The organism is Actinomadura roseirufa (genome assembly GCF_900659635.1).
GTDB lineage: Bacteria > Actinomycetota > Actinomycetes > Streptosporangiales > Streptosporangiaceae > Spirillospora > Spirillospora roseirufa.
Genome location: NZ_CAACVB010000004.1, coordinates 1 through 101,205, shown reverse-complemented (window position 1 = coordinate 101,205; position 101,205 = coordinate 1). Strand labels below are relative to the sequence as shown.

Sequence of the window (101,205 nt, the reverse complement as noted above, 5' to 3'; positions counted from 1 at the left end):
GGGCCGCCTCGACCCGGGCCTTCCACCTCTCATTGCCCAGCAGCCAGTCGAACGAGTTGGTCTGCAGAGCAAGGAGGTCCGGGACTTCGAGCGGCTCCTTGATGCGCGCGAAGGAGACGCGGTTCGGACCGGTTGCGGTATTCGAGGCGTTGCGCGAGGCTGCCAAGAGTGGTCCTTCCGAGGGCTCGCGGCGTAACTGACGACACGCACGCCAGACGATCCACGTCCGAGACCCGCGCTTTGGGGTCCCGAAGGGGCCCCGGCGGGGGAGCTCTCACACGTGGATAGTCAGAGGGCAGCGCAAAGGGGCAGTGTAGCCGACCACCACACCGCTCGCAACTCTACCGCCGCAGTATGCATCACAGTTGCCATGGAGCATCGCCCCTCAGGGGCGCGGAGTCAAGAGCGGACTTGGACTTTTCGGGCTCTGACCTGCAGTGAGGAAGGCCATAGTTTAGGATCCCGTCACCTACCCGATGGTATGCCCCGCGAAGGGGCCCGGCGACCGCCCCACGGGACGGCCCCGCGGACGCCCGAACCCCCTGCGGACCAGTGGTTTCAGGAGATCACCACGAGCTCCGAGGCGAGCCATCTCCCGTGCCTCGGAACCATGGTGATCCTGATGCGCAGCGGCTCGGGCAGGCGCCTGTCCTTGTCGGCGCTCGTCGCCGAGGACCGGTTCGCGTACACCAGCGCCACGACCTTCTCCGGCGTGGCGCTCACCGCCCCCGCCTTCATCACCGTCGTGGTCGACACGGCCTGCTGGCGCGGGGCGAGCGCCTTCAGCTGCTCGGCGAGCTTGTCGAACTGCTCGCGGAGCGTGCCGGTCGTCAGCGCCGAGGCGGCCCTGAGGTCGGCGTCCAGGCTCCGGTAGTCGTAGGACGACAGGGCCTGGACCGCGCGGGACGCGGCGAACACGCCGTCCCTGGAGGCGGTCTCGGTCGCGTTCTGCTCACGGACCTTCAGCGCCAGCACCGTCGTACCGGCCCCGAGAGCGATCACCAGGGCGACCAGGATCCCGATGACCACCGGGCCCCGGCGCGCCCGGCTCCGCCGCCCCGCCCCGTCCGCGCCGTTCTCGGCTTCCCGCGTGTCCCCGGCGTCCGCGTCGGCCGAGACCTGAGCGGACTCGGTCGCCGCCTTGGCCGGTCGCGCCGGTCCGTCTGGTCCCCCGCTCTCGTCTCCGGTGCCGTCTTCGACGGTTTCGCTGGTTTCGCCGCCGGGCTCGGCGGGTTCGGGCTCGGCCGCTTCGGCTTGCTCGCCGGGCTCGTCGCCCTCAGCGGGGAGCGAATCGCCTTTGGCGGCCCCTGATTCGGCTTCTGTGGCGCCATTGGCGCTGGACGCGACTTGAGACGCCTCCTTGAGGAGTGAGGTCCTCTGGGGCGATTTCACGGCCTCAGGACCGGTGGGCCGCTCATCGGAGTCGTCGTCCTCGCCGGGGCCGTCCTCCGCCTCGGCTGCCGCCGCCTCCGCCGCGATCTGAGCCAGCCGCGCGGCCTCACGAGCCCTCGCCGCGGCCTCCTCGGCGAGGCGCGCGGCCTCGGCGGCCTCCTCCGCCTTGGCGGCCTGGCGGGCGGCCCGGCGCGCCTTGGCGGAGCTCGTGGTCGAGCCCGTGTCCGAGTCCGCGGGGGTAGCCGCTTCGGACCGGCCCTCCCCCGGCCTGGTGTCATCGCGCCTGATGTCGTCCAGCTTGGTGTCGTCCGGCTCGGCTGTCACGGGACCATCTCCAAAGTGGACACCAGCCAGCGGTCATGGACGCGCGACAGGCCCATCAAGTACCTGTAGGCCCGGGGAGCACCGTCCTTCACCTTGGCGTTCGTGACAGTTCCGTTGAGGGACACCATCACCTCGGCGGAGTCGTCGTCCATGGAGACCACGGCGGCGTCCACCTCGCTGACGGTGGACTTGGCGCCGGTCTTGGCCAGCTGGTTGAGCAAGGTCTTCGCCTGGGCGCCCAGGGTGTTCTTCAGCTCGCCGGTGGTGCCCGCCACGATGCGGTCGATGTCGCGCTGGGCGGTGGCGTTGTCGAGCGTCATCAGGTTGACGCCCATCTGCCGCGCCGCCTGGACGGCCTTGGCCTGTTCGTCGGCATGGGCCTTCTTCTGCATGGTGACGACGCCGAGCCAGCCCGTGGCTACCAGGAGGCCCGCCACGAGGACGCTCAGTCCGATGGTGACCGCGTTGCCCCAGGGGACGCGCCTCATGGGGTCGGCCTCACTGGCTCAGTGGTCCGAGCAGAAGCCACTTCCACGAAGAATCTTCTCCCAACTGACGGCTGCCGGCGCTGCGGGGCATGACGTATCGCTTGCCGTCGGGCCCGTAGACCGCACCGGTCGATGGATCGTATCCAGCGAATTCGACTGAACTATCGGGGTATGAGAGATAGAGCTGTCCATCCGACAGCCGCCCCGTCGGGGCCGCCACGGCGGCGCCCTTACCTTGCTTGCCGCTTTTACCCTGCTTACCGCCCTGTTGCGCACCGGCTCCCCCGGCGCCCGAACCGGACCCCCGCGTGCCGTACGCGCCGCCGGCCGGGAAGCCCGCGCCGTCCGTCGCCCCCGGGGGCACCCGCGGGGCGGGCACGAGGGCGTCGCGGGGGAAGTTGCGGGCGCCGCGCACCGCGCTGGGCGAGTCGTGCGCGTCCTTGCACCCCACGTTCAGGCTGGGCTTCTTGGGGGAGGTGTCCTGGGGCCAGCGATGCTTGACCCCTTCGTAGCCCTTGGTGCACGGGGGCGGCGAGTCGATGTTGAGCGCGAGACCGAGGTGCTGGGTCCCGTCCCCGGGGGTGACGGTGAACGCACCGGCGACCGTGACCGGGTACAGGATGAACAGCGAGCGCAGCCCCGCCTGCCGGGTCGCGACGATCTGCCCCGTGGTGGTCAGGTTCGCCAGCAGGACGGGCAGCGTGGGCGCGAGCTGGTCCAGGGCCTTGTGCGCCTCGTCCGCCGTGCCCGGGACGGCGTCGATGGTCCGCCGCAGCGCCGGGTCGTCCTTGCGCAGCGAGGTCGTCAGCTCGTTCAGGTTCCGGGCGAACCCCTTGATGTTCGCGCCCTGGGAGCGCTGCGTGTCCAGGACGGTGACGCTGTTGTCCAGCAGCCGCTTGGTGTCCGGGTACGCCCGGTCGGCCGTCTTCAGCAGCCGGTCGGTGTCGTCCAGGATCGACTGGAGGTCGGACGCCGACCCCGAGAACGCCTTGTCCAGCTCGTCCACGATCGTGCCGAGGTCCTTGGTGTTCACCGATCCGACGAGGGAGTCGACATTGCGCAGCAACTCGGCGGTGGACACCGGGAGCCTGGTGAGCCGCCGGGGGATCGTGTACGGCTCGCCCTCGTCCAGATAGGGCCCGTTCTTCTTACCGGGCTGCAGGTCGATGTACTGCTCCCCGACCGCCGACCGGTTGGCGACGATCGCGGCCGTCCCGTCCCGCGGGATCCGCTTACCGCGTTCGAGCAGCAGCTTGACCCGGATGCCGTCCTTGGTCAGCTCGATCGGCCCGACCCGCCCGACGGGCACGCCGCGGTAGGTGACCTCGGCGTTGGTGAACACCCCACCGGAGTCGGTCAGGTCCACGTACGCGGTGTACTGCTTGCCGAGGATCCCCCGGCCGAGCCCGATGTAGTTCACGGACACGACCGTCACGCCGATGACCGTGATGAGCGCGAAGGCGATCAGCTGGAGCTTGACGCCGCGCTTGAGGATCACGAGAGGCCCCCCATCGTCGGGGTCCGGAGATCACCGGACCGCGGCGCGAGCGCGCCGGGACGGCCCGGCTTACCGGTGCCACGCCCGCCCGGACTCGGTTTGCCGGACGGTTGCCGGCCTGTGCCGGGGGTACCCGCGGACGGGGCGGGCGTGGCCGCGCCGCCCGGCAGGCCCGGCAGTCCCGGCAGGCCGGGCGGCCCGCCGCCGGGGGCCGCCCGCGGCAGCACGCCGAGCGGGGGCTGCGGCAGCGTGACGTTCGGGACCTGCAGCATGGACCGCATCTGCTCGCCGCCGCCGAGCAGCCCTTCGAGGTCGGTGCCGCCGAGCAGGTTCCGCGCGATCGACTGGAAGTCCAGGTCGATCGTCAGCCGGACGTTGCCGTAGTCGCCCTCGATGACGTTGCCGAACGTCGCGGGGAAAGGGAAGGTGATCAGCGACTCCAGCGAGCGCGGCAGGTCCGAGCCCGCCTTGTTGAGGTTGACCAGGATCGTGTCGAGGTCCCGGAGGTTGGCCACGAGGTCGGCGTGCGAGCGCCGGACGACGCCGGTCGTGGTGCGGCTCAGCCGGTCCAGCGCGACCAGCATCCGGGTGAGGTCGGCGCGGTTGCGGTCGAGCACGGCGATCGCCGGGCCGGTCCGGTCGATGGTGTCGGTGATCGTCTTTCGTTCGGCGGCGAGCGTGCCGGTCAGCCGGTCGATGCCGTCCAGCGCCCGGGTGATCGCCGTGCGGTTGCGGTCCAGCGTGCCGGCGAAGACGTCGGCCTGGTGCAGCACCGACCTGATCGTGGCCTCCCGGCCGCCCATCGCCGCCCGCAGCTCGTGACTGATCGTCGCGGCCTGTTCGAGGCCGCCGCCGTTCAGCAGCAGCGACATCGCCGACAGCACCTCCTCGATCTCGGTGCTGCGGCCCGTGCGGGCCAGCGGGATGAGATCGCCCGAGCCGAGCTCGCCGGACGGGGGCTCGTGGGAGGGCGGCGCCAGCGCGACGTACTTCTCGCCGAGCAGGCTGGTCTGCCCGATCGAGGCGGTCGCGTTGTCGGGCAGTCTGACGTCCCGGCGCACCTTGACGGTGACGAGGGCGTGCCAGCCGCCCGTCCCGCCGGCGAGGTCGATCTTCTCGACCTTGCCCACCGAGACGTCGTTGACCTTCACCACCGACTGCGGGACGAGGTCCAGCACGTTCGCGAACTCGATCCTGACGGTGTTCGGGCGCGAGCCGAGGTCGGGCCCGCCGGGCAGCGGGAGGGTGTCCACACCGCCGAACGAGCAGCCCGACAGGGCCGCCGCGCCGGCGAGCGCCGCCGCGGCGAGCGGCCGTGCCCGCCACCGTTCCCGCCCCCGTGCGCGCCATGGCGCTCTGGGACGGACCCCCGCCCGGCGCTCCGCCGTCCCGGTCATCGGCCACCTCCGGGCGCGAGCGACGTGATGTCCTGGGGCTTGTGCCGGTTCGCGCCCTTCGTCCGCGTGCCGCCGTCCGGACCACCGGGGCCGTAGGCGTCCGGCGGGATCGGCACCGGGTCGTAGTGCGTGGTCAGCGCGGTGATCCAGGACAGGTCCAGGCTGAGGCCGGTCAGCACCTTGCCGATGCCGTTGATCGGCCTGACGAAGTCGAGGCACTGCTTGGCGGGGGTCCCGACGGAGTAGGCCAGCGAGCAGAGCCAGTCGGCCAGGTCGTGGAACTGGCGCAGGTCGGCCCGGTTGTGGATGGTGCCGCTGATCGGGTCGTAGGCGCGCGCCAGGTTGTTGATCGCGAGGGGCCCGGCGGTGAGGATCTCGGCGAGCGAGTCCTTCTCCTTGACCAGCACGCCGGTGATCTGGGCGAGCTGCCGGACCCCCGCCGCCAGCTCGGTGCGGTTGTCCCGGACGAACCGCTGCACGTTGCGCAGGGTCGGGGCGAGCGTGTTCAGCGCCGCGCTCAGCTCCTCCTTCTCCCCCGCGAGCTGCCCGGACACCCCGTTGAGGTGCCCGCTGAACGACCTGATCTGCCGGTCGCTGGCCTTCATGGAGTCGGTGATGACTCGCAGGTTCCGGATGGTCTCGGCGACGTCGCCCCGGTCGGCGCTGAGCGTGCTCAGCATCGTGGACGTGTCGCTGATCGTCTGCCGGATGTCGGCGCCCTGCCCGTCCAGGTTGGCGGCGCCGACCGCGAGCAGCCGCGACAGCGAGCCGGTGCCGTCCTTGCCCGGCGCGTTCGCGCCGCCGGGGCCGAGCGCCTTGCTCAGGTCGTTCAGGCTGCCCCCGATCTCGTCCACCTCCACGGGCACCGCGGTGCGGCCGACGGTCAGCGTCGCGCCGTCGGCCAGCACGGGGCCGCCCCGGTAGACGGGCGTGAGCTGGACATAGCGGTCGGCGACGAGGGTCTGGTTGACGATGACGGCCTGCGCCCCGGCCGGGACCTTGTACTCGGCGTCGTACTTCATCTCGACCCGCACGGCGTCCCCGGCCGGGGCGACCTTGGTGACCCGGCCGACCTTGATGCCGAGGACGCGCACGTCGGCGCCCTTGTACAGGCCGACGGTCCGGGTGAAGTAGGCCGTCAGGTGGCGCTGGCGCGGCTCCTGGAGCAGCAGCGTGACCGCGCCGGCCAGCAACGCGACGGCGAGGGCCGCGCCGCCGAGACGGAGGACGGTTGCGAAGTTACGCACGGGTGACCTGCCTCCTGCTCACGGGAGGAACGGCAACGGATTGTCGCGCTTGGGACCGGTCCGGCCCCCCTGCCGGCCGCCGTCCGGGACGCCGGGGGCCGGGAGGCCGCCGCCCTTCGGGAGCTGGACGGACGCGGGGATCGGGAGGAGGTTCTGGATGTAGGAGTCGAACCAGCGGCCCGTCCCGGTCACGTCGGCGAACTGGCGGGCGAAGGGCGCGAATAGCTGGAGCACGCGATCGAGGTTGTCCTGGTTCTTCAGCAGGATCCGGTCGACCTTCTCGAGGTTGTCCAGCATCGGCCGCAGCTGCGCCTCGTTCTCCCTGATGAGGCCGTTCACCTGCTGGGAGAGCGTCACCGTGTTGATCAGGAGCTGATGGATGACGGCGCGCCGGGCCTGCACGGCGCGGAGCACGTCGTCCCCGTCCCGGATCAGCTTGGCGAAGTCCTGGTCGCGGTCGGCGAGCAGCCGCGAGACGTCCTTCGCCTTGCCCGCCAGCTCGTGCAGCCGGTCGTCGCGGGAGGCGATGGTGCCGGAGAGCCGGCGCAGTCCGCGCAGCGAGGCGCGGACCTCCTCCGGGGAGTTCTCGAAAGTCTGCGACAGTACGTCGAAGGACCGCGCGAGCTGCTTGACGTCGATCTGGGAGACCCGCCGGCTCAGCTCGCTGATCGCCGGGACGACCTCGAACGGAGTGTGCGTGCGCTCCACCGGGATGCCGCGGCCGAGCCGGCCCGTCCCGCGCGGCGTGAGGGACAGGAAGTGCGCGCCGAGCACCGTCTTGATCTTGATGTCGGCCTCGGTGCGGTCGCCGAGCCGCACCCCGTCGTCCACCCGGAAGGTGACCTTGACGTGGTCGCCGTCCAGGCCCACGCCGGTGACCTTGCCGACCTTGACGCCCGCGATGCGGACCTCCTCGTCCGGCCTCAGCCCGGCGGCCTCGCGGAACGCGGCGGTGTGGGTCCGGCCGCCCGAGACGAACGGGATGTCGTCCAGATTCATCGCCAGCCCCAGCAGGACGGCGATGATCGCGAACGCGGAGAGGCCGATGGGGACCGGGTTTCGCTCCCGGAACGGGACCCTCATCTACTTGCACCTCGCGTTCTCGTTCACGATCGCCGGTGTCTGGTAGACGGGTCCGCCCGGCAGCCGCACCTTCGCGTCGAGACCGCAGATGTACATGTTGAACCAGGAACCGTAGGAGGAGATGCTGACGAGCTTCTCCAGCCGCCGCGGGGTGCGCTGGAGGCCGCCGTCCAGGGCCCCGGCGTTGGCGTTCAGCGTTCCGGTCAGCCGCCGGAGCCCGGCGATGTCGTCGCGGAGCCCCGGCCGCGCGTCCGCGAGGAGGTCCTCGGTGGTGCCGGTCAGGTCGTTGATCGCCGCGATCGAGTCGAAGATCGCCTTGCGGTCGGCCGACACCCCGCCGACGAACCCGCGCAGGTTCGTGATCAGCCGGTTCAGCTCGTCGTGCCGCTGGTCGATCGTGCCGAGCACGGTGTTGAGGTTGTCGACGACCTCCCCGATGACCTTGTCCCGGTCGGCGAGCGTGCTGGTCAGCGACGCCACGTGCGCGAGCAGGCTGTTGACCGTCCCGCCCTCGCCCTGGAGCGTCTGGACGATCTGGAGGGCCAGCTTGTTGACGTCCTCGGGCTCCAGCGCCCGGAACAGCGGGCGGAAGCCGTTGAACAGCGCCGTCAGGTCCAGCGCGGGCCGGGTCTGGGTCACCGGGATCGTGCCGCCCGGCCGCAGGTACTCGCCGGGCCGCCCGGCGCCGTCGGACAGCGCGAGGTAGCGCTGGCCCATCAGGTTGCGGTAGCGGACCTGGACCTGCGTGGACGAGGGCAGACCCGCCCGGAGCACCCCGCTCTTCTGGACGCTGAACGTCACCTCGGCCAGGTTCCCGCGGTACAGCCTGATCTTCTCGACCTGGCCGACCCGGACGCCCGCGACGCGCACGTCGTCCTTGTCGAGCAGCCCGGCGACGTCGGTGAAGATCGCCTTGTAGCTCCGGGTCGCGCCGAAGTGCAGGTTCCCGATCGTCATCGCCAGCACGCCGGTCGCCAGCGAGGTCAGCGCGACGAAGATGCCGAGCTTGATCGCGGCGCTGGTCGTCCGTCCCGTCACCTGACCGTCACCACCGATCCCCGCATCACCGGCGCGAACAGCAGCTGCGACACGTCCGAGACCCGGTCCGCCGGGGTCCGCGTCAGCGGGCCGACGACGTTCTTGATCTTTTCCTTCTCGCTCATGTCACCCGGGTCCACGAAGACGTTCGACATCGCGCGGCCGCGGCCACCGCCGCCGCCGTTCGGGTCGCCGGGGTTCTTCCACCACAGGTCGTCCTCGGTGCCGTCCAGCGCGAGGTAGTCGTCGAAGGGGACCTTCGGGTTCGGCAGGCCGTAGCAGCGCGGGTTCCGCCGGTCCTTGGCCTCGGGCATGTCGAGGGGCTGCCGGTACGCCGGCCGCGGCTTGACGATCTCGATGGTCAGGTTGAAGGTCGTGGAGCCGCCGCCCCCGCCCGCCCGCTCCGCCTCCGGCTTCAGCCTCATCAGCCCCTTGAGGACGCACGGCAGGGACGGCGAGTACCGGGCCACCAGCGCCAGCCCGTCCCGGTTGGCGATGTTGAAGCCGATGATCTTCGGGCCGTTGTGCCGCATGAACGCGTCGCCGTCGCCGGCGAGCCCGGTCACCGCGGGGATCAGCCGCTCGATCACGGCCGTCCGGTCGGTGATCGTCTTACTGGTCACGTTGAGGTTGCGCAGGGTCTGCAGCAGGTCGGGGGCCGCCGCGCTGTAGACGGCGGACACGTCCGCCAGCGAGTTCAGGTCGTGGACGAGCGTGCCCAGCTGCGGGTTGACCTTCCGCAGCAGCGCGTCCGCCTGCTCCAGGTCGCGGCCCAGCTGGTCGCCGCGGCCCTGCAGCGCCGTCGCCACCGCGTTCAGCGTCGAGTTCAGCTGCGCCGGACGGACCGCCCGCAGCAGCGGGAGGAGGTCGTCCAGCAGCTTGTCGATCTCGACGGCGGCCTGCGAGCGGTCCTGCTGGATCACCTGGCCGCGACGCAGCCCGAGCGGGCCCGCCCGCTTCGGTATCTCCAGGTCGACGTACTTCTCACCGAACAGCGTCTTCGGCAGCAGCCGCGCCCGCACGTTGCCCGGAATCAGCTTGGCCTTCTCCGGGTCCAGCGCCAGGTGCAGCGTCGCGCCGTCCGCGGTGGCCTCGGTGCTGCGCACCTCCCCGACGATCAGCCCCCGCACCTTCACGTCCGAGCGCGGCAGCAGTTGCAGCCCGGCCCGCTCGGTCGCCACCCGCACGCGGACGACCGGGGTGAACGCCTTGTTGAACAGCGCGACGGTCAGGGCGAGCAGCAGCCCCGCCACCACGACCATCGACAGGCCGAGCAGCCGGTGGCCCGCACGTCGCGTCAGCACGCCCTCACCCCGCGATCCGCACGCCGGCGTCGGCGCCCCAGATCGCCATGCCCAGCATCAGGTCCACCACGTTGATCACGACGATGCTGGTGCGGACGGCGCGGCCCACGGCGACGCCCACCCCGGCCGGGCCGCCGCTCGCGTGGTAGCCGTGGTAGCAGTGGATCAGCATCACCAGCACCGCGAAGACGATCACCTTGCCGAACGACCACAGGATGTCGTCCGGCGGCAGGAACAGGTGGAAGTAGTGGTCGTAGGTCCCGGTCGACTGCCCGTAGAACATGGTCACGATCAGCCGCGTCGCCCCGTAGGAGGCGAGCAGGCCCACGATGTACAGCGGGACGACCGCGATCATCCCCGCCAGCATCCGGGTCGTGACCAGGAACGGCATCGACGGGACGGCCATGACCTCCAGCGCGTCGATCTCGTCGGAGATCCGCATCGCGCCGAGCTGGGCGGTGAAGCCGCAGCCGACCGTCGCCGACAGCGCCAGCGCCGACACCAGCGGCGCGATCTCGCGCGTGTTGAAGTAGGACGCGACGAACCCGGTGAACGCGGCCGTGCCGATCTGGTTCAGCGAGTTGTAGCCCTGGAGGCCGACCTGGCTTCCGGTGAAGAAGGTCATGAACCCGACGATCGCCACCGAACCGCCGATCACCGCCAGCCCGCCGGTGCCGAGGCTCACCTCCGCCAGCAGCCGCAGCACCTCGGTGCGGTAGCGGCGCAGCACCCGGAACGTCCACGCGAACGCGCGGGCGTAGAAGGACAGCTGGTGCCCGAGGTCCTCCAGCCGCGTGAGCGGCGAGACCGCCATCACATCCCCTTCGAGGGGACGAGCTGGAAGTACAGCGTGGAGATCAGGAAGTTCTCCACGAAGAGCAGCATGAAGGTGATGACGACGGTCTGGTTGACCGCGTCCCCCACGCCCTTCGGGCCGCCCTTGGCGTTCAGCCCCTTGTAGGCGGCGACCAGCCCGGCGGTGATGCCGAACACGAACGCCTTGACCTCGGCCTGGACCAGGTCGGGGAGCTGGGCGATCGCGTTGAACGAGGCGAGGTAGGCGCCGGGCGTGCCGTCCTGCAGCATGACGTTGAAGAAGTAGCCGCCGACCAGGCCGACCACCGAGACGAGCCCGTTCAGGAACAGCGCGACGAACGCGCAGGCCAGCATCCGCGGCACCACGAGCCGGTGCAGCGGGTTGATGCCGAGCACCTCCATCGCGTCGATCTCCTCGCGGATCTTCCGCGAGCCGATGTCGGCGCACATCGCCGACCCCGCGGCGCCCGCCACCAGCAGGGAGGTGACCAGCGGGCTCGCCTCGCGGACGATCGCCACCACCGCCGTCGCGCCGGTGTAGGACTGCGCGCCCAGCTGCCGGATGAGCCCGCCGACCTGCAACGACAGGACGCCGCCGAAGGGGATGGCGACGAGCATCGTCGGGACCACCGTGACGCTGACGATGAACCACGCCTGCTGGACGAACTCGCGCCACTGGAACGGCCACTGGAACATCGCCCGGCCGGTGTCCAGGCACAGGGCGAAGAAACGGCCGGGTTCCCTGACCGTGACGTTGGCCAGGCCGTCACCGATCCGGTGCAGCGCGCCCGGGGAGCCTCCGCCGTCACCCCTGGCGCCGCCGTCACCGTCCCGCCGACGGCCGGCGCCGATACCGGGAGCCGACATCAGCGCCCCGCGCCCGCCGCCGGCCCGCCGGGCGGCGGTCCGCCCGGGACGTGGCCGGGCCCGCCGGTCGTCCCCGCCGCGGCGGGCGCCATGGACGCCACGTACCGCGGCCACTCCTCCACCCAGTCGCGGCCCATGTCGTCGATGAACGAACCGGGCGGCGGCGTGACGCCGTGCGCGGCGCACCAGGCGCCGGGGACGTGCTGCGCCGGGCGGATCCGGCCGTCACTGGCCATCAGCTGCGGCGGGATCGGCGGGAGCTTGCCCGGGTCGTGGCCCATCTTGGCCTCGGCCTCCAGCTCGGAGACGTCCTTCTCCTCCGACATGCCGATCGGGCCGACCCGGCGGGCGTTCAGGAACTGCCGGACGACCGGTTCCTCGCTGGACAGCAGCATCTCGCGCGGCCCGAACATCACCAGCTCGCGGCGGAACAGCAGGCCGATGTTGTCCGGAACGGTCCGGGCGGTGTTGATGTCGTGGGTGACGATCAGGAACGTCGCGTCGATCTGCGCGTTCAGGTCGACGATCAGCTGGTTCAGGTAGGCGGTGCGCACCGGGTCGAGGCCGGAGTCCGGCTCGTCCACCAGCAGGATCTCGGGGTCGAGGACGAGCGCGCGGGCCAGCCCGGCGCGCTTCTTCATGCCGCCGGAGATCTCGCCGGGCAGCTTCTTCTCGGCGCCGAGGAGACCGACCATCTCCATCTTGCCGAGGACGATCCGCCTGACCTCGGACTCGGACTTCCTCGTGTGCTCCCGCAGCGGGAAGGCGATGTTGTCGTACAGGTTCATGGACCCGAACAGGGCGCCGTCCTGGAAGAGCACGCCGAACAGCTTGCGCGTCTCGTAGAGCTTGGACTCCCGCAGGCGCGGCAGGTCGCGGTCGCCGATCCAGATGTGGCCGCGGTCGGGCTTGAGCAGGCCGACCAGGGACTTCAGGAACACGGACTTGCCGGTGCCGGACGGGCCGAGGAGAACGGAGATCTCCCCCGCGGGCAGCGTCAGCGACACGTCCCGCCAGATCGTCTGGCGGCCGAAGGACTTCGTCAGACCCTCGACCCTGATCTCGACGCCCACTCGTCACCTTTCGTCCAGGCCGGGGGGGATTCCGGACCATGAGCGAGGAGCACACAGGCTCGTGCGGCCGTCACACCGCGTGTCCCTTCCGTGGCTACCGCCCGGTAGGTGTGACGGGTTCCACTACCGTAGCGGCCCGCCGCCCAAATGGAAGGGGTTCGGTGCCAGATCGGCTGCGAAATATGACCTTGTAAGACAATCGTTACTTAGGGCCACCGCGGGCCGAGAGCGGACGGACCAGCGGAAACACAAAGAGGCGGCCGTCCCACCGGGGTGGGACGACCGCCTCCAGGAGAGCGGTGGAGCCGCGCGGGCTCCGGCTCGGAGCCGTCGTTACTTGACGGTGACCGACGCGCCGGCCTTCTCCAGGGCCTCCTTGGCCTTGTCGGCCGTCTCCTTGTTGACCTTCTCCAGCAGCGGCTTCGGCGCGCTGTCGACCAGGTCCTTGGCCTCCTTGAGGCCGAGGCTCGTCAGCGCGCGGACCTCCTTGATGACCTGGATCTTCTTGTCGCCGGCACCCTCGAGGATGACGTCGAACTCGTCCTGGACGGCGGCCTCCTCGCCACCGCCGCCACCGGCGGCGGGGGCCGCGGCGACGGCCGCGACGGGCGCGGCGGCCTTGACGTCGAAGGTGTTCTCGAACTCCTTCAGGAAGTCCGAGAGCTCGAGGAGGGTCATCTCCTTGAAGGCGTCGAGCAGGTCGTCGGTGCTGAGCTTCGCCATGATCTTTCCTCCGCTATGGCTTCAGTTCTGGGGTGTGGGGAACCGCGGGTGCCTACTCGGCGGGAGCCTCGTCGGCGGTCGCCTCGGGGGCGGCGGCCTCGGCGGCCGGCGCCTCGGCGGTCTCGCCGGCGGCCTCGCGCTTGACGCGCAGGGCCTCCACCAGCTGGGCCGCCTGCGTCGGCAGGGCGTTGAACAGGCCCGCGGCGTTCGCCATCGTGCCCTTCATCGCACCGGCCAGCTTCGCGAGGAGCACCTCGCGCGACTCGAGGTCCGCGAGCTTGGTGACCTCGGCGGCGTCCATCGACTGACCGTCGATGAAGCCGCCCTTGATCACCAGCAGCGGGTTGGCCTTGGCGAAGTCACGCAGGCCCTTGGCGGCCTCGACCACGTCGCCGCGGACGAACGCGATGGCCGACGGTCCCTCGAGCAGTTCGCGGAACCGCTCGTCGACACCGGCCTCGTCCGCCGCGCGCTTGGTCAGCGTGTTCTTCACCACGGCGAACCTCGCGTTCTCGCCGAGGTTGGTGCGCAGCTCCTTGAGCTGCGCGACCGTGAGCCCGCGGTACTCGGTCAGCACGGCGCCGGTGGAGCTCTCGAACTCGGTCTTGAGCTCGGCGATCGCCGCGGCCTTCTCGGCCTTAGCCATGGGCCTCCTTCCGATTACCTGGGTGGCTTGCGATCCGCACCCGTCACGGAGACGGGGTCGGATCCACCAAAAAACGCCCCGGCGCAGGCGCACGGGGCGTCAGGCAAGGCACGGAGGCCATGCGGGAAGCTCACGTCTCACCTACGCTGGCCGCCCGACGAGGTCGGGTCCTTCGGTCACCCCGGGTGGGATGACGACCGGCGGTCTTCGGCGGACAACAGGGTACGCGTATGCGGGCCCGCTTAACAAATCGGTTCGGCGAACGCGGCGGGGCCGCGCCGTCGCGGCGCGGCCCCGTCTCGTGCGCGGCTCCGTGAGCGTTCCGGGTCAGGCGCCCGGAGGCTTCACACCGCCGAGGTTCTTCACCATGGCGCCGAGGTCGCCCACCTGGTCGGCCGGCGGCGCGGCGATGTCCACCGGCTTGCCGAAGTCGTGGTAGGCCATCGTCATCGTCATCTCCCCGGCGGCGCCCTGCCGGCCCGTCATCCGCATCTTGCGGGGCAGGTTCTGGCCGTCCACCCACAGGTCGAAGGCCATGCCCTCCATACCGGACGTCTGCAGCGACTTGCGGTATGCCTCCTGCTGCTCCGGCGGGAGCTTGGCGATCGCGTCCTCCATCCGGTAGGTGCCGGTGAAGTGCGTCGTCTGCACGCCGTCCACCGTCTCCTTGCCGACTTCCCGGGCGTCCTTGGACGCCGTCAGCATCTTCGTGTTCTGTACCGGGTCCATCCGCCGCGCCTGGTCGAGCATCTGGTCGATGTTCATCCCGGCCCGCTGCCCCAGCTCGTCCAGCGAGATCTTCACCCATGGCTTGGCGGACGCGCCGCCGCCCAGCGCGCTGAGCATCGGCATCTTCATGTACATCGTCCGGCCCACCAGGATCTGCTTCATCCCGGGGACCGACTTGCCGCCGACCGACATCCGGCCGAAGTCCATGCTGTAGGCCAGATCCGGCTTCGTGCGGTACCGCATCGTGCCGGTCATGGTGACGCCACCGGCGGCCGAGCCGGTCGTCCGCATCGACAGGTCGGCCTTGAAGGAGTCGGTCGAGCCCGTCTTCTCGGCCGTCCTGCCGAGCACCTGCACCGCGGTCAGGCGGATGTTCTTACCGGCCTCGTCCACTTTCTTGCCGGCGTCACCGAGACAGCCGGTGAGCGAGAGGGCGAGGCCGGTGGCCAGCGCCGTGCCCGCGGCGAAGCGACGGATCATCTGGGGGGTCTCCTTCGTCTGGTCTGAGTGCCCGAGCGCTCCGGCCGGACGTTCCATGGGACGCAGCGGAGACTAGGCGAGTTCCGGTCGCCTTGATCACAGGATATGTGATCAGGGCGCCCACTGCTCAGCGGCCCCCGAACAGCGAGCCCAGCGACAGCTCCCCGACCTCGTCGGACGGCGGCGGGTTGACGCCGAACGACTTTCCGTAGTCGCTGTACAGGACCGTCACCGAGCCGTCGTCCCCCTGCGCGTTGGTCGACTTGGAGACGAGCTTGCGGGGCAGGTTCTTGCCGTCCGTCCACAGGTCGAAGGCGATCTTCCCGCCGGTGCCCTCCTTCGGCAGCCAGCGGCGCACCCTGTCACGGGACGGCGGGTCGAGGCGGTTCAGGGCCTCCTCCGTGGTCACCGTGCCGGTGTAGTGCGTGGTCTGCACGCCGTCGATCGTCTCGGTGCCGACCTGGCGGGCGTCCTTGGAACCGGTGAACATCTTCGTCTGCTCGGCCGGGTCCACCTTCTGGACCTGGTTCACGAGGTCCTGGACGTCGAGCCCTGTGGTCTTCGAGACCTGACCCACGTCGACCTTCACCCACGGCTTGCCGCCGCTGACGAACTGGGCGAGCTGCGGGACCTTGGCGTACAGCACGTTGTCGGTGAAGATCGCCTGCCCCTTGAGACCCGGCACGCCCTGGCCCCCCGGGCTGAACTCGTCCAGCCGCGCGCTGAACTTCAGCGCCGGGCGCAGCCGGAACTGCCCGTTCGCGTGGACCCTGCCGCCGGTGGCGCCGGTGCCGGTCACGGTGAGGTCGGCCTTGAACGAGTCCGCCTCGCCCGTCTTCTGGGACGACTTCAGCAGCGCCTCGTTGGCCGTCAGCTTCATGTTGTTCGTCGAGCCGGTGCCGGACCCGTCCCCGCCGCATCCGGACAGGAGGAGCGCGGCGCCGACGGCGGTACCGCCGGCCGCCACGAGCACTCGTCGGTTCATGGGGGTCACACCTCTCTTGTCGCCCTGCTGGTGTCCCCAGTCTCGCCGCGGTCCAACGCCGCTACATCCCCCGGTGGTACGAATGGGGTGGAGCACCCTACGACCTCGGGCGTACCTCCGCCATTGCCCTACGGCGCGCCGAGCGGGATGAAACAGGGTGCGCGCCCCATCGGAACCGTCCGCGCGACGACCCCGGAAAAAGCGGCAGGGCACCCCCGGAACGGGAATGCCCTGCCGAATGCGTACCGCTGACCCGGGAGGACCCGGATCAGGCCTCCTCGAACTCCGCGGTCAGGTTGCGGACCGCGTTCGGGTCCACCGGGATGCTCGGGCCCATCGAGGTGGTCAGCGCGGCCTTCTTGACGTAGCGGCCCTTGGCGGCCGACGGCTTGAGCCGCTGGATCTCCTCGACGGCGGCGGCGTAGTTCTCCACCAGCTGGCGCTCGTCGAAGGACGCCTTGCCGATGATGAAGTGCAGGTTCGCGTGCCGGTCCACCCGGAACTCGATCTTGCCGCCCTTGATGTCGGTCACGGCCTTGGCCACGTCCATGGTGACCGTGCCGGTCTTCGGGTTCGGCATCAGGCCGCGCGGGCCGAGCACCCGGCCCAGCCGACCGACCTTGCCCATCTGGTCCGGCGTCGCCACGACCGCGTCGAAGTCCAGGAAACCGCCCTGGATCCGCTCGATCATGTCGTCCGAGCCGACCAGGTCGGCCCCGGCCTCGCGGGCCTCCTCGGCCTTCGCGCCGCCGGCGAAGACCAGCACGCGGGCGGTCTTGCCGGTGCCGTGCGGCAGGTTGACGGTGCCGCGCACCATCTGGTCGGCCTTGCGCGGGTCGACGCCGAGCCGCAGCGCGACCTCGACGGTCGCGTCGAACTTGGTGACCGCGGTCTCCTTGGCCAGCTTCACGGCCTCGGCCGGGCTGTACAGCCGCTCCCGGTCGATCCGCTCGGCCGCGGCGCGGTACCCCTTGCTGCGCTTCATCTGGTTCCTCCGATGGAACGTGTGGTGCGGGCCGCGCGCGACCCTCCCACGGGTGGGACTACTTGACCTCGATGCCCATCGAGCGGGCGGTGCCGGCGACGATCTTCTCGGCGGCGTCGAGGTCCTTGGCGTTCAGGTCGGGCATCTTGGTCGTGGCGATCTCGCGGATCTGGTCGCGGCTGACCGAGCCGACCTTGGTCTTGTGCGGCTCGCCGCTGCCCTTCTCCACGCCCGCGGCCTTCAGGATGAGCTGCGCGGCCGGCGGGGTCTTGGTGACGAAGCTGAACGACCGGTCCTCGTAGATGGTGATCTCTACGGGGATGACGTTGCCGCGCTGGGACTCCGTGGCGGCGTTGTACTGCTTGCAGAAGTCCATGATGTTCACGCCGTGCGGACCGAGCGCGGTACCGACCGGCGGCGCGGGCGTCGCGGCACCGGCGTTCAGCTGCACCTTGACCAGCGCGGCGATTTTCTTCTTCTTCGGAGGCATCTATACCCCTTTGTCCCATTTAACGGTTGATCCCGACTCCCGCGTCGCGGGCAACACGGCGGCGGGACTCGTCCACCGTGCAGGGATCACTGGAGACTCGCGTCCGCCGGCGGCCGACCGCGGCGCGGACCGAGACGAGATTCGACGGGCCGCCCGCGCGGCGCGCGAACGACCCGTCCAGGATACGTGCCGATCAGAGCGGACCGGTCAGATCTTGGAGACCTGGTTGAAGGACAGCTCGACCGGGGTCTCCCGGCCGAAGATCGACACCAGCACCTTGAGCTTCTGCTGCTCGGCGTTGATCTCGTTGACCGTGGCGGGCAGGGTCGCGAACGGGCCGTCCATGACGGTGACCGACTCGCCGACCTCGAAGTCGACGGTGGCGGCGACCTTGGCCTGCTCCTTGGCCTTGGTCACGCCCTCCTCCGGCTCGGGGGCCAGCAGGTTGGCGACCTCGTCCAGGCTCAGCGGGGACGGCTTGTTCAGCAGGCCGACGAACCCGGTCACGCCCGGCGTGTTGCGGACCGCGGCCCACGACTCGTCCGTCAGCTCCATCCGGACGAGGATGTAGCCCGGCAGGACCTTCTCGTTGACCTTCTGGCGCTTGCCGCCCTTGATCTCGGTCACCTCGTGCTGGGGGACCTCGATCTGGAAGATGTAGTCCTCCATGTTCAGGGTCTGCGTCCGGGTCTCGATGTTGGTCTTGACCCGGTTCTCGTACCCCGCGTAGGAGTGCACGACGTACCAGTCGCCCGGCTGGAGCCGCAGCTGCATCTTGAACTCGGCGTAGGGGTCGGCGGGCGGCCCGGCGGGCTCTTCTTCCGCGGCCTCCGCCTCGTCCTCTTCCTCGCCGTCGCCCTCGACGGCGGCGGCCAGGTCGGCGGCGCCCTCCGCCGCGTCCGCGGGCGGCTCGTCCTCGCCCTCGATCTTCGTGTCCGCGGGCTCGGCGTCGCCGGCGGCGACGGCCTCCTCGGCCGTCTCGTCGGCGGGCTCGGCCGCCTGGTCGGCCGCAGCAGCCGCAGCGGACTGGGCCTCGTCAACGGCCTCGTCGTAGGGCTGTGAGGGCTCGGACACGGTGACTCTTTCTCTCGGAACGGTATGCGGTGATGAAGGAACGGCGGCCGGCGCGCGCGCCGTCCGCCCGGTGCGGCGGGGCTCAGCCGAAGATCTCGTAGATCCCCTTCTGCAGACCCCAGTCGACCCCGGAGACGATCGCGACCATGATCAGCACGAACACGAGCGACACCGTCGTGTACGTGACGAGCTCGCGCCGCGTCGGCCAGATGACCTTGCGCAGCTCGGCGATGACCTGGCGCACGAAGAGAGCGGGCGTGGTCCGCTTCGGACCGGGCTTGCCCTTGCCTTCGTCCTTGGCCGCGGCCTCGCCGCGCGTCTCAGTCGCCATTGCCGCCGTTCACCTCATAGGTCGTGCTCCGACCACCGGGTGGTCGTCGCGTTGGCCCGCGCCGCGTGTGCCACGGCGACCGCCGCGGCGCGGTCGGCACGGGTGCGCGCACCGCACCTCGCAGGGCAGGAGGGACTCGAACCCCCAACCGCCGGTTTTGGAGACCGGTGCTCTACCAATTGAGCCACTGCCCTTCGCACGTGCCGTGCACCAGCTTACGGCCCCAGGAGACGTCCGAGCGCGGACAGGGTCGTATACCGGTGACGCGTCACTTGGAGGGTGAGTCTACGTCCCCGAGCCCCCCGCGTCGAACCAGAGCGCTGTGTCTCCCGGGGGCGGCCCCCGGACCCCCTGGAAGCGGTGGTCGAGGCGCCAATGTGGAGGGCGAGGTCCGGGGACGGGGCCGGGCTTCGAGCAGCGGGCTGAGCAGGAAAGGGAGCAGCGGGGACTAGCGCCATCTGTAACGATGGGGGTATGAGCATCGACCGTCCTCGCATCTCCAAGCGCATCGCCGCCATCTCCGAGTCCGCCACGCTGGCCGTCGACGCCAAGGCCAAGGCGCTGAAGGCGGCGGGCCGCCCGGTCATCGGGTTCGGCGCGGGCGAGCCCGACTTCCCGACGCCCGAGTACATCGTGGAGGCGGCGGTGACCGCCTGCCGGGTACCGCGCTTCCACAAGTACACGCCGGCCGGCGGCCTGCCGGAGCTGCGCGCCGCCATCGCGGAGAAGACCGCGCGCGACTCGGGGTACGCGGTGGAGGCCGCCCAGGTCCTGGTGACCAACGGCGGCAAGCAGGCGGTGTACGAGGCGTTCGCGGCGCTGCTCGACCCGGGCGACGAGGTGCTCGTGCCGACGCCGTACTGGACGACCTACCCCGAGTCGATCAAGCTGGCGGGCGGGGTGCCCGTGGACGTGGTCGCCGACGAGACCACCGGTTACAAGGTGAGCGTGGAGCAGCTGGAGGCGGCCCGCACCGACCGGACGAAGGTGCTGCTGTTCGTGTCGCCGTCCAACCCGACGGGCGCGGTGTACACCCGGGACGAGATCGAGGCGATCGGCCGATGGGCCGACGGGCACGGCCTCTGGGTCGTGACCGACGAGATCTACGAGCACCTGGTGTACGGCGGCGCCGAGTTCCACTCGATGCCCGTGGTGGTGCCCGAGCTGGCCGAGCGGACGCTCGTGCTGAACGGGGTGGCCAAGACGTACGCGATGACCGGCTGGCGGGTGGGCTGGCTCGTCGGCCCGGCGGACGTGGTGAAGGCGGCGGCGAACCTGCAGTCGCACGCGACGTCCAACGTGGCGAACGTGTCCCAGGCGGCGGCGCTGGCGGCGGTGACCGGTGACCTGTCGGCCGTCGCGGAGATGCGCAAGGCGTTCGACCGGCGGCGGCAGACGATCGTCCGGATGCTGAACGAGATCCCCGGCGTGCTGTGCCCGGAGCCGGAGGGCGCGTTCTACGCCTACCCGTCGGTCAAGGCGCTGGTCGGCAAGGAGATCCGGGGCCGCCGGCCGCAGTCGTCGGTGGAGCTGGCCTCGCTGATCCTGGAGGAGGCGGAGGTCGCGCTGGTGCCGGGCGAGGCGTTCGGTACCCCCGGCTACTTCCGGCTGTCCTACGCGCTGGGCGACGACGACCTCGTCGAGGGCGTGTCGCGGGTGGCGAAGCTGCTGTCCGAGGCGAGCTGATCGGGGCGTCCACCGTGACGCTCGACCGGCCCCGGGTGCGTCGCACCCGGGGCCGGTCTCGTCTCGGCACGGGACCCGGAAACCGTGCCGAGTCACTTCGGCGGAGGTCCGGCGGTGGCCCCTCCTCGCCACCGGACGTCCCGCCGGAGCGGGGTCCTTCCTCCGGTCAGGGGCGCACTCCCTCGGCGATGCGCAACAGCTGGCCCTCGGCGGAACCGCCCGCCGCCACGAGCACGCCGACGCCGGGCCGCGCCATCCAGGCGACCTGACGTCCCGCGCCGGGGCGGGCGCCGGTGAGCGCGGGCGTCCCGTGGACGGACGTGTGCCCCGGCACGCCCGCCGGGGGCGCCAGGTCGCCGAGACCGAAGCCGCTGCCGCGCGTGACGGAGATCTCCACCGAGGCGGAGGCGCCGCGCCACCCGCAGGTGGTGGTCCTGCGCCCCGTGTCGCCGGTCACGGCGCAGGGTGACGTGGCGGTGAGCCCCCCGGGCAGGTAGGTCACCCAGCCGGGCGGGGACGGCACCGCGCCGGGAGCGCCGGGCTCGGCGGGGCTGCCGCCGGGCTCGGCGGGCTCCCCGGACGGGCGGGTGCCGGGCGGCCGCGCGGATGTTCCCGTCCCGGGCTTCCCCTTTTGCGGAGGCGGGGTGGGGACGCCCGGGACGGGCCGCCGTTCCGGCTGCCGCGATACCGAGACGTCGCCGGACGGGGCGGACGTCACGGGGGCCGCGGCGGGTGTGGCCCGGAACGACTGGTAGGTGGGCACCAGGGCGAGGGCGGCGACGGCCGCGACGGCGGTGCCGGCGACGGCGCGGATCCGGGTGGCGCGGCGGCGGTGCCGGCGTTTCACGTCCGCGGCGAGAGACGGCGGCGCGGACGCATCGGCCACCTGTTCGGCCATGGCCTTCCGCAGTTCACTCTCGAGGTCCATCCTCAGCTCCCCAGTGGCGCCAGGTTCTTGTCGAGGCGTTCCCGGAGCCTGGCGAGCCCCCGGGATGCCTGGCTCTTCACCGTTCCGACGGAACAGCCGAGCGCTTGCGCGGTCTCCGCCTCGGAGAGGTCCTCCCAGAAGCGCAGGACGAGCACCGCGCGCTGTCGCGGGCCCAGTTTGCGCAGTTCGTCCATGAGCGTCCCCCGTAGCTCGACGGAATGGTGCGGCGCGGCGGACGGCGTCTCCGGCAGCCGGGCCATCTGGATCTCCCGGATCACCTTCCACCGCCGGGCCCGGCTGATCACGAGATTGACCAGGATCCGGCGGACGTAGGGTTCGGGATCGGAGTCGGGATCGAGCCGCCCCCAGTGCCGGTACGCCTTCTCCAGCGCGGTCTGCAGGAGATCCTCGGCGTCCTGGTGCGCACCGCACAGCAGCGCCGCCGTGCGTTGCAGGGCATCACCCCGTGCCACCACGAACTCCACGAACGACCCGTCGTCTCGACGCCCCACTGTGCTCCGTCCGGCTAGAGCGGATACGTCCGAGGACGGGCGGCTCCCGCGCCGGAGCCGCCCGTCCGGTTTGCTACTTCGCCTGCCGCAGCGCGGCGGTGACGTCCCGCAGGCCGCCCCCGGCGACGTGGCTGCCGTTGACGAACAGCGCGTAGCCGTTCGGGTCGAGCAGCAGAACGCCGCCGTTGTGCGGGGCCTGCCAGGCGACGGTCCCGCCGCCGGTCACCGGGACGCCGCCGGTCTCCGCGAGGCCGAGGGCCCGGCGGAGCTGGGCCTCGGTCATGCCGGCGGGGGTCTTCAGGCGCTCCACGGTCAGCCACTGGCCGGCCTTGCCGGTCCACTTCTGCGTGACGTTGCAGATCTTCAGCGCGTCGAGCGCCTTGTCGCCGCGTGAGGTGGACACGTGGTGCAGGCCCTTCGGCAGCAGGACGACCTTCTCGACCGTCCCGCCGACCGGGACGGCGGGCGTGAGCTTGGCGCAGCCGAGCGCCGGAACCGCGGGCAGGTGGCGCACGCCGGGCTTGGCGGGGACGGCGGGGACGGCCGGCGCGGGGGCGGCGGGGGCGGCCGCGGGGGTGTCCCCGGCGATCCGCTGGGCGCCCGCCGGGCACGCGGGCAGGTTCGCGGGAGCACCGGGACGGCCCGCGATGGCCGGGGTCGCCTTCGGGGCCGCGGGGGTCGCCTTCGGCAGGCCCGGGGTCCCCTTCGGCACGGCCGGGGTCGCCTTGGGCAGAGCCGGGGTCGCCTTCGGAGCCGCGGGCGTCGCCTTCGGCAGACCCGGGGTCCCCTTCGGCACGGCCGGGGTCGCCTTGGGCAGAGCCGGGGTCGCCTTGGGCGCGGCGGGGGTCGCCTGCACAACGGTGCCGCCCGGCACGCCCGGCTTCGAGACCTCGAGCTGCGGCACGGCGCCCTCGGGCAGCTTGGCGCCGGGGACCTTCACGTGGGCGAGCTTGCCGTGGGGCAGGCACGTCGGGACGGTGCCGGGCACGTGCTCCTTCACCGGGCGGACGGCCGGCGTCCCGGACGTCGCGGACTGGAGGCCCGCCTCCTGGTGGGAGCCGGTCGTCGCCCATGTCGCGCCGCCGCCCACGGCCACCGCGCCGACCGCGGACGCAGCGAACAGGGCGGCCTTCAGCGTGATCATCGTGTTTCCCTCTCTGCCCGTCTGACTCTTGCGCCCCTCGTATACGCACGGCCTGTGACGGGGGTTGCACGCGATTCACAAGTTTTTTTCCGGATGCCCATGGGCGGCATGGCCGCCGCGAGTCATGGCAGGTAGTCCGGACAGGTGATCCTGCAGGGGCGGGCGACCGGCGCGCGACATGATCCGGCAACATTGGTCCATGGAGGCCCGTACCGTGTCAGCCCACCCGGCCCAGGACCATCGCCTGCCGGACGTCCAGGAGCGCGCCCGCGTGGCGCCCGGCTCCTCCCACCGGGACGTGGCCCTGCTGCCCAAGGCCCACCTGCACCTGCACTTCACCGGATCGATGCGGCACTCCACGCTCGTGGACCTCGCCGCCCAGCGCGGCGTCCACCTGCCGGACGCGCTCGTGGACGACTGGCCGCCCCGCCTGCACGCGACCGACGAGCGCGGATGGTTCCGGTTCCAGCGGCTGTACGACATCGCCCGCTCCGTCCTGCAGACGCCCGACGACCTCCGGCGGCTGCTGCGCGAGACGGCCGAGGACGAGGCGGCGGAGGGGTCGGGCTGGCTGGAGATCCAGGTCGACCCCAGCGGCTACGCGGCGCGCTTCGGCGGGCTCACGCCGACGGTGGAGCTCGTCCTGGACGCGGCGCGCGAGGCGGCCGCCGTCTCCGGGGTCGGCATCGGCGTCGTGATCGCGGCGAACCGGACGCGGCACCCCCTGGACGCCAAGACCCTCGCGCGGCTGGCCGTGCGGTACGCGGGCGGGGGCGTCGTCGGGTTCGGGCTGTCCAACGACGAGCGCCGGGGCCGTGCCTATGACTTCGAGGGGGCGTTCCGGATCGCCAAGCGCGGCGGCCTGCTGTCGAACCCCCACGGCGGCGAGCTGCTCGGCCCCGCGAGCGTCCGGGAGTGCCTGGAGAACCTGGACGCCGACCGGATCGGCCACGGCGTCCGCGCGGTGGAGGACCCGCGGCTGCTGGCGCGGCTCGCCGAGCGAGGGGTGACCCTGGAGGTCTGCCCGTCCTCGAACGTGGGGCTCGGCGTCGCGGCGACCGCGGCGGACGTCCCGGTGCGGCGGCTGTACGAGGCGGGCGCGTCCATCGCGCTCGGCGCCGACGACCCGCTCCTGTTCGGCTCGCGGCTCGCCCGCCAGTACGACCTCGTCCGCACCGAACAGGGCTTCTCCGACCTGGAGCTCGCGGACCTGGCCCGCCAGTCGATCAGGGCGTCGGCGGCGCCCCCCGACGTCCGCGCCCGGCTGCTGACCGGCGTGGACGCGTGGTTGAATTCAAGCCCGGCCCAAGGGCTCGCCTAGCGGCTCGCTCCTTGACCGTTCTTGTGCGAGCGCGAATCGCTTCGCGATCTTCCCGGCGGGGCTCGCCTCCGGCATCGCCCCGCCGGTCAGGGCGCGCGCTCGCGTGACGGCCGGACTCGTCCGACGGACGAGCCAAAAAGGCTGCCCGGGTGAGGCGCCTTTGCCTCACCCGGGCGGTCCATCGATCGCGTTCTTCAGGTCGTGGTCACGGCGGTGTCCGTGTCCGTCTCCCTTTCCTTGGGGGTGGGGGCCGGCTGGGGGTGCAGCGGTAGGGCGCCGGGGATGAGGAGGGTGGCGGCGGCGCCGACGCCGAGCAGGGCGGCGCCGAGCCAGAGGGCCGGCTGGAGGCCGTCGGTGAACGCCTGCGGCGAGGTGAACCCGCCCCGCGCCGCGAAGATCGCGCCGAACACCGCGATGCCGAGGACGGTGCCGAGCTGGCGCAGCGCGTTGCTGATGCCGGACGCGACTCCCGCGAACTCCAGCGGGGCGAACCCGAGGACGGCGCGGGCGAGGGGCGGGAAGAACAGCCCCATCCCGATGCCGCACAGGATGAACGCCGGGACCATCTGGCCGTAGGTCACGTCCGGCGCGAGGGCGGCGGCGAGCCACACCAGTCCGGCGGTCTGCAGCGCCATCGCCGCGGCGAGGACGGGCCGGACGCCGAACCGCGCGATCAGCGGCGCGGTGAGCGGCGCGACGAGCAGCGGCATGCCGGTCCAGGGCAGCGAGCGGACGCCGGCCTCCAGCGGGCTCATGTGGCTGACGCCCTGCAAGAACTGGATCAGCAGGAACGTGCTGCCGAACATCCCGGCCGACATCACCAGGGCGACGCCGTTGACGACGCTGAACCCGCGGCTGCGGAACAGCCCCATGGGCAGCATGGGCTGGCGGGTGCGCAGCTCGTACCCGACGAAGGCGACCATGAACAGGGTTCCGGCGGCCAGCGAGCCGAGGACCTGCGGGCTGGTCCAGCCGTGCTCGTTGCCGCGGACGAGGCCGAGGACGACGCCGAGCGTCCCGGCGGTGACCAGCAGCGTCCCGGCGATGTCCAGCCGCCGGAGCGCGCCGCGGCTCTCGGCGAGGAAGCCGGGGGCCAGCGCGAGCAGGACGACGCCGACGGGCACGTTCACCCAGAAGATCCACTGCCAGGTGGCGTACTCGGTGACGGCGCCGCCGAGGACGGGGCCGAGCGCGATGCCCAGGCCGCTCATCGTGCTCCAGGCGGCGAGCGCGATGCCGCGCTTGGCGGCCGGCACCGCCGCGGCGAGCAGGGTGAGGGTGAGCGGCATGATGACCGCCCCGCCGGCGCCCTGGACGGCGCGCGCGGCGATCAGCGTCCCGATGTTCGGGGCGAGCGCGGCGGCGGCGGAGGCGCCGGTGAAGACGGCGAGGCCGCCGATGAACAGCCGCCGGCGCCCGTACCGGTCGGCGATCGCGGCCGAGGGCAGGAGGAGGACGGCGAAGGTGAGGGTGTAGGCGTTGACCGTCCATTCCATGCCCTCGAGGCCGGCGCCGAGCTTCTCGCGGATCTCGGGGAGGGCGTTGGTGACGATGAGGTTGTCCAGGGCGACCATGAACAACGCGATGCCGGTGACGATGAACGTCCGCAGTGCTGAGGGACTCTTCATTAGTTATCACTCACTAACTTCAGTGGACAAAAAAGGGGTCGGCGGCGCGGGGTGCCCGTCAGACGTCGCCTCCCTTCGGATCGAACGGCGTCCCGTCGTCCGACCAGCGCAGGCCCTTCGCCCATTCGTCCAGCGAACCGGGCAGGGCCTGGCCCATGCCGAAGGGGACCTTGAACGCGGTGAGGACGTTCACCAGCATGCCGCCGGCGACGAACCGCATGATGTCGGCCGGCTCGGCGCCGGTCCACTGGGCGAGCTCGCGCCAGAGCCGCGCCCATTTGCGGTGGCCGAGCCGGGCGACGTCCTCGTCGCCGACCGCGGCCGCGTAGATCTGGAGCTGGAAGCGCAGCAGCGCGGGCCGGTCGGCGAGGACGCGGCGGTAGGTCGCCGCCATGGCGGCGACCGCCTCCTCGCCGTACAGGCCCCCGGCCGCCTCCCTCAGCGCGGCCTCGATCTCGTCGAAGCAGCGTTCGGCGGCGGCGAGGAAGAGGGCGCGCTTGGACGGGAAGAGCCGGAACAGGTACGGCTGGGAGACGCCGACCCGCTCGGCGATGACCGCCGTGGACGTGCCCTCGTAACCTCCCACGGCGAACTCGGCCACGGCGGCCTCGATCACCATCTCGCGGCGCTCGGCCGCGCTCATCCGGGAGGTCATGGATGTAAGTTAGTGGCTGATAACTAACTTCGTCAACCGGTGAGCCCCTCGACCACCAGCAGGACGCCGAAGATGGCGAAACCGGCGGCGGCGCCGTACTTGATGACCTTCTCGGGCAGCCTCTTGCCCAGCATCTGGCCGACGAGGATGGCCAGGGCGTCGGCGGCGACCATGCCGATGGTCGATCCGGCCCAGACGCCGGTCAGCGCCAGGAGCCCGCCGTGGTCGGCGGCCAGCGTGACGGTGGCGAGCATCGTCTTGTCGCCCAGTTCCGCGAGGAAGAACGCGACGCCGACGGCGAGGATCGCCGATCCGGTGGCGTGCCGGGCCTTGTCGCGCTCCTCGTCGTCGAGCTCGTCGCCGCGCAGCGTCCACAGCGCGAAGCCGAGGAAGGCGACCCCCGCGAGGACGGAGATCGGGCCGGTGGGCAGCGCCGCGCCGACCGCCGCGCCGACCGCCACACTGGCCAGGTGGACCAGCGCGGTCGCCGCGGTGATCCCGGCGAGGACGGGCAGCGCGCGGAAGCGGGTGGCGAACGTCATCGCCATGAGCTGGCTCTTGTCGCCGAGCTCGGCGACGAAGATGACGGCCAGGCTGAGGATGAAGGCGTACACGGGTCCCTCTCGCTCGGATGCCGGGCGGAGGGGCGGAGCGCCTGAGCGGGCACGCGACCTCGGCCCGGCATGACTACCGGGCCGAAGGTCTCGTCCGCCTCCGGTGGGGGCGCCCCGGGGGCGCCGCGCCGACCGGGGGCCCGCGCGACCGGGCGCCGTCGGCGGCGCCAGTATGTCGATCACGCGATTGGGACTACTCCCCCTCGACGCACACCAGCCTACCAGCGGCGACGGCGTGCCCCCGGGGTGCGGCGACGGGTGCGGCGGGAGGTCAGAGGGTGACGCCGACCAACACCGGCTCGTTGACCAGCTCGACGCCGAACGCCTCGCGCACGCCGGCGCGGACCTCGCGGGCCAGCGCCAGCAGGTCGGCGGTGCGGGCCTCGCCCGGGTTGGTGAGCGCCAGCGTGTGCTTGGTCGAGATCCGCGCCGGGCCGCGGGCGTGCCCCTTGGCGAAACCCGCCTTGTCGATCAGCCAGGCGGCCGACGTCTTCGTCCGGCCGCCCGCCTCGGGGTAGCGGGGGAACACCGCGTCCGGGCCGAGCCGCTCCGCCACGCGCCGCTCCAGGACGGAGAGCTGCGCGGGTTCGAGGATCGGGTTGGTGAAGAACGACCCGGCGCTGCGGGTGTCGGGGTCGGCCGCGTCCAGCACCATGCCCTTGCCGCGGCGCAGCTCCAGGACGGCGTCGCGCGCCTCCTTGAGCGACACGCGTTCACCCGGCTGGACGCCGAGCCGCCTGGCCAGCTCCGCGTAGGCGATCGGCTGCGACCGCTCCGTCTCGTGGAGCGCGTACGTCACGTCCAGGACGAGGTACCGGTCGTCGCCCTTGAACACGCTGTGCCGGTAGGTGAACCGGCAGGCGTCGCGGTCGAGGGTCACGCACGCGCGGGCCCGCCGGTCGTACGCGCGGACCTCGACGATCGTCTCGCTCACGTCCTGGCCGTACGCGCCGACGTTCTGGATGGGCGTGGCACCGACCCGGCCGGGGACGCCCGACAGGCACTCGATGCCGGCCAGCCCGTCGCTCACGCACCGCGCGACGAACGCGTCCCATTCCTCGCCCGCCTGGACCCGGACGAGGACGCGGTCGCCGTCGGCCCCCGTGCGCTCGGCGCCGCGCGTCCCGGCGTGCACCACCGTGCCCGGGAACCCGTCGTCGGACACCACGAGGTTGCTCCCGCCGCCGAGCACGAGCACCGGCTCGCCGCGGTCGTCGGCCTCGCGGACCGCCGCGACGAGCTCCGCCTCGGTCGTCGCCTCGACGAAGCGCCGGGCGGGGCCGCCCAGCCGCAGCGTGGTGTAGCCGGCCAGGTTCACCTCTTCAGCGAACACCGCCACGTCGTCTTCCCCTCCGTACGTCGTCCGCCGCCGGCCGGGCCGATCCCGGCCGGCACGGGCACCGCGCGCCTCAGACGAGCCGGACGACGGCCTTGGCGCGGGTGAGGACCTTCTGCTCGTCCGACCGGGCGGTGAGCGCCACGACGACCTTGTTGTCGTCGAGCTTCTTCTCCACCTTGCCGCTGATCACCACGGTCGCGCCGCCCTCGTCGGGAACCACGACCGGCGACGAGAACCGTACCTCGTACTCCACGACGGCGCCGGGGTCGCCCACCCAGTCGGTGACGAACCGGCCGCCCTGGGCCATCGTGTACATGCCGTGGGCGATCACGTCGGGCAGGCCGACCGACTTGGCGAAGCTCTCCCGCCAGTGGATCGGGTTGAAGTCCCCGGACGCGCCCGCGTACATGACGAGGTTGAGCCGGTCGATCTGGTACGCCCGCTCGGGAATCTCCGTGCCGACCTCGACGTCGGCGTAGTTCACCGTGGCGGTCATCAGGCCCCCCGCTCGACGATCGTGCTGTAGGACGTGCAGACGAGCTCGCCCTCGACGGTCGTGATCTCGGTCGTGATGTCGAGCTTCTCGTTGGCGCCGATCGACCGGATCTCGGTGATCGTCGCGACGGCGGTCACCACGTCGCCCGCGCGCAGCGGGCGGGTGTACTCGAACCGCTGCCCGCCGTGGACCACCATCGCGAAGTTCAGCCCGAGCCCGGGGTCGGACAGCCCGTCGATGAACGACACGGCGATGGGGAAGGTGGGGGGCGCGATGACGTCGGGGTGCCCGGCCGCCTTGGCGGCCTCCCGGTCGCGGTAGATCGGGTTCGGGTCGCCGATCGCGTCCGCGAACTCGCGGATCTTCAACCGGGTGACCTCGTACGGCTCGCCCGGCGGGAAGCTCCGCCCGACGAAATCACGGTTGAGTGCCATGCAGTCCGTCCTTCCAGGTCGAACGGGGCCGCGCCGAGCGATGCCGGGCCGGGCGCCCCGCCGGCTCGTCTCGGACGGACGCTAACAGAACGACGTCAGCCCGCCCTCGCGGGTCTCACTGGCGAGGACGGGCTGGATCACGTCTGGGCGAGCGGTGCGGAGAGACGACCACCGATGCCGTTGAGGAGCTGGGAAGGGCCTCGGTTAGCGGGTTTCGCGGTGCGGACGGTGCGTCCTGCCCCGTGGTGAAGCGCAGCGGGCAGTACTTCCCCGTTGGGGCCTCGGCTAGCGGGTCTCGCGGTGCGGACGGTGCGTCCTGCAGTTGGGGCAGTACTTCTTGATCTCGAGGCGGTCCGGGTCGTTGCGCCGGTTCTTCCGCGTGATGTAGTTGCGGTGCTTGCACTCCTGGCAGGCCAGCGTGATCTTCGGCCGGACGTCGGTGGCAGCCACGATGGAGTGCCTTTCTGGGCTAGGGACATGGACTACGTACCTCGGCCGCCCCGGAAGGGCGGTCGGCGATTCGACCCAGCCGTCTCACCTCCGGATGGAGGTGAGGGACTCGGGTAGTAGCGAGGGCCGGACTTGAACCGGCGACACAGCGATTATGAGCCGCTTGCTCTGCCTGACTGAGCTACCCCGCCGCGATGGTCGGTGTGGACCGGATTGCAAGGATACCGGATGCTCACCGAGCCCTGGAAACACGAAGGCCCGCACCATGATCGGGGAATCGGTTTCGCGGGCTCCCGGGGACCGTGTCCCAGGGTACCGGGTGCGCCGGTGACCTGCGAAACGTCCTTCTGGAACCGGTGGGACGCTACCACAGGGCCCCGTATGGAGCGAATCAGGGCACCACGTGACCCACCCGCGCGGGACGACCCGGACGGGCGGTGCCGCACAACAACGAAGGCCGCCTCCGGAAGTCCGGACGGCGGCCGTGTTGTCGCTGAGCCCCTTTACGGAATCGAACCGTAGACCTTCTCCTTACCATGGAGACGCTCTGCCGACTGAGCTAAAGGGGCTTGCGTCGTTCGCGCAGTGGAAACCATACACGGACTCGGCACCACTTGCGAACTCGATTGCCGCCCTTCCGCGGGGCCTTCGTCGCCCCTGGTCAGCGGGGCGGACGGCGGCCGACGGCGTCCCGGGGACGGGTCATGGGCCCCCGGACGGACCGGCGCTCACCCCCGATCCCCACACGGCCGCGGCCGTGCGAAAATGATCTTTATGAGTGCGGCGTTCTCCCATGTCGTCGACGAGCTCGTCCGCGCGGCGATCGTCGAGGACCAGTCCTTCAGCTCGCTCCTCCCCCAGACGATGCGGGAGGCGGAGGCGGCCACGGCCGCCGACCTGTCGGCCGTGATGCCCCGGCTCGCCGAGGGGATCACCGAGGCCCCGCCCAACCTCGGCGGCTGGCTCGCCGTGCTCGGCGGCGCCTGGATCGAGAACGGCGCCGACCCGTCCGCGGCCGGCCGCGCCGTCGTGGCGCGCCTCGCCGAGGTCGCCGCCGCCGCGATCGCGTTCGGCGAGACGTGGGAGGAGGCCACCGGCGGCAAGCCCCCGGGCATGGAGGACGAGCAGCCCTCGCAGCAGATCTTCGACACGGTCAGGCCCTCGCTCGGCGACGGCGCCGTCAGCGCGATGATGTCCTGGTTCGCGCTCCCCCAGTTCGCGATGGCCGCCACCACCGCCCTGACGATGTCACCGGGCGTCCGCGCCGGGGTCGAGGAACGCGACCTCACCGCCTACGCGGCGGAGCGGGTCTCCAAGTACCTCCCCCAGATGGAACACGTCCGCGACCTGCTGCGCGTTCTGGACGGCGAGCGGCTCCTCGTCCTGGACCGTGCCAGCCGGAAGGGGTGGACGGTCTCCATCAGCGGCATCGGCGACAACTTCCAACTGCACATGCTGCTCGCCGGAGCCCTCGCCGGCCGTCCGGGCGGCATGCCCGGCACCCCGCCCGAGCCGGAGATCATCGCCTGCTTCCTGGACACCGACGTCCCGCCCGGCCGTCCCGTCGTGTCCAGCCCGTGGAACCTCGTCGACGCCCACGGCGCCTGGATCTACAACGAGGGCGTGCCCGCCGACGTCCCCGCGGTCAACGGCACCCGCGTCATCGTGCTCGACCCGCCGCCCTACACCCGCTCGTTCCCCGCCGGGCGCCGCTTCCACATGCCCGCCGCCCTCAAGCTCGAAGGCGTGCACCTTCCGGAGGACCTCGCCGGCTGGTGGCCGCACATCGCCCCGGCGGCCGCCCCCCACTAGAACCGCACGAGCACCGCGGTGGCGTCGTCGTACCGCTTCACCCGGGGGATCGTGTCGGCCGCCTCCGCCTCCCGCGTCCGCCGGACCAGTTCACGCGGCCCGTGCTCGTCCAGCAGGCCCAGCAGGTCGTCCCAGCCCATCCGCCCGAACCGCTCGACCAGCCGGGACGCCCCGTCGCTGAGCACCGCCGCACGCCGCAGTCCCCGCACCGGCACCTCGCCGGTCAGCCCTTGGAACGCCGCGCCCGGGTCCGCGGCCGCCACCCAGAACCCGCCGGGGCTGTTGCGCGCGGCCCGTACCGCCTCCACCGTGTAGGAGGGCAGGTGGTCGACGCGGTCGTCCCGGACGACCCGGACCTTCCCGGCGTCCAGCAGGATCGGCGAGTCCGCCAGGACGAACCACTCCACGACCTCGTCCCGGCGCCGCAGCAGCGACACCGTCGCCGACGGGCTGTCGGGGTTCGCCAGGTCGCACGTCCCCGCGTGCGCCGCCGCCGTCGCCTCGATCGCCTCGGCCACCAGGCCGGGCAGCGGCCTTCCGTCCTCCGGCGCCAGCAGCGCCGCGAGCCGCCCGCCGATCCCGCGCGCCAGCCACGCGGGGTCGTGCCGGCATCCGCTGTCCACCCCCGGCGGCGCGGTCGCCCCGTCCAGCAGCACGACCCATCCGGGCCCCGCCGCGACGAAGTCCTCGTTCTCCCCGCCGGGCGTCGCCTCGCTCACAAAGCAAACCTGCACGGGTGCAGGTCTATCGTGCCGCCGTCTCAAAAGCCCAGATGGGGGCGCACGTTCGGGTCGCCTGGGCCGGACGCGCCGCTCACCGGAGCCCCGGCGGTGGCACGCACCCTACAGCGAGCCCCCGCCGGAAATCACTGGACGTGACACATACGCCACGAATAGAGAAACACCAAGGCCCTTGAATCTCGCCCCGGATACGGCCCAGATTCAGGAGATCCAAATGGAGACCGATATTCGCGCTGCAACCGTTCCCACAGGACGGATTCCCGCCCCCGCCGACTCCGCGGCGCTCCGCAAAACGAGCGACCCCCGGCCGCGTGCCGCGGCCGGGGGTCACCGGGATCAGGCGCTCTCGCCGCTCCGTCCGAACAGCCTCGCGCCCAGCTTGAACAGCGCGATGACGGGCACCGCGAACACGTAGTAGAACATCGTGTACGTACCGCCGTCGAAAATGAAGGCGAGGTAGACGGCGTAGCCGAGAAGGCCCAGCCCCAGACCGGCGTACATCAGCCGCTCGCTGAGCTTCTCCGCCACGGAGATCGCCACGAACATGAGGACGCCGGAGAAAGCCAGCATCACCACGTACCACGAGAAGGCGGGCTCAGCATTGAAATCGAGGTTCATCGCGTTCCTGCCGCGGGGGAAATGATCACAACGGCCAGGACCCTAGCCCACCCCGCCGACACTTCTCAGCCCATTAAACCGGCTTTCCCTCCGGCACAGCCGCCAGGCCACATCCGGACACATCCGTCCGGCGCGCCTGGCGCGGCCCTCGATGTGATCAGGCGTGCGCCGGGACCTGCGGGGAGTCGCAGGTCTGCACTCGCGGGGAGTCCCACGGCTCGTACTGCCCCGACACATGCCGTTCCGTGGTGTCGATGTAATCGTTGAGGGCACGGCGGCAGCGGGCGAGCGTCTCGATGTGCTCGTCCAGCTTGCCCAGGCGCGAGTACAGGGTGTCCAGGAGTTCGGGGCACGGCTCCAGTTCGGGGTTCGCCCCCGTCGCGCAGGGCAGCAGGAACGCGATGTCCTCGGTCGACAGCCCGGCTTCGAGCAGCTTCCTGATCTGGGTCACGGTCAGGATGGCGTCCTCGCCGAACTCGCGGTAACCGTTGGACCCCCGCTGGGGTTCCAGGAGGCCCTGAGTCTCGTAGTAGCGCAACTGGTGCGCGTGGACCCCGGTCCGCCGGCTCAGCTCCCCGATCAGCACGTTCGCCTCCCCTTGACCTTCATATCAATGTGAACGTTCAGATCGCTGCCACGATAACCGATCGCCCAACGTCACCATCCGGCCGCCGTGGACCACCTCCTCCCCGAGGACCTCCCGTCTCACGCGTGGAGAACGGGCGTGGGCCAGTTGCGCAGGGGCGATTCCAGGGGCAGGCCGACCAGACCGTCCGCGAGCATCCGGCGCAGCGCCACGTCGCCGGGCCGGCCCGTCCGCATCGGCTCGACGACCAGCCAGGTCAGGGACGCCGCGCTGGATCGGCGATGGCCGTCGCCTCGATTCCCGCGCTCGACGTGTCGAAGAGAATGGAGGGCGATGCGTTTCGGGATGGGGGCCTACAAGGCTCTCTTCGGCGTTCCCGGAATGCGCCGGCTTTTCGCCGGATACTTCCTGGCCAGGCTGCCGTCCGGCATGGTCGTCCTGTCCCTGCTGCTGCTCGGGCAGTCGACCGTGGGCGTCGGCCGGGCCGGGCTGCTCGCGGGCGCGTTCGTCGCCCCGCTGGTGATCACGGCGCCGCTGCTGGGCCGCGCCGTCGACCGCTTCGGCCCGGCGCGGGCCCTCGGCGGCGCGGCGCTCGCCCACTGCCTCGCCCTGATCGGACTCGCCGCCTGCGCCACCGGCGGGCTTCCCCTCCCGGTCAGCACGCTCGCCGCCATCGTGACCGGCGCCACCGCGCCGCCGACCGCCGCCACCCTGCGGACGGCGCTCCCCCAGGTGCTGGAGGAGTCGCTGCTCCCCACCGGGCTCGCCTTCGAGTCGATCCTCGTCGAAGGCGTCTACCTGGCGGGCCCGCTGCTCGTCGCGGCCCTGAGCGGCGCCACCGCGTGGCTGCCCCTGCTGATCGCCGGGCTCTCCACCCTGGCGGGCGTCTCGCTGATGCTCACCGGTCCCGCCCTCCGGCACGCCACCGCCTCCGGTGCCCCGGCCCTGTGGTCATGGGGCCCGCTGTCGGCCGCCGCCGTCCGCCGCCTCCTCCCGATCGCCGTCCTGCTCATCCCCTCGATGGCCCTGCTCGACGTGGCCATCGCGACCTACACCGCCGGACGGCACCAGCCGCACCTGCTCGGCCTCATCGCGGCGGGCGTCGCGGCCGCGAGCCTGACGGGCGGCCTGATCTTCGGTGCCCGCCCCTGGCCGGGCACCCCGTCCGGCAGGCTCGTCACCCTCGCGGCCTGGTTCGCCGCCACGACCGCCACCGCCTCCCTGACGTCCTCGCCCTGGCTCTTCATCCCCCTCGCGATCGCCGCCGGTGCCGCCATCGCCCCGTCCCTGACGCTGCTGTCCGCCCTCGCGGTCACCGCGTCCCCCCGGGAACACCGCGCGGAGACCTTCACCTGGCTCTCCACGATGAACTTCGCCGGCCAACTGGCCCTCATCCCCGCGGCCAGCGCCCTGGGCCAGCGTTTCGGCAGCTCAGGCCCCCTCCTCCTGATGACGGCCCTGGCGACCGCAACGGCCCTCTATACCCCCGCCACCCGCCGCTCCCCGTCCACCCCGGTGACCCGCAGACCAAGCCCCGAAGCCGACATGTGACCGTCCCGCCGGATCCCGCGCAAGAGCACGTCACCCGGCCCACCTCGCGACGAGCCCGCCTAGGCCGCCGGATTCACCGGCCCGCTCAGGGAGCCGCACAAGGTAAGGAGAGGGATCGATAAGGCCCGTCAGCTCCCCCACAGCGGCATTGAGGTCGACGTACTTCAAAACCCCTCGATGACGTCCTGAAAGACCAACGCCTCTCCTCTCGCGCTGCCCGATGTGCCGTCCAGGGGTGTACAAAGGGGTGAATGCTCTTTGCGAGGAGGCCGGATGGGCTTCAGGGACGAATTGGCCGGCGGCGCGGGATGGTTGCCACCGACCGCTCGTCTAGTGCGGGGGTCGGGCGAAGTGCTGTTCATCGAACCGGGGACGATGAAGACCCAGGCGGAGGTGAGGGCCTACGCCTCGGGCTGGTTCGCCCGAGCGTTCCAGCCGGCGCAATACGCGCTGACGGTCGGGCGGCGGCACGACCTCGACCCGGACATCGACGCCGACCTGATCAGGGACCTGGACGCTCGGCCCGACGGAACCTGGATCGCCTTCGGGATCGCCTACAGATTCCCAGGGGACCCGGCACAAGAGCACGTCCCCCCAGCCTGACAGGGCTGGCCACCTCAAGACGAGATGACCACCGTGGCGACCACACTGCGCGGCGGCCGGCGATTCCCATATGAGGACATGCGGCGAAGCTGACCCCGCCTTTCCGGCACCCCTCCCGCAACGGCCGGCGCTGCTCTTCGGCCGACACGTCAAAGGAATTCAGGCATCACAACGGGCGCACGTGCTCGATCGTGACATGGTGCCGCTCGGTCAGCCGCTGGGCGATCAGCGAGCGATGGCAGGCCTCAGGATCACGTTCGACACAGAGCAGCGCCGCCGTCCCACGACTCGGCAGAGCCGACACGATCCGCGTGAGGTCGGCGTGGTCGAGGATCTCGGCGGTGTAGCGGCGGACGTACTCGGCGGCGAGTTCGCGGCGCGAGCGCTTACCGACCCCCTGGCGGCGATCCTCGGCGTACTGGAGTTGGCGTAGCTCGGTGGTCGGGGCGAGCTCGGGGTGGTGCTCGTAGGCGATCCGGGCATGGGCGAGGGCCGCCTGCAGCCGCCGCGAGTTCGCCCAGGCGTACTCGGGTCCGCGTACAGCGCGACGCTGGCGTACGTCGAACAGCAGGCGAACGTCCTCGTCCCGCAGTCGTTGCAGGAAGGACTCGCCATCGAAGCCGTAGACGCCGATGGTCACCATCCTGAGCACCAAGATCACCCCCTGCCGTACCGCCCCCGCCGGACGCGGGGTCGCATCACGCGACGGCCGTCCCCTCGAGCTCGACCAGCAGCGCCGGGATCGCCAGGCGCGTCACCCCGAGCATTGTGGTGGACGGCGCCACCCTGGCGGCGCCCAACCGCGCTGCCAGCACCCCGTAGTGCTCGAAGAGCCGGTCGACGTCGGTGGTGTAGACGTTGAGCCGGACGAGGTTCGACAGGGACATACCGGCCTCGCCGAGCACGGCCTCCAGGTTGTCGAGACTCAGCGCCAGCTGCGCCGCCATGTCCTCGGCATGCCGGGGCTTGCCGTCACCGCTCATCGCGGTCTGTCCGGCACAGTAGAGCGTCCGGGTATGCCCGGATACGGCCTCACCCTGGTTGTACCCCAGCTCCTGCGACCACGTCCAAGGGTTGACCGCCGTTCGTTCCATCGCCGCATCAGCTCCAATCGGTTCATCGTCAAGCGGCTGGTTGACCACCGCCTTCTCGGTCGCGCTGAATGAGCCTCCCAACAAATCACGACATCCTGTGTCGTGTATTTCGGTAGAGTTCCCGGGTGCGCGCCGACCGGTTGGTCTCGCTGGTGCTGCTGCTGCGGCAGCACGGCCGGATGTCCGCGACCGCGCTGGCCGGCGAGCTGGAGGTGTCCACTCGCACCGTCCTGCGCGACATCGAGGCGCTGTCCGCGGCCGGCGTCCCGGTGTACGCCGAACGCGGCCGCCACGGCGGTTTCGCGTTGCTGCCCGGCTTCCGGACCGAGCTCACCGGGCTGAACCACGACGAGGCGCTCGCCCTGCTGGTCGCCGGATCGCGACGCGGCGCCCAGGCGTTCGGCTTCGGCTCGGCCCTCGCCTCGGCGATGCTCAAGGTGGTCGACGCACTGCCCGAGAGCTACCGGGACACCGCGGCGGACGCGGCCCAGCGACTGCTCATCGACCCGGAGACCGACCTGCTCTCGCGCCGGCTGGCCGCCCAGGAGATACCGGACGCAGTAGTGGCCGAGGTTCGAAATGCGGTATTCGCCGGACACAGGCTGCGCATCTACTACGCGGCCAAGGACCAGAGCCCGAAGTGGCGCACGGTGGACCCGATCGGCCTGGTCACCGTACGGGACCAGGGCTATCTGCTGGCCACGAGGTCCGGCGCGGACCGCACCTACCGGCTGTCCCGAATCCTGGCCGCCGAGGAACTCACCGAACCCGCACAACGACCGGACCAGGTCGACCTGGACCGGGCCTGGCAGGAACACAGCACGCGCTTCCGGACCGGCGGCGACCAGGTCACGGTACTGGTCCGGATGCGTCCAGAGCGCCGGGAAGACCTGGTGGGCACCGCACTGGCCGTCCTCGCCGAGGAGACCGACGCGGACGGACGGCTAAGGCTGACGGTGACCTTCCAAGACCCGAGACACGCCGAATGGGCACTCTGGCAACTCGCCACAAGCGCCGAGGCCCTGGCCCCCCAGTGGCTGCGCACCACCCTCCACGCCCGCGCCACCAGGATCGCCACCACCTACAAACCCCACCCCAAGCCCTGACCCGCCAAGTCCCCCGAGGCCCACAGTGGCGATATCCACGACGAGGCCCCGAAACCGCGCAGCTTCTAAAGGCAGTACTCCCGATTCCGGTCAGGTCGGCCGGGAGTCGCCGCGACTGCGCCGCTGAACCGCCAGGGAACCCTCCCCGGCACTTTGCCGGTCTTTCACCGGACCGGCTACGCGGTCAATGGTTCGAACGGCCGCGGAAACGTCCGCGCGTCGGTATCCGGCCTCACACCATGCGGCCACGGCAACGGGTCGCTACGGATGCGCGCCGAGGTCACGGGTGGCCTGCCAGGATGCCCCCTACGGTTCCGAGCCCCTGACGGCGCTCCAGAACATACACCTCGGTCAGCACGCGGATCACGGCCGCCGTCACCTGCACCTCGTCCGCCGGCCAAAACGCCGCCTCGTGCGCTGAGCACGACGAACTGTGCGGTGGGCCGCGTCGGAGAGGACCGAGTGGATCCTCTACGCCTGGCTGTGCGGCGCGCACTCATGCGAGCGGGGAGCGCGGACGTACCGGAGCACTCGGCGGTCGTACGCTCCGTAGGCGGCATAGTTTCGCCTGGCCTCGGTGAGGCTGAGCCCACGGTTGGCGCCACCACGGCTCTCGTCGGCGTCATGGTCGTCCTGTCCGTCGTCTTCCCAGAAGCACACGGGGCAGATCTCGAAGTAGCCACGTCGCTCAAGCGTCAGGTGCCCGCAACACGGACATGCGTAAGGCTCGCCTCGCGGCGGCCGATTCACGTTGACGAACACGCAGGTAATTGTCGCGCCCGGAGCGCACTCCTCATAACCACCCTGCCTGGGCTTCCCGACTCCTCCGGTCGCCGGCCTCTGGACTCATTGGCCTTCGCTGAGTCGAGCCGGTCTGACGGCGAGCACAACCGAACGGACCCATCCGGAGGGTGCTCCCGCGCGAACGGCGCGCAACCCGTGACAGATGGATTCGCGCGGGAGTGCCCTTCGGGGCTAGGAGGGGTCTGGGGAACCACGGGGTTCCCCAGTAGCGCACGCTCAACCGATCCCCGAACCGACCGTGACGACTGCATCCTCGGGCACCATGAACGGGCGCCCGGCGGATCGACAATTTGCTCGACGACTGTCCACGACAGCGCTGTAAGTGCTCCGGTTCGCGCCGGAGCCCTTCGCCCATCGGGGACCCCGGCCTGGCAAGACCGCCATCGGACTCATTCCACGTATATTCCGGAACCGGTAGGGCGGGTGGCGTCCGGTTGCACGTGGGAGGTCACTGAAAACGCGAACGGCCTCCGACCGTCTACGCTGTTCAGAGGCTATTTCAGTCGCTGTGGCGGGTGCGGGTTCGAATCTGCGTAGGCCACGACGACGGAGCTTACGACCTTCGACCAAACCGCAGTGACCTGCAGCTTTACCGACCGCTCTCGGTATCTCAACCCGCATTCGACACGGCCTCGGACTTCTAAGATCATGTCCCTGCGCCATGTGCCCGAGCTCAGGAGGCTAGGTCAGTGCACCCTCACCGCACGCTCGCCATAGTTCTAGCGAGCCTGTTCCTGGCTGCCGGTTGCGGCAGCTCGGGCAAGCAGCAAGCGAAGCCCGAGACAGCCGCAACGCAGGCATCGCCCAAGGCCAGCCCTGCGCAGACCGGAAGGATCCCAGCGGCCTCCGGCCCGCTTCTCTCGATCGACGGCGACTACCCCTACACGATCCAAGGGATCATGGGCGGCACGATTCCCGTCAAGGAAGGGGAGCCCGCCCCGGCCGGCCAGCTCTACGCCGCTATCGTGGTCGAGGTCAAAGGGAAGCTGCAGGACCGCCCCCTGCCCGCCCCCAACCTGCCTCTGATTCTTCAGTGGCCAGGGTGCACTGCCAAGGGGTGTTTCTCGACTCCATTGGAGCGCCCGAGGAACTACGTACCGACTTCGGAAGCCGACAACTCGGAGGCTGAGGCGGAGGCGGCCGATAGCGCCCAGCAGTTGGCGCCCGGGGTCGGCCATCTGGCGACGGTCATCACACTGATCCCCCAGAAGATCGAACTCAAACAGATCACGATGTGCACGAGCGATGTCGCCGGTCCCAAGAAGCAGTGCATCCCACTGGGCTCCCTTCCACCCCTGCCCAAATAAGCGCGCTGGCGTACTGGCCATGGCCGCCACCGAGGCCCTTCAGAGATCGAGTGCAGCTCAGAGAGCCACGTCGACCGACTCCATAACCCTGGTACGCCCTCGTCGACCAGATCACCGCCCCAGTCGGCACCGGCCAGTCGTAAGACGCCTTGAACGGTCAGAGACGTCCGGACGGAACAAGAACGGCCCCTGGCCAGGTCGTTCCTGGTCATGGGCCGTTTCGGCTGGTGTGACGGGCGCAGGGTTCGAACCTGCTCAAGCGGCTTCCGGCTCCTCGGGCCCAAATTTGCGATTCCCCGGGGCGATGAGGACTTGGCGACTACGCCCCGCAAGTGCTGGAGACGACCGTTACGAGCCCTCGTAGGGGCGATGAGGACCCATGGTAAAGCCGCTGGCTGGATGACACACGCGCGGCGGTACTTGGAGCCTGATTACAGCAAGCCTCCGGCCATGCACGACTCCGGCCTGTCACTGAAACGTTCAAGGTCGCTCTGAGGGCAGACACGGCTACGGCATCCCAACAGAGGCCGATCACTCGCTCTTTCTCAGGTCAGACTCCCGCGCTGGCCTCGGCTCCAGAAGGGGTCGAGGCAACCACGGGTTCCCCAGTCACGCACGCTCAGCAATTAGGACCGGCTGCTGGGGAACTCGTCGTAGTACTCGCCGTCATCACCCTGGACAAGAGCGTCCAGTCTCCAGGCTATCTGCCGCATCTTCTTCACCAGGAGGTCATCGGGGTCTTTCACGTCGATACGGCCGTTCGACCAGTCAAGCCAAGCGCCCTTCTCACTCCTTCGGGGGTGAGTCACCATCTGAGCCAACCATCTGTGCTCGTACATCAACTCCTGACCGTCTGCGACGGCCTGCGCTGTTTGGCACATGACCAAGTCAGGATCAGCCGCAACCGCATCGGCCCACTCGTCGGCGCTGATCTCGGGTCCGGATTCCTCTGACCAGTCGTCTTTCCGCGTGATGTGCAGGTCGTAGCCCATGCGGTGCACAGTACGGATAAGTACTGACGCTCGGTGAGAGACAAGCGATGGGGCGAACGGGCGGGCGGCACGGCGGGACCGGACGGAACAGGTCGCACTCCCGGCGCGCCGGGGCGGGTGACCGTCGGCGACCACGTAGCCGACGCCCTTGACCCGGCGGATCGACCATGTGCTCGACGCCTGATCACGACTGCGCTGGGAGGGCTCCGACTCGCATGTGGAGGATCTGGAAAGCGAACGGCATCTGACCGTTCGTGCCGGTCAGAGGATCTCTCGACCGTCGTAGCGTGTGCAGGGTTCGAACCTGCAAGGTGAAGCCGGCGGATCTGCACTCCCACCGCCCAACCTTCCTGAAGGTACCTACGCCGCGCGGCTGAACTTCAGTCCGCATTCAGCACAGCCCCGAGGGAGGGCGAACATATGACCCTCCCTACCGAACTTGTGGCCCCGCCAAGGAAGCCCATGAGACCCTTCTACGGTGGACACTGAAGTCGAGAGCGTCACGGTCCGCTGGACCTGGTGCCACATCGGAAATATCACCGTTGACCACAACGGAAAATTGCTTTTCCCGCCAGGTACACCCGCAGAACCCGGCATCTACCGCATGCTACTCTCCCGCACCTCCCGTCATGACGCCTACATCGGAGAAGCACAAAACCTGCGCAGGCGCTTCAGTCAATACCGGAGCCCAGGGAAAAACCAAACCACTAATCGGAATTTGAACGAGCTTCTGCTCGCCGAACTCACTCAAGGGAATGAGGTGATCCTGGAAATTGCCGCGAATCACGAGGCTGAGCTGTCCTACGGACCTCGCGCGACCGAAACCCTCGATCTGACCCTCAAGGCGAACCGGACACTACTTGAACGAGCCGCGGAAGCCAGCAGCCGGGCCGCTAACTACAGACCGATTAACAAGTGACCGTCCACATGGACACGAGAGGGTCCAACTGCTGCCGCTAACGGCGTTCGTTTTATCAGACGAGACCGATCCGGCACTCCACTCGTCGGGATTCACACTCACCCAGACCCGTCCGCTGCCCTGCCAGGCCAGTCTTTCGCGGCGGCTTTGTCTTGCCTTCGCCCAGCCCCGTCCAGATCCCGCCGTTAGCGCCCTTGTTAGCGGGCGTCGGTCTTGTTGCACTCCTCGCTGGATTCGTCGTCCAGAGGCCGTAGGCGCAGCCGTGCAGCATGGAGCCGTTCGCGATAGTCCGGCATGAAGATCTGCGGTAGACGTGTCTCCAGTTGGCCAAGCACGCTCGACAACGCAGACCACTCACCACGATCCTCAAAGATCGCTTCACTCTCCTCGCCGGCGATATCGAGGACCAAGCGGTGAGCGAAGTCGTACAGTACGAAAGCCTCGTCTGGTGAAAGCCGGATCAACTCGTCAGAACTGGACACGGGCCACAGGTTACACGGTTGCGTCAGTACCGGCCCATGGTGCTCGTTCGCGTGCGAAGCGGGCAATGCACGACAAACCGTTTCGCGTGAATGAGTGCCCCGACCCGCGGGTCCCAGGGCACGGCGCAGCCCCTGGTTCGAGCACACTCAGGTGACTTCCAGCTCGCCCTAGACCTCACCTCGCGATCCCTGTTGGAGCAGTGAAGACCACGGTTGCCATCTCCTGGCCAGGCATCGACGGCGTGTTGCGATCCCACGTGAGAACGATGAGGCCCAGGGAGACACCGAAGTCGCGTCGCTTCTGGGTGCTCAGGTGGAGGCTACCTCCCGTAGCCGAGCGAGATCGAGCCACCTGCGCACCTGGCACCGGTCGTCCGCCGGCTGGAGAGGAATACGGTGGGCATGAGCGGCTTCGCGCCGGACCGGTAGGGGCCGTAGCTCGCGTGGCAGGTCCTCAACCGACTGAGTCGTCGGCGGGACGGTCGCCGGCAGCAGGCAAGCGGACTTCAACAACGTCATGGAGTACGCATGCGAGCAGCGTCTTCTGTCGGTCAATCCTCTGCCCCTGATCAAGTGGCCCCGGCCACGCATCGCGCAAACCCTTGACCTTCGGGTGGTCGCCAATCCCGACCAGGGCCGCCGCCTCCTCGACGCGGTCCGCAGCCAGGGAAAGCGCGGCGAGCGCATGGTCGCGTTCTTCGCCGTCATGTACTACGCCGCGCTCCGTCCTGAGGAAGCGGTGGACCTGCGGCGTGATGCGCTCGTGAGCCTGCCGGATGACGGATGGGGCGAGATGCGGCTGACGCACGCCGAACCGCGTAGCGGCTCCCGGTGGACGGACAGCGGCAAGCCGCGGGACCGGCAACCGCTCAAGCACCGGGCACCCGGTCAGACCCGGTCCGTGCCGATCCACCCGGAACTCGTCACGCTGCTGCGCCACCACATCAAGGAATTCAACATCCCGGCGGAAGGCCGGCTGTCGTCGGGCCGCGCGGCGGGATTATGACCGACCGGGCGTACCTCGGTGCCTGACACAAGGCGCGAGAGACGGCGCTGAGCGAGCGGGAGGCGGCCTCGCTCTTGGCCAAGACTCCGTACGCCCTGCGGCACGCGGCCGTCTCGACTTGGCTCGGCGCCGGTGTGCCTGCGGCTCAGGTCGCCGAATGGGCCGGGCACAGCGTGGCCGTACTGCTTCGCGGCTACGCCAAGTGCGTGGCTGGTCAAGACGAGGACGCCAAGCGGCGGATCAGCGATGCGACCAGGCTAAAGAGCTCTGAAACTTCGGCACGTATTCGATACGGACGGCCGTATGAGGCCGTTAACGATCAGGGACGGCCGGACGGAACGAGAGCGGCCCCTGACCTGCTTTTGCCTGGTCAGGGGCCGTTTCGGCTGGGGTGGCGGGTGCAGGGTTCGAACCTGCGTAGGCTAAGCCGACGGATTTACAGTCCGCTCCCATTGGCCACTCGGGCAACCCGCCGTGGCGTCGCTCTCGCGACGGCACTGGCAAGAATAGCGGACGGCGGGAGGGGACGTGACATCGGGCGCGGGGGACGGGAAGCGCCGAGGTCGGGGGCTTGGGCGCGTTCGGGCCGGGTGGGCGGCGGGGCGGGCGGTTGGTGTGCGGGAGGGTCTTCCTCGCTACGCTCTCAGGACCGCGAGAGTGCTGTTGAGGGGAAGTGTGTGCGATGGCGGATTCTTCGTTTGACATCGTCTCGAAGCTCGACCGCCAGGAGGTCGACAACGCGTTGAACCAGGCCGCCAAGGAGGTGGCGAACCGGTTCGATTTCCGGAACGTGGACGCGGGGATCAAGTGGTCCGGGGAGGCCATCGACATCCAGGCGAACTCCGAGGAGCGGGCCAACGCCGTGCTGGACGTGCTGAAGGACAAGCTCGTCAAGCGGGGGATCTCGCTGAAGGCGATCGATCCCGGGGAGCCGAGGCCGTCCGGGAAGATCTACAAGCTGAGCGTGGGTCTCAAGGAGGGCATCGCCCAGGACGACGCCAAGAAGATCGGGAAGATCATCCGGGATGAGGGGCCGAAGGGGATCAAGGCTCAGATCCAGGGTGAGGAGTTGCGGGTCAGCTCCAAGAAGAAGGACGACCTGCAGGAGGTCATCACGCTGCTGAAGGGGAAGGACCTGGACGTGGCGCTGCAGTTCGTCAACTACCGGTAGGTGTGGCGGGGTAGGCGCTCCCACCTGCGCCTGCCCCTCCCGGTTGTCTTCCCCTCAGCGCTCCGGCGGACGTCGCCGTCACGATGGGCGTGAGGTGCTCTCGCGGTGCGTGGCCGGGTGGCCGTTGCCGTTCAGGGTGGAGGCTATGGTCAGGGCCGCGTCGATGATGTGGCAGGCCTCGGTGATCGGCGTGCCCCAGGACGTGAAGAACCACAGGCGGCCGCCGTCGTCCGGGCGGGGACGGCAGGTGATCGTGTCGGCGGGACGCGGGGACGCGGCGCAGCAGCCGGGCCGGTTCGGGTTGACGACGGTCAGGCGGCGGCGTTGCAGGACGGTGTGCAGGCCGTAGGCGTGGAGCCTGGACGTCAGCGCCCCCAGCCGCACGTGCGCGTCGGGGTGAGCTCCGGTGTCCTGGGCCGCGGTGCGCATGGCCGTCCCCCGTGATGGTGGCGAGTCCGTCACCAACACGGTGCCTCGCACGCGATAACGGGTCGGGTACGTACTGTATCCGCTGCGTTAGCTCCTTTGCTCGACCTGCCCAAACAAAGGTGCCCGTACGGTTAACGGGGCCTGCACGACCGGTGTCGCGGGACGCGGTGCCGGCCCGCCGTCGCGCACGACGGTCTCACATGGCGTCGTCCGGCGCTACGTGTGGGCCTCTTTGAGGGGACCAGGCGTGGGCGGCTGGCACGTTCCAGCCATTTTTCTATATTCGCCCAGAAGTGCGGCGGGGCAGATCTTCCGCGAAAGAGGCGGAGCGGCCCCGGCCGCCGTGTCCGCAGGCCAGCGGTGCGGAAAGTGAGATTCTCAGCGTTCGTGTTCTGGACGAGCGCGCCGACCTCCTCCCCCGCAGAAGTGGCCGGCGCGCTCGCAACTCTTATGACGCGGGGGGACGCGAAAGGGTTCAGCTTTCATCCGGCCAATTCCGCGGCGGGGTCCTCGAAGCCGTCGAGGCGGTGGGCGAGGGTCGTCAGATCGAGGTCCAGGACGCGGGCGAGGGACGCGACGGTGAAGAAGGCGGGCGCGGCGATGGCGCCGCGTTCGATCTTGCGGAGGGTGTCGAGGGAGATGCCGGCGTCGCGGGCGACGGCGGCGGCGCTGCGCGGGCCGCGGGCGGCGCGGAGGACCTGGCCGAGGGCCTTGCCCCGGTCGCGCTGCTCTGCGGTGAGTGGGGTGCGAACCATGGCGGCATTCTAATACTGGTATTATAATCTACCCCATGGTTACTTATCGGAGCCCACGCGAGTGGGAGGTCATGCGGGAAGCGGGACGGGTCGTCGGCCTGACGCTGGACGCCGTGCGAGAGGCCGCCGAACCGGGGATGCGGCCCCGGGACCTGGACGAGGTGGCGGCGCGGATCATGCGAGAGCACGGGGCGAAGTCCTCTTTCCTGGGGTATCACCCGAGCTGGGCGCCCATGCCGTATCCGGCGACGATCTGCGTGTCGGTCAACGACGTGGTGGTCCACGGGATCCCTGGCGCGCCGGTGCTGCGCGAAGGTGATCTGGTGTCGGTGGACTGCGGCGCCGAGGTCGGCGGGTACCACGGGGACGCGGCGGTGTCGTTCGTCGTCGGGACGGCGGACGCGGCGGCCCTGCGGCTCGTGGACGCGACGCGGGAGGCGCTGGACAGGGCGATCGCGGCGGCCGTGCCGGGCGGGCGGATGGGCGACGTGTCGGCCGCGGTGGAGGGCACGGCGCGGGCCGCGGGGTACGGGATCCTCGAGGGCTGCGGCGGGCACGGGATCGGGACGGAGATGCACGAGGACCCGCCGGTGCCCAACGTCGGGCGGCCGGGGCGGGGGATGCGGCTGCGGGAGGGCCTGACGATCGCGATCGAGCCGATGTTCCACGAGGGCGGCGACGGCGACGCGCGGGTGCTGGCCGACGGGTGGTCGATCGCCACCGCGGACGGGTCCCGCGCGGCGCACTTCGAGCACACCGTGGCGATCACCGCGGACGGGCCGGTGGTCATGACGCTGCCCTAGGGCGTCCGGGCACGCCTCAGTGTCGGCCCGCCATGCGCTCCAGGCGGGCGATCCGCTCGGCGGTCGGGGGGTGGGTGGAGAACAGCCGGCCGATGCCGAGGCCCTGGAACGGGTTCGCGATCATCAGGGCGCTGGTGGTGGCGAGCTCGGGGTCCTGGGGCAGCGGCATCGCCCGGGTGCCCGCCTCGATCTTGCGGAGGGCGGAGGCGAGGGCGAGGGGGTCGCCGGTGAGGCGGGCGCCGGCGGCGTCCGCGGCGAACTCGCGGGTGCGGCTGATGGCCATCTGGACGACGGCGGCGGCGACGGGGCCGAGGACGAGCATCAGCAGGGCGCCGAGCACGCCGGGGCCGTCGTCGTCGTCCGCGCGGCCGATCGGCAGGAAGATCGCCAGGTGGGACAGGTAGGTGATGACGGTGGCGATCGCGGCGGCGACGGAGGAGATGAGGATGTCGCGGTTGTTGACGTGGGAGAGCTCGTGGCCGATGACGGCGCGCAGTTCCCGCTCGTCCAGGATGTGCAGGATGCCGCGGGTGCAGCAGACGGCGGCGTTGCGCGGGTTGCGGCCGGTGGCGAACGCGTTGGGCTGGCGGGTCTCCGACACGTACAGGCGCGGCATGGGCTGCCGGGACGCGGTCGCCAGCTCGCGGACGAGCCGGTAGAGCACCGGCGCCTCGACCTCGCCGACCGGGTGGGCGCGCATGGAGCGCAGGGCGATGCGGTCGCTGAACACGTAGGCGGCGCCGTTGACGGCGAGCGCGATCGCCAGCGCGGCGGCGAGGCCGGCGCCGCCGCCGAACGTCCAGCCGACGGCGAGCATCAGTGCCGAGAGCGCACCGATCAGTGCCGCCGTCCTGACGCCGTTGAACCGCACGTCCCGTTGCCTCCCCGTGGTCTCGTCCCCGCGGTATCAACGGTTTGACCTGCTTGAACGTTCCCCGGCTCAGCTGACCTGCGACACCGTCTGCAGGACGATCTGCGGGGCGGCCGACAGCACGACGGCGCCGGCGGCGGTGGCGGTGACGGCGGCGCGGACGGGCAGGCCGGGGACGGCGTCGCCGGTCTCGCCCTCGGGCGCGGCGAACAGGCGGGCGGCCCACAGGAGGTAGTAGTAGAGGCCGATGACGGTGTTGACGGCCATCACGACGGCGAGCCAGGTGACGCCGCCCGCGACGGTCGCGCGGAACACGACGACCTTGGCGAACAGGCCCATGACGCCGGGGGGCAGCCCGGCGAGGCAGATGAGGAAGAAGGCGAGGGCGGCGGCGACGGCGGGGTTGCGGCGGGCGAGGCCGCGGTAGTCGTCGAGGGCGTCCGAGCGGGCGGCTGAGCGGGCGTCAGAGCGGGCGCCGGGGCGCCGGTGGAAGCCGGTGACGACGGCGAAGGCACCGAGGTTCATGACGGCGTACAGGGCGACATAGGCGGTGGTGGCGGCGACGGCCTCGGGGAGGCGGTGTGAGCCCACCGACAGCGGCGCGAGCATGTACCCCGACTGGGCGACCGACGACCAGGCGAGCAGCCGGATGGCGGTGCGCTGGCGGAGCGCGACGAGGTTGCCGAGGGTCATGGTGAGCGCCGCCAGGACGGCGACGAGCGGGCCCCAGACGTGCCCGTAGGCGGGGAAGCCGAGGGCGAGGACGATCGCGAGGCCGGCGAATCCGGCGGCCTTGGACACGACCGACAGGAACGCGGCGACGGGCAGCGGGGCGCCCTGGTAGACGTCCGGCGCCCAGAAGTGGAACGGGACGGCCGCGATCTTGAACGCGAACCCGGCGAGGACGAGGACGACGCCGACGCCGGCGACGGGGTCCAGGTCGCCGGGGAGGCGGTCGAGCGCGGGGGCGATCCGGTCCAGGTGCATGGCGCCGGTCGTGCCGTAGACGAGGCTGATGCCGAACAGCATGACGGCCGCGGAGACGACGGAGACGAGGAACAGCTTCAGCGCGGCCTCGGACGATCTCCCGTCGTATCGGCGCAGGCCGACGAGCGCGAACACCGGCAGCGACAGCGTCTCCAGCGCGACGACGAGCAGGATCAGGTCGCGGGCGGCGACCAGCGACAGCGCGCCGATGACGGCGGCGAGCAGCAGGAAGTGGTACTCGCCCGCGGGGATCTCCGAGTCGGTGATCTCCTGGAGGGACAGCAGGACGACGACCACGGCGGCGGCCAGGACGAGGCCCTGGAACAGCAGGGTGAAGTCGTCGGCGACGTAGGAGCAGGAGCGGGGGCCGCCGCCGCGCAGGCCGCCGGGGAGGCAGAAGGTGGCGCGCCGCCCGCCGGGCGCCAGGGCGGCGACGGCGATCAGCGCGGCGGCCAGCGAGCCGCCGCTGACCAGGCCGAGGACGCGCCGCGGCACGTCGAAGGCGTCGGCGAGCAGCAGCCCGAGCGCGGCGACGGCGAGGATCAGCGGCGGCGAGATCGCCGCGTAGTCGATGCCCTGGATCATCAGCCGCCTCCGAGGAGCGCCCGCACCGGCGCCGTGGTCACGTCCAGCAGGGTCTTGGGCCACAGCCCCACCAGCAGCGTCAGCGTGATCAGCGGCACCCACGCCGCGTACTCCTGCGCGGACACGGCGGCGACGGGGCCGCGGGCGGCGGCGGTGCCGTCGGCGGGGCCGTGGGTGAGCCGGGAGAGCAGCCGCAGGAAGTAGGCGGCGGTCAGCACAGCGCCGAGCCCGCCGACGGCCATGAAGGTCACGAACGTCTCGCGGGGCAGCCCCGCGCCGGGACGGTAGGCGCCGAGCAGCGCCAGCATCTCGCCCCAGAACCCGGCGAGCCCCGGCAGGCCGAGCGAGGCGACGGACGCGAAGGTGAGCACCGAGGCGAGCCGGGGCGAGGTGCCGAGCATCCCGCCGCCGAGCGCGCCGAGGTCGCCGGTGCCCCAGCGCTCCTTGACCGCGCCGGCCAGGAAGAACAGCAGGCTGGTGATCAGGCCGTGCGCGATGTTGCCGAACAGCGCCGCGTTGACCCCGACGGGGGTGAGGGTCGCGATGCCGAGCAGGACGAAGCCCATGTGCCCGACGGACGAGTAGGCGATCATCCGTTTGAGGTCGGTCTGGGCGAGGCAGGCGAGCGCGCCGTAGACGATCCCGATGACGGCGAGGAAGCCCAGCCACGGCGCCCACGTCCGCGCGCCCTCGGGGGCGAGCGGCAGCGCGACGCGGATCAGCCCGTAGGTGCCCATCTTCAGCAGGACTCCGGCGAGCAGCACCGACCCGACGGTGGGCGCCTCGGTGTGCGCGTCCGGCAGCCAGGTGTGCAGCGGCCACATCGGCGCCTTGACCGCGAAGCCGAGCGCCATCAGCGCGAACGCGGTGACCTGCACGCCGTGGCTCAGCCCGGCGCCGTGCCGGCGGGCCAGCTCGGTCATGTCGAGCGTGCCCGCCTTCGCGCCGACGAGGAGCATCCCGGCGAGCAGCAGCCCGGAGCCGAGCAGGGTGTAGAGGATGAACTTGTACGCCGCGGCCCGCCGTCCCGGCCCGCCCCACAGGATGATCACCAGGTACATGGGGATCAGGACGACCTCGAAGAACACGAAGAACAGCACGAGGTCCAGGGCGACGAACGTCCCGAGCAGTCCCACTTCGAGGACGAGCAGCAGCGCGGTGAGCAACCGGATCCGGCCGCCGTCGGGCACGTGCCGCAGCAGGTGGAGGAAGCACAGGAACGTCAGCAGAGCGGTCAGCACGACCAGCGGCAGCGAGATCCCGTCCACGCCGAGGTGGAAGCGCAGGCCGATCGAGGGGGCCCAGGCGCGGTTCACCTCCAGCTGGGTACGGGACGTGGCGTCGAAGTCGAACGCGGTGACCGCCGACAGGGCGACCAGCAGCGTCGCGCCGGACACGGCCGTCCCGAACCGGCGGACCGCGGAGCCGGTGGGCAGGAACCGGTCCGCCGGGACGAGCATCGCCACCGCCCCGAGCAGCGGGACCGCCATCATCAGCAGGAAGATCACAGGAACAGCACCACCCCGGCCACGATGACGACGACGCCCGCGAGCAGGCCCGTGAGATAGGTCTGCGGGTTCCCGTTGTGCGGTGCCCGCAGGAGGCCGCCGAGCCGCCGCGCGCCGCGCCCGGCGCCGACGACGGCCGCGTCGACGCCCCGGGCGTCGACGAGCACGACGTACCGCGCCAGGGCCTGGACGGGCCGGGCGACGGTCGCCGCGTACAACTCGTCCACGTAGAAGGCGCGGGCGAAGACCTTCTGGGCCGGGCCAAGCGCGCGCGCCGGATCCGCTGCGGGGTCACGGTTCCAGATGAGATAGGCGGCGCCCGCGCCGAGCGCGGCCAGCAGGACGCCGAGCAGCGCCGATCCCGGCCGCGGGCGCAGCTCCTCGGCGGCGAGCCCGAAGAATCCGAGCCCGGCGGCGGGCACGGCCAGCACCGCGACCGTCCACGACATCATCCGGGACGGCTCGCGGACCTCGTACGTCCCGCGCGGCTCACCGAAGAACGTCATCAGCCACGTCCGCGTCGCGTACGCCGCCGTCAGCGCCGCCGTGAGCAGCAACCCGAGGTAGACGATCCACGCCACCCCCACCGGAAGGTCCACCCGCGTGAGCTGCTGGTCGTAGACGACCCTGAGCACCGGAGTACGAGCGGACGAAGCGGACGCCGGGACGCGCTCGTAGATGCCGCCGTGGAGGGCGGAGTGCTGGGCGGCCTCGATGATGGAGTCCTTGCTGAACCAGCCGCTGAGGGGCGGTATCCCGGCCAGGGCGGCCAGGCCGACCGTCATCGACCAGAAGGTGACCGGCATGCCGTGCCGGAGGCCGCCGTAGCGCGCCAGCAGGTTGGAGCCCGCGGTGACGATCACGCAGCCCGCGGCGAGGAACAGCAGCGCCTTGAACGCGCCGTGCGCCAGCAGGTGGAAGATCGCGGCGGACTTCGCGCCGACCGCGAGCCCGGCCGCCATCACGCCGAGCTGGCTGATCGTCGAGTAGGCGAGGACGCGTTTCAGGTCGTCCTGGGCGAGGGCTGCCAGCGCCGAGCCGACCATGGAGATCACCGCGACGACGCCGAGGACGGTCAGCGCGGCCGGGGCCAGGAGGAACACCTCGTACAGCCGGGCGACGACGTACACGCCCGCCGCGACCATCGTCGCCGCGTGGATGAGGGCGCTGATCGGGGTGGGGCCCGCCATCGCGTCCGGGAGCCAGGTGTGCAGCGGGAACTGGGCGCTCTTGCCCGCGACGCCGGCGAGCAGCAGCAGCGCGGCCGCCGTCAGCGTGGTGTGCGGCAGCGTCGCGGCCCGCGCCAGGACGGTGTCGATGGAGAACGACCCGGCGCCCGAACCGAGGACGAGGATGCCGATGAGGAACCCGACGTCGCCGAGCCGGGTGACGAGGAACGCCTTGACGGCCGCGCGCGAGTTGGCCCGGTCCTCCCAGTGGTGGCCGATCAGGAAGTACGAGCAGATGCCCATGACCTCCCAGCCCACGTACAGGACGATCAGGTCCCCCGCGAAGACCACGAGCAGCATCGCGGCCGTGAAGAGCGAGATGAAGGCGGCGTAGGACGAGTAGCGGCGATCCCCCTCCATGTAGGCCACGGAGTACACCTGGACGGCCAGCGCCACGCAGCACACCATGAGACCCACCACGGCGGACAGGCCGTCCACCTGGAGCCCCACCCGCACCGGCACGAAGCCGGTGTCCACGACCGTGAGCGTGCCCGTCCGCTCACCGGCGTCGCGCCACACGACGAGCGCGACGATCGCCGCGAGGACCAGCGACACGGCGATCGGCAGGCACGCGATCAGCGCGGGCCCGTTGCGCAGCAGCCGCCTCGGGTCACGTCCGGGCGCGGTGGCGATGGGGCCGGGCTCGTGCCCGGCGTCGCCGGGGACGGCGGACGGCGTGCCCGCGCCGGGGTGGGAGCCGCCGAGCAGGCGCGTCAGCCGCGGGCCCAGGAGCATCCCGGCGAAGGCCGCGAGGAAGGGGAGCAGGATGGTCAGCGAGGCCGCCCAGATCACGGCGCCTCCTCGGGCCGGGGCTCCGGGCCCGCTCCGGCCGCCGCGGTCTCCCGCACCGGCCCCGCGGCCGTGGCCCGCCCGATGGCGCCGTCCGCGCCCGTTCCGCCCGTTTCGTCCCCGCCCGTTTCGTCCCCGCCCGTCTCGTGCTCGGACAGCGCGCGGAGCCGGTCGACGTCGATCGTCCGGCGGTTGCGGTACACCAGCAGCACGATCGCCAGGCCGAGCCCGATCTCCGCCGCCGCGATCACGATCGTGAACAGCGTGAGGACCTGCCCGCCGTGCAGCCGGTCGCGGAACCGGATGTCGAAGGCGACCAGGTTGAGGTTGACCGCGTTCAGCATCAGCTCGACCGACATCAGGACCAGGATCGCGTTGCGGCGCGCCAGCACCCCGTACACGCCCAGGGAGAACAGCAACGCCGCGACGACGGTCGGATAGACGAGATGCATCAGCCGCCCTCCTCATCCCCGCCTGGACCGGTCTCTGCCCCGGCTCCGTCCTCAGGACGCGCCGCGCCGCCTGGGCGGGTCCCGGCGTCCGCACCGGCGCCACTGCCCGGACGGACGGTTCGGCGAGGACGAGCGGCCCCACCGCCGGGCCCCGGACGGGCGGAACGGCCGGGGCGACGCTGGGGAGCGGCGCCGATGTCCGTCCGCGACAGCACGATCGCGCCGACCAGGGACGCCAGCAGCAGCACCGACAGGACCTCGAACGGCAGCACCCACGTCCGGAACACGCCCGCGCCGAGCTCGTCCGCCGACCCGCCGCCCGCGCGCAGGGGCATCCGCGTGTCGCCGAAGCCCATCACCATCACGGTGACCAGGACCGCGGCGGTCGCGGCGGCGACCGCGGCCGCGACCCACCGGTTGCCGGAGTCCAGGTCGGCCGACTCCCCGATCGGGGCGCGGGTCAGCATGATCCCGAACAGCAGCAGGACGACGACCGCGCCGACGTAGATCAGCACCTGGACCCAGGCGACGAACTCCGCCGTCAGCACGAGGTAGCCGCCGGCGAGCGCGCCGAACGACAGCACCAGCCACAGCGCCGCGTGGACGAGCTGCCGCGTCGTGACGACCATGAACCCGGCCCCGACGGTGACGACGCCGAGGAGGGCGAACACGATCTCCTTGCCGTTCATCCGGTACCTCCGGGCGGCGCTTGCGGCCCTCCGGAGGGGCCGGGGCCACCGGTCCGCGGACCGCCCGGCGGGGTGCGGGCGGCGCGGGCGGCGGCCTTCTCGGCGGCGGCGATCTCCTTCGGCGGTTCCGCGGACGGGTCGTGCGCCGGGGGCGGCGGGACCGTCCACATCCACTCGCGCAGCCGCTCCTTCTCGTGGGTCAGCTCCGCGATGTCGTACTCGGCGTACTCGAACTCGGGCGACCAGAACAGCGCGTCGAACGGGCAGACCTCGATGCAGATGCCGCAGTACATGCACAGCGCGAAGTCGATCGCGAACCGGTCGAGGACGTTGCGGGTGCGGGCCCGCCCGCCGCCTTCGGCCGGGAGGGTCTCCTTGTGGGAGTCGATGTAGATGCACCAGTCCGGGCACTCGCGCGCGCAGAGCATGCAGACCGTGCAGTTCTCCTCGAACAGCGCGATCACGCCCCGGCTGCGCGGTGCCAGATCGGGCTGCACCTCGGGGTACTGACGCGTGATGGTGCGCCGCGTCATCGTCCGCAACGTGACGGCCAGCCCCTTGGCCAGCCCGCCTCCTGGTAGCCGTCCCACGGCCCCATGATTGCGTACGAAGCGCCGCTGGGGAACGCGTCGCGTGCCGCGTTCGTCGAACCATGCGTGGGCCTCGGCGGTCCAAGGTCATGTCGGCCTGCGGGTGAGGAGGGCATGTGAGCCACCCTGTGGAGGGGCCGTACGGTCCGGAACCCGTCCCCCCGCACGGCCGGCCGCCCTACGGGCCGCATGGAGCGGTCCCTCCGGCGCCTCGTCCGCCCGCTCCGGGCTGGCGTCCTCCCTACCCGATGCCGCCGCCTCCGCCGCTCCCACCGGCCGAGACGGGCGCCGCCCAGGGGATTCTCTGGGCGTTCATCCCGTTCATCACGTTCGGGTACGGGACGCCCTTCTCGTTCCTGTACGCGGCGATACGGCGTAAGTCCGTGAACCTCGGCGTCACCGCGGCCGGCTACGGCCTCGCCACGCTGGTCACGATGGGCATGATCGGCTCGGACCTGCTCCTCACCGTCTTCGGCTCGTTCATGACCGTGCTGCTGTGGATCGCGGGGACGGCGCACGCGTTCGCCGTCCGGTCGTCGGTGTTCCCGAAGGAGATCCCGCGCAACCGCCGCAACGAGCACGCCATCGAGGTCGCCAAGTACCGCCGGACGCTGCGCGCGGAGGCCCGCGCGCTCGCCGCCGAGGACCCGGCGCTGGCGCACGAGCTGCGGATCGGCCGCCCGGACGCGCCGCGCACCTTCGATGACGGCGGCCTCGTCGACGTCAACCACGCGCCGCAGCACATCATCGCCGCGCTGCCCGGCATGACGCCCGAGCTGACGGAGCGGGTCATCCGCCGCCGCGACCTCCAGGGCGCGTTCGTGTCCGCCGAGGAGATGGCGGTGGACGCCGACATCCCGCCCGACCTCGTGCCCCAGCTCGCCGAGTACACGATCTTCCTGCCCTGAGCCGCGCTCAGCCCAGCACGACCTTCAGCACGCCGGTGACCGCGAGCTGGACGAGGGAGAGGGGCACCAGGTAGGCCCAGGCGAGCTTCTGCAGCTGGTCCTCGCGCATGCGCGGGTAGCTGACCCGCAGCCAGATGACGAGGAACGCCAGCACCGCCACCTTCAGCGAGGTCCAGAGCCAGCCGAGCTCGGTGTTCAGGAAGGGGCCCTTCCACCCGCCGAGGAAGAGGACGGTCGTCAGCGCGCACAGCACCACGATCCCGGCGTACTCCGCCAGGATGAACAGCGCGAACCGCAGCCCGCCGTACTCGGTGTACGGGCCGAAGATGATCTCGGAGTCGGCGACCGGCATGTCGAACGGCGGACGGCGCAGCTCGGCGAGCCCGGCGACGAAGAACACCACGGCGCCGACGGCCTGCCAGGGCAGCCACCACCAGCGCCACTCGCCGACGACGCCCTGCAGCGACAGCGTCCCCGCAGCCATCGCGACCGAGGACGCCGCGAACACCATCGGCAGCTCGTAGGACATCAGCTGCGCCGCGACGCGCATCCCGCCGAGCAGCGAGTACTTGTTCGCGCTCGCCCAGCCCGCCATGATCGCGCCGATCACGCCGACGCCCATCACGGCCAGCGCGAAGAACAGCCCGAGGCCGAGGTCCAGGACGACCTGGCCGCCCGGCCCGATCGGCACCACGATGAGCACCAGCAGGTACGGGACCAGCGCCACGCCGGGGGCGAGCTTGAACACCCACCGGTCGGCCGCCCGCGGGACGACGTCCTCCTTCTGCGCGAACTTCACCCCGTCCGCGACGAGCTGCGCCCAGCCGTGGAACGCGCCCGCGTACATCGGCCCGAGGCGGCCCTGCATGTGCGCCATCACCTTGTGCTCGGCCTGCCCCACCAGCAGCGGCAGGACGGCGAACGCGGCGGCGACCAGCGCGAGCTTGACGACGACCTCAAGCATCGGGCCCCGGCCTCTCCGCCGGGCGGACCCGCCGGTCCGCCGCCGCGGCCCACGCGCCCTCCTCCGGTACCCCCGGCGGGCGCACCCGGCGCCGGCTCGGCGCCCCGTGCCCCGACTCGCCCGGCTCCTTGGCCCCCGGCCACGGCTTGGCGACGCGCGCGGCCAGCACGAAGTCCTTGCGCAGCGGATGCCCCTCGAACCCGTCCGGCAGCAGCAGCGGGACGAGATGCGGATGGCCCTCGAACACCACCCCGAACATCTCGAAGGTCTCCCGCTCGTGCCACGCGGCCCCTCGGTAGACGCCCGTCGCGGTCGGCAGCGCGGGATCGGCCCGCGGCACGCGCGTGCGGATGAGGAGGTGGTGCCGCCGCTCCAGCGAGTACACGTGCGCGACGACCGCGAAGCCCTCCTCCAGCTCGTCGACCCCGGTCAGCCAGTCGAAGAAAGCGCAGGACAGCTCGTCCCGCGCGTACGTCAGCGCCGCGACCCAGTGCTCGGGCGAGATCCCGACCGCCAGGCCGCCGGCCGTCTCCTCGGTGGTGACGTCCGCGCCGAACCGCGCGGCCCACGCGTCGGCCAGCGCCGCGGCGGCGTCCTGCGGCGCGCCGTTCACCGGCTCCGCCCGATCTGGTCGTCGTGCGCGTCCTCCACGAGGCCGGGGATGATCGACGGGTCGTGGTCGCGGCCGCGCCGCGTCCGCCCGTCCGTTCGTCCGCCGCCGGCCCGCGGCGGCGCGGTCTCGCCGGCCGGGTGCTCCTCGGCGGCCTTCTCCTCGCCCGTGACCGGTGGGACCGGCTGCGTCACCGCCTCCGACGGCCGCGCGGCGGGCGCCTCCGGCTCACCGGCCCGGCCCGCCTCGTCCCGGACGGGCGGGAGAGGCCGCGTCTCGGCGGACGCCTCGACCGGCGGAACCGGCTGGGTGGCCTCCGCCGAGCCCTCCGTCTCGCCGCCGGGAGGCGCCGCCTCCTCAACGCCGGGGCCCTCCTCGCGCCCTCGCCCGTCCTCGGCGGGCGGGACGGGCCGAGTCTCGGCGGGCGCCGCGTCGTCCGGGGCGGTGTCGCCGGCGGGAGCCGCGTCGTCGGGCGGGGGCTGGAGGGGACGGCGCAGGACGGTCGCCGAGAACGGACGGGGCGGGGGCGGCGGCGTGATGGGCTCGCCGCCGCCGTAGCGCTCGCCCAGCGACTCGCCGGCGATCTTCTCCTGGAGGTGGACGATGCCGTGCAGCAGGGCCTCGGGACGCGGCGGGCAGCCCGGCACGTACACGTCCACGGGGATGATCTGGTCGACGCCCTTGGTCACGCAGTAGGAGTCCCAGTACGGGCCGCCGCAGTTGGAGCACGCACCGAACGAGATGACGTACTTGGGCTCGGGCATCTGCTCGTACAGGCGGCGGACGGCGGGGGCCATCTTGTCGCTGACGGTCCCCGACACCACCATCAGGTCGGCCTGCCGGGGACCCGGCGCGAAGGGGATGACGCCGAGGCGGATGAAGTCGTGCCGGCTCATCGAGGTGGCGATGAACTCGATCGCGCAACAGGCCAGCCCGAAGTTGAACACCCAGAGGGAGTACCGGCGGCCCCAGTTGAGCACGAACTTGATCGGCTTCGGCGCCAGCCGCGACAGCGGCCCGACGCTCGGCGGCGGGAGATCGATGGTGCTCACCCTCGCATTCTTACAGCCCTCGCCGATCGCGCCAGGGGCTCAGACCCAGGAGAGGACGCCCTTCCTGCCCGCGTAGGCGAGACCGGCGGCGAGGAAGGCCAGGAAGACGAACATCTCGCCGAGTGTGGTGAGCCCGTAGCCGGGGGCGGAGAAGACCGTCGCCCAGGGGAACAGGAACACCGCATCCACGGCGAACACCACGTACAGGTAGGCGAAGACGTAGTAACGGACGTATGAATGTGCCCACCCCTCACCGACCGGATCCACGCCACACTCGTAGGTGGTGAGCTTCTCCAGGGTGGGCCGGTCGGGGCGCAGCAGGCGGTTGGCGGTGAGCCCGCCTCCGACGATGCCGCCACCGACCAGCAGCAGGGCCACCAAGACGATGTAGGAGTCGAAATAGTTCCGCACAAAAGCCTCCCGGTCGGCGTCCCATCAAGTATCCCCGACCGATGTATGCGGGAGTGTGACGTCGTACCTCCTACCCGGAGGATCACAATGTCATTGTTTTGCTGCACACTGGATGCTGCATTGGGGTCAGTTTGACCTGGAAGGACGTGACCGGATGAGCAACCCTCCGCCTCCCCCGGGCCCGGGATGGGAATCCCCGGGGGGTGCCTCCTGGCCTCCGCCGCCACCGCCCGCCGGGCCCGGCGGGCCGACGGGGCCCGGGGCGCCCGGGGTCCCGGGCGGACCCGGCGGAGCACCACCCCCGCCCCCACCCGGTGGTTTCGGCGGCCCCGGAACCCCGCCGCCGTTCTATCCCCCGCCGCCGGGCATGCCCGGCATGCCGCCGCCGCCCCGCCGAGGCGGCGGCGGAGCGCTGATCGCGGCGATCGTCGGCGGTGTCGTCGTACTCGTCCTGATCATCGGGGTGGCCGTGTTCGTGCTGGCCTCCGGCGGTGGCAAGTCGCCCGAGGACAAGCTGAACGCCGCGGCCGACACCATGGCCGCGGCCCGAGCGGTCGGCCTGAAGGGCAACTTCGGCGGCGGCGCCGATACGCTCAACGGTGAGCTGAACGTCACCAAGGGCGGGCGCGCGACCGGGCCCGTCACCTGGAACACCGACAGCGTCACGCTGCTGTCGGCCGACGGGAAGCTGTTCCTCAAGGCCGGCGCGGCCTACTGGCGGAAGCAGATCTCCGGTAGCGAGACGCCGTACTACCTCGGGTCCGGCGACCAGTGGGGCCGCCTCAGCGCCGACAAGCTCTCCGTGGACTTCAAGCAGGAGCTGACGCCGGCCGTGCTGGCGAACAAGCTCCGCTCGGCGGCCACCGCCAAGGTCAAGCCGACCAAGTCCACATGGCAGGGTAAGAAGGCGCTGAAGTTCACCACCTTCTCCTCCACGCTCTACATCACCGACGCCGACGACGCGCAGCTCCTGCGGTACGAGGCCACCACGCCGCGGGTCGCGCTCGACGTCACGGCGAAGTCCGCTAGCCAGGCGGCGTCCATCATCTCGGACATGCGCACCAGCATGGGCGAGCTGAAGGACGCCTTCGACGGTTCGGCGCGCCCGACGGTGGACGAGTGGAAGAAGGGCGGCTGCAACGGCGACTCCGGCTGCACCGTCGAGGCCAAGATCCGGCCGCCGTTCGGCTCGGAGACGCCGGTGACGATCGACGTGCGGTTCCGGCTCACCGCCGGCACGCTGACCGGCCGCGACCTCGGCAACTGCACGTCCAGGATCACCATCACCAGCACCACCTCGGTCTGGGCGAGCTGCCGGGTGACCAGCAGCTCCTGGACGAGCTGGGCCAAGGCCACGGGTGGCACGTACTACAAGCACGCCGAGTACAAGGTGATCGGCGCCACGTCCAGCGAGGTGCAGGCCCTGCAGAACGGGCTCGACAGCGAGTAGGGCCGCGGGGGGCGGCGCACCGCGCGCCGCTCCCGCCGCCGTCCCGGTGCCCGGCGATGCGCCGTACCCGCTCCGCGGGGGCGCGTCGTCGGGCACTCTTGTGCTCTGGGTGGGCGGGCCGGCGCCCCGGGCGGCCACCCTTGCGTCCGACACGAGTGGGCCGAACCGGCCCGGAAGCGAGCAGAGTGAGCGCCCAGTGAGCGTTGAACAGGACGGGTCGTCCCCGACGGCCCCCCACCCCGCCGACAAGCTGGTCGCGGGCCGCCCCGCCGCCGAGGCACCCGGGGACCGGCTCGTCGCCGGGGCCCGTCCCGGCCCGGGCTCTCCCCGTCGCGACACGGCCCCGCTGTTCCCCTCGGGCGCCCTGGAGGAGCAGGCCGCGAACCCTGCGCTGGGAGGTGCCCCCGACGGCCCGCCCGTGGCCCGGCCCATGGCCCCTCTACCGGAGGGCCCCGCCCCTGAAGGCGGCTACTTCGCGGGAGGCCCCGCCCTACAGGAGGCGAACCCCCCGATCGGCGGGCCCGTCGAGGAAGGCGACCCCACCTCACAGGGCGGGTACTTCGCCGGTTACCCACAGGACATGAACGCCCCGGTGAGCGGGGCCGCCGAACCCGGCCCGCAGGGCGGGGCCTTCGGCCAGGGGTCCGTGCCGCCGGGGGTGGACGGGCCCGGTGGCGGAGGCGTTCCCCCCGCCGGGCGGGGACGAGGCGGCCGGCGCCGCGTGCTGGTGCTCGCGGGGGCGGTCGTGACCGTGGTCGCGGTGGCCGCGGTGGCGGGCGTGGTCGTCCTCGGCGGGGACGAGTCCGAGACCGAGCCGGGCAGGCCGCGCCCCGCGGCGCCTCCGGCGTGGTCCAAGGAGGCGGGACGGCAGATCGCCACCGGGGCGGGGCTGCGCTACGACGGGACGCTCACCGTGGGCGGCAGACCCGTCCAGGCGCGCCTGCGGGTCACGCCGGCGGGAACGGCGAGCGGGACGCTCACGGCCGGGGCGTCGAAGGCCGACATCGTGGCGGTGGACGGCGTGACCTACCTCAGGGCGGGCGTCGCGTTCTGGCGCGACTACGCCGGGGAGGACGCGCACCCGGAGAACTACGCGGACCGCTGGTCGAAGGCGCCCGCGTCCATGCCCGGTTTCGACATCCCCGGCGTGCTCGGGTCCGCGTCGATCGCCCGGAGCATCGCCAAGGGGGCCGCGAAGGCGGGCGAGGAGACCGTGCAAGGCGTCCGGGCGCGCCGGATCACGACGGACGGCGCGGACTACCTGATCTCGGCGGCGGCGCCGTACCGGCTGCTGGGCGTGCGGGGGGCCGGGCGGGGCGAGCCGCGGTTCACCGCGGTGCCGCTGGCCGACTCGGCCGCGCTGTTCACCGAGCTGCGCTCGCGCGTCGCCGCGCTCGGCGGCGCCGCCGACCCCGGCCTGCACTTCACCCCGGGAAGGCTCAGCTTCGTCAACTGCGACCAGAACACCAGCGGGTGCACCGTGAGCGTGCCCGCCACCCTGTCGTCGCCGGACGGGCAGGTGCCGGACGGGGCGCGGGCGGCGCTGCTCGCGACGATCACGTCCGCCGGGCGGCCGCTCGGTACCTGCACGGGGGCGGGGCCGGTGCCGTCCAACCGGAGGCTGGTCCTGCGCTGCCTGGTCACCGGACGGGCGTGGCGGGTCTGGATGCACTCCGCCCTCGACAAGCCCGGCCGGCACCCCTACGAGGCGCGGGCGAGGGTGGTCGGCGAGGCGGTGGCGGCCTCGCGCGTCCCCGGCCTGCTCGCGGCGGTCGACCGGGAGCGGGGCGCGAAGGCGGGCGCCCAGGCGAAGCGGCCCCCGGCCGGGAACGTGCCCAAGACGCCCGCGAAGGCGCGCACGACGGCGCCCGCGGTCGGCCCGGACGAGGAGTGAACCGCCCCCCGGCCGGTGAATACACTGGCCAGAGCCCACCGGGCCGACATTGGGGCCGGTTTATCAGAACTAAATTGGCCCTGTCTAGACTGCGGGTCGTGAACTCCGTGCCCCAGGGGAGCTCCGACTCCCCGACGATCCCGGCGATGCTGGTCCGGCGGCTCCACGTCGACCTGTGCCGCCAGGCCAGCTGCCTGTGTTCGCGGTGAACCCGGGGAGCCGTCCAGGTCGTACAACCGGATAGGACCTGCCCGTATTCAGGAGAGCCGAGTGAAAGCCCGGCCGAGGTGATACGTCTTGTGTTAGGGACGGCGACCTCCCTGGAGCGGGACGTCACATGACGGGCGGAGTGACGGTCTCCGGTCGATCCCTCCTCAGACCGGTGACCATCAAGGGGCCAGGCGGCGGGCGCGAACGGGTCCGTGCCGTCGTTCCACGCCGGCCTCCCGTCCCCCGAAGAGAGCATTCCAACCCGGACATACCATGAAGGTAAGCCTAAGTAGCGTCACGATCCCGGGTGCCTCCCCCGTGATCCGCGCTGCCCGTCGAGGAGGTCTTCCTCTGTGACCAAACAGGTCCAGCAACTCGACCGCGTCATCATCCGTTTCGCCGGAGACTCCGGCGACGGCATGCAGCTGACCGGCGACCGCTTCACCCAGGAGACGGCCGCGTTCGGCAACGACTTGTCGACGCTGCCCAACTTCCCGGCCGAGATCCGCGCCCCCGCCGGCACCCTCCCCGGCGTGTCCAGCTTCCAGCTGCACTTCGCCGACCACGACATCCTCACACCGGGCGACGCGCCCAACGTCCTGGTGGCCATGAACCCGGCGGCGCTCAAGGCCAACCTCGGCGACCTGCCCCGCGGCGCCGACCTGATCGTCAACACCGACGAGTTCACCAAGCGCAACCTGGCCAAGGTCGGCTACGCCGCCGACCCCGTCCAGGACGGCTCCCTCGCCGAGTACCGGGTGCACTCCCTGCCGCTCACCTCGATGACGGTGACCGCGCTGGCCGGCTTCGAGATCTCCAAGAAGGACGCCGAGCGCGCCAAGAACATGTTCGCCCTCGGGCTGCTGTCGTGGCTGTACGACCGGCCCACCGAGGGGACGGTCACGTTCCTGGAGAAGAAGTTCGCCCGCAAGCCCGAGATCATGAAGGCCAACATCGCGGCGTTCCAGGCGGGCTGGAGCTACGGCGAGACCACCGAGGCGTTCTCGGTGCGGTACGAGATCAAGCCGGCCGAGCACGAGCCCGGCCTGTACCGCAACATCACCGGGAACGTCGCGCTGGCGTACGGCCTGGTCGCGGCGGGCCAGCAGAGCGGCCTGCCGATCTACCTCGGCTCGTACCCGATCACGCCGGCGTCCGACATCCTGCACGAGCTGTCCAAGCACAAGCGCTTCGGGATCAGGACGTTCCAGGCCGAGGACGAGATCGCCGCGGTCGGCGCGGCGCTCGGCGCCTCGTTCGGCGGGTCCCTCGGCGTCACCACGACGTCCGGGCCCGGCATCGCGCTGAAGAGCGAGACGATCGGCCTCGGCGTCGCGACCGAACTGCCGCTGCTGGTCATCGACGTGCAGCGGGCGGGCCCCTCGACGGGCCTGCCGACCAAGACCGAGCAGGCCGACCTGCTGCAGGCCATGCACGGCCGCAACGGCGAGGCGCCCGTCCCGGTGATCGCGCCGCGGTCGCCGTCGGACTGCTTCGACGCGGCGCTGGAGGCCGCGCGGATCGCGGTGAAGTACCGCACCCCGGTCATCCTGCTGTCGGACGGCTACCTCGCCAACGGGTCCGAGCCGTGGCGGCTGCCGGACGTGGCGTCGCTGCCGGCGATCGAGCCGAACTTCGCGCCGCCCGGCCAGGAGGACTTCCAGCCCTTCCGGCGCGACCCGGAGACCCTCGCCCGGCCGTGGGCGATCCCGGGCACGGCGGGCCTGGAGCACCGGATCGGCGGCCTGGAGAAGGCCGACGGGACCGGCAACATCTCCTACGACCCGGCGAACCACGACACGATGGTCCGGCTCCGCCAGGCCAAGGTCGACGGCATCGCGCGCGACATCGCGCCTCTTGAGGTGGACGACCCGTCCGGCGAGGCGCGGGTGCTCGTGCTCGGCTGGGGCGGGACGTTCGGGGCGATCTCCGCCGGCGTCCGCCGCGTCCGCAACGCCGGCCACCGCGTCGCGCAGGCGCACCTGCGCCACCTCAACCCGTTCCCGGCCAACCTGCCCGAGGTGCTGCGGTCCTATGACAAGGTCGTGGTGCCGGAGATCAACCTGGGCCAGCTCGCGCTGCTGCTGCGCGGCCGGTACCTCGTCGACGTGATCGGCTACAACCAGGTCCGCGGCCTGCCGTTCAAGGCCGAGGAACTCCAGGGCGTCATCCAGGATGTGATCGACAGTGAGTGACAACGGCGTCAACGGCAACGGCGTCGCCGGAGCCGGCGGGAACGGCAGATCGCTGCTCTCCCTGGTCCCGAAGGCCGACGGGAAACAGACCCTGAAGGACTTCAAGACCGACCAGGAGGTGCGCTGGTGCCCCGGCTGCGGTGACTACGCCATCCTCGCCGCGGTCCAGTCGTTCCTGCCCGAGCTGGGCCTGCGCCGGGAGAACATCACGTTCGTCTCCGGCATCGGCTGCTCGTCGCGGTTCCCGTACTACATGAACACCTACGGGTTCCACTCGATCCACGGCCGCGCGCCGGCGATCGCGACGGGCCTCGCCACGTCCCGGCCCGACCTGTCGGTCTGGGTCGTCACCGGTGACGGCGACGCGCTGTCGATCGGCGGCAACCACCTGATCCACGCGCTGCGCCGCAACGTGAACCTGAAGATCCTGCTGTTCAACAACCGGATCTACGGGCTCACCAAGGGCCAGTACTCGCCCACCTCCGAGATCGGCAAGATCACCAAGTCGACGCCGATGGGCTCGCTGGACGCCCCGTTCAACCCGCTGTCGCTGGCGATCGGCGCGGAGGGCACCTTCGTCGCCCGCACGATCGACTCCGACCGCAAGCACCTGCAGTCGGTGCTGCGCGCCGCGGCCCAGCACCGCGGCACCGCGCTCGTCGAGATCTACCAGAACTGCAACATCTTCAACGACGGCGCGTTCGAACCCCTGAAGGACGCCGCCGTCCGCGACGACGTCACCGTCCGGCTGGAGCACGGCGAGCCCATCGTGTTCGGCGCCGAGCGGACCAAGGCGCTGCGCCGCACGCCGACCGGCTCGTTCGAGGTCGTGAACGTCGCGGACGCCGACCCGGCGGAGATCGCCGTGCACGACGCCCACAACCCCGACCCGTCGCAGGCGTTCGCGCTGTCGCGGCTGGACTCCCCGGCGTTCGAGCACACCCCGATCGGCATCTTCCGCGACGTCGACCGCCCGTCCTACGACGAGCTGATGCGCGAGCAGCTGGACGAGGCCGTCGAGCAACAGGGCAAGGGCGACCTCGCCGCGCTGCTCGGCAGCGGCGACACGTGGAGGATTTGATTTCAATCCCGGCCCACTGCGCTCGCCTAGCGGCTCGCTACGTGACCGTGCTTGTGCGAGCGCGAATCGCTTCGTGTGACGGCTGAGGTCCTTTTCGTGGCGCGTGTTTTTTGGGTTGGTTTGGCCTGGTGAGTGGTGGAGGTCCGTTTCCGGTTCGGCCGGAGCGGGCCTTCGCCCGTATGAAAGCGCTCTCATGGGGCAGTGTTGCCACGGGACGAGGCGGTGCCGCCCCGTGGCCGGCGTGCCCGTCGCCTCGGCTCGCGCGTTCAGGGCGGTCCGTTCGGAGCGTTCTGGACGGGTCGTCCACCGAGGCCAGGCACGATGCGCGGCCCCCGCTCGTCCTGACAGACTGAGGAGATCAAGAGCCGGGGAGGTGACGATGCGGGTCGTTCCGCGCCGCAGCAAGGGTCGTCCGAGGATCGAGACCCGTGCGGCCGCGTCACCGCCGCTCACCGACAAGGACGGGGCGTCCGCCACCGCGCCGGCGCCCGAAGGCAGGTCGCCCGGGGTCTCCCGGGCCGGCGTCTCGACGGCCGAGGGCGGCGGGATCGACCTCGCCCAGGCCGACACCGCTCCGGTCCCGATCGGCTCGGCCGGGACGCGGACCATGCCGGAGCCCGCGGACCTCGCCGGGCCGCCGCCGCGAGCGCCGCGTGGTCGACCTTGCCGTTCGGGGTGAGAGGCAGCCGGTCCAGCTCGACGATCTCCTGGGGGACCATCGCCCGCGGCAGCCGGGCCGCCAGATGGCGACGCAACTCCCCTGCGAGTTGCAAGGCGGCGCGAGCGGGCGTGCTGTTCGGGGTCGCGCGGACGATGTGGGCCACGAGGCGTGCCGGGGGCGTCGCGGCGGGGGCGAAGGCGCTCTCCCTGGCGACGAGGGCGCGACCGCCCCGCCGGCCGGGCACGGTGACAGCGCAGGCGGCGACGGCGGGGTGGGCGCCCAGCACGGCCTCGATCTCGCCGAGCTCCATCCGGACGCCGCCGATCTTGACCTGGCGGTCCGCGCGGCCGAGGTACTCCAGTTCCCCGGAGGCCAGTACGCGCACCAGGTCGCCTGTCCGGTACACCCGGCCCGGCCCGCCGAACGGGTCGTGGTAGAACGCGGCGGCCGTGCGGTCCGGGTCGCCGAGATATCCGCGGCCGACGGCGACGCCGCCGACGAACAGCTCACCGGCCTCACCGCGTGGACAGGCCCGCCAGGCGTCCCCGTCCCACCGCAGGACGTACAGGGTGACGTTGCCTATGGGCCCGCCGATGGGCAGGTGGCGGACGTCCTCGCCCGGGGAGTCCAGCACGGCGTGGGTCACGTCGTCGGAGCACTCAGTGGGGCCGTAGGCGTTCAGCAGCCGGATCCCAGGGAAGGTCGCGCACCACCGGCGGGCCAGCGCCGGCGGCAGTTCCTCCCCGGTGCCGATCATCCACCGGAGCCCGCCGAGCCCGGCAGCGTCACCGGCTACGTCGCCAGCCACGTCACCGGTCGCCGAGGCCGTGCCGTGCGCGTCGAGCAGGAAGAGGATCAGCGTGGGGACGATCTCCAGCACGGTCGTGCCTCGGTCGCGGACGCGGGACAGCAGCAGGGTCCCGTCGCGCGCCTCGTCGTCGGAGTAGATCTGGACGGTGCCGCCCACGAGCAGCGGGGCGAGCATCTGCCAGACGGAGATGTCGAAGCCCAGCGGCGCCGTCTGGGCCAGCCGGTCGGCGCCGTCCAGGCCGAGGTCCGCGACCTTGGCCCACAGGTGGTTCAGCATCCCCCGGTGCTCGACCAGCGCGCCTTTGGGACGGCCCGTCGAGCCCGACGTGTAGATCACGTAGCGGACCTCGTCCGGGGCCGGTGGCAGCGGCCGGGGCGCGGGAGCCTCGACGGCGTCTCCGTCCCGTGGCATCGGCGTCGCGGGGCAGCCCGCCGTGTCGGCTCCGTCCGGCAGGGATCCGTGGTCCGCGGTGTCGCCGGTGAGGACGAGCAGGACGGCGCCGCTGTCGGTGAGGACGCCGCCGATCCGCTCGGCGGGCCAGGCCGGGTCGATGGGCAGGTAGACCGCACCGAGCGTCTCCAGGGCGAGGAACGCGGCGATGACGTCGCCGCCGCGTCCGCCGCCGACGGCGACGACCTGGCCCGCGCGGACCCCCCGCGCGGCCAGGGCCGAGGCCGCGGCGTCGGCCCGCGCGACGAGCGCGGCGTAGCCGAGGGCGCCGCCCGTCTCCTGGACGGCGGGCCGCCAGGGGCTCCGCGCCGCCCACCGCCGCGCGTGGGTGATCACCGCGTCGGTCAGGTCGTAGGGCTCGGTCCGGGTCAGCGCGGCCCGGGTGGCCGCGGCCCGGTCGGCGGCGGAGATCGGCAGCCGGCCGGGGACGGGCGTCGCGAAGGTCATGACCGGTCCCCCTTCTTCCGCGCCACGACCAGCAGGTACTCCACGGGGACGCCGGTGCCGCGGTCATCGGACCGGACGAAGGACCGGGTCATCTCCACCATCTCGGCGCGCAGCTCGGCCCAGCGGCCGGGCGGGGAGATGGAGGTGCGGGCCGCGATGCAGGGCCCGAAGCACGACTCGAAGAACGCGACGAGCGCCTCGGCGTCCGCGAACGGGTACCACAGGTGGCGGCGCTCGGCGATGATCTCGAAGTCCGGGCCGAACAGCTCGGCGAGGTAGCCCTCGTCGCCCCAGAGCATCGGCTGCCCCTGGTGTCCGGCGGGAGAGGGGAAGTAGGACGAGAGGATCTCCTGGAAGTGGGCGGTCCAGCTGCGGCTCGTCCAGTTGCACATGCCGACCCGGCCGCCCGTCTTGCACACGCGTGCCATCTCGCCCGCGGCGGCGTCGTGCCCGGGGGCGAACTGGACCCCGTAGGTGGAGGTGACGAGGTCGAAGGAGGCATCGGCGAACGGCAGGTCCTCGGCGTCGCACCGGTGCAGCCCGATCGTCACCCCGGCACGCTCGGCGCGCTCGCGCGCCTCGGGGAAGAACTCGTCGGTGAGGTCGAGTCCCTGGACGTCCGCTCCGCGCTGGGCGCTGAGCAGGGCCACGTTGCCGTTGCCGGTCGCGACGTCGAGGTGGCGGGTCCCCGGGCCGGGCCGGAGCCGCCCGACGAGCTCGACGGCGCCGGGCCGCAGCAGGTCCGCGACGTGCCGGTACTCCCCGTACGACCACATCGTGCGGTTGACCTCCCGGACGTCCTGGTCGGTGCGCGTGTACCGCGTGTCGGAGTTCATGAACGAGGTCCTTGTCCTAGGGAGTGGTTCCGGCGGGCCGCTGGACGTCGGGTACGGTGTGCGCCGCGCCGTCGCCCTCGTCCGCGGGTCCGGCCCGCAGGACGGCGCAGGGGACGGCCGCGGCGAGCGCGAAGAGGGCGGCCAGGCCGATCCAGCCGGCCGTGCCGAGGGCGAGCACCACGCCGGTCATCAGCACCGGGCCGACGACGCGGTTGGCCAGCGTCCGGCCGGTGCTGAACACCATCAGGTAGGCGGCGGGGGACTCTTCGGGCGCCATGGAGAACGACAGCGTCCAGGCGGCTCCCACCTGCAGCAGTTCGGCGAGGGTCAGCAGGACGATGGCCCCCGCGAAGGCGGTCAGCGCCCAGCGTTCGGGGAAGGACGGCGCGGCGGCGAACAGCAGGCACGCGGCGGCGAGCGTGACGGCGGCGGCCGCGTAGCACGACCACGCGCGCCGGACGGTGGTGAACCAGCGGCTCACGAAGTACTGCAGGAGTATGCACATCACGGTGTTGACCACGTAGAGGATCCCGACGAGCCGCTCGGGGACGTCCGTGCGGGTCACCAGCCACAGCGGGAACGCGACGTTGAGCACCGAGCCCCACAGCGAAAGGACGGCGTTGTAGGCCGTGAAGCCGAGGAGCCCGGTGTCCTTCAGGACCGGGCCGAGGCCGCCGCGCCCCCGCCCGCCTCCGGCGTTCCCCTTCGAGGCGAGCAGCAGGACCGCCACGACGGCGTAGGTGGCGGCGCCGCCCGCCAGCAGCCACCGGAACGACGCCCGGTCCGCGGCGCCCAGCGTCAGCCCCGCGAGCAGGCCGCCGAGGGAGAGCCCGATGTTGACCACGGTGCGCTGGACCGCCATCACCCGGGCGCGCAGGCTCCGCGCCGCCAGCGCCCGCACGTACGCCTGCACCAGCGGCGCCGAGGACTGTTCGGCGACCACGACGGCGAGCGCGACGGCGAGGAAGCTCCACCAGCCGTCCACCCACAGGTAGGCGAGGGTCGCGGCGGCCCTGACCAGGTTGACGGCGGCGAGGACCCGCCTCGGGCCGAGGCGGTCGGCCAGCCGCCCGGCGAGCAGGGCGGCCGGAAGGGCCGCGACGCCCGCGATGCTGAGCCCGGCCCCGATCGAGGCGGTGCCGAGCCCGACGACCGTCTTGAAGTAGACGGCCGAGACTGCCAGGAACAGGCCCGTGCCGGTCCACTCGACGAGGGTCACGACCTGGATGAGCGGCAGGAACTCACCCGGCCTCGGACGCGGCGCGGCGGGTGCGCTCGGCGAAGACCCGGTGCTCAGCGAAGACCCGGTGCTCGGGGACGGTCCGGTGCTCATGGGTAGTCCGGTGCGTTGGAGAAGGCGAGTCCCTGACCGCGCAGAAGCCGGATCGCCCTGCCGAGCTCGGCGGCGATCCCCTGCTCGGCGGCCCATCGGTCGGAGTAGAGCGTGTCGGCGTACTTGGCGCCGCCGTCGGCGGCCAGGCACACCGGCAGCCCGCCGGGCCGCCCGGCGAGCGTGCCGGTGGCCCTCTCGGCGGCGAGATCCGCGAGCAGCGCGCGCACCGTGCAGCCGCTCGACCCGCCGAGCGCGAGGCCGAGGTCGGCGCGCAGGATGCGGCAGACGGCGATGGCCTCGACGTCGTCGACCAGGCGGCGGCGGAACGTCCCGGCGGCGGGCAGGAACGAGGAGCGGCGGCCCGCGCCGATGCCCGGGATCAGCCGGCGGCCGGTGCGGCCGCCGGTCATGGCCGCCGAGCCGGTGACGTCGACGGCCACGCACGCCACGCGCGGCCGCGCCGCCGCCATGTACGCGGCGACTCCCGCGAACGTCCCGCCGGTGGACACCGGGACGTAGACCGCGCTCAGCGCGGTGCCCGCCTGCTCGGCGATCTCCGGGCCGGTGGTGCTCGTGTGGATCTGGGGGTTGGCCCAGTTCTCGTACTGGTTCGGCCAGCGGTGGCCGGGGTTCCGCGCGCACAGGCGCCGCACCGTGTCCAGCCGGTGGAGCAGGTAGCCGCCGCGGCCGTCCGGCTCGTCCACCACGATGAGCCGGGCGCCGCCCTCCAGGAGCGCACTCCGGGTCGAGTGCGGCGTCTTCGGGTCGACGACCGCCACGAAGGAGCAGCCGAGGGACCGCAGGATCCGGGCCAGGGCCAGCCCGAGGTTCCCGGAGGTCGACTCGACCACGACCGTGCCCGGGACGAGGGGACGGTCCTGGTGCAGCCGGCGCAGCAGCCCGGCCGCGGTGCGGTCCTTGACCGATCCCGTCGGGCCCTGCTCCTCCAGCTTGAGGGCGGCGACGCGGGTCCCGCCGCGGAACGCGATCCGGACGTGGCGCAGCGCGGTGCCGTTGATCGTCTCCTCGACGACCGGCTCACCCGGCGGCACGGGCGCCCCTCTCCCCCGACGCGACCCCGGACGCGACCCCGCCCGCGATCACACAATGGCGGGACGGCCTTCCGGCGCCCCTCAGAAATTGATCAGCAAGCTCGGCATGGGAATGAAAGATCATTGTGGGTCGAATTCGTTGACACACCCTTTTCTCAACCCCTTCCGACCCGTCAATGCGGGAGCGTTTCCACAGGCAGGAGGCTAGGTATGCCGTCGCCGCGACCACAACCATCGGTCCGCTCAACGGACCATCGAGCCCAGGTTCGGACACCTTCGTTGACACCGCCTCCAGCGGACGGGCAGCGTAGAAGAAAGCGCGCCACATGATCTCGAAGGCGGTCCTTATGGTCAGCACGGAGGCGAGGGCACCGTCCGCCGACGGGGAGTCCCGCAGGCCGCCGGTCCGGCGGTCCCTGTTCGCGCACGCGCCGATCCGCCGCGAGCCCCGGGCCGCGGTGCGGCGGCTGGCCGACGCCGTGGAGTCCCTCGGCGGCGACGCCGGGCCCGCCCCGGTCGCGGCGCTGGAGCGGCGCATGGCCGGCCTGCTCGGCGCGGACGCGGCCCTGCTGTTCCCCGGCGGGACGATGGCGCAGCAGGTGGCGCTGCGCGTGCACGCCGAGCGGCGGGGGCGGCGCGGATTCGCCGGGCACCCGCAGTGCAACCTGGACGTCTGGGAGATGCAGGGCTACAACGCGGTCCACAACCTCTGGTTCCACCCGGTCGGGGACCGCCACGAGCTGATGACCGGCGCCGATCTCGCCGCGGTCGGGGAGCCGCTGGCGGCGGTCGTCTGGGAGCTGCCGCAGCGCGACCTCGGCGGACTGCTACCGGACTGGGACGACCTGCGCGAGCAGGTCGCCGTCGCGCGGGCCGGCGGCGCGGCCGCGCACGTGGACGGCGCGCGGCTCTTCGAGGCGCGGCTCCACTACGGGCGCCCGATCGAGGAGATCGCCGGGCTGTTCGACACGGTGTACGTCTCGCTCTACAAGGGGCTGGAGGGCATCGGCGGGGCCGTCCTCGCCGGGGACGGGGCCACCATCGCCGAGGCCGCGGTCTGGCGGCACCGGCTCGGCGGCGCCATCGCCGACCCGTGGCCCGACGCGGTGACGGCGCTGGCCGGGCTCGACTCCCACCTGCCGCTGCTGCCCGCCTTCCGCGACCACGCGATCGCGATGGCCGCCGCCGTCAACGCCGACGGCGTCGCGCTGGCCCACCCCGACCCGCCGCAGACGTCCCTCTTCCACGTCCACCTGCCCGCGCCGAAGCGCGCCGTCGAACGCGCCGGCGCCGCCATGATCGCCGAACGGGGCGTCCAGCTCTTCCCGCGGGTGCGGTCCTCTCCGGACCCCACCAGGTGCAGCTTCGAGGTCAGCGTGGCCGACAACGCCATGGACTTCACCCCGGACGAGGTCGTCGGACTTCTCCACGAGCTCCTCGACCGGGCCGCGGCGCTCCGGTAGCCGCCCCGCCCCGGGGCGGCCACCGGGGGCCGGTCAGGAGGACAGCAGCTCGCGGAGCCCGGCGTCGATGAAGGCGGTGTCCTCCGGGTTCTCCCCGCCCCCGGCGAAGTGACCCCACACTCCGGGGATCACGCGCACCTCGGCGTCCGGGATGTGCCCGGCCGCCCACACCTCGTCCTCCGGCGGGAAGTACAGGTCCTTCTCCGCCGGCATGATCAGCGCGCGGGCCCGGATCGAGGCGAGCGCCGCCACGGTGTCGCCGTCGAAGCCCGCGGTGCGTCCGACGTCGGCGTTCTGCCACGTCCACAGCATGGTCAGCAAGTTGTTGGGGTCGCGGTCGTCGAGGAAGAACCCCTCCCAGAAACCGACGAGGAAGTCCTCCAGCGAGGTGTAGCCCATCTGGGTGTAGACGTGGTCCCAGTAGAACGCCTGGGAGAAGCCCCACCCCGCGTACACCCGGCCGGCGGCGCGCAGGCCGGTGACCGGGAGACGGTCGTACCAGCCGCCCGCGAAGACGGCGTCGGCGGTCAGCGCCGCCTTGACGCCCTCCAGGAACACGATGTTGTGCGGGCTCGTCTTGGACGACCCGCAGAACGGGGCGATGCGCTCGACCATCTCGGGATGGCTGACCGCCCACTGGTAGGTCTGGCCGGCCCCCATCGACCACCCGGTGACCAGCGGCAGCCGCTCGATCCCGAAGTGCTCGGTCACCAGCCGGTGCTGCGCCGCGACGTTGTCCTCCATCGTGACGTGCGGGAAGCGGGCCCGGTCGTAGGGCGGCGGGGTATTGCTCGGCGAGCTGGACAGGCCGTTGCCGAGCATGTTCGGGACGATGATGAAGTAGCGGCCGGGGTCGAGCGCCATGCCCGGCCCGATCAGCCACTCGTTGTCCCAGTGCCGTCCCGAGTACCACGTCGGGTACACGATCGCGTTTCCGCGGTCGGGGGCCAGCGTCCCATAGGTCTTGTAGGCCAGCCGGGCGCCGCGCAGCGTCGCGCCGTGCCGCAGCGTGAAGTCGCCCAGGTCGAAGATCTCGTGTTCGTTCGTCACCGGTCCCCCCTTCGGGTCGGCGCGGCGGCGCGGCCCGTCCCCCCACGGGCCACGCCACCGCGTGCTCTGTTCTGTGTGGTCGTGTCAGCGTCGTTCGTCGGCGTGCCCTGGTCGGCGTGCCCGGTCAGGACGAGACGGCGCACTGCCCTCGATCGGCGCGGCGCGGCCCCTCGGCCGTCGGACGGATGTCGAAATCGAAGATCGCGGTGGGCAGGTACAGGGAGCAGCAGGCGTTCGGGATGTCGACCACGCCGCTGACCCGGCCCTCGATCGGCGCGGCGCCGAGCAGCAGGTACGCCTGCGGGCCGCTGTAGCCGAAGGTCTTGAGGTACTCGATCGCGTTGAGGCAGGCGTTGCGGTAGGCGATCGTGGCGTCGTTGTAGTGGTTGGTGTCGGATTCGTGGTCGACGGAGATCCCGATGAAGGACATGAACTCGGTGTAGCGCGGCTCGACGTTGCCGGGCATGAACACGGGGTTGGTGGTCACGCCGTACTTCTCCATGCCTCCCTTGATCAGGTCGACGTGGAAGTCGATGAAGCCGCCCATCTCGATGGCGCCGCAGAAGGTGATCTCCCCGTCGCCCTGGCTGAAGTGCAGGTCGCCGCCCGAGAGCAGGCCGCCGGGCTCGAACACCGGGTAGAAGACGCGCGCGCCGCGGGTGAAGTTCTTGATGTCGTGGTTGCCGCCGTTCTCGCGGGGCGGGACGGTCCGGGCGCCCTCGCGGCCGACCGCGGCCAGCGCGTCGCCCGTCAGCGTCCCGGCCAGCACCCCCTGTTCCAGCGGCGGCAGCGCCAGCGGCGGCACCCGGCCGGGATCGGTGTCGATCAGCGCCTGCTCCCGGCGGTTCCAGCCGGCCAGCAGCTCGGCGGACGGCGCGGTGCCGAACAGTCCGGGATGGGTGATGCCGGTGAAGCGGACGCCGGGGATGTGGCGCGAGGTGGCCTGCTGGCCGTGGAAGTCCCAGATCGCCTTGTAGGCGTCCGGGTAGTGGTCGGTGAGGAAGCCGCCGCCGTTCTGCTTGGCGAAGATCCCCGTGTAGCCCCAGCCCTGGCCGGGCCGCGGCCCCGTCTCCTGGGGCACCGGGCCGATGTCGAGGATGTCGACCACCAGCAGGTCACCGGGCTCGGCGCCCTCCACGGCGATCGGGCCGCTCAGCATGTGGCACGGCGACAGGTCGACGTCCCGGACGTCGTTGGCGGAATCGTTGTTCCCGATCTGGCCGTCGGTCCATTCCTGGCACTCCACCCGGAACTCCGACCCCGGCCGCACCGTCGCCGCCGGGGGGATGTCGGGATGCCACCGGTTGTGGCCGGGATGGGCCTGATCGCGCATGGAGCGGGCCTGGTCGACGCTGAACACGACTTCGGGCATGTGCGCCTCCGTGACGCTGAGTGAGATCGGTCGTCGGGACTTGCCGAGCCGGAGGGGACGTGCGGGGATCGCCCGCCGCCGCGCACCACCGGCTCGTCCCCCGTCAGGGAAGGACCATCAAGCACGGGCCTATCAAGCACGGGCCCATCAAGGACGGGGCAGTTTCGCCTGGCGCGGGTCGGCCGGCGGGGCCGGGCGGGGCCGCTCGGCGGGCCGCGACACGATCCGCGGCTCGTGCGCGCTCGCCGCCTGCGCGTCCAGGGCGCGGGTCAGCGGCCGTCCCGGGCGGATGAGCGCCGGTGCGGTGAACACGCGCCGCGCCGGGGCGCCGCAGTCCGGGCAGGGCCGCCCGGCGGTGCCCTCGCCCATCGGCAGGGCGAGGTCGAAGTGCCCGCATCCGGCACAGCGGTATCGGTACGTCGTCATGACCAGCCTCCCAGCCACTTACTTTCCACAAAAAGTATTTCTCGTGGAAGGATTCGTCAATGCCGTGGCCACGTCTTCGTCAAGAGATCGAAGCGGTTGGAAGGTGAAGAGTTCGGGCGCGAACGGTACGCTGTGGACACCCATGGAGGCGGTAAGGACCGGAGAGCGCGAGCGGGACCTCGCCCACCTGCTCACGCTGGTGGAGCGGCGCGTGGTGTCACGGCTGGCCGCCGTGCTCGCCGCGGCCGGCCACTCGGTCGACGAGTGGCGCGTCCTGTCGCTGCTCGCGGACGGGCACGGGCACGCGATGACCGAGATCGCCGAGCACGCCCTGCTGCCGCCCCCCACCCTCACCAAGCTGATCGACCGCATGGTGGCGGCCAACCTCGTCCACCGCCGGGTCGACAGCGCCGACCGGCGGCGGGTACTGGTGTTCCTCACGCCGCACGGCCGCGAACGGCACGCCGGGCTGGCGGCCGTCGTCGACGGCGAGTCGGACCGGCTGGCCGCCGCCGTCGGCCCGGAGGAGGCGGCCCTCCTCGGCGCCCTGCTCACCCGGATCGCCGGACGCCTGACCTGACCGGCGGCCGGACCTCCCCACCCGCGTCCGTCGCGGAGCAACAGAAGGCGCGCCACAGACCCACGTCCGTGATCTCAAACCCAGCGACCTCACACCCGCCGACCTCACGCCCAGGGACCTCGTGCATGGCGCCTCCTCAGGGGCTGGCGTCGCTGGCGAGCGTCACGCCGGCGTGGGCGAGGAGGGCCAGCGTGATGTAGCGGTACCACGCCCTCCACAACCGCACCTCGTAGTGGTCCAGACCCACCTCGTACCGCGCCGACGCCGCGCACCGCGGGGCGTCCTCGGCCCGCCGGGCGACCTCCGCCAGTTCGGCCAGTGAGGTGGACGGCGGCCCCGCGCACACGTACACGCGCGTGCGCCGCATGTCCCGGCGGACGAGCAGCCAGCGCGCGTGGCCCGCGCCGCCCGGCCGCCCGAGCGGGACCCGGGCGCTGTGGCAGACGCCGTGGCGGCGGACCGGGTCGTCTTGGGCGATGGTGCGCCGCCAGTCCTGCGGCGGGATCGCGGCGATGACCTCTGCGGGGACCGCTCCGGGCACGCCGCGCGGCGAACGTCCCGACCCGTGCCGGTGGCCCGGGGCGAGCCGGACCCCCAGCACGTACGGGACGCCGTGGGCGGAGAGATGGCGGCGCAGTTCGGCGTCGTGACCGAACGGCGCCTCCGCCGCGACCCACGCCGCGGGCGTGCGGGCGGCGAGCGCGCGGCCGACCATCTCCAGCCCGAGCCGCCCGACGCCGCGGAACGGCACGCCGGCCGGGACCCGCGCCAGCGCGCGCCGGGCGGGGTCCCGCGCCCAGCGCGGCGGCAGGTACAACTCCCGGTCGATGATGGCCTGGGCGCGCGGCGCCGCGTAGGTCAGGAACACCGCCACCTGGCAGTTCACCACGCCGCCCGCGGACCGGGAGAACTGCGGCTCGACGCCGACGGAATGGTCGCCCTTCTTGGCGAACCCCTCCTCGTGCAGGACGAGCACCGCGCGCGGGTCGCCGAGGTGCTCGACGACGATGTCGCGCAGGTCGTCGCGGAGCGCGTCGGCGTCCCAGCGGGCGGTCGTGAGCAGCCGCTGCATGCCGTCCGGCCGGGCCTCCCCGGCGTCCTCGGCCAGCCGGGCGCCGGTGCGGCGCCCGGCGGACAGGACCAGCCCGCGCAGGAACGCCAGCGCCCGGTCGCGCGGCTCGGCGCGCGCGAACCGCGGCGCGATCGTCCGGTGCAGGCGCCTGAGCACCAGCTCGGTGCGCAGGAGGTGCACCGGGGTCGCGTCGCGCGACCCGGCGAGGGCGGGCATGGGCCTTCCGGGCGGGACGGCGGGGCACGGCCGCCCCCACGGCCGTCCCCCGCCGCCGGAGGGACGAGCCGAAGCTCCCTCCGGGAAGGGCCCGGCCGCGGCCGGGAAGGTCTGAGCGTGCATCATTTTCGCCATTCACCCCGACAGTTTCATCAATCCCCGTAAAAGCGATTGCCGTCACAGTAATCTGGTTCTCGATCCGCTGTCTTCAATCACGTGTGGATCTTTGAGGGAGACGGGTCCACGAAGCTGGAAAAGCCCCGCCACCTGCGTGGACGAGGGTGATCCCGCCCTCCGCGCGAGCTGGAGAACCCCGCTCGTCCCCTCCACGGACGTTGCCGGACCGATCGCGTTCGCTGCACCGGCGTGGAGCGGATCGACCGGTCAGCGCCCTATTGGCGGCAGGACAGGAAAGCTCCCGGAGAATCTGGAGCAGAGCCGAAGAAAGGTCCACGTCCTCGCCGCTATCACAAAGGAGGCGCAACGAACTTAGCGATGCGCCAAGCGAGAACGGACGAATCCCCGCCCGCCCGTACCCGTCCAACTCCCGCCCAACGCCTGTCCAACACCGTCAACCGCGGACCGTGGATTCTCCCGCGATCAGCCCCTGTCGATAGGCGAAGGCGACAACCTGGGTGCGTCCCGACATTCCTAGCTTGGCGGTTATATGGTGCATATGCGAGCGGACCGTGGCGGTGGAAACGTGCAGCTGTGCGGACACCTCGGCGTCCGACAGACCACTCGACACCAGTTCCAGAACGCGGCGCTCACGGTCACTGAGCATGCTCACCGCCGACGCGCGCACCTCACTGGCGACCGGGACCCGCGACGCCCAGTCGAGCAGGTGCCGGGTCATCGTGGAGGTCAGTACCGCCCCGCCCGCAGCCACCGCGCGGACCGTCCGGACGAGCTCCGACGGCGGGCTCTCCTTGCCCGCCACCCCCCGCACGCCCGCGCGCAACGCGTCCAGCAGGGCGCCCTCGTGCTTGGGCGAGGTCAGGACGATCACGCGCGGTGCGGGCCGTCCCACACTGGGCAGCTCCCGGCCGACGAAGTCCAGAAGATCGGCGCCGGCCAGCGGCAGCCCGACCAGGACCACGTCCGGGCGGTGCTCACGGGCCAGGGAGACCAGGTGGCGGGCACTGCGGGTGTCCCCGACGAGGTCGATGTCGCGCTCGGGCTCCAGGATCGCCCGGACGCCGAGCAGGGTGAGGGTCTGCTGGTCGTAGGCGATCACCCGCACCGCCATGCGACCTCCCACGCCGAACACCCCGTCCGCGAACGCCGCACCACCAGGACACCCCCAGGCACATCCTCGCAACCGCGTGCTGCCCGGACGGTCCCCCGGCCACGGCGCCCGCCGCGCGTCCGGCCGCATGCGGGCGCCTCTCGCGCGTCGCGACCGGCGTCGAGGGGAGCGGCCGGCCGGACGCGGGCGCCGCGCGTGTCGGCGCCCCGTGGGCGGAGGTCGGCTTCCAGCGATGATTTGCAGCACCCTTGATTACCGTATACATGGCCACCGCCGTCCCGGCAATGCACCGGCTCGCCACGGTTCACATAATCCGGCGACGAAAGAATATGCCCGGAAGCGGGCATGTGCGGGAACCGGTTATCCACTTCCGCAGATCATTAAGGAAATGCGCACCGCGCACTCCGGCTTTACCGGTGCTCCCTCACCGCCGGACTCTCGCCACCGGCCCCCTTCACGCGCCGGGCCCCGTTCCGCCCGCGCCCCGGATCCGCTGTGCACGGCGGGTGCGCGCGCCGTCCGTCACCCGCCGGGGTGGCCGAACCGGAACGCGCCGGTGGCCGCGTCGCCGTGGTAGCGGGGCAGCAGGCCGTCCAGCTCGGGTTGCGCGGGTGCGTAGCCGGCGTCGGCGGCCCTGTTGAACAGCAGCATCGCCTCCCACGGCTGCCCGCGCTGCATGCGGTGCAACCCGGCCCGGTAGGCGGCCTCGGCGTGCCCGTTGTCGGCGGCGCGGTCGAAGAACACCGCCGCGGCGTGCGGCTGCCGGGCCGCCTCGTACTCGATGCCGACGTCGAAGGCGGCCTGACCGCGCTTCCAGTAGTAGGGAGGCCACGGATCGGTGCGGGGATCCCACTCGGCGGCGAGGCGGCGGGCCAAGGCGTGCCCAGCGCGCGCGGCACGCTGCAGCCAGTAGAGCGCCTCGTGCGGCCGGTTCTCACAGGCCAGCAGGGTGGCCAGCCGGTAGGCGGGGACGCCCTGGTCGCGTCCCTCGTCGGCCTCGGCATGGCGCAGCAGCCGCAGCCCGGTCCGCCCATAGGACTCGACATAGCGGCGCAGCATCGAGGTCGGTTCGAGCGGCGGCACCCGCAGCCGGGAGCCCTGGTCCCGATAGCCCTCGCGGACGGCCCTCTGCCCGGCGTCCTGCCCCGTCCCATGCCAGGCAACGGGCACAGCACCGGACCGGCCGTCTCCGCCCGCAGGCTCCGGCCCGTCCGCGGGCACGACGGCCGGAGCGGCGAGCGGAGTCCCGGCCGACGCGGCGTCGGCTGCGGCGTCGGCCGTGACATTGACAGTGCCATCGGCTAAGGCATCGAAGGTGCCGTTGACATTGGAATTGAGGCTGGCGCTGCGGGCCGCGAGGTATCGCGCGTGCCACTCGCCGGTGGGGCCGATCCCGGCCGGGTCCAGCCCGTTCTCCGTCGCGGCGACCCGCAGCACCTGCAGGAACGAGGCGATCCAGGGCCAGGGCGGCAGCTTGCCCCGCTTGCCGCTCAGGATGTCGTGGGTGGTGGAGTGGGGCAGGACGAGGATCCGCCGGCCGTCCGAGCGGCCGGACTCGCGGCAGCGTTCCGACAGCGTCTCCAGCCGCTTGTAGGTGGGCGGCCCGGCCCGCTCGAACGCGGCCCGAAGCTCGCCGATGAAGTCGTGCAGCGCCGCGCCGGCGCTGGTGTCATCAGGCATCGTCGGCCCGATCACTTTCCGTGGGTCGATGATCTAGGGGGTCCGGCGGAAACATGCTCCCACCGCCCAACAAGCCTTTCTGTCAAATCTGACACATCTGGTAGCGCTCGTTCCGGTCGGTCCGTTCCGCTCCTCGAATTCCACCGCGCCACGGGTGCCATCGGGCGGATACCGGCCCGTACCCACGAGAACCCGGACCACGCTGGACCGGGGCGGACACCGGCGGACGCGGCCGGATGGATCCGGATGAGACCGGACGGCCCGTCCCCTCGGACTGCGATATCCGGTCTCATCCGCTTTTCTCCGGAAATCTCCGTACGACTCCGGGTGACCGGCAACGGACCTCACCAACCGGCACAGCCCCGCATATTCCTGGCATGACCACGTCGACGCGGCCCTCGCCGGGCTCCGCCGGCGCCTGGGCGGCCGGGGGCGTCCCCGTCGCCCGGCCGCCCCGCACCGATGACGACCTCATCGCCTGCACCCTGATCACCCTGTGGGCGCTCGCCACCGGCCGCACCCCGCCGTACGCCGTCCCACCCGCGCGGCTCGGCGAACAGGAGCTGATCGACTTCTGGTCAGATCCCGTCTTCGAGGAGGTCCGCCGACCATGACCGTCTCACCCGCCGGTTCGCCCACCGGCTCCCCCGCGGGTTCGCCCGCCGTCTTTCCCGCCGTTCTCCCCACCGGTCTCCCCATCGGCCTCGCCGGACCGCACGCCGGGCGCGCGTTCGAGTCGGTGCCCGGCCGCCCGCTCGTCCCGCCGGGCGGCCGGCCGCTCGACCAGGGCCTCCAGCCCGCGGCGCCGCTCCCGCCCGCGGGCCAGGGCATCGGGGAGTTCCCGCTTCTGGCCGTCGACATCGCGGCGTTCGGTGACCCCCGCCGCGACGACGAGGTCCAGCTCCACCTGCGCCGGACGCTGTACGGCCACCTGGAGGAGGCGTTCGGCATGACCCGGCTGCCATGGCCGGGCTGCTACCGCGAGGACCGCGGCGACGGCGCGCTCATCGTCGTCCCGCCGCAGGTCGACCCCGGCGACCTGCTGGCACCGCTCGCGCACCACCTGACCGCCGTCCTGCGCCGCTCCAACAAGATGGCCAGCGACACCGCCCACCTGCGGGTGCGGCTCGCGGTGCACCTCGGCGGCGTCCACCATGACGACAACGGCCTGGCCGGGCACGCCCTGCTGCACCTATTCCGGCTGCTGGAGGCCCCGGCGTTCAAACGCGCCCTGCACGCCTCCGGCGGCGACGTCGGGGTGATCGTCTCCGAGCACCTGCACACCGTCGCGCGGGCGCGCGGCGGGTTCTTCGACCCCGCGGCCTACCGCCCGCTGAAGGTGCGCAGCAAGGAGACCCGGACGCGCGCCTGGCTGTGGCTGCCCACCACCGGGCGCCCGGCCGAAGCACCCGGCTGAGCGTCGGGGCCCCGTCGGGTCGTCACGACGAACCGGCCCGGGTACCGCGCCGAGCAGAAGTCCGCAATGACCGACGTCCTCGACGAGGCGTTAAAGCGGGCGCCGGAGGACGACGGAGTCCCGGGGGGCGTAGTGGCCGGGACCGTCCTCCTCACCGACCACGACATCGGCACGCCAGAGCGCGACGCGGCCCGGAACGTCCCCGCCGCGCCGGGCTCTGGTGCAACCACGCCGACAAGCCGGGGCCAGGTGCCGCGCCGCCCGGAAGCCGCAGTTCACCCTGGGGAGGTGCCGGCGAGGGGAGATCCCCAAGCCGACCGTTTCCTCAGGGGACGTGCGTCGCGGACGGGCGGACACCGGCCTCGGCGTACGACCCGATCGTGACCGCCGCCGACGCGTTCTTCACCGACCCGGTGATGCGGATGGAGACCCCAGCGGCTCGCCGCGTCCCGCACCCCGTATGCCGGGCCGGGCCGAGTCGACCGGGTGAACGCCCCGCAGCCAACCAGGCCGAGGGCTTTCAAAGGCCCGCACACGACCTGCTCGCCCGCGTCGCGACGGTGAGTCGCTGGCGTCGTTCACCGTCTTCGACACGCTGGCCGCGGTTCGGCGACCCGGTCGACGAACCCCAAGCCGTCGAACACCAGGCCGCCCACGCCACCCAGCCGACGGCGGACCTGATCGTCCTGGCGGCGAGAGTGTCCGCAGGAGGCTGCCCACCGCCGAGGAGCTGACGGCGCTCGCCCGCGAGCGCTCGGCCTCCCCCAACGTCCCGCCGCCCCGACGCTTCACACACAACCCGCCCCCCGCACGTCACTTCCAAGATCATCAGCCGCCAGGTGGACGCCACCGCGCCGCCCGTCCACTGAGAGCGCCGCTTTTACCACGGCTTACCGCCCGGCGGGCGTTCCGTCTAGGTCAGCAATTTCCCTTTTCTTCATCAAGGCTTCTTTACTCCGGAGACCGACTCCAAAAGAGGCCGTTTGCCGGACGCCGCATCGGCGGCCCGGCACCGTGAGCGCCACGCCGGAGCGAGGGAATCGAGGGTCACCATCATGATCTTGTGGGACGAGGAAGGAGACCCTCAGAAATGACAGACACGGGCCGCGATGGAGAACCGCCGAGCTCGACCAATACCCATCCGGTCTCATCCAGCAACCCGTCCAGCATGATCCGCGAGACCGCCTCCACCCCAGGCGGAACCGTTCCCTCGCCGTCCCGTCAGGGTCACCCGCCCCAGCGTCGGACCGTCCGGGGAGATGCGATTCCCCTGGTCGAGCGCAACGCCCTCCCCGCCGGGTTGCTGACGCTGACCTGGACCAAGAGGTGCCCGGCCAGCCGCTCCACCCGATCCCGTCCACCAGCACGACGCCCCCTGGCGTCCGCGTCTCCACCACACGCCCAGAGGCGCGGTCCCCGACCGCCGGTCCCGCGCCACCTGGTCCCCTGCCTCATCACGTCGCTAGCCGAAGACGCCAGAACCAGCGCCATCACCCGCAGGTCAGTCGGATGGAACTCCCGGCCGTTCATGTGTCCCCCATCAGTGCCGCACCACAGCGTCCGCACCCCCGATGCCCGCGCCATGCACGGCGCGGCTCTCCAATGCGTCCCCCTGAGGGCGGGACGTGTCCCCGGCTCCTCACACACCGCGCGGCCCCCACCACCGGCGACCGCACGGACCAGCGGAACGGCATCGGCCAAACCCGCAGGTCCCGTACCCGGCGGACGCGTCACAACGACCCATGCACGACGGCGTCCTCCTCGCCGGGTCGCTTCAGCTGGGCGGAGACCAGCTGGGCGGCGAGCCAGGCCGACGACGTCAACGGCGCGGCCGTGGCGCTCACCGGCCCGCCGTGCTCCATAGCCCGCTCCCGTACTGCCGTGAGCAGGCCAGACGCCTCATCCAGCGCCCCATGCGCGTACCAGCACCCCGACCGGCTCGATGTCCGGCACCCTGCGACCTCGTCAGGCTTCTCCGCATACCCGACGGCCGCCCGCAGGCTCGCCTCAGCCGCCGTGAGATCACCTCTGCCCCGCCTCCCTGCGCGGGGCTGCTCGTTCAGCGGCAGGATGTGCGTGTCACGCAGCTCGCGGATGTACCGACCAGACTCCGCAGCCCGCTCCACCGTCCGGTGCCGTTCCAGCGCGGGCGCCGGGTCGCCGACGTGCAGGTATGACGTGCCGAGCGCATCGGTGAACGCCGACGTTCCTTGCTCGTGGCCTGCGGCGCGCACCAGCGCCCCGCCCGCTCGCAGCAGCGCGGGTGCCTCTCGAAGCCGGCCTCGTCCAGCTGCCCCGCCATCGCGCTCACGAACGCGTGCTCGTTCTGCGCCTGCGCCCGTTCCAGCACTGGGTCGGGCGCATCCACCCTCGTGCCGAGAAGCCGCCCGGCCTTCCGCCACCGCCCCCTGATCAGCCATGGTGTGCGCCTTTCGAGCGCGAGCCGCAGGGCGTCAGCGGCGCGCCCGATCCCCAGCGCGTTCCAGGGCGTCCCGCAGGTTCGGCCACTCTTCGGAGACCCTGCGCACCGCGTCCGCCGACGCGAGGTGGTCGGCCCCCCACACTTGGAGCCAAGCTCCATGCCAGATACCGGACTTGGACGCATCCTCCTTGCTCACTCGCCAGCGGGTAGTCGCGGACGATCTCCAGCATCCCGAACCGCCGCCACCTCGCTCGGCCGTCCACGCTGAGCAGCTGCGACCGTCCGACTCGATGATCGCGGGATGGCACCGGGATCCGGCGGCGGGACGGCGCCGGCCCCCGCCCCTCACATCCCCTGCTGCCACGGTCTCGGCGACCTCCAGCCCCCACGGCCCCCGTGACGAGGTACTCGGCATCGTCCAGGACGAGCGGCTCCCGTCAAGCGCGCCAGCGCAGGCCGTGACGGGATCGACGAGCGCCCGGCGCAGTCCCGGGAGCCGTCCCTTGGGCCTCTACCATCCGCCCCGGGCGAGCGCGGGACCAGCAGGCAGGCCGGCCGGTCACTCGTTCAGCGGATGCTCGGTGCACAGTCCGGCCGGGCTTGTCGCCTACCCGCGCCGACGAACCCGCCTCCGGATCCCCTTTGGGAGGCTCGACCAGCGGGTTCAGGCAGGCGCCCTTGTCCTACGCCGGACGGGACGCACGTCAGCGAGCCCCCGCCCCAGTCCCAGCGCAGCCACGGCCGCACGGCCGATCCGGAGGCAAGCTCCGAATCTTCACGACCGCGCCGGACGACCGCCGGGCGACCATATGCGTCCCCCTGAGGCACGGCCGAATCCGCCCGCGGCCCGCGGAGCCACCTTCTCCGAAGCATGGACGAAGGCAACCGCCCGCGCCATCCGCGGTCCGCTCAACGGAACAGATCATCCGGGCCGATAATTAATAGCCGGCAAGGTATGTGAACGTGAGATATTGACCGCCGCCATGGTCGGCAGTGGGCGTCCGTGGTAAGTCCCGCAACAGTAGGGGTTCACCCGGATACCGTTCTTCCTCCGCGTGTGGCATTTTGGAGCCTCGGAGAAAGCCGTCCTGCAACTCGGCTGTCCGTTGGCATGGGGGTGCGGCATGAATCGGGCCCGGAGCGAGAGCACATTGAAGACCGGCACGGGACGCGGAGTGCTGGAGGGGGCGTTCCTTCTGCTCGAGGAACTGGCCCAGGCCGACGAGGCCGGCCTGACCCAGCTGTCCTCGGCGACCGGCCTGCCCAAGTCGACCACGCACCGGCTGCTCGACCAGCTGGTCGCCGTCGGCGCGGTGCATCGCGGCGACCGCGGCCGCTACCGGGTCGGCGCGCGGGCGTTCCGCCTCGGTCAGATGTGGACTCCGGCGCCCGTCCTGCGGACCGCCGCCGCGCGCCCGGCCCGCCAGCTCGCCGCCGCCATCGGCGAAAGCGTCAGCGTCGCCGTCATGAACGGCCCCGACGCCCTCGTCGTCACGGGCGTGATGGGCCCCGCCGACGAGGTGTGGTCGCTGCGCCCCGGCGTCGTTCTCCCCTCCGCCAGCGCCGCCGAGATCGCGATCAAGGCGACCCGGCCGCGGGCCGAGGCCCCCGGCGACCACTCCAGGCCCGACTGGGCCCGCCGCGTGACCAGCGCCCGCGACCTCGGCGTCGCCTACGACTACGAGAACGTCCTGCCGCCGCTCGCCTGCGTCGCCGCGCCCGTCCACGACCCCACCGGCGCCACCGTCGCCGCGATCGCGGCCGTCGTCATGGACAGCCGCCGCCTGGCGTCGCTGACCGACGCCGTCCGGGGCACCGCGGACCGGATCAGCGCCAACCTGACCCGTATCCCCGGCGCGGGCCGTGCCCTGCGCCTGCTCAGCGACCCCGACCCCGTCTGACCGGCCGGCGCAGGACGCCGCCGTACTCGCAGAAGTCCCGCCCCAGCCTGGACGCTCCGACGAAAGGCGCCAGCTCCTCCGGGACCGGCGCGAGCGGCGGCTGATCCGGATCGGGCCGCCAGTCCACCACGTTGACCAGCCCGGGCTCGACGGGCTCCAGCCCCTTGAGAAGCTCGTCGATCTCCCCGCGGGTCCGGTTCCGCCAGGGGATGCCCGCCGCGCTCATCCGCGCGTCCAGATCCGCGCCCCGGTCGGCGTCGGAGCACACGATCTGCGAGAACGCCAGGCGACTCCCGTCCGCGGCCCGATCCAGGACGGTGCGCAGCACCCGCCGCGGATCGTCCGCGTCGACCAGATGGTGCCCCACCGACAGGTACAGCACCGCCAGCGGCTCCTCGAAGTCGATCATCTTCTCCATCTCCGGATGGGCGAGTACCCCCTCCGGATCACGGAAATCGGCCGTGATCACGACCGTGGACCCGTCTCCCGCCAGCAACGCCCGCGCGTGCGCCAGCACCACGGGGTCGATATCGACGTAGACCACCCGCACGTCCGGGGCGAACCGCTTCGCCACCTGATGCACGTTGTCATCGGTGGGCAACCCGCACCCCATGTCGATGAACTGCCGGATCCCTGCTCCAACCAGGTACCGCACCGCCCGGTACAGGAACAGCCGGTTCTGCCGGGTGATGTCGATCGCCTCGGGGAACGCGGGAGCCGTCCTCAGCGCAAAGTCCCGGTCGACCTGATAGTTGTCCTTACCGCCCAATGCCCACCCGTACACCCGCGCCGACGCAGGCCGCATCGCATCGAGTTCGTCGTCCACTACAACCTACCCCTCATATAGTCAAGGTCACAGTAACCGTCTCCTCCCCCACTCACACCCGAATCCCGCACATCCCATGCCAATGGCGAAAAGGCGCCCGCCTCTCGACCTTGCCGCCGAGAATGTCGACCATCCGCCTCCCATCCACTCCACATAAATACCCACGCCTTTCCGGCCGCTCTGCCGAGCACGCCCTCCTCGGCACCGCATCAACGACCACCGAGACGTCCCCGGACGAGGGACGGAGCCCGATCAACCCGGTCCGTCCACCGGAAAAGACCACGGGGAAGCCTCAGCACATCACCAAAGATGCACAACCATACTCAGCCAAAAGACCCCCACAACAGCCAAGACCGCAGCCACTCTCTCCCGAGAGCAACATCCAGCCCCAGAGCAGCCAACACCACTGAGAAAATCGAACGCCAATATCCCAATCCAGCGAGAAAAATCCCCCGCAACCTGGGCTGTGATCTTCCCTTAGGGCAGGACTCCATTGGGAACGCATACCCGTAGATCAGGCCAGGGTATTCAGCCGATGCGCCCGGCTGACCGGCCACGAACTCAACAACGTCCCATAGTCGGTTCCGCCGGTCGGTGGCCAAACAGGACGACGAACACCGAGGCCCTGTGCACGCCGACGGGCGCGCCCAGCGGGCCTCGCCTACCCAACCGGTCGTGGGCCCGGGGGGTGGTGACGCCCGAGGCCGGGGGTGGAACCGAGCGGGGAGCGAAGGGCTTGGCCAGGGATTACGCCTCGTCCGGCGGGGAATCGTCGGCGTTCGGACCGGGTTGTGGTGCTCTAGAACTGATCATCGTGAGGAGCGAGATGCGCGCTGCCGTCGTCAAGGTGCCGGGTCCGGCCGAGTCCCTTGAGATCACCGAGGTTCCGGACGTCGCCCCGGCGGAGGGTGAGGTGTCGATCGACGTGGAGTTCGCCGGAGTCGGGTTCGTGGACACCCTGTTCCGTTCCGGCGCGTTCGGGTTGCAGACGCCGTTCGTGCCGGGGATCGAGGTCTCCGGCCGCATCCGCGCCGTGGGCACCGGTGTGACGGGGTTCGCGGTGGGCCAGCCGGTGGGGGCTCTGCTCAACGATTTCGGCCGAGGTGCCCGGGCCGGCGGATACGCCGAGATCGCCGTCGCTCATGCATCGATGACGGTCCCCCTTCCAGCGGACGCCGACCTCGCGCGCGTCGCAGGCGTCCTGGTCAACGGTGTGACCGCCTGGATGGCGTTGCACGATCTGGCCCGCCTCCGTGTCGATGACGACGTCCTGGTACTGGGGGCGAGCGGTGGCCTCGGCGGCATCGTCAGCCACCTCGCCGCGCAGCACCCGGTCCGGCGGGTGATCGGCGTCGTCGGGAGCGACGCCAGACGCGCATCCGCACCGGACGAGTGCACCGACGTGATCGTCGGAGCCGATCTCCTCGCGCGCGTCGATGAGCTGACCGATGGCCGCGGCGTCGATGTCGTCGTCGACCCGGTCGGCGGCGAACTCCGCACCCAGGCGTTCGACCGGCTCGCGCCCTTCGGACGGCTCCTCGTCCTCGGCAACGCCAGCGGCCAGGACCGCTCGCTGTCGGGCGACGCCGCCTTCTACGGCACCCGGCAGGTCATGGGCTTCAGCCTGGGAGGAGTCGCTCACCTCGTCCCCGATCAGGTCCGGACGGCCCTGGCGGCTGTTGTCAGCCTGACGCACCGCGGCGTGCTCCGCGAGCCCGCCCCGTCCGTCGTCCCGCTGAGCAACGTGGCCGAGGTCCACCACGCCCTGGAAACCCGCTCCGCGCCTCCCAAGACGGTGCTGGCTCTCCAAGCCTGATGGGCGTGAGCGGTTCGCGATGATGCGTGTACTCGCGACACGGATGCCGCTCCACCCACACTGGGATCGCAGAGGCGACCACCGTCCGCGATGAAATCCGTCCGGAGGAAGTGGTACGGAACGCGCTGGCGGTCAGGCGCAAGGAATCCCTCGCGGCGAGACCACGGACCAGCGCCACAAGGATGTGATCGGTTCATCGGCCGGACGGCCGATGAACCGACGGCAGCGTCCAATTCCGCTCTCTGCACGGTGCGTACGAGGCCGGTCAAGGGTGCGAGCTCCCAGGTGAGCGACCCTGGGGTGGGCTTGCGTGAGATGAAGCCGCTAGGACGCGCGAGAGTGTGAGGGCGGCGGTGTGGACGGCCGGGGCGACGGAGGCCAGGCGCATCCGGGACGACCGGCCCGACACCGACAGGGCGCCCAGTGCCTCCCCATCGGGGCCGAGGACGGGGCTGGCGGCGCAGACGATGCCGTGGCCGGACTCCTCCCGGTCGTAGGCGACCCTCTCCTCGCGGATCCTGGCGAGCTCCCGGGCGAGCAGGCCGGGTGCGATGACGCTGCGGTCGCTCGTCCTGACGAGTTCGGCGTCCAGGACGGCGCGCACGACCTCCGGCGGGGAGAAGGCCAGGATCGCCTTGCCGACCCCGGTCACGTGGGCGGGGAGCCGCCCGCCGACCTGGGAGGGCATCGGCGGGCCGCCGGGCGAGCCGAGGATCTCCACGTAGACGACCTCGCTCCCCTCCAGGACCGCTAGGTGGACGGTCTGCCGGGTCGCCTCCCGCAGGTCGGACATATAGGGCGCGGCCGCGTCGCGCAGCACCCGCTGGCGGGGCACTCGCTGGCCGATCTCGAACAGCTTCAGCCCGAGCCGGACGCGCGGGCCCTGCCGCTCCAGCAGTCCCGCCTCGACCAGATCCAGCGCGATCCGGTGCGCGGTCGACTTGGGCAGGCCGCTGCGGCGGGCCAGTTCCGCCGCGCCGAGGCCGTCGTCGTCCGCCCGGAAGGCGTTCAGGACCGCGACGGCGCGGCGCAGGAAGGAGCCGGTCTCAGCGGAGTCGGACGGCATGGACCCACTGTAAAGCGCCGCCGGACGAGCCGTCCCGCCAGGTGGGACGCGTTCGTTGCCGCGGGCACGCACCTCGCGCGAGGCTCAACCGGCTAGTCATTTTCAACCGGCCCAGTCGTTGTCAAGCAGCTCAGTGAGCTTAGAGCGGCGCAGTGAACTTCAACCGGCTCAGTCGTTTTCGGCCGCGCGCGGTCAGTTTCTACGGCGAGCGGGGCAGGCAAGAAGGGAGCAACATGGATCCTGGTTCCGTTAGGAAGGCCGTGGGCGCGTTGATCGATGCGCACGCGACCGGTGCTCCCCTCTCGCCCCCGACAACGACGTTCTCCGACAGGTCGGTCGTCGACGCCTCTGCCGTCCAGCGCGTGCAACTGCGGGCATGGACCACCGGAGAGGCGCGGATCAAGCGCGACAAGGCCGGGCTGACCTCGGCAAAGACAGAACGCCGCCCCGTCGTGGACGCGCCAGGCATGCCTCTGGACACGATGCCCGTTCCGGAGAACGCGGCGATCGGTGCCGGCCGCTTCCTGTGGTCGCGGGTCACGCCTGGCACGGACGGCGGCGTGCTGGAGAGCTGGCACGGCGTGCTGTCCGGCTCGATCGCCGCATCCGTCCCGGTCGCGCAGGGAAAGGCGGGCGCCGCGGCGTTCGCCGGCATGGGTTCGGTCACCGCACCGTTCGGAGAGGAGAAGCCGTGGGCAAGCTGAGCGCGGCCATCGTCGGTCCCGGCAACATCGGTACGGACCTGCTGGTCAAGCTGCTGCGCAGCGACCTGGTCGAGGTGCATTCGATGGTCGGGGTTGACCCGGCGTCGGACGGGCTGGCCCGCGCCCGCGAGCTGGGCGTGCCCGCCTCGGCGGAGGGCGTGGACTGGCTGCTGGCGCGGCCCGACCCACCCGACCTCGTGTTCGAGGCCACCTCCGCCAAGGCGCACCTCGCCAACGCGCCGCGCTATGCGGAGGCGGGCATCACCGCCGTGGACCTCACCCCCGCCGCCGCCGGGCCGTTCGTGTGCCCGCCGGTGAACCTGGACACGCTGTCGGACGCCCCCAACCTCAACATGATCACGTGTGGGGGGCAGGCGACGATCCCGATCGTGCACGCGGTGTCGTCGGTGGTACCGGTGCCCTACGCCGAGATCGTCGCCTCGATCGCGTCCCGCTCGGCCGGGCCCGGCACCCGCGCCAACATCGACGAGTTCACCGAGACCACGGCCCGCGCGATCGAGAGCGTCGGCGGCGCGGCGCGGGGCAAGGCGATCATCATCCTGAACCCGGTCAGCCCACCGATGATCATGCGGGACACGGTCTTCTGCGCGATCCCGGACGACGCGGACACGGCCGCGATCGCCGCGTCCATCGAGCGGATGGTCGCCGAGGTCGCCGCCTACGTCCCCGGCTACACGCTGCGCGCCGAGCCGCAGTTCGACGAGCCCCGCGACATCTGGAACGGGATGGCCCGCGTCGCGGTGTTCCTGGAGGTCCGCGGGAACGGCGACCACCTGCCGCCGTGGGCCGGCAACCTCGACATCATGACCGCGGCCGCCGCCCGGGTGGGCGAGCGGCTCGCGGGCGGGAAGGCGGCCTCGTGACCGGCCAGGACAAGATCAGGATCACCGACTCGACGCTGCGGGACGGCAGCCACGCGATGGCGCACCGCTTCACGGAGGGGCAGGTCCGCGGCGTCGTGCACGCCCTGGACCGCGCCGGAGTGGAGGTCATCGAGGTCACCCACGGCGACGGGCTCGGCGGCTCGTCCTTCAACTACGGCTTCTCGCTCGAGGACGACATCACGCTGGTCGCCGCCGCCGTGGACGAGGCGGAGCGCGCGAAGATCGCCGTCCTGCTGCTGCCGGGCCTCGGCACCGTGGCGGACCTGCGCCGGGCCCATGACGCGGGCGCCTCGGTCGCCCGGATCGCCACGCACTGCACCGAGGCGGACGTGTCGCTGCAGCACTTCGCCGCCGCCCGCGACCTCGGCATGGAGACCGTCGGCTTCCTGATGCTCTCGCACCGGGTCGGTCCCGCGGAGCTGGCGCGGCAGGCGCGGATCATGGTGGACGGCGGCGCGGAGTGCGTGTACGTCGTCGACTCCGCGGGCGCGCTCGTCCTCGGCGACGCGCAGGAGCGGATCAGCGCGCTGGTCGAGGAGATCGGGCATGAGGCGCAGGTCGGTTTCCACGGTCACCAGAACCTCTCGCTGGGCGTCGCCAACTCCGTCCTGGCGCAGCAGAACGGCGCCCGGCAGATCGACGGGGCGCTGTGCGCGCTCGGCGCGGGGGCGGGCAACTCCCCCACCGAGGTGCTCGTCGCGACGTTCGAGCGGCTCGGCGTGCCCACCGGCGTGGACGTGCAGGGCGCGCTGGCCGCCGCCGACGAGGTGGTCAAGCCGTTCCTGGACCGGCTGCCGTTCGCCGACCGGGGCGCGATCACCCAGGGGTACGCGGGCGTGTACTCCAGCTTCCTGCTGCACGCCGAGCGCGCGGCGGAGCGTTACGGCGTCCCCGCGCACGAGATCCTGCAGAAGGTCGGCGAGGCGGGGTACGTCGGGGGTCAGGAGGACATGATCATCGACGTGGCGCTGGAGCTCGCCGCCGAGCGGGAGCGGGCGAGCTGACCCGGCGGGCCGGGGACGGGACACACGGGCGGCGCGCCTGGAGCCGGCGGGCCGTTCGCGTGCCGCCGACGCCCTAAGGTGTCCCCGTGGTGGCCCTTTCCGTCCCTCCCGGGGTGGCTCGTCCGCCAACGCACGAGCCTGAAGGAGAAGGGTCCACGCATGAGCGACGCGATGTGGGCCGGGACGGTCTCGGTCCGCGGGCACGCCGGATTCGACCTGGAGGCGTACCTGGCACGGCCGCTCGGCGACGCCCCGCGCGGCGGCGTGGTGGTGATCCACCACATGCCCGGCCATGACGAGCCCACCAAGGAGATCGTCCGCACGTTCGCCGCGCACGGCTACGCGGCGGTGTCCCCGAACCTGTTCTCCCGGGAGGGCGCCGGGATGAGCCCGGACGACCAGGCCGCCGCCGCGCGCGCCAAGGGCGGCGTGCCGGACGAGCAGGTGGTGGGCGACGTCGCCGGATCCGCCACCCACCTGAACTCGCTCGAGCACTCCAACGGCAGGATCGGGGTCATCGGCTTCTGCTCCGGCGGCCGCCAGGCGTTCCTCTCCGCCTGCTCACTGGAGATCGACGCCGCCGTGGACTGCTACGGCGCGTTCGTGGTGAACGAGCCGCCCGCGGACTTCCCGGTCCGGCTCACCCCGGTCGTCGGCCGAGCCCACCGGCTGTCGTGCCCGCTGCTCGGCCTGTTCGGCGAGGACGACCGGTCCCCCGCCCCGGACGAGGTCGCGGCGCTGGACGCCGAGCTGACCCGGCTGGGCAAGGAGCACGAGTTCCACAGCTACGCGGGCGCCGGGCACGCGTTCTTCGCCGTCGACCGGCCCGCCTACCGTCCCGCCGCCGCGCGGGACGGATGGCGGCGCGTGCTCGGCTTCCTCGGCCGCCACCTCGCGACCTGACCGAACCCAGGAGATCCTCGTGTGCACCTACCGCACCCACAAGGTGGAGCTCGACGGCGCGGCCAAGGGCGCGTCCGGCTGGTTCACGGTGACCGGCGGGGCGGTCTACGTCGACCACCCCTTCCACGCCTGCCGTGAACACACGGTGAACATCGACTTCACCAACACGGCCGAGGGCCCGTCGGCGCGGGCCGCGGTCGAGCTGACCGAGGAGTCGGCGCTCGCCCTGATCGAGGCGATCCGCGAGGCCCTGGCCTCGGCACCGCCGGGTCTCGCGTCCGCCGCGGGCCCGGCGCCCGCGGCGGACCACCGCGAATCCGGCCCAACGGCCGGCCCCGTGATCGGCCCGGTGACGGGCCTGTGATCAGCCCGGCGAACGGCCCTGTGACCTGCTTGGCGACCGGCTCGGCCGGGTGATCGACGGAGTGACCGGCCGGGTGATCGGCGCCGTGTCCGACCGGGGCGCCCGGTGACGCGCATATCCCCGGCCGGGCGTGGGGAGATGAGACGGGGAGGCGAGCGAAGGAGAACGCCATGCCGGTTCGCAAGGCCCTGCTGGTCCGAGAGGCCATGACGTCCCCGGTCGTCACGATCCCGGCTTCGGCCACCGTCCGGCAGGCCGTCCGCGTCCTGTACGAGCACGACGTCGCCGCGCTGCCCGTCGTCGAGGCGGGGCTGCTGGTCGGGGTCGCCGGCGAGCTCGACCTGCTGCGCGGCGCGCTGGGGGCCGACCCGGGGGCGTTCGCGTGCTCGGCCGCCGCACCCGGAGGACCGGCTCCGCGGCGCGTCGGGGACGTCATGATCCGTGAGGTCGAGACCGCCCGGCCGGACGGCGACGTCGCCGGGCTCGCGGAGCTGATGATGAAGACCGGGCTGCCGGGCGTGCCCGTGCTGGACGGCCCCGACATCGTCGGGATGGTCGGCCGGCGCGACCTGGTGGCCGTGCTGGCGGGCGGCGACGCCCGCGTCCGCGACGACGTGCTCGCCGCGCTCGCCGAGTACGGCCCGGACGGACCGGGCTGGGAGGTCTCGGTCGACGGCGGCGTCGTGGAACTGCGCGGCAGGGCGGACGCGCAGGCCCGGCGGGTCGCGGACATGCTCGTCCGCGCCGTGCCCGGCGTCACCGGCGTCACGATGCGCGACAGCTGACCACAATCTTGACCGCAGCAACGTAACCCGATCCCCAGGCTCGCCTGGGGGTCCGCTGCGTTGACCGCGATCCCGGCCCAGGAGTCTCGCCTGGCGGCGCACTGTAAGCACTCCAATCCGAGCCCACAGCGCCCGCGTAGGCCCTAGCTCCGCGACCAACCTTGAGCGACATGGTCCTGGACGAGCGTCTCTAGGGTGATCCCGCCTTGGACGAGCACATCTCGGACCAACGCGTCCCGGACCAACGCGTCTCGCACGAGCGCGTCCCAGAGGAACGCGTCTCGCACGAGCACGTCCCAGATGAACGCGTCTCGGACGAGCCACGCCCCGCATTAGGTCCCGCTCGGACGAATGCGTCTCGGGTGAGCCCGCCTTGGACGAGCCTCTCTCGAACGAACGCGTCTCGGGTGAGCCCGACTCGGACGAGCCCCTCTCGTGCGAGCGCGTCTTGGGTGGGCGTGGCAGCGCTTCGTGATCTGACCCCCGGCGGGGCTCGGGTTCAGACTGCCCCGCCGGGCGGGTGACCCGCCCGCGAAACGGGCTCTTCTAGACCGGTTCTAGGCGCCCCTGTACGCCTGCTCCAGCGCGGCGATGTCCAGCTTGCCCATCGACAGCATCGCCCGGGTGGCGCGGGCGGCCTTCTCCTGGTCCGGATCGGCGACCATGTCTGTGAGGACCTTGGGGATGACCTGCCAGGACACGCCGTACTTGTCCTTGAGCCAGCCGCACTGGGACTCCTCGCCGCCGCCCTCGAGCAGGGCGCTCCAGTGGTAGTCGACCTCCTCCTGGTCGTCGCAGAAGATCTGGAACGAGATGGACTCGTTGAACGTGAACTGCGGGCCGCCGTTCAGGCCGACGAACTTCTGCCCGTTGATCGTGAACTCGACGACCAGCACCGATCCGGCCGGGCCGGGGCCCGCCTCGGTGGTGCGGCCGATCCGGCCGAGTCGGGAGTTCTTGAAGATCGAGACGTAGTGGTGCGCGGCCTCCTCGGCCTGGCCGTCGAACCACAGGCACGTCGTGAATCCGTCGCTGGTCATCGGTACCTCCCCGGTGGTGGGCGTCCTCCTTCTCCTTGGATGGAGACCTTCCCCGGCCCGGGAACTCATCGCACCTCAAACCACACGCACGTCAAACCACGCGCACGTCAAACCACGCGCACGCAAAGCACGTGTGCGCGAGGTACTCGCACACAAAGCACCCGCCCGCGATGTCCATCGCGCCCGATGCACTCGATGTACCTAACTTAACTGGTAGGAATTATTGCATATATGCCCGTCCCGTGATGTTCTGTGGGCACCCGTTCCGCCGGAAAGAGCCCACCATTGGAAGGGAAGCCCCATGTCAGACCCCCGGCCGCTCGGCGGCCGGCTCGGCGCCGAGTACAGCGGCGCCGACCCGAACGCCCTGCCCCTCGACGCGCTCAACGCGGCGCTGCTCAAGCACAAGGTGCTGGTGTTCCGCGACGCGGGTCTCGACGAGGAGGGCCAGCTGCGCTTCGCCGCGCGGTTCGGCGCCCTCACCCGGGCGCACCCGACCGTCCCGTCGGTCGAGGGCAGGCCCGACATCCTTCCGGTGGACGGCGCGGAGGGCATCCGCTCCAACACCTGGCACACCGACGTGTCCTTCGTGCGGACGCCGCCGAAGCTGAGCACGCTGCGGGCCCTGGTCGTCCCGCCGCACGGGGGGAACACGCTGATCGCCAGTTCGGCCGCCGCCTACCGGGACCTGCCGCGGCAGTTGCGGGACTTCGCCGACCGGCTGTGGGCCGAGCACACCAACGACCACGACTACGCGCTGCCCCGCGTCAACGCCGAGAAGGCCGCCGAGTACCGCAGGCGGTTCGTGTCCCGCCGCTACCGGACGGCGCACCCGGTCGTCCGCGTGCATCCGGAGACCCGCGAGCGGGGACTGTTCATCGGCGGCTTCGCACAGAAGATCGTGGGACTGTCCGGGACCGAGTCGCGCGACATCCTCAGGCTGTTCCAGGCGTACGTCACCCGTCCGGAGAACATCCTGCGCGTGCAGTGGAACCCGGGGGACCTCGTCCTGTTCGACAACCGCATCACCCAGCACTACGCGCCTGACGACTATGGCGACCAGGCGCGCGTCCTGCACCGGGTCACGGTCGCGGGCGACGCACCGTTCGGTGTCACCGGGGACGCCAGCTACATCATCGAGGGCGACGAGGCCGCGCACTACACCCCGGTCCTAGCCACCGTGTAGCCGACCCCGTGCAACCAACCCCGTGTAGCTGGCTCCGCGTAACCGGCTTTGCATAACTGATTTTGCATAACCGGTTCCGCGTAGCCGACTCCCTCTAGCCAGCTTCGCGCAACCGGCTCCCTGTAACCGGCTTCAGGTCCCCGGTTCCGTGTAACCAGCTTCATGTAGCCGGTTCGTGTAACCGGCCGGACGAGACCACGCGGGCCGGCCGCTGGGGGCGGCCCGCCGCCACGGACCGGCCGCGGGCAGGGCGGCGCCGGGGCCACCCTGCCCGCGGCCGGTCACCCCACGAGGAGCGCGTCGAGCCGGTCAACCGCCGACCGCGAGCGCAGGTACAGCCCGACACACGCCGGATCATCACACCCGGGGGGCATTGCATTTGGGGGGCCACACCCGGGAGCACCGCACCCCGGACACCGCACCCGAGGGCACCGCACCCCGGGGGGCACCGCACCCGAGGGCATCACACCCCGGGGGGAGCACCGCCCCGGTGGCATCGCGCGCGGGGTATCGCACGTCCAGTCTCCTGGGACGCGTTCCCCTCTCCGCCCGCCACCTCCGGACTCGCTATCGCTCCCCGCACGTCCTCGCGCCCTCGCGCCCTCGCGCCCTCGCGCCCGGAAGCGTGGGCGGTATCCGGTGCGGCGTCACAGGGGCGCCGCGATGAGGCCCCGCCGTCCGACGGGCTGTCCAGCGGACCGACGGCGGCGACCGGCCCGTTCGCCCTGCCGCAAGGCCGCCGTTCCATTTCCCGGACACCCCGCTGAAACAGCCGAAAAGGCGAGCTGGGCACGCCCTAGGTCGGACGTATGGGGCCCGGCCGTCGCGCGAGCGGGCGACCTGACCGGCGGGGCAATGCCGAAGGCGAGCCCCGCCGGGAAGATCGCGAAGCGATTCGCGCTCGCACAAGCACGGTCAAGGAGCGAGCCGCCAGGCGAGCCCTTGGGCCGGGCTTGCATTGAACACAGCACCGCTGTTAGCTCTGCGGGTCGTCCGGGGCCTGCTTGGATCGGAGGTTGGCGCGGCGTTTGCCCTCGTGCATGGCCTGCACTCGGGCGACCGGGATCGTGTGTCCTTCGGCGACCAGGTCGGTGGGCAGTGGCTGCGGCGGCGGCATCAGCTCCGTCCACGGGTCGCGGCCGGCGAGCAGCCGGGGCACGGTGTGGAGCGTGAAGGCGCCCGGCCCAGCCCCGTCCGACCCGACCCTGTCGAGCTCGTCCCAGGGGACGGGGAAGGACACGGGGGCGCCCGGCCGGACGCGCGGGCTGTAGGCGGCGACGACCGTGGCGCTTCCGGCACGCGTCGAGTCGAGGAACACGCGGCCGCCACGGTCCTCGCGGATGAACGCCGTCGTGGCGAGCGCCGGGTCGAGGCGCTCGGCGCGGGCCGCGAGCGCGCGGGTGGCGGCCGCGGCGTCCTCGGTGGCCGCACGGCCGTCCAGCGGGACGAACACGTGCACGCCTTTGGCGCCGCTGGTCTTGACCGCGCCGTCCAGGCCCGCGTCGGCGAGGGCGCGGCGGACGAGCCGCGCGGCGGCGACGGCCGCGCCGAACGCGGCTCCGTCCGGCGGGTCGATGTCGAGGACGAGGTGGGTGGGACGGCCGGGCGCGTCCGCGCGGGCGAGCGGCGAGTGGTACTCGACGGCGCGCTGGTTGGCGAACCAGAGCAGCGTCCGGCGGTCGTCGCACAGCGCGTAGGAGACCGCGCGGCGGGAGGTCTCGGCCCAGACCTCGACCGTCCGCATCCAGGGCGGCGGGTTGCGGACGTTCTTCTGCATGAAGGGCTTCTGCCCGCGCAGGACCCGCACCACCGACAGGGGACGGCCCGCCAGGTGCGGGACGAACCGGTCCGCGACGGCGTCGAGGTAGTCGACCAGGTCGCGCTTGGTCGCCTCCGCCCCGGCGAACAGCGGCTGGTCGAGGTTGGTCAGCGGCACTCCGTCCCGCTCGTCATCGACGCTCACGATCCCAGCTTCGCACGCCCCTCCGACATGCGGCCGACGGCGGGGGTGACCGTGGGTGGCAGCGACCGCTGAGGGTGGCCCCCGGGGGCCGCTGGGGGCCACCGGAGAGGCGACCGCTCCGGGGGGCGACCACCGGAGAAGCGACCGTCCGGGGGGTGGCCGCCGGGGGGTGACCGCCGGGGGGTGACCGCCTGAGAGGCGACCGCCGGGGGGTGACATTTGAGGGGTGACCGTTGAGGGCGGTGACCGCGGCGGGGAGTGACGGTGGGCGTCAGGGGTGGGAGCGACCGAGGGGGCCAACGGTGGGGAGCGACCAGGGGGCCAGCGGAGGAGGCAAAGGTGGTGAGCGAGGGAAGGCCAGCGGAGGGGAGCGCCGCTAGGGAGGCAGGCGGTGCCAAGGTTGCGCCTGTGCGCATGGTCCGCGTGAGCTGGCATTCTTGAAGCGTGGACGCTCACGTGACCAGCCCGGTGCTCGTCGGGCGCGCGCGGGAATCGGGTGAGCTCGACGCCGCCTTCCGCGCCGCCCGGGACGGCGCGCCTTCGGCGGTGCTGCTCGGCGGCGAGGCCGGCATCGGCAAGACGCGGCTGCTCGGTGCCTTCGGCGCGCGGGCGCGGGCCGAGGGCGCGCGGGTCCTTGTCGGGGGCTGCATGGAGCTCGGTGCCGAGGGGCTTCCGTTCGCGCCGTTCACCGCCGCCCTCCGTGCGCTCGTCCGGGAGATCGGGGTGGACGGGGTGCGCGGCCTGCTGCCCGCCGGGTCCGGCGCCGAGCTCGGCCGGCTGCTGCCCGACTTCGGGGACTGCGACGACGCCTTCACCGGCGAGGCCAGGGCGCGGCTGTTCGAGCTGGTCCTCACGCTGCTGGAGCGGCTGGCCGCCGAGGGTCCCGTCGTGCTGGCCGTCGAGGACGCGCACTGGGCCGACCGGTCCACCCGCGACCTGCTGACCTTCCTCGTCCGCAACCTCGGTGACGGCGTGCCGCTGCTGCTGATCGCGACCTACCGGACCGACGAGCTGCACCGCGCGCATCCGCTCCGGCCGCTGCTCACCGACCTCGGCCGTGACGAGCGGGTGCGCCGGGTCGAGGTGGCGCGGCTCGGCCGTGACGAGGTGAGCGAGCTGGTGCGCGGCATCCTCGGCGCGGGCTGGACGGCCCGCGCCGCGGACGAGGCGTTCGCGCGCAGTGAGGGCAACCCCTTGTTCGTGGAGGCGCTGGTCGGCTCCGGCGGCGGATCCGACCTGCCGGAGTCGCTGCGCGACCTGCTGCTCGGCGCCGTCCAGCGGCTGCCGGAGGAGACCCAGGAGGTCCTGCGGGTGGCCTCCGGTGGCGGCGCGCGCATCGAGCACGAGCTGCTGGCCGCGGTCGCCGGGCTGGACGAGCGGGCGCTGACCCGGGATCTGCGTCCCGCCGTGGCGGCCAACACGCTGGTGGTGGACGGGGACGGGTACGCGTTCCGGCACGCGCTGATCCGCGAGGCCGTCCATGACGACCTGCTGCCCGGCGAGCGCTCCCGGCTGCACGCCCGGTACGCGGCGGTGCTGGAGGAGCGCCCGGACCTAGTGCCGGAGCGGCGGTTCGCGGTGACGCTGGCCTACCACTGGCACGCGGCGCACGACGTCGTCCGGGCGCTGACCGCCGCGTGGCGCGCCGTCCACGAGACCGGCAGGGCGCTCGCCTACGCCGAGTCGCTGCGGATGGCGTCGCGCGTGCTGGAGCTGTGGGACCGGGTGCCGGACGCGGCGCACCGGATCGGCGCCGGGCACGCCGAGGTGCTGGAGCAGGCCGTCCTGCTGGCCGATCTCAGCGGCGAGCTGGAGACGGGGTTGCGGCTGGCCACCGCGGCGCTGGCCGAGCCGGGCGACGACCCCGAGCGCACCGCCCGGCTGTACGAGCGGCGCGGGCTGATGCGGATGCGGCTGGGCCGCGACGAGGCGATCGAGGATTTGCGCGCTGCGGTGCGGGCCGTTCCCGCCGACCCGCCGAGCCGGACCCGCTCGCGGGTGCTGGCGACGCTGGCGCAGCAGGCCATCTGCCTGCCCGGCACGCAGGACGAGGCGCGGGAGGCGGAGGCGGAGGCGCTCGCGGTCGCGCGCGCCGTCGGGGACGCGCAGACCGAGGTCGTCCTCGGCCTGCGCGGCGCCGGGGAGGAATTGCTGGCCGGCGGCACCCTGGAGACCTACCTGGCGCACGTCGAGGAGGTCGAGCTGACCTGGCGGGGGGAGTTCGAGCCGCTGCTGCGCGCCCTCATCAACCGGTCGGACGTGCTGGAGATGTACGGGCGGCACCAGGAGGCCGCGGACGCGGCCGCGCGGGGCGTCGTCCAGGCCGGGCGGTACGGCGTGGCGCGGACCACCGGGACGTTCTTCGCCTTCAACACCGCCGAGCCGTTGATCTCCCTCGGCCGCTGGGACGAGGCGCTCGCGGTGATCGCCCGCGCCCTCGCCGAGGACCCGCCGGACGTCATCCGGGGCAGCCTGGTCTTCCTCGCGGGCGGTGTCGCGGCCGCGCGCGGCGACCTGGCGAAGGCCGCGGCGGACGCGGCGGCCTCGCGGGGGCTCATCGCGCACGGCGCGGTCCGCCGGGCGCAGGACCTGTTCCCCGTCTGCCGGCTGGAGGCACTGATCGCCCTAGAGCGGGGGAACCCGGCCGGGGCCCTGAAGGCGCTCGCCCCCGTGCTGGACGATCCGGGCGTAGCCCTGCTCGCGCAGACGCGGCCAGGCGGCGCTCGTGACGAGGAACGAGCCGCGCAGGTGGACGGCGATGACCGCGTCGAACTC

95 protein-coding genes, 4 tRNA genes and 1 pseudogene are annotated in these 101,205 nt (G+C 71.8%); 31 read left to right on the top strand and 69 right to left on the bottom strand.

The features are described 5' to 3' along the window. Nucleotides 1–558: 558 nt before the first annotated feature. The 20 genes from E1291_RS01960 to E1291_RS01865 form a co-directional block, all read right to left on the bottom strand. On the bottom strand, nucleotides 559–1,716 hold the full coding sequence (locus E1291_RS01960; protein WP_131735765.1) for an Rv1363c family protein: 1,158 nt from the start codon (nucleotides 1,714–1,716) through the stop codon (nucleotides 559–561). Next, nucleotides 1,713–2,204, bottom strand: coding sequence for an Rv1363c family protein (locus E1291_RS01955; protein ID WP_131735764.1), 492 nt, complete (start codon nucleotides 2,202–2,204; stop codon nucleotides 1,713–1,715). The genes E1291_RS01960 and E1291_RS01955 overlap by 4 nt, the downstream gene beginning before the upstream one ends. Before the next feature lie 10 nt (nucleotides 2,205–2,214). Continuing rightward, nucleotides 2,215–3,702 carry an MCE family protein gene (locus tag E1291_RS01950; RefSeq protein WP_131735763.1) on the bottom strand — a complete coding sequence of 496 codons (1,488 nt, stop codon included), beginning with the start codon at nucleotides 3,700–3,702 and terminating at the stop codon, nucleotides 2,215–2,217. Further along, complete coding sequence (locus E1291_RS01945; RefSeq protein ID WP_131735762.1) at nucleotides 3,699–5,099, bottom strand: MCE family protein; 1,401 nt, start codon at nucleotides 5,097–5,099, stop codon at nucleotides 3,699–3,701. The genes E1291_RS01950 and E1291_RS01945 overlap by 4 nt, the downstream gene beginning before the upstream one ends. Continuing rightward, a complete protein-coding gene (locus E1291_RS01940) occupies nucleotides 5,096–6,346 on the bottom strand; it encodes an MCE family protein (RefSeq protein WP_131735761.1) in 1,251 nt (416 codons plus the stop codon). Before E1291_RS01940 ends, E1291_RS01945 begins: the two co-directional genes overlap by 4 nt. 18 nt (nucleotides 6,347–6,364) lie before the next feature. After that, complete coding sequence (locus E1291_RS01935; protein WP_131735760.1) at nucleotides 6,365–7,429, bottom strand: MCE family protein; 1,065 nt, start codon at nucleotides 7,427–7,429, stop codon at nucleotides 6,365–6,367. Beyond that, nucleotides 7,430–8,467, bottom strand: a complete 1,038-nt coding sequence (locus tag E1291_RS01930; protein WP_207400501.1) for an MCE family protein — start codon at nucleotides 8,465–8,467, stop codon at nucleotides 7,430–7,432. Next, nucleotides 8,464–9,771 (bottom strand): MCE family protein, encoded by a 1,308-nt coding sequence (locus tag E1291_RS01925; protein WP_242613882.1) that lies wholly within the window; start codon nucleotides 9,769–9,771, stop codon nucleotides 8,464–8,466. The genes E1291_RS01930 and E1291_RS01925 overlap by 4 nt, the downstream gene beginning before the upstream one ends. A gap of 4 nt (nucleotides 9,772–9,775) precedes the next feature. Then, nucleotides 9,776–10,585, bottom strand: a complete 810-nt coding sequence (locus E1291_RS01920; protein ID WP_131735758.1) for an MlaE family ABC transporter permease — start codon at nucleotides 10,583–10,585, stop codon at nucleotides 9,776–9,778. Beyond that, complete coding sequence (locus tag E1291_RS01915; RefSeq protein WP_242613881.1) at nucleotides 10,585–11,454, bottom strand: MlaE family ABC transporter permease; 870 nt, start codon at nucleotides 11,452–11,454, stop codon at nucleotides 10,585–10,587. The genes E1291_RS01920 and E1291_RS01915 overlap by 1 nt, the downstream gene beginning before the upstream one ends. After that, entirely contained in the window at nucleotides 11,454–12,527 is a 1,074-nt protein-coding gene (locus E1291_RS01910; protein WP_131735757.1) for an ABC transporter ATP-binding protein, read from the bottom strand. The genes E1291_RS01915 and E1291_RS01910 overlap by 1 nt, the downstream gene beginning before the upstream one ends. A gap of 333 nt (nucleotides 12,528–12,860) precedes the next feature. Continuing rightward, nucleotides 12,861–13,250 (bottom strand): 50S ribosomal protein L7/L12, encoded by a 390-nt coding sequence (gene rplL, locus E1291_RS01905; protein WP_131735756.1) that lies wholly within the window; start codon nucleotides 13,248–13,250, stop codon nucleotides 12,861–12,863. A 52-nt stretch (nucleotides 13,251–13,302) separates the two neighbouring features. Continuing rightward, nucleotides 13,303–13,896, bottom strand: a complete 594-nt coding sequence (gene rplJ, locus E1291_RS01900; RefSeq protein ID WP_131735755.1) for a 50S ribosomal protein L10 — start codon at nucleotides 13,894–13,896, stop codon at nucleotides 13,303–13,305. Between the two features lie 327 nt (nucleotides 13,897–14,223). Next, nucleotides 14,224–15,105 (bottom strand): SCO4651 family lipoprotein, encoded by an 882-nt coding sequence (locus E1291_RS01895; RefSeq protein WP_165494916.1) that lies wholly within the window; start codon nucleotides 15,103–15,105, stop codon nucleotides 14,224–14,226. A 127-nt stretch (nucleotides 15,106–15,232) separates the two neighbouring features. Then, nucleotides 15,233–16,090, bottom strand: a complete 858-nt coding sequence (locus E1291_RS01890) for an SCO4651 family lipoprotein (protein ID WP_131735753.1) — start codon at nucleotides 16,088–16,090, stop codon at nucleotides 15,233–15,235. Nucleotides 16,091–16,358: 268 nt separating this feature from the next. Further along, nucleotides 16,359–17,075, bottom strand: a complete 717-nt coding sequence (gene rplA / locus E1291_RS01885) for a 50S ribosomal protein L1 (RefSeq protein ID WP_131735752.1) — start codon at nucleotides 17,073–17,075, stop codon at nucleotides 16,359–16,361. A gap of 58 nt (nucleotides 17,076–17,133) precedes the next feature. Then, a complete protein-coding gene (rplK, locus tag E1291_RS01880) occupies nucleotides 17,134–17,565 on the bottom strand; it encodes a 50S ribosomal protein L11 (protein WP_131735751.1) in 432 nt (143 codons plus the stop codon). Nucleotides 17,566–17,772: 207 nt separating this feature from the next. Then, the gene (gene nusG, locus E1291_RS01875; protein ID WP_131735750.1) at nucleotides 17,773–18,639 is read right to left on the bottom strand and encodes a transcription termination/antitermination protein NusG; all 867 of its coding nucleotides are present in this window, start codon (nucleotides 18,637–18,639) and stop codon (nucleotides 17,773–17,775) included. A gap of 82 nt (nucleotides 18,640–18,721) precedes the next feature. Further along, the gene (secE, locus tag E1291_RS01870) at nucleotides 18,722–18,970 is read right to left on the bottom strand and encodes a preprotein translocase subunit SecE (protein WP_131735749.1); all 249 of its coding nucleotides are present in this window, start codon (nucleotides 18,968–18,970) and stop codon (nucleotides 18,722–18,724) included. Between the two features lie 121 nt (nucleotides 18,971–19,091). After that, nucleotides 19,092–19,164: transfer RNA gene (locus tag E1291_RS01865), tRNA-Trp, on the bottom strand. A gap of 280 nt (nucleotides 19,165–19,444) precedes the next feature. On the opposite strand from E1291_RS01865, the gene E1291_RS01860 reads away from it, so the two are divergent. Beyond that, complete coding sequence (locus E1291_RS01860; RefSeq protein ID WP_207400500.1) at nucleotides 19,445–20,656, top strand: pyridoxal phosphate-dependent aminotransferase; 1,212 nt, start codon at nucleotides 19,445–19,447, stop codon at nucleotides 20,654–20,656. 166 nt (nucleotides 20,657–20,822) lie between these two features. On the opposite strand, the gene E1291_RS01855 is transcribed toward E1291_RS01860, so the two are convergent. The 3 genes from E1291_RS01855 to E1291_RS01845 form a co-directional block, all read right to left on the bottom strand. Further along, nucleotides 20,823–21,584, bottom strand: a complete 762-nt coding sequence (locus E1291_RS01855) for a hypothetical protein (RefSeq protein ID WP_131735748.1) — start codon at nucleotides 21,582–21,584, stop codon at nucleotides 20,823–20,825. A 2-nt stretch (nucleotides 21,585–21,586) separates the two neighbouring features. Continuing rightward, entirely contained in the window at nucleotides 21,587–22,096 is a 510-nt protein-coding gene (locus E1291_RS01850; RefSeq protein ID WP_131735747.1) for a SigE family RNA polymerase sigma factor, read from the bottom strand. 73 nt (nucleotides 22,097–22,169) lie between these two features. Then, nucleotides 22,170–23,240: a hypothetical protein gene (locus E1291_RS01845; RefSeq protein WP_131735746.1), complete on the bottom strand. Its 1,071-nt coding sequence runs from the start codon at nucleotides 23,238–23,240 to the stop codon at nucleotides 22,170–22,172. Nucleotides 23,241–23,511: 271 nt separating this feature from the next. On the opposite strand from E1291_RS01845, the gene E1291_RS01840 reads away from it, so the two are divergent. Continuing rightward, a complete protein-coding gene (locus E1291_RS01840; protein WP_370770925.1) occupies nucleotides 23,512–24,561 on the top strand; it encodes an adenosine deaminase in 1,050 nt (349 codons plus the stop codon). A gap of 194 nt (nucleotides 24,562–24,755) precedes the next feature. On the opposite strand, the gene E1291_RS01835 is transcribed toward E1291_RS01840, so the two are convergent. From E1291_RS01835 to E1291_RS01795, 9 genes are all read right to left on the bottom strand, one after another. Further along, complete coding sequence (locus tag E1291_RS01835; RefSeq protein WP_131735744.1) at nucleotides 24,756–26,189, bottom strand: MFS transporter; 1,434 nt, start codon at nucleotides 26,187–26,189, stop codon at nucleotides 24,756–24,758. A 58-nt stretch (nucleotides 26,190–26,247) separates the two neighbouring features. Further along, the gene (locus E1291_RS43060; protein ID WP_207400499.1) at nucleotides 26,248–26,844 is read right to left on the bottom strand and encodes a TetR/AcrR family transcriptional regulator; all 597 of its coding nucleotides are present in this window, start codon (nucleotides 26,842–26,844) and stop codon (nucleotides 26,248–26,250) included. A gap of 32 nt (nucleotides 26,845–26,876) precedes the next feature. After that, the gene (locus E1291_RS01825; protein ID WP_131735743.1) at nucleotides 26,877–27,458 is read right to left on the bottom strand and encodes a TMEM165/GDT1 family protein; all 582 of its coding nucleotides are present in this window, start codon (nucleotides 27,456–27,458) and stop codon (nucleotides 26,877–26,879) included. 271 nt (nucleotides 27,459–27,729) lie between these two features. Further along, nucleotides 27,730–28,797: a UDP-N-acetylmuramate dehydrogenase gene (locus E1291_RS01820; RefSeq protein ID WP_131735742.1), complete on the bottom strand. Its 1,068-nt coding sequence runs from the start codon at nucleotides 28,795–28,797 to the stop codon at nucleotides 27,730–27,732. A 70-nt stretch (nucleotides 28,798–28,867) separates the two neighbouring features. Further along, nucleotides 28,868–29,293 (bottom strand): MaoC family dehydratase, encoded by a 426-nt coding sequence (locus tag E1291_RS01815; protein WP_131735741.1) that lies wholly within the window; start codon nucleotides 29,291–29,293, stop codon nucleotides 28,868–28,870. Further along, nucleotides 29,293–29,727, bottom strand: coding sequence for a MaoC family dehydratase N-terminal domain-containing protein (locus E1291_RS01810; RefSeq protein WP_131735740.1), 435 nt, complete (start codon nucleotides 29,725–29,727; stop codon nucleotides 29,293–29,295). The genes E1291_RS01815 and E1291_RS01810 overlap by 1 nt, the downstream gene beginning before the upstream one ends. Nucleotides 29,728–30,012: 285 nt before the next feature. Continuing rightward, nucleotides 30,013–30,177 carry a 50S ribosomal protein L33 gene (gene rpmG / locus E1291_RS01805; protein WP_026404241.1) on the bottom strand — a complete coding sequence of 55 codons (165 nt, stop codon included), beginning with the start codon at nucleotides 30,175–30,177 and terminating at the stop codon, nucleotides 30,013–30,015. 117 nt (nucleotides 30,178–30,294) lie between these two features. After that, a tRNA-Met gene (locus E1291_RS01800) sits at nucleotides 30,295–30,368 on the bottom strand. Nucleotides 30,369–30,673: 305 nt separating this feature from the next. Further along, nucleotides 30,674–30,746, bottom strand: a tRNA-Thr gene (locus tag E1291_RS01795). 205 nt (nucleotides 30,747–30,951) lie between these two features. On the opposite strand from E1291_RS01795, the gene E1291_RS01790 reads away from it, so the two are divergent. After that, a complete protein-coding gene (locus tag E1291_RS01790; RefSeq protein WP_131735739.1) occupies nucleotides 30,952–31,989 on the top strand; it encodes a hypothetical protein in 1,038 nt (345 codons plus the stop codon). Here E1291_RS01790 and E1291_RS01785 read toward each other — a convergent pair. The 3 genes from E1291_RS01785 to E1291_RS01775 form a co-directional block, all read right to left on the bottom strand. Continuing rightward, nucleotides 31,986–32,708 carry a protein phosphatase 2C domain-containing protein gene (locus E1291_RS01785; RefSeq protein WP_242613880.1) on the bottom strand — a complete coding sequence of 241 codons (723 nt, stop codon included), beginning with the start codon at nucleotides 32,706–32,708 and terminating at the stop codon, nucleotides 31,986–31,988. The genes E1291_RS01790 and E1291_RS01785 overlap by 4 nt on opposite strands. Before the next feature lie 357 nt (nucleotides 32,709–33,065). After that, nucleotides 33,066–33,347 carry a hypothetical protein gene (locus tag E1291_RS01780; RefSeq protein ID WP_131735737.1) on the bottom strand — a complete coding sequence of 94 codons (282 nt, stop codon included), beginning with the start codon at nucleotides 33,345–33,347 and terminating at the stop codon, nucleotides 33,066–33,068. Between the two features lie 157 nt (nucleotides 33,348–33,504). Continuing rightward, nucleotides 33,505–33,933: a MerR family transcriptional regulator gene (locus tag E1291_RS01775; RefSeq protein ID WP_131735736.1), complete on the bottom strand. Its 429-nt coding sequence runs from the start codon at nucleotides 33,931–33,933 to the stop codon at nucleotides 33,505–33,507. Between the two features lie 333 nt (nucleotides 33,934–34,266). On the opposite strand from E1291_RS01775, the gene E1291_RS01770 reads away from it, so the two are divergent. Then, the gene (locus tag E1291_RS01770; RefSeq protein ID WP_131735735.1) at nucleotides 34,267–35,484 is read left to right on the top strand and encodes an MFS transporter; all 1,218 of its coding nucleotides are present in this window, start codon (nucleotides 34,267–34,269) and stop codon (nucleotides 35,482–35,484) included. A gap of 273 nt (nucleotides 35,485–35,757) precedes the next feature. Then, nucleotides 35,758–36,087 (top strand): hypothetical protein, encoded by a 330-nt coding sequence (locus E1291_RS01765; protein ID WP_131735734.1) that lies wholly within the window; start codon nucleotides 35,758–35,760, stop codon nucleotides 36,085–36,087. 166 nt (nucleotides 36,088–36,253) lie between these two features. Here E1291_RS01765 and E1291_RS01760 read toward each other — a convergent pair whose 3' ends face one another. Further along, nucleotides 36,254–36,730 carry a DUF488 domain-containing protein gene (locus tag E1291_RS01760; RefSeq protein WP_242613884.1) on the bottom strand — a complete coding sequence of 159 codons (477 nt, stop codon included), beginning with the start codon at nucleotides 36,728–36,730 and terminating at the stop codon, nucleotides 36,254–36,256. Nucleotides 36,731–36,785: 55 nt separating this feature from the next. Next, nucleotides 36,786–37,181 (bottom strand): RidA family protein, encoded by a 396-nt coding sequence (locus E1291_RS01755; protein WP_131735732.1) that lies wholly within the window; start codon nucleotides 37,179–37,181, stop codon nucleotides 36,786–36,788. Between the two features lie 125 nt (nucleotides 37,182–37,306). Between E1291_RS01755 and E1291_RS01750 the strand changes: the two genes are divergently transcribed. Then, the gene (locus E1291_RS01750; RefSeq protein WP_131735731.1) at nucleotides 37,307–38,287 is read left to right on the top strand and encodes a helix-turn-helix transcriptional regulator; all 981 of its coding nucleotides are present in this window, start codon (nucleotides 37,307–37,309) and stop codon (nucleotides 38,285–38,287) included. Between the two features lie 471 nt (nucleotides 38,288–38,758). Here the strand turns inward: E1291_RS01750 and E1291_RS44985 are convergent, their stop codons facing one another. Continuing rightward, a complete protein-coding gene (locus E1291_RS44985; protein ID WP_370770923.1) occupies nucleotides 38,759–39,037 on the bottom strand; it encodes a CPCC family cysteine-rich protein in 279 nt (92 codons plus the stop codon). Between the two features lie 743 nt (nucleotides 39,038–39,780). Between E1291_RS44985 and E1291_RS01740 the strand changes: the two genes are divergently transcribed. Beyond that, nucleotides 39,781–40,398: a hypothetical protein gene (locus E1291_RS01740; protein WP_131735730.1), complete on the top strand. Its 618-nt coding sequence runs from the start codon at nucleotides 39,781–39,783 to the stop codon at nucleotides 40,396–40,398. A gap of 626 nt (nucleotides 40,399–41,024) precedes the next feature. Here the strand turns inward: E1291_RS01740 and E1291_RS01735 are convergent. Continuing rightward, nucleotides 41,025–41,390 carry a hypothetical protein gene (locus E1291_RS01735; protein ID WP_131735729.1) on the bottom strand — a complete coding sequence of 122 codons (366 nt, stop codon included), beginning with the start codon at nucleotides 41,388–41,390 and terminating at the stop codon, nucleotides 41,025–41,027. A gap of 478 nt (nucleotides 41,391–41,868) precedes the next feature. Between E1291_RS01735 and E1291_RS01730 the strand changes: the two genes are divergently transcribed. Then, nucleotides 41,869–42,309, top strand: a complete 441-nt coding sequence (locus E1291_RS01730; protein ID WP_131735728.1) for a GIY-YIG nuclease family protein — start codon at nucleotides 41,869–41,871, stop codon at nucleotides 42,307–42,309. Between the two features lie 197 nt (nucleotides 42,310–42,506). On the opposite strand, the gene E1291_RS01725 is transcribed toward E1291_RS01730, so the two are convergent. Continuing rightward, nucleotides 42,507–42,791 (bottom strand): hypothetical protein, encoded by a 285-nt coding sequence (locus tag E1291_RS01725; protein WP_131735727.1) that lies wholly within the window; start codon nucleotides 42,789–42,791, stop codon nucleotides 42,507–42,509. 517 nt (nucleotides 42,792–43,308) lie between these two features. Here E1291_RS01725 and E1291_RS01720 point away from each other — a divergent pair. Then, nucleotides 43,309–43,797 (top strand): site-specific integrase, encoded by a 489-nt coding sequence (locus E1291_RS01720; protein WP_131735726.1) that lies wholly within the window; start codon nucleotides 43,309–43,311, stop codon nucleotides 43,795–43,797. 392 nt (nucleotides 43,798–44,189) lie between these two features. Here the strand turns inward: E1291_RS01720 and E1291_RS01715 are convergent. Next, nucleotides 44,190–44,271: transfer RNA gene (locus E1291_RS01715), tRNA-Tyr, on the bottom strand. 208 nt (nucleotides 44,272–44,479) lie between these two features. On the opposite strand from E1291_RS01715, the gene E1291_RS01710 reads away from it, so the two are divergent. Continuing rightward, nucleotides 44,480–44,968, top strand: a complete 489-nt coding sequence (locus E1291_RS01710; protein ID WP_131735725.1) for a YajQ family cyclic di-GMP-binding protein — start codon at nucleotides 44,480–44,482, stop codon at nucleotides 44,966–44,968. 78 nt (nucleotides 44,969–45,046) lie between these two features. On the opposite strand, the gene E1291_RS01705 is transcribed toward E1291_RS01710, so the two are convergent. Together E1291_RS01705 and E1291_RS01700 are read right to left on the bottom strand one after the other, a co-directional pair. Continuing rightward, complete coding sequence (locus E1291_RS01705) at nucleotides 45,047–45,397, bottom strand: hypothetical protein (protein ID WP_131735724.1); 351 nt, start codon at nucleotides 45,395–45,397, stop codon at nucleotides 45,047–45,049. A gap of 482 nt (nucleotides 45,398–45,879) precedes the next feature. After that, nucleotides 45,880–46,152 carry a helix-turn-helix domain-containing protein gene (locus E1291_RS01700; protein ID WP_131735723.1) on the bottom strand — a complete coding sequence of 91 codons (273 nt, stop codon included), beginning with the start codon at nucleotides 46,150–46,152 and terminating at the stop codon, nucleotides 45,880–45,882. Between the two features lie 35 nt (nucleotides 46,153–46,187). On the opposite strand from E1291_RS01700, the gene map reads away from it, so the two are divergent. Continuing rightward, nucleotides 46,188–46,955 (top strand): type I methionyl aminopeptidase, encoded by a 768-nt coding sequence (gene map, locus E1291_RS01695; protein WP_131735722.1) that lies wholly within the window; start codon nucleotides 46,188–46,190, stop codon nucleotides 46,953–46,955. 16 nt (nucleotides 46,956–46,971) lie between these two features. Here map and htpX read toward each other — a convergent pair whose 3' ends face one another. From htpX to E1291_RS01660, 7 genes and pseudogenes are all read right to left on the bottom strand, one after another. Next, the gene (gene htpX, locus E1291_RS01690) at nucleotides 46,972–47,826 is read right to left on the bottom strand and encodes a zinc metalloprotease HtpX (RefSeq protein ID WP_131735721.1); all 855 of its coding nucleotides are present in this window, start codon (nucleotides 47,824–47,826) and stop codon (nucleotides 46,972–46,974) included. A gap of 69 nt (nucleotides 47,827–47,895) precedes the next feature. Further along, on the bottom strand, nucleotides 47,896–49,398 hold the full coding sequence (locus tag E1291_RS01685; protein WP_131735720.1) for an NADH-quinone oxidoreductase subunit N: 1,503 nt from the start codon (nucleotides 49,396–49,398) through the stop codon (nucleotides 47,896–47,898). Beyond that, complete coding sequence (locus E1291_RS01680; protein WP_306434431.1) at nucleotides 49,398–50,906, bottom strand: complex I subunit 4 family protein; 1,509 nt, start codon at nucleotides 50,904–50,906, stop codon at nucleotides 49,398–49,400. The genes E1291_RS01685 and E1291_RS01680 overlap by 1 nt, the downstream gene beginning before the upstream one ends. Next, nucleotides 50,903–52,927: an NADH-quinone oxidoreductase subunit 5 family protein gene (locus E1291_RS01675; RefSeq protein ID WP_207400497.1), complete on the bottom strand. Its 2,025-nt coding sequence runs from the start codon at nucleotides 52,925–52,927 to the stop codon at nucleotides 50,903–50,905. Before E1291_RS01675 ends, E1291_RS01680 begins: the two co-directional genes overlap by 4 nt. 125 nt (nucleotides 52,928–53,052) lie before the next feature. Next, nucleotides 53,053–53,376: pseudogene (gene nuoK / locus E1291_RS44885) on the bottom strand (NADH-quinone oxidoreductase subunit NuoK); the annotation flags it as partial. Beyond that, nucleotides 53,376–54,065, bottom strand: coding sequence for an NADH-quinone oxidoreductase subunit J family protein (locus E1291_RS01665; RefSeq protein WP_131735718.1), 690 nt, complete (start codon nucleotides 54,063–54,065; stop codon nucleotides 53,376–53,378). The gene E1291_RS01665 and the pseudogene nuoK, both read right to left, overlap by 1 nt. Further along, nucleotides 54,062–54,655 carry a 4Fe-4S binding protein gene (locus tag E1291_RS01660; protein WP_242613879.1) on the bottom strand — a complete coding sequence of 198 codons (594 nt, stop codon included), beginning with the start codon at nucleotides 54,653–54,655 and terminating at the stop codon, nucleotides 54,062–54,064. The genes E1291_RS01665 and E1291_RS01660 overlap by 4 nt, the downstream gene beginning before the upstream one ends. Nucleotides 54,656–54,903: 248 nt before the next feature. Between E1291_RS01660 and E1291_RS01655 the strand changes: the two genes are divergently transcribed. Continuing rightward, entirely contained in the window at nucleotides 54,904–55,563 is a 660-nt protein-coding gene (locus E1291_RS01655) for a ComEA family DNA-binding protein (protein ID WP_131735717.1), read from the top strand. Between the two features lie 7 nt (nucleotides 55,564–55,570). Here E1291_RS01655 and E1291_RS01650 read toward each other — a convergent pair whose 3' ends face one another. The 4 genes from E1291_RS01650 to E1291_RS01635 are packed head-to-tail and all read right to left on the bottom strand — an operon-like array spanning nucleotide 55,571 to nucleotide 58,600. Beyond that, nucleotides 55,571–56,527, bottom strand: coding sequence for a complex I subunit 1/NuoH family protein (locus E1291_RS01650; RefSeq protein WP_131735716.1), 957 nt, complete (start codon nucleotides 56,525–56,527; stop codon nucleotides 55,571–55,573). Then, nucleotides 56,520–57,140, bottom strand: coding sequence for an NADH-quinone oxidoreductase subunit C (locus tag E1291_RS01645; protein ID WP_242613878.1), 621 nt, complete (start codon nucleotides 57,138–57,140; stop codon nucleotides 56,520–56,522). Before E1291_RS01645 ends, E1291_RS01650 begins: the two co-directional genes overlap by 8 nt. Further along, nucleotides 57,137–58,189 carry an NADH-quinone oxidoreductase subunit B gene (locus E1291_RS45365; RefSeq protein WP_131735715.1) on the bottom strand — a complete coding sequence of 351 codons (1,053 nt, stop codon included), beginning with the start codon at nucleotides 58,187–58,189 and terminating at the stop codon, nucleotides 57,137–57,139. The genes E1291_RS01645 and E1291_RS45365 overlap by 4 nt, the downstream gene beginning before the upstream one ends. 39 nt (nucleotides 58,190–58,228) lie before the next feature. Then, a complete protein-coding gene (locus E1291_RS01635; RefSeq protein WP_131735714.1) occupies nucleotides 58,229–58,600 on the bottom strand; it encodes an NADH-quinone oxidoreductase subunit A in 372 nt (123 codons plus the stop codon). Between the two features lie 376 nt (nucleotides 58,601–58,976). On the opposite strand from E1291_RS01635, the gene E1291_RS01630 reads away from it, so the two are divergent. From E1291_RS01630 to E1291_RS01615, 5 genes are all read left to right on the top strand, one after another. After that, nucleotides 58,977–60,050 carry a hypothetical protein gene (locus tag E1291_RS01630; protein ID WP_242613877.1) on the top strand — a complete coding sequence of 358 codons (1,074 nt, stop codon included), beginning with the start codon at nucleotides 58,977–58,979 and terminating at the stop codon, nucleotides 60,048–60,050. A gap of 196 nt (nucleotides 60,051–60,246) precedes the next feature. Beyond that, entirely contained in the window at nucleotides 60,247–61,944 is a 1,698-nt protein-coding gene (locus E1291_RS01625; RefSeq protein ID WP_131735712.1) for a hypothetical protein, read from the top strand. A 98-nt stretch (nucleotides 61,945–62,042) separates the two neighbouring features. Beyond that, the gene (locus E1291_RS44975) at nucleotides 62,043–62,153 is read left to right on the top strand and encodes a putative leader peptide (protein ID WP_370770921.1); all 111 of its coding nucleotides are present in this window, start codon (nucleotides 62,043–62,045) and stop codon (nucleotides 62,151–62,153) included. Nucleotides 62,154–62,507: 354 nt separating this feature from the next. Continuing rightward, the gene (locus tag E1291_RS01620) at nucleotides 62,508–64,349 is read left to right on the top strand and encodes a 2-oxoacid:acceptor oxidoreductase subunit alpha (RefSeq protein WP_131735711.1); all 1,842 of its coding nucleotides are present in this window, start codon (nucleotides 62,508–62,510) and stop codon (nucleotides 64,347–64,349) included. Continuing rightward, nucleotides 64,342–65,430 carry a 2-oxoacid:ferredoxin oxidoreductase subunit beta gene (locus E1291_RS01615; protein WP_165494915.1) on the top strand — a complete coding sequence of 363 codons (1,089 nt, stop codon included), beginning with the start codon at nucleotides 64,342–64,344 and terminating at the stop codon, nucleotides 65,428–65,430. The genes E1291_RS01620 and E1291_RS01615 overlap by 8 nt, the downstream gene beginning before the upstream one ends. Nucleotides 65,431–65,879: 449 nt before the next feature. Here E1291_RS01615 and E1291_RS01610 read toward each other — a convergent pair whose 3' ends face one another. From E1291_RS01610 to E1291_RS01595, 4 genes are read right to left on the bottom strand one after another with little or no spacing between them, the layout of a single operon-like run. Beyond that, a complete protein-coding gene (locus tag E1291_RS01610) occupies nucleotides 65,880–67,799 on the bottom strand; it encodes an amino acid adenylation domain-containing protein (protein ID WP_131735710.1) in 1,920 nt (639 codons plus the stop codon). Next, nucleotides 67,796–68,635: a class I SAM-dependent methyltransferase gene (locus tag E1291_RS01605; protein ID WP_131735709.1), complete on the bottom strand. Its 840-nt coding sequence runs from the start codon at nucleotides 68,633–68,635 to the stop codon at nucleotides 67,796–67,798. Before E1291_RS01605 ends, E1291_RS01610 begins: the two co-directional genes overlap by 4 nt. A gap of 16 nt (nucleotides 68,636–68,651) precedes the next feature. After that, a complete protein-coding gene (locus tag E1291_RS01600) occupies nucleotides 68,652–69,968 on the bottom strand; it encodes an MFS transporter (RefSeq protein WP_165494914.1) in 1,317 nt (438 codons plus the stop codon). Continuing rightward, nucleotides 69,965–71,020 carry a pyridoxal-phosphate dependent enzyme gene (locus E1291_RS01595; protein WP_131735707.1) on the bottom strand — a complete coding sequence of 352 codons (1,056 nt, stop codon included), beginning with the start codon at nucleotides 71,018–71,020 and terminating at the stop codon, nucleotides 69,965–69,967. The genes E1291_RS01600 and E1291_RS01595 overlap by 4 nt, the downstream gene beginning before the upstream one ends. A 347-nt stretch (nucleotides 71,021–71,367) precedes the next feature. Between E1291_RS01595 and E1291_RS01590 the strand changes: the two genes are divergently transcribed. Continuing rightward, entirely contained in the window at nucleotides 71,368–72,483 is a 1,116-nt protein-coding gene (locus E1291_RS01590; protein WP_131735706.1) for a threonine aldolase family protein, read from the top strand. Between the two features lie 33 nt (nucleotides 72,484–72,516). Here the strand turns inward: E1291_RS01590 and E1291_RS01585 are convergent, their stop codons facing one another. The 3 genes from E1291_RS01585 to E1291_RS01575 form a co-directional block, all read right to left on the bottom strand. Next, a complete protein-coding gene (locus E1291_RS01585) occupies nucleotides 72,517–73,533 on the bottom strand; it encodes an alpha/beta fold hydrolase (protein ID WP_131735705.1) in 1,017 nt (338 codons plus the stop codon). Between the two features lie 124 nt (nucleotides 73,534–73,657). Then, the gene (fmdA, locus tag E1291_RS01580; protein ID WP_131735704.1) at nucleotides 73,658–74,905 is read right to left on the bottom strand and encodes a formamidase; all 1,248 of its coding nucleotides are present in this window, start codon (nucleotides 74,903–74,905) and stop codon (nucleotides 73,658–73,660) included. 147 nt (nucleotides 74,906–75,052) lie between these two features. After that, nucleotides 75,053–75,331, bottom strand: a complete 279-nt coding sequence (locus E1291_RS01575; RefSeq protein ID WP_131735703.1) for an FmdB family zinc ribbon protein — start codon at nucleotides 75,329–75,331, stop codon at nucleotides 75,053–75,055. Between the two features lie 142 nt (nucleotides 75,332–75,473). Between E1291_RS01575 and E1291_RS01570 the strand changes: the two genes are divergently transcribed. After that, entirely contained in the window at nucleotides 75,474–75,911 is a 438-nt protein-coding gene (locus E1291_RS01570; RefSeq protein ID WP_131735702.1) for a MarR family winged helix-turn-helix transcriptional regulator, read from the top strand. A 136-nt stretch (nucleotides 75,912–76,047) separates the two neighbouring features. On the opposite strand, the gene E1291_RS01565 is transcribed toward E1291_RS01570, so the two are convergent. The 3 genes from E1291_RS01565 to E1291_RS01555 all read right to left on the bottom strand — a co-directional run bounded on the left by E1291_RS01565 (nucleotide 76,048) and on the right by E1291_RS01555 (nucleotide 80,128). After that, complete coding sequence (locus E1291_RS01565; protein ID WP_165494913.1) at nucleotides 76,048–77,199, bottom strand: IS701 family transposase; 1,152 nt, start codon at nucleotides 77,197–77,199, stop codon at nucleotides 76,048–76,050. Nucleotides 77,200–77,770: 571 nt separating this feature from the next. After that, nucleotides 77,771–78,448 carry a LuxR C-terminal-related transcriptional regulator gene (locus E1291_RS01560; RefSeq protein WP_165494912.1) on the bottom strand — a complete coding sequence of 226 codons (678 nt, stop codon included), beginning with the start codon at nucleotides 78,446–78,448 and terminating at the stop codon, nucleotides 77,771–77,773. A 522-nt stretch (nucleotides 78,449–78,970) separates the two neighbouring features. Further along, on the bottom strand, nucleotides 78,971–80,128 hold the full coding sequence (locus E1291_RS01555) for an SEL1-like repeat protein (RefSeq protein WP_131735699.1): 1,158 nt from the start codon (nucleotides 80,126–80,128) through the stop codon (nucleotides 78,971–78,973). A 377-nt stretch (nucleotides 80,129–80,505) separates the two neighbouring features. On the opposite strand from E1291_RS01555, the gene E1291_RS01550 reads away from it, so the two are divergent. Together E1291_RS01550 and E1291_RS01545 are read left to right on the top strand one after the other, a co-directional pair. Beyond that, entirely contained in the window at nucleotides 80,506–80,742 is a 237-nt protein-coding gene (locus E1291_RS01550; RefSeq protein WP_131735698.1) for a hypothetical protein, read from the top strand. Further along, entirely contained in the window at nucleotides 80,739–81,545 is an 807-nt protein-coding gene (locus tag E1291_RS01545; protein WP_131735697.1) for a hypothetical protein, read from the top strand. The genes E1291_RS01550 and E1291_RS01545 overlap by 4 nt, the downstream gene beginning before the upstream one ends. Nucleotides 81,546–83,275: 1,730 nt before the next feature. Here E1291_RS01545 and E1291_RS01540 read toward each other — a convergent pair. Continuing rightward, nucleotides 83,276–83,779, bottom strand: a complete 504-nt coding sequence (locus tag E1291_RS01540; protein ID WP_131735696.1) for a hypothetical protein — start codon at nucleotides 83,777–83,779, stop codon at nucleotides 83,276–83,278. A 1,312-nt stretch (nucleotides 83,780–85,091) separates the two neighbouring features. Here E1291_RS01540 and E1291_RS01535 point away from each other — a divergent pair. Beyond that, a complete protein-coding gene (locus E1291_RS01535; protein WP_131735695.1) occupies nucleotides 85,092–85,868 on the top strand; it encodes an IclR family transcriptional regulator in 777 nt (258 codons plus the stop codon). Here E1291_RS01535 and E1291_RS01530 read toward each other — a convergent pair. Next, on the bottom strand, nucleotides 85,846–86,694 hold the full coding sequence (locus tag E1291_RS01530; protein ID WP_242613876.1) for an SAM-dependent methyltransferase: 849 nt from the start codon (nucleotides 86,692–86,694) through the stop codon (nucleotides 85,846–85,848). The genes E1291_RS01535 and E1291_RS01530 overlap by 23 nt on opposite strands. An 826-nt stretch (nucleotides 86,695–87,520) precedes the next feature. On the opposite strand from E1291_RS01530, the gene E1291_RS01525 reads away from it, so the two are divergent. Then, nucleotides 87,521–88,510, top strand: coding sequence for a quinone oxidoreductase family protein (locus E1291_RS01525; RefSeq protein ID WP_131735694.1), 990 nt, complete (start codon nucleotides 87,521–87,523; stop codon nucleotides 88,508–88,510). 265 nt (nucleotides 88,511–88,775) lie between these two features. Here E1291_RS01525 and E1291_RS01520 read toward each other — a convergent pair whose 3' ends face one another. Further along, a complete protein-coding gene (locus tag E1291_RS01520; protein WP_131735693.1) occupies nucleotides 88,776–89,576 on the bottom strand; it encodes an IclR family transcriptional regulator in 801 nt (266 codons plus the stop codon). 152 nt (nucleotides 89,577–89,728) lie between these two features. On the opposite strand from E1291_RS01520, the gene E1291_RS01515 reads away from it, so the two are divergent. The 6 genes from E1291_RS01515 to E1291_RS01490 all read left to right on the top strand — a co-directional run bounded on the left by E1291_RS01515 (nucleotide 89,729) and on the right by E1291_RS01490 (nucleotide 94,241). Continuing rightward, a complete protein-coding gene (locus E1291_RS01515; protein ID WP_131735692.1) occupies nucleotides 89,729–90,280 on the top strand; it encodes a hypothetical protein in 552 nt (183 codons plus the stop codon). Further along, nucleotides 90,268–91,164 (top strand): acetaldehyde dehydrogenase (acetylating), encoded by an 897-nt coding sequence (locus E1291_RS01510; protein ID WP_131735691.1) that lies wholly within the window; start codon nucleotides 90,268–90,270, stop codon nucleotides 91,162–91,164. Before E1291_RS01515 ends, E1291_RS01510 begins: the two co-directional genes overlap by 13 nt. After that, nucleotides 91,161–92,189, top strand: coding sequence for a 4-hydroxy-2-oxovalerate aldolase (gene dmpG / locus E1291_RS01505; RefSeq protein WP_131735690.1), 1,029 nt, complete (start codon nucleotides 91,161–91,163; stop codon nucleotides 92,187–92,189). The genes E1291_RS01510 and dmpG overlap by 4 nt, the downstream gene beginning before the upstream one ends. A 159-nt stretch (nucleotides 92,190–92,348) precedes the next feature. Further along, entirely contained in the window at nucleotides 92,349–93,092 is a 744-nt protein-coding gene (locus E1291_RS01500; RefSeq protein ID WP_131735689.1) for a dienelactone hydrolase family protein, read from the top strand. Between the two features lie 19 nt (nucleotides 93,093–93,111). Beyond that, entirely contained in the window at nucleotides 93,112–93,456 is a 345-nt protein-coding gene (locus tag E1291_RS01495) for a DUF6295 family protein (protein WP_131735688.1), read from the top strand. 170 nt (nucleotides 93,457–93,626) lie between these two features. Next, entirely contained in the window at nucleotides 93,627–94,241 is a 615-nt protein-coding gene (locus tag E1291_RS01490; RefSeq protein WP_131735687.1) for a CBS domain-containing protein, read from the top strand. A gap of 557 nt (nucleotides 94,242–94,798) precedes the next feature. Here E1291_RS01490 and E1291_RS01485 read toward each other — a convergent pair. Next, nucleotides 94,799–95,281, bottom strand: a complete 483-nt coding sequence (locus E1291_RS01485; protein ID WP_131735686.1) for a VOC family protein — start codon at nucleotides 95,279–95,281, stop codon at nucleotides 94,799–94,801. A gap of 301 nt (nucleotides 95,282–95,582) precedes the next feature. Between E1291_RS01485 and E1291_RS01480 the strand changes: the two genes are divergently transcribed. Continuing rightward, nucleotides 95,583–96,467, top strand: coding sequence for a TauD/TfdA dioxygenase family protein (locus E1291_RS01480; protein ID WP_131735685.1), 885 nt, complete (start codon nucleotides 95,583–95,585; stop codon nucleotides 96,465–96,467). 976 nt (nucleotides 96,468–97,443) lie between these two features. Here E1291_RS01480 and E1291_RS01475 read toward each other — a convergent pair. After that, the gene (locus E1291_RS01475) at nucleotides 97,444–98,430 is read right to left on the bottom strand and encodes a DNA polymerase domain-containing protein (protein WP_207400496.1); all 987 of its coding nucleotides are present in this window, start codon (nucleotides 98,428–98,430) and stop codon (nucleotides 97,444–97,446) included. 444 nt (nucleotides 98,431–98,874) lie between these two features. On the opposite strand from E1291_RS01475, the gene E1291_RS01470 reads away from it, so the two are divergent. Next, the coding region (locus E1291_RS01470) for an ATP-binding protein (RefSeq protein ID WP_242613875.1) at nucleotides 98,875–101,205 on the top strand (2,331 nt) is incomplete at its 3' end.

Coding starts and splice junctions, on each gene's coding strand:
- E1291_RS01605 (WP_131735709.1), bottom strand. CDS start 68,635: ATGAACTCCGACACGCGGTACACGCGCACCGACCAGGACGTCCGGGAG.
- fmdA (WP_131735704.1), bottom strand. CDS start 74,905: ATGCCCGAAGTCGTGTTCAGCGTCGACCAGGCCCGCTCCATGCGCGAT.
- E1291_RS01920 (WP_131735758.1), bottom strand. CDS start 10,585: ATGGCGGTCTCGCCGCTCACGCGGCTGGAGGACCTCGGGCACCAGCTG.
- E1291_RS01895 (WP_165494916.1), bottom strand. CDS start 15,105: ATGATCCGTCGCTTCGCCGCGGGCACGGCGCTGGCCACCGGCCTCGCC.
- E1291_RS01780 (WP_131735737.1), bottom strand. CDS start 33,347: ATGAACCTCGATTTCAATGCTGAGCCCGCCTTCTCGTGGTACGTGGTG.
- E1291_RS01655 (WP_131735717.1), top strand. CDS start 54,904: ATGCCGCCGCCTCCGCCGCTCCCACCGGCCGAGACGGGCGCCGCCCAG.
- E1291_RS01770 (WP_131735735.1), top strand. CDS start 34,267: ATGCGTTTCGGGATGGGGGCCTACAAGGCTCTCTTCGGCGTTCCCGGA.
- E1291_RS01480 (WP_131735685.1), top strand. CDS start 95,583: ATGTCAGACCCCCGGCCGCTCGGCGGCCGGCTCGGCGCCGAGTACAGC.
- E1291_RS01765 (WP_131735734.1), top strand. CDS start 35,758: ATGGGCTTCAGGGACGAATTGGCCGGCGGCGCGGGATGGTTGCCACCG.
- E1291_RS01685 (WP_131735720.1), bottom strand. CDS start 49,398: ATGATCCAGGGCATCGACTACGCGGCGATCTCGCCGCCGCTGATCCTC.
- E1291_RS01720 (WP_131735726.1), top strand. CDS start 43,309: ATGGAGTACGCATGCGAGCAGCGTCTTCTGTCGGTCAATCCTCTGCCC.
- E1291_RS01735 (WP_131735729.1), bottom strand. CDS start 41,390: ATGGGCTACGACCTGCACATCACGCGGAAAGACGACTGGTCAGAGGAA.
- E1291_RS01790 (WP_131735739.1), top strand. CDS start 30,952: ATGAGTGCGGCGTTCTCCCATGTCGTCGACGAGCTCGTCCGCGCGGCG.
- E1291_RS01845 (WP_131735746.1), bottom strand. CDS start 23,240: ATGATCACGCTGAAGGCCGCCCTGTTCGCTGCGTCCGCGGTCGGCGCG.
- E1291_RS01485 (WP_131735686.1), bottom strand. CDS start 95,281: ATGACCAGCGACGGATTCACGACGTGCCTGTGGTTCGACGGCCAGGCC.
- E1291_RS43060 (WP_207400499.1), bottom strand. CDS start 26,844: ATGACCTCCCGGATGAGCGCGGCCGAGCGCCGCGAGATGGTGATCGAG.
- E1291_RS01565 (WP_165494913.1), bottom strand. CDS start 77,199: ATGCCCGCCCTCGCCGGGTCGCGCGACGCGACCCCGGTGCACCTCCTG.
- E1291_RS01810 (WP_131735740.1), bottom strand. CDS start 29,727: ATGGCACTCAACCGTGATTTCGTCGGGCGGAGCTTCCCGCCGGGCGAG.
- E1291_RS01705 (WP_131735724.1), bottom strand. CDS start 45,397: ATGCGCACCGCGGCCCAGGACACCGGAGCTCACCCCGACGCGCACGTG.
- E1291_RS01835 (WP_131735744.1), bottom strand. CDS start 26,189: ATGAAGAGTCCCTCAGCACTGCGGACGTTCATCGTCACCGGCATCGCG.
- E1291_RS01575 (WP_131735703.1), bottom strand. CDS start 75,331: ATGACGACGTACCGATACCGCTGTGCCGGATGCGGGCACTTCGACCTC.
- rplA (WP_131735752.1), bottom strand. CDS start 17,075: ATGAAGCGCAGCAAGGGGTACCGCGCCGCGGCCGAGCGGATCGACCGG.
- E1291_RS01710 (WP_131735725.1), top strand. CDS start 44,480: ATGGCGGATTCTTCGTTTGACATCGTCTCGAAGCTCGACCGCCAGGAG.
- E1291_RS01935 (WP_131735760.1), bottom strand. CDS start 7,429: ATGAGGGTCCCGTTCCGGGAGCGAAACCCGGTCCCCATCGGCCTCTCC.
- map (WP_131735722.1), top strand. CDS start 46,188: ATGGTTACTTATCGGAGCCCACGCGAGTGGGAGGTCATGCGGGAAGCG.
- E1291_RS01700 (WP_131735723.1), bottom strand. CDS start 46,152: ATGGTTCGCACCCCACTCACCGCAGAGCAGCGCGACCGGGGCAAGGCC.
- E1291_RS01630 (WP_242613877.1), top strand. CDS start 58,977: ATGCCGCCGCCGCCCCGCCGAGGCGGCGGCGGAGCGCTGATCGCGGCG.
- E1291_RS01550 (WP_131735698.1), top strand. CDS start 80,506: ATGACCACGTCGACGCGGCCCTCGCCGGGCTCCGCCGGCGCCTGGGCG.
- E1291_RS01815 (WP_131735741.1), bottom strand. CDS start 29,293: ATGACCGCCACGGTGAACTACGCCGACGTCGAGGTCGGCACGGAGATT.
- E1291_RS01535 (WP_131735695.1), top strand. CDS start 85,092: ATGAATCGGGCCCGGAGCGAGAGCACATTGAAGACCGGCACGGGACGC.
- E1291_RS01860 (WP_207400500.1), top strand. CDS start 19,445: ATGAGCATCGACCGTCCTCGCATCTCCAAGCGCATCGCCGCCATCTCC.
- E1291_RS01590 (WP_131735706.1), top strand. CDS start 71,368: ATGGTCAGCACGGAGGCGAGGGCACCGTCCGCCGACGGGGAGTCCCGC.
- E1291_RS01915 (WP_242613881.1), bottom strand. CDS start 11,454: ATGTCGGCTCCCGGTATCGGCGCCGGCCGTCGGCGGGACGGTGACGGC.
- rplK (WP_131735751.1), bottom strand. CDS start 17,565: ATGCCTCCGAAGAAGAAGAAAATCGCCGCGCTGGTCAAGGTGCAGCTG.
- rplL (WP_131735756.1), bottom strand. CDS start 13,250: ATGGCGAAGCTCAGCACCGACGACCTGCTCGACGCCTTCAAGGAGATG.
- E1291_RS01520 (WP_131735693.1), bottom strand. CDS start 89,576: ATGCCGTCCGACTCCGCTGAGACCGGCTCCTTCCTGCGCCGCGCCGTC.
- rplJ (WP_131735755.1), bottom strand. CDS start 13,896: ATGGCTAAGGCCGAGAAGGCCGCGGCGATCGCCGAGCTCAAGACCGAG.
- secE (WP_131735749.1), bottom strand. CDS start 18,970: ATGGCGACTGAGACGCGCGGCGAGGCCGCGGCCAAGGACGAAGGCAAG.
- E1291_RS01665 (WP_131735718.1), bottom strand. CDS start 54,065: ATGAACGGCAAGGAGATCGTGTTCGCCCTCCTCGGCGTCGTCACCGTC.
- E1291_RS01555 (WP_131735699.1), bottom strand. CDS start 80,128: ATGCCTGATGACACCAGCGCCGGCGCGGCGCTGCACGACTTCATCGGC.
- E1291_RS01600 (WP_165494914.1), bottom strand. CDS start 69,968: ATGAGCACCGGACCGTCCCCGAGCACCGGGTCTTCGCTGAGCACCGGG.
- E1291_RS01525 (WP_131735694.1), top strand. CDS start 87,521: ATGCGCGCTGCCGTCGTCAAGGTGCCGGGTCCGGCCGAGTCCCTTGAG.
- E1291_RS01570 (WP_131735702.1), top strand. CDS start 75,474: ATGGAGGCGGTAAGGACCGGAGAGCGCGAGCGGGACCTCGCCCACCTG.
- E1291_RS01955 (WP_131735764.1), bottom strand. CDS start 2,204: ATGAGGCGCGTCCCCTGGGGCAACGCGGTCACCATCGGACTGAGCGTC.
- E1291_RS01500 (WP_131735689.1), top strand. CDS start 92,349: ATGAGCGACGCGATGTGGGCCGGGACGGTCTCGGTCCGCGGGCACGCC.
- E1291_RS01755 (WP_131735732.1), bottom strand. CDS start 37,181: ATGGAACGAACGGCGGTCAACCCTTGGACGTGGTCGCAGGAGCTGGGG.
- E1291_RS01650 (WP_131735716.1), bottom strand. CDS start 56,527: ATGCTTGAGGTCGTCGTCAAGCTCGCGCTGGTCGCCGCCGCGTTCGCC.
- E1291_RS01760 (WP_242613884.1), bottom strand. CDS start 36,730: ATGGTGACCATCGGCGTCTACGGCTTCGATGGCGAGTCCTTCCTGCAA.
- E1291_RS01890 (WP_131735753.1), bottom strand. CDS start 16,090: ATGAACCGACGAGTGCTCGTGGCGGCCGGCGGTACCGCCGTCGGCGCC.
- E1291_RS01560 (WP_165494912.1), bottom strand. CDS start 78,448: ATGGCGGTGCGGGTGATCGCCTACGACCAGCAGACCCTCACCCTGCTC.
- E1291_RS01610 (WP_131735710.1), bottom strand. CDS start 67,799: ATGACCTTCGCGACGCCCGTCCCCGGCCGGCTGCCGATCTCCGCCGCC.
- E1291_RS01545 (WP_131735697.1), top strand. CDS start 80,739: ATGACCGTCTCACCCGCCGGTTCGCCCACCGGCTCCCCCGCGGGTTCG.
- E1291_RS01945 (WP_131735762.1), bottom strand. CDS start 5,099: ATGACCGGGACGGCGGAGCGCCGGGCGGGGGTCCGTCCCAGAGCGCCA.
- E1291_RS01855 (WP_131735748.1), bottom strand. CDS start 21,584: ATGGACCTCGAGAGTGAACTGCGGAAGGCCATGGCCGAACAGGTGGCC.
- E1291_RS01490 (WP_131735687.1), top strand. CDS start 93,627: ATGCCGGTTCGCAAGGCCCTGCTGGTCCGAGAGGCCATGACGTCCCCG.